Annotated in this window: 116 protein-coding genes and 3 tRNA genes (2 of these 119 cut by a window edge); 50 read left to right on the top strand and 69 right to left on the bottom strand. The window is 65.2% G+C overall.

Features of this window, described 5'->3' with window-relative positions; all coding sequences use genetic code 11:
* From AC1DYL_RS14410 to AC1DYL_RS14395, 4 genes are all read right to left on the bottom strand, one after another.
* Nucleotides 1–1,434: the 5' portion of a mannose-1-phosphate guanylyltransferase/mannose-6-phosphate isomerase gene (locus tag AC1DYL_RS14410; protein ID WP_477173662.1), read on the bottom strand. The gene continues 3 nt to the left of window position 1, outside the view; 1,434 of the gene's 1,437 nt are visible here — the first part of the coding sequence; its start codon is at nt 1,432–1,434; its stop codon lies off the left edge, out of view.
* A 57-nt stretch (nt 1,435–1,491) separates the two neighbouring features.
* A complete protein-coding gene (locus tag AC1DYL_RS14405) occupies nt 1,492–3,585 on the bottom strand; it encodes a GumC family protein (protein ID WP_477173661.1) in 2,094 nt (697 codons plus the stop codon).
* A gap of 213 nt (nt 3,586–3,798) precedes the next feature.
* Nucleotides 3,799–4,065, bottom strand: coding sequence for a hypothetical protein (locus AC1DYL_RS14400; RefSeq protein WP_477151302.1), 267 nt, complete (start codon nt 4,063–4,065; stop codon nt 3,799–3,801).
* Between the two features lie 129 nt (nt 4,066–4,194).
* Nucleotides 4,195–4,285 (bottom strand) — tRNA-Ser (locus AC1DYL_RS14395).
* Nucleotides 4,286–4,519: 234 nt separating this feature from the next.
* Here AC1DYL_RS14395 and AC1DYL_RS14390 point away from each other — a divergent pair.
* Nucleotides 4,520–5,023, top strand: coding sequence for a DUF2147 domain-containing protein (locus AC1DYL_RS14390; protein ID WP_477173660.1), 504 nt, complete (start codon nt 4,520–4,522; stop codon nt 5,021–5,023).
* 4 nt (nt 5,024–5,027) lie between these two features.
* On the opposite strand, the gene AC1DYL_RS14385 is transcribed toward AC1DYL_RS14390, so the two are convergent.
* Both AC1DYL_RS14385 and AC1DYL_RS14380 read right to left on the bottom strand, forming a co-directional pair.
* The gene (locus tag AC1DYL_RS14385) at nt 5,028–5,744 is read right to left on the bottom strand and encodes a glutathione S-transferase N-terminal domain-containing protein (RefSeq protein ID WP_477157894.1); all 717 of its coding nucleotides are present in this window, start codon (nt 5,742–5,744) and stop codon (nt 5,028–5,030) included.
* A gap of 142 nt (nt 5,745–5,886) precedes the next feature.
* Complete coding sequence (locus AC1DYL_RS14380) at nt 5,887–6,330, bottom strand: glyoxalase superfamily protein (protein ID WP_477151305.1); 444 nt, start codon at nt 6,328–6,330, stop codon at nt 5,887–5,889.
* A 270-nt stretch (nt 6,331–6,600) separates the two neighbouring features.
* On the opposite strand from AC1DYL_RS14380, the gene AC1DYL_RS14375 reads away from it, so the two are divergent.
* The gene (locus AC1DYL_RS14375) at nt 6,601–7,368 is read left to right on the top strand and encodes a sulfite exporter TauE/SafE family protein (protein WP_477151306.1); all 768 of its coding nucleotides are present in this window, start codon (nt 6,601–6,603) and stop codon (nt 7,366–7,368) included.
* Between the two features lie 4 nt (nt 7,369–7,372).
* On the opposite strand, the gene AC1DYL_RS14370 is transcribed toward AC1DYL_RS14375, so the two are convergent.
* Nucleotides 7,373–9,460, bottom strand: coding sequence for a molybdopterin-containing oxidoreductase family protein (locus AC1DYL_RS14370; RefSeq protein ID WP_477173659.1), 2,088 nt, complete (start codon nt 9,458–9,460; stop codon nt 7,373–7,375).
* Between the two features lie 228 nt (nt 9,461–9,688).
* On the opposite strand from AC1DYL_RS14370, the gene AC1DYL_RS14365 reads away from it, so the two are divergent.
* The 3 genes from AC1DYL_RS14365 (at nt 9,689) to AC1DYL_RS14355 (ending at nt 13,652) form a co-directional block, all read left to right on the top strand.
* Nucleotides 9,689–10,495, top strand: a complete 807-nt coding sequence (locus AC1DYL_RS14365) for a calcium-binding protein (protein WP_477173658.1) — start codon at nt 9,689–9,691, stop codon at nt 10,493–10,495.
* A 215-nt stretch (nt 10,496–10,710) separates the two neighbouring features.
* Nucleotides 10,711–12,846, top strand: a complete 2,136-nt coding sequence (locus tag AC1DYL_RS14360) for a M10 family metallopeptidase C-terminal domain-containing protein (RefSeq protein ID WP_477173657.1) — start codon at nt 10,711–10,713, stop codon at nt 12,844–12,846.
* Between the two features lie 11 nt (nt 12,847–12,857).
* A complete protein-coding gene (locus AC1DYL_RS14355) occupies nt 12,858–13,652 on the top strand; it encodes a calcium-binding protein (RefSeq protein WP_477173656.1) in 795 nt (264 codons plus the stop codon).
* A gap of 21 nt (nt 13,653–13,673) precedes the next feature.
* Here the strand turns inward: AC1DYL_RS14355 and AC1DYL_RS14350 are convergent, their stop codons facing one another.
* Together AC1DYL_RS14350 and sugE are read right to left on the bottom strand one after the other, a co-directional pair.
* On the bottom strand, nt 13,674–13,829 hold the full coding sequence (locus tag AC1DYL_RS14350) for a hypothetical protein (RefSeq protein ID WP_477151310.1): 156 nt from the start codon (nt 13,827–13,829) through the stop codon (nt 13,674–13,676).
* Nucleotides 13,830–14,043: 214 nt separating this feature from the next.
* The gene (gene sugE / locus AC1DYL_RS14345) at nt 14,044–14,358 is read right to left on the bottom strand and encodes a quaternary ammonium compound efflux SMR transporter SugE (protein ID WP_477157890.1); all 315 of its coding nucleotides are present in this window, start codon (nt 14,356–14,358) and stop codon (nt 14,044–14,046) included.
* 172 nt (nt 14,359–14,530) lie between these two features.
* On the opposite strand from sugE, the gene AC1DYL_RS14340 reads away from it, so the two are divergent.
* From AC1DYL_RS14340 to AC1DYL_RS14330, 3 genes are all read left to right on the top strand, one after another.
* On the top strand, nt 14,531–15,475 hold the full coding sequence (locus tag AC1DYL_RS14340) for a FecR family protein (RefSeq protein WP_477173655.1): 945 nt from the start codon (nt 14,531–14,533) through the stop codon (nt 15,473–15,475).
* Nucleotides 15,476–15,753: 278 nt separating this feature from the next.
* A complete protein-coding gene (locus tag AC1DYL_RS14335; protein WP_477173654.1) occupies nt 15,754–16,545 on the top strand; it encodes an ion channel in 792 nt (263 codons plus the stop codon).
* A gap of 284 nt (nt 16,546–16,829) precedes the next feature.
* Entirely contained in the window at nt 16,830–17,651 is an 822-nt protein-coding gene (locus AC1DYL_RS14330) for a FecR family protein (RefSeq protein WP_477173653.1), read from the top strand.
* A gap of 9 nt (nt 17,652–17,660) precedes the next feature.
* Here AC1DYL_RS14330 and AC1DYL_RS14325 read toward each other — a convergent pair whose 3' ends face one another.
* The 5 genes from AC1DYL_RS14325 to AC1DYL_RS14305 form a co-directional block, all read right to left on the bottom strand.
* Nucleotides 17,661–17,846: a 2-hydroxymuconate tautomerase gene (locus AC1DYL_RS14325; protein WP_477173652.1), complete on the bottom strand. Its 186-nt coding sequence runs from the start codon at nt 17,844–17,846 to the stop codon at nt 17,661–17,663.
* Between the two features lies 1 nt (nt 17,847).
* Nucleotides 17,848–18,141, bottom strand: coding sequence for a tautomerase family protein (locus AC1DYL_RS14320; RefSeq protein WP_477157885.1), 294 nt, complete (start codon nt 18,139–18,141; stop codon nt 17,848–17,850).
* 51 nt (nt 18,142–18,192) lie between these two features.
* Entirely contained in the window at nt 18,193–20,226 is a 2,034-nt protein-coding gene (locus AC1DYL_RS14315; protein WP_477173651.1) for a DEAD/DEAH box helicase, read from the bottom strand.
* A 91-nt stretch (nt 20,227–20,317) separates the two neighbouring features.
* On the bottom strand, nt 20,318–20,740 hold the full coding sequence (gene ndk, locus AC1DYL_RS14310) for a nucleoside-diphosphate kinase (RefSeq protein ID WP_477151318.1): 423 nt from the start codon (nt 20,738–20,740) through the stop codon (nt 20,318–20,320).
* Between the two features lie 149 nt (nt 20,741–20,889).
* Nucleotides 20,890–21,360 carry a hypothetical protein gene (locus AC1DYL_RS14305; protein ID WP_477173650.1) on the bottom strand — a complete coding sequence of 157 codons (471 nt, stop codon included), beginning with the start codon at nt 21,358–21,360 and terminating at the stop codon, nt 20,890–20,892.
* A 298-nt stretch (nt 21,361–21,658) separates the two neighbouring features.
* Between AC1DYL_RS14305 and AC1DYL_RS14300 the strand changes: the two genes are divergently transcribed.
* Nucleotides 21,659–22,570: a hypothetical protein gene (locus AC1DYL_RS14300; RefSeq protein ID WP_477173649.1), complete on the top strand. Its 912-nt coding sequence runs from the start codon at nt 21,659–21,661 to the stop codon at nt 22,568–22,570.
* 36 nt (nt 22,571–22,606) lie between these two features.
* Here AC1DYL_RS14300 and AC1DYL_RS14295 read toward each other — a convergent pair whose 3' ends face one another.
* The gene (locus AC1DYL_RS14295; protein WP_477151321.1) at nt 22,607–23,008 is read right to left on the bottom strand and encodes a hypothetical protein; all 402 of its coding nucleotides are present in this window, start codon (nt 23,006–23,008) and stop codon (nt 22,607–22,609) included.
* A gap of 97 nt (nt 23,009–23,105) precedes the next feature.
* Between AC1DYL_RS14295 and AC1DYL_RS14290 the strand changes: the two genes are divergently transcribed.
* Both AC1DYL_RS14290 and AC1DYL_RS14285 read left to right on the top strand, forming a co-directional pair.
* A complete protein-coding gene (locus tag AC1DYL_RS14290; protein ID WP_477173648.1) occupies nt 23,106–24,998 on the top strand; it encodes an ABC-F family ATP-binding cassette domain-containing protein in 1,893 nt (630 codons plus the stop codon).
* The gene (locus AC1DYL_RS14285; protein ID WP_477173647.1) at nt 24,995–25,426 is read left to right on the top strand and encodes a cupin domain-containing protein; all 432 of its coding nucleotides are present in this window, start codon (nt 24,995–24,997) and stop codon (nt 25,424–25,426) included. Before AC1DYL_RS14290 ends, AC1DYL_RS14285 begins: the two co-directional genes overlap by 4 nt.
* 73 nt (nt 25,427–25,499) lie before the next feature.
* On the opposite strand, the gene AC1DYL_RS14280 is transcribed toward AC1DYL_RS14285, so the two are convergent.
* From AC1DYL_RS14280 to AC1DYL_RS14270, 3 genes are read right to left on the bottom strand one after another with little or no spacing between them, the layout of a single operon-like run.
* Nucleotides 25,500–25,946 (bottom strand): DNA polymerase III subunit chi, encoded by a 447-nt coding sequence (locus tag AC1DYL_RS14280; RefSeq protein ID WP_477173646.1) that lies wholly within the window; start codon nt 25,944–25,946, stop codon nt 25,500–25,502.
* 4 nt (nt 25,947–25,950) lie between these two features.
* The gene (locus AC1DYL_RS14275) at nt 25,951–26,514 is read right to left on the bottom strand and encodes a hypothetical protein (protein ID WP_477173645.1); all 564 of its coding nucleotides are present in this window, start codon (nt 26,512–26,514) and stop codon (nt 25,951–25,953) included.
* A complete protein-coding gene (locus AC1DYL_RS14270) occupies nt 26,511–28,007 on the bottom strand; it encodes a leucyl aminopeptidase (protein ID WP_477173644.1) in 1,497 nt (498 codons plus the stop codon). Before AC1DYL_RS14270 ends, AC1DYL_RS14275 begins: the two co-directional genes overlap by 4 nt.
* A gap of 228 nt (nt 28,008–28,235) precedes the next feature.
* Between AC1DYL_RS14270 and AC1DYL_RS14265 the strand changes: the two genes are divergently transcribed.
* From AC1DYL_RS14265 to pdxA, 5 genes are all read left to right on the top strand, one after another.
* Nucleotides 28,236–29,324, top strand: coding sequence for an LptF/LptG family permease (locus AC1DYL_RS14265; RefSeq protein WP_477151327.1), 1,089 nt, complete (start codon nt 28,236–28,238; stop codon nt 29,322–29,324).
* On the top strand, nt 29,321–30,385 hold the full coding sequence (locus AC1DYL_RS14260) for an LptF/LptG family permease (protein ID WP_477157875.1): 1,065 nt from the start codon (nt 29,321–29,323) through the stop codon (nt 30,383–30,385). Before AC1DYL_RS14265 ends, AC1DYL_RS14260 begins: the two co-directional genes overlap by 4 nt.
* 5 nt (nt 30,386–30,390) lie before the next feature.
* Nucleotides 30,391–32,706 (top strand): LPS-assembly protein LptD, encoded by a 2,316-nt coding sequence (locus tag AC1DYL_RS14255; RefSeq protein ID WP_477173750.1) that lies wholly within the window; start codon nt 30,391–30,393, stop codon nt 32,704–32,706.
* Between the two features lie 83 nt (nt 32,707–32,789).
* Nucleotides 32,790–33,677 carry a SurA N-terminal domain-containing protein gene (locus AC1DYL_RS14250; RefSeq protein ID WP_477173643.1) on the top strand — a complete coding sequence of 296 codons (888 nt, stop codon included), beginning with the start codon at nt 32,790–32,792 and terminating at the stop codon, nt 33,675–33,677.
* A gap of 130 nt (nt 33,678–33,807) precedes the next feature.
* Nucleotides 33,808–34,839 carry a 4-hydroxythreonine-4-phosphate dehydrogenase PdxA gene (gene pdxA, locus AC1DYL_RS14245; RefSeq protein ID WP_477157874.1) on the top strand — a complete coding sequence of 344 codons (1,032 nt, stop codon included), beginning with the start codon at nt 33,808–33,810 and terminating at the stop codon, nt 34,837–34,839.
* Nucleotides 34,840–34,977: 138 nt separating this feature from the next.
* Here the strand turns inward: pdxA and copM are convergent, their stop codons facing one another.
* Nucleotides 34,978–35,406, bottom strand: coding sequence for a CopM family metallochaperone (gene copM / locus AC1DYL_RS14240; protein WP_477173642.1), 429 nt, complete (start codon nt 35,404–35,406; stop codon nt 34,978–34,980).
* A gap of 130 nt (nt 35,407–35,536) precedes the next feature.
* Between copM and rsmA the strand changes: the two genes are divergently transcribed.
* Both rsmA and AC1DYL_RS14230 read left to right on the top strand, forming a co-directional pair.
* Nucleotides 35,537–36,367: a 16S rRNA (adenine(1518)-N(6)/adenine(1519)-N(6))-dimethyltransferase RsmA gene (gene rsmA / locus AC1DYL_RS14235; protein WP_477173641.1), complete on the top strand. Its 831-nt coding sequence runs from the start codon at nt 35,537–35,539 to the stop codon at nt 36,365–36,367.
* A complete protein-coding gene (locus AC1DYL_RS14230; protein WP_477173640.1) occupies nt 36,367–36,624 on the top strand; it encodes a hypothetical protein in 258 nt (85 codons plus the stop codon). Before rsmA ends, AC1DYL_RS14230 begins: the two co-directional genes overlap by 1 nt.
* A 189-nt stretch (nt 36,625–36,813) precedes the next feature.
* On the opposite strand, the gene AC1DYL_RS14225 is transcribed toward AC1DYL_RS14230, so the two are convergent.
* From AC1DYL_RS14225 to AC1DYL_RS14185, 9 genes are all read right to left on the bottom strand, one after another.
* Complete coding sequence (locus tag AC1DYL_RS14225; RefSeq protein ID WP_477151334.1) at nt 36,814–37,107, bottom strand: hypothetical protein; 294 nt, start codon at nt 37,105–37,107, stop codon at nt 36,814–36,816.
* Nucleotides 37,108–37,289: 182 nt separating this feature from the next.
* Nucleotides 37,290–37,928 carry a guanylate kinase gene (gene gmk, locus AC1DYL_RS14220; RefSeq protein ID WP_477151335.1) on the bottom strand — a complete coding sequence of 213 codons (639 nt, stop codon included), beginning with the start codon at nt 37,926–37,928 and terminating at the stop codon, nt 37,290–37,292.
* Nucleotides 37,929–37,987: 59 nt separating this feature from the next.
* Nucleotides 37,988–38,878: a YicC/YloC family endoribonuclease gene (locus tag AC1DYL_RS14215; protein ID WP_477173639.1), complete on the bottom strand. Its 891-nt coding sequence runs from the start codon at nt 38,876–38,878 to the stop codon at nt 37,988–37,990.
* Entirely contained in the window at nt 38,878–40,020 is a 1,143-nt protein-coding gene (mltG, locus tag AC1DYL_RS14210) for an endolytic transglycosylase MltG (RefSeq protein ID WP_477173638.1), read from the bottom strand. The genes AC1DYL_RS14215 and mltG overlap by 1 nt, the downstream gene beginning before the upstream one ends.
* A gap of 89 nt (nt 40,021–40,109) precedes the next feature.
* Entirely contained in the window at nt 40,110–41,372 is a 1,263-nt protein-coding gene (gene fabF / locus AC1DYL_RS14205; protein WP_477151380.1) for a beta-ketoacyl-ACP synthase II, read from the bottom strand.
* 33 nt (nt 41,373–41,405) lie between these two features.
* Nucleotides 41,406–41,642: an acyl carrier protein gene (locus AC1DYL_RS14200; RefSeq protein WP_055048542.1), complete on the bottom strand. Its 237-nt coding sequence runs from the start codon at nt 41,640–41,642 to the stop codon at nt 41,406–41,408.
* 232 nt (nt 41,643–41,874) lie between these two features.
* Nucleotides 41,875–42,615 carry a 3-oxoacyl-[acyl-carrier-protein] reductase gene (gene fabG / locus AC1DYL_RS14195; protein ID WP_477173637.1) on the bottom strand — a complete coding sequence of 247 codons (741 nt, stop codon included), beginning with the start codon at nt 42,613–42,615 and terminating at the stop codon, nt 41,875–41,877.
* Between the two features lie 26 nt (nt 42,616–42,641).
* On the bottom strand, nt 42,642–43,592 hold the full coding sequence (gene fabD / locus AC1DYL_RS14190) for an ACP S-malonyltransferase (protein ID WP_477173636.1): 951 nt from the start codon (nt 43,590–43,592) through the stop codon (nt 42,642–42,644).
* Between the two features lie 113 nt (nt 43,593–43,705).
* Nucleotides 43,706–44,662 carry a threonine/serine dehydratase gene (locus tag AC1DYL_RS14185; RefSeq protein ID WP_477173635.1) on the bottom strand — a complete coding sequence of 319 codons (957 nt, stop codon included), beginning with the start codon at nt 44,660–44,662 and terminating at the stop codon, nt 43,706–43,708.
* An 81-nt stretch (nt 44,663–44,743) separates the two neighbouring features.
* Between AC1DYL_RS14185 and AC1DYL_RS14180 the strand changes: the two genes are divergently transcribed.
* Nucleotides 44,744–44,938 (top strand): hypothetical protein, encoded by a 195-nt coding sequence (locus AC1DYL_RS14180; RefSeq protein ID WP_477151340.1) that lies wholly within the window; start codon nt 44,744–44,746, stop codon nt 44,936–44,938.
* Between the two features lie 4 nt (nt 44,939–44,942).
* Here the strand turns inward: AC1DYL_RS14180 and AC1DYL_RS14175 are convergent, their stop codons facing one another.
* Nucleotides 44,943–45,131: a hypothetical protein gene (locus tag AC1DYL_RS14175; RefSeq protein WP_477151341.1), complete on the bottom strand. Its 189-nt coding sequence runs from the start codon at nt 45,129–45,131 to the stop codon at nt 44,943–44,945.
* A 315-nt stretch (nt 45,132–45,446) separates the two neighbouring features.
* Here AC1DYL_RS14175 and rpsF point away from each other — a divergent pair, with 315 nt between their 5' ends.
* The 3 genes from rpsF to rplI all read left to right on the top strand — a co-directional run bounded on the left by rpsF (nt 45,447) and on the right by rplI (nt 46,858).
* On the top strand, nt 45,447–45,860 hold the full coding sequence (gene rpsF / locus AC1DYL_RS14170) for a 30S ribosomal protein S6 (RefSeq protein WP_477151342.1): 414 nt from the start codon (nt 45,447–45,449) through the stop codon (nt 45,858–45,860).
* 80 nt (nt 45,861–45,940) lie between these two features.
* Nucleotides 45,941–46,195, top strand: a complete 255-nt coding sequence (gene rpsR, locus AC1DYL_RS14165; RefSeq protein WP_055048535.1) for a 30S ribosomal protein S18 — start codon at nt 45,941–45,943, stop codon at nt 46,193–46,195.
* Between the two features lie 84 nt (nt 46,196–46,279).
* Nucleotides 46,280–46,858, top strand: coding sequence for a 50S ribosomal protein L9 (rplI, locus tag AC1DYL_RS14160; protein WP_477151343.1), 579 nt, complete (start codon nt 46,280–46,282; stop codon nt 46,856–46,858).
* Nucleotides 46,859–46,924: 66 nt separating this feature from the next.
* Here the strand turns inward: rplI and AC1DYL_RS14155 are convergent, their stop codons facing one another.
* Together AC1DYL_RS14155 and AC1DYL_RS14150 are read right to left on the bottom strand one after the other, a co-directional pair.
* Nucleotides 46,925–47,491, bottom strand: a complete 567-nt coding sequence (locus AC1DYL_RS14155) for a hypothetical protein (protein ID WP_477151344.1) — start codon at nt 47,489–47,491, stop codon at nt 46,925–46,927.
* 58 nt (nt 47,492–47,549) lie between these two features.
* Nucleotides 47,550–48,083: a cytochrome b gene (locus AC1DYL_RS14150; RefSeq protein ID WP_477173634.1), complete on the bottom strand. Its 534-nt coding sequence runs from the start codon at nt 48,081–48,083 to the stop codon at nt 47,550–47,552.
* 73 nt (nt 48,084–48,156) lie between these two features.
* On the opposite strand from AC1DYL_RS14150, the gene AC1DYL_RS14145 reads away from it, so the two are divergent.
* The 3 genes from AC1DYL_RS14145 (at nt 48,157) to alr (ending at nt 51,410) form a co-directional block, all read left to right on the top strand.
* The gene (locus AC1DYL_RS14145) at nt 48,157–48,597 is read left to right on the top strand and encodes a MarR family winged helix-turn-helix transcriptional regulator (protein WP_477157866.1); all 441 of its coding nucleotides are present in this window, start codon (nt 48,157–48,159) and stop codon (nt 48,595–48,597) included.
* A 183-nt stretch (nt 48,598–48,780) separates the two neighbouring features.
* A complete protein-coding gene (locus AC1DYL_RS14140; RefSeq protein WP_477173633.1) occupies nt 48,781–50,271 on the top strand; it encodes a replicative DNA helicase in 1,491 nt (496 codons plus the stop codon).
* A 2-nt stretch (nt 50,272–50,273) separates the two neighbouring features.
* Nucleotides 50,274–51,410, top strand: a complete 1,137-nt coding sequence (alr, locus tag AC1DYL_RS14135) for an alanine racemase (RefSeq protein ID WP_477157865.1) — start codon at nt 50,274–50,276, stop codon at nt 51,408–51,410.
* 6 nt (nt 51,411–51,416) lie between these two features.
* Here alr and AC1DYL_RS14130 read toward each other — a convergent pair whose 3' ends face one another.
* The 3 genes from AC1DYL_RS14130 to AC1DYL_RS14120 all read right to left on the bottom strand — a co-directional run bounded on the left by AC1DYL_RS14130 (nt 51,417) and on the right by AC1DYL_RS14120 (nt 54,244).
* A complete protein-coding gene (locus tag AC1DYL_RS14130; RefSeq protein ID WP_477173632.1) occupies nt 51,417–52,187 on the bottom strand; it encodes an SDR family NAD(P)-dependent oxidoreductase in 771 nt (256 codons plus the stop codon).
* Nucleotides 52,188–52,268: 81 nt separating this feature from the next.
* The gene (locus AC1DYL_RS14125) at nt 52,269–52,652 is read right to left on the bottom strand and encodes a hypothetical protein (protein ID WP_477173631.1); all 384 of its coding nucleotides are present in this window, start codon (nt 52,650–52,652) and stop codon (nt 52,269–52,271) included.
* Nucleotides 52,653–52,744: 92 nt separating this feature from the next.
* On the bottom strand, nt 52,745–54,244 hold the full coding sequence (locus tag AC1DYL_RS14120; RefSeq protein ID WP_477173630.1) for an FAD-dependent monooxygenase: 1,500 nt from the start codon (nt 54,242–54,244) through the stop codon (nt 52,745–52,747).
* 327 nt (nt 54,245–54,571) lie between these two features.
* Between AC1DYL_RS14120 and AC1DYL_RS14115 the strand changes: the two genes are divergently transcribed.
* The 5 genes from AC1DYL_RS14115 (at nt 54,572) to AC1DYL_RS14095 (ending at nt 60,208) form a co-directional block, all read left to right on the top strand.
* On the top strand, nt 54,572–55,216 hold the full coding sequence (locus AC1DYL_RS14115; RefSeq protein WP_477173629.1) for a 2'-5' RNA ligase family protein: 645 nt from the start codon (nt 54,572–54,574) through the stop codon (nt 55,214–55,216).
* 245 nt (nt 55,217–55,461) lie between these two features.
* The gene (gene radA, locus AC1DYL_RS14110) at nt 55,462–56,850 is read left to right on the top strand and encodes a DNA repair protein RadA (protein ID WP_477157860.1); all 1,389 of its coding nucleotides are present in this window, start codon (nt 55,462–55,464) and stop codon (nt 56,848–56,850) included.
* A 124-nt stretch (nt 56,851–56,974) separates the two neighbouring features.
* On the top strand, nt 56,975–57,625 hold the full coding sequence (locus AC1DYL_RS14105) for a CvpA family protein (protein ID WP_477151354.1): 651 nt from the start codon (nt 56,975–56,977) through the stop codon (nt 57,623–57,625).
* 91 nt (nt 57,626–57,716) lie between these two features.
* On the top strand, nt 57,717–59,207 hold the full coding sequence (gene purF, locus AC1DYL_RS14100) for an amidophosphoribosyltransferase (RefSeq protein WP_477151355.1): 1,491 nt from the start codon (nt 57,717–57,719) through the stop codon (nt 59,205–59,207).
* A 266-nt stretch (nt 59,208–59,473) separates the two neighbouring features.
* On the top strand, nt 59,474–60,208 hold the full coding sequence (locus AC1DYL_RS14095) for an SDR family NAD(P)-dependent oxidoreductase (protein ID WP_477151356.1): 735 nt from the start codon (nt 59,474–59,476) through the stop codon (nt 60,206–60,208).
* On the opposite strand, the gene AC1DYL_RS14090 is transcribed toward AC1DYL_RS14095, so the two are convergent.
* The 3 genes from AC1DYL_RS14090 to AC1DYL_RS14080 form a co-directional block, all read right to left on the bottom strand.
* Nucleotides 60,205–61,467: a hemolysin family protein gene (locus AC1DYL_RS14090; RefSeq protein WP_477173749.1), complete on the bottom strand. Its 1,263-nt coding sequence runs from the start codon at nt 61,465–61,467 to the stop codon at nt 60,205–60,207. The two genes, AC1DYL_RS14095 and AC1DYL_RS14090, sit on opposite strands and share 4 nt — an antisense overlap.
* 164 nt (nt 61,468–61,631) lie before the next feature.
* Entirely contained in the window at nt 61,632–63,065 is a 1,434-nt protein-coding gene (gene der / locus AC1DYL_RS14085; protein ID WP_477173628.1) for a ribosome biogenesis GTPase Der, read from the bottom strand.
* A 33-nt stretch (nt 63,066–63,098) separates the two neighbouring features.
* Nucleotides 63,099–63,983: a tetratricopeptide repeat protein gene (locus AC1DYL_RS14080; RefSeq protein WP_477151359.1), complete on the bottom strand. Its 885-nt coding sequence runs from the start codon at nt 63,981–63,983 to the stop codon at nt 63,099–63,101.
* A gap of 191 nt (nt 63,984–64,174) precedes the next feature.
* On the opposite strand from AC1DYL_RS14080, the gene AC1DYL_RS14075 reads away from it, so the two are divergent.
* On the top strand, nt 64,175–64,594 hold the full coding sequence (locus tag AC1DYL_RS14075) for a L,D-transpeptidase (RefSeq protein WP_477173627.1): 420 nt from the start codon (nt 64,175–64,177) through the stop codon (nt 64,592–64,594).
* Here the strand turns inward: AC1DYL_RS14075 and AC1DYL_RS14070 are convergent.
* The 5 genes from AC1DYL_RS14070 to AC1DYL_RS14050 all read right to left on the bottom strand — a co-directional run bounded on the left by AC1DYL_RS14070 (nt 64,591) and on the right by AC1DYL_RS14050 (nt 68,314).
* Nucleotides 64,591–64,956 carry a YbaN family protein gene (locus AC1DYL_RS14070; RefSeq protein WP_477173748.1) on the bottom strand — a complete coding sequence of 122 codons (366 nt, stop codon included), beginning with the start codon at nt 64,954–64,956 and terminating at the stop codon, nt 64,591–64,593. The two genes, AC1DYL_RS14075 and AC1DYL_RS14070, sit on opposite strands and share 4 nt — an antisense overlap.
* A 93-nt stretch (nt 64,957–65,049) precedes the next feature.
* On the bottom strand, nt 65,050–65,448 hold the full coding sequence (locus tag AC1DYL_RS14065; protein ID WP_477173626.1) for a RidA family protein: 399 nt from the start codon (nt 65,446–65,448) through the stop codon (nt 65,050–65,052).
* Between the two features lie 124 nt (nt 65,449–65,572).
* On the bottom strand, nt 65,573–67,141 hold the full coding sequence (guaA, locus tag AC1DYL_RS14060; RefSeq protein WP_477173625.1) for a glutamine-hydrolyzing GMP synthase: 1,569 nt from the start codon (nt 67,139–67,141) through the stop codon (nt 65,573–65,575).
* A 70-nt stretch (nt 67,142–67,211) separates the two neighbouring features.
* On the bottom strand, nt 67,212–67,916 hold the full coding sequence (locus AC1DYL_RS14055) for a Crp/Fnr family transcriptional regulator (RefSeq protein ID WP_477173624.1): 705 nt from the start codon (nt 67,914–67,916) through the stop codon (nt 67,212–67,214).
* A complete protein-coding gene (locus AC1DYL_RS14050) occupies nt 67,913–68,314 on the bottom strand; it encodes a Crp/Fnr family transcriptional regulator (RefSeq protein ID WP_477173623.1) in 402 nt (133 codons plus the stop codon). The genes AC1DYL_RS14055 and AC1DYL_RS14050 overlap by 4 nt, the downstream gene beginning before the upstream one ends.
* Here AC1DYL_RS14050 and AC1DYL_RS14045 point away from each other — a divergent pair.
* A complete protein-coding gene (locus tag AC1DYL_RS14045) occupies nt 68,301–68,489 on the top strand; it encodes a SpoIIE family protein phosphatase (RefSeq protein WP_477173622.1) in 189 nt (62 codons plus the stop codon). The two genes, AC1DYL_RS14050 and AC1DYL_RS14045, sit on opposite strands and share 14 nt — an antisense overlap.
* Here AC1DYL_RS14045 and AC1DYL_RS14040 read toward each other — a convergent pair.
* The gene (locus AC1DYL_RS14040) at nt 68,458–69,648 is read right to left on the bottom strand and encodes a glycosyltransferase family 4 protein (RefSeq protein WP_477173621.1); all 1,191 of its coding nucleotides are present in this window, start codon (nt 69,646–69,648) and stop codon (nt 68,458–68,460) included. The genes AC1DYL_RS14045 and AC1DYL_RS14040 overlap by 32 nt on opposite strands.
* 206 nt (nt 69,649–69,854) lie before the next feature.
* On the opposite strand from AC1DYL_RS14040, the gene AC1DYL_RS14035 reads away from it, so the two are divergent.
* Both AC1DYL_RS14035 and AC1DYL_RS14030 read left to right on the top strand, forming a co-directional pair.
* On the top strand, nt 69,855–71,081 hold the full coding sequence (locus tag AC1DYL_RS14035; protein ID WP_477173620.1) for an acyltransferase family protein: 1,227 nt from the start codon (nt 69,855–69,857) through the stop codon (nt 71,079–71,081).
* Between the two features lie 4 nt (nt 71,082–71,085).
* Nucleotides 71,086–71,661, top strand: a complete 576-nt coding sequence (locus AC1DYL_RS14030; protein WP_477173619.1) for a DUF1349 domain-containing protein — start codon at nt 71,086–71,088, stop codon at nt 71,659–71,661.
* A 19-nt stretch (nt 71,662–71,680) separates the two neighbouring features.
* On the opposite strand, the gene AC1DYL_RS14025 is transcribed toward AC1DYL_RS14030, so the two are convergent.
* The 3 genes from AC1DYL_RS14025 to guaB are packed head-to-tail and all read right to left on the bottom strand — an operon-like array spanning nt 71,681 to nt 74,881.
* Nucleotides 71,681–72,085, bottom strand: coding sequence for a hypothetical protein (locus tag AC1DYL_RS14025; protein WP_477173618.1), 405 nt, complete (start codon nt 72,083–72,085; stop codon nt 71,681–71,683).
* A 1-nt stretch (nt 72,086) separates the two neighbouring features.
* The gene (locus tag AC1DYL_RS14020; protein WP_477173617.1) at nt 72,087–73,379 is read right to left on the bottom strand and encodes an RsmB/NOP family class I SAM-dependent RNA methyltransferase; all 1,293 of its coding nucleotides are present in this window, start codon (nt 73,377–73,379) and stop codon (nt 72,087–72,089) included.
* The gene (guaB, locus tag AC1DYL_RS14015) at nt 73,379–74,881 is read right to left on the bottom strand and encodes an IMP dehydrogenase (protein ID WP_477151372.1); all 1,503 of its coding nucleotides are present in this window, start codon (nt 74,879–74,881) and stop codon (nt 73,379–73,381) included. The genes AC1DYL_RS14020 and guaB overlap by 1 nt, the downstream gene beginning before the upstream one ends.
* 307 nt (nt 74,882–75,188) lie before the next feature.
* Here guaB and AC1DYL_RS14010 point away from each other — a divergent pair, with 307 nt between their 5' ends.
* Both AC1DYL_RS14010 and AC1DYL_RS14005 read left to right on the top strand, forming a co-directional pair.
* Entirely contained in the window at nt 75,189–77,240 is a 2,052-nt protein-coding gene (locus AC1DYL_RS14010) for an elongation factor G (RefSeq protein WP_477173616.1), read from the top strand.
* Nucleotides 77,241–77,255: 15 nt separating this feature from the next.
* Entirely contained in the window at nt 77,256–77,597 is a 342-nt protein-coding gene (locus AC1DYL_RS14005) for a GIY-YIG nuclease family protein (RefSeq protein WP_477173615.1), read from the top strand.
* Between the two features lie 834 nt (nt 77,598–78,431).
* Here the strand turns inward: AC1DYL_RS14005 and AC1DYL_RS14000 are convergent.
* Nucleotides 78,432–79,754 carry a hypothetical protein gene (locus AC1DYL_RS14000; RefSeq protein ID WP_477173614.1) on the bottom strand — a complete coding sequence of 441 codons (1,323 nt, stop codon included), beginning with the start codon at nt 79,752–79,754 and terminating at the stop codon, nt 78,432–78,434.
* Between the two features lie 212 nt (nt 79,755–79,966).
* On the opposite strand from AC1DYL_RS14000, the gene AC1DYL_RS13995 reads away from it, so the two are divergent.
* A complete protein-coding gene (locus tag AC1DYL_RS13995) occupies nt 79,967–81,334 on the top strand; it encodes an MFS transporter (protein ID WP_477173747.1) in 1,368 nt (455 codons plus the stop codon).
* A 17-nt stretch (nt 81,335–81,351) separates the two neighbouring features.
* Nucleotides 81,352–82,749, top strand: coding sequence for an MFS transporter (locus AC1DYL_RS13990; RefSeq protein WP_477173613.1), 1,398 nt, complete (start codon nt 81,352–81,354; stop codon nt 82,747–82,749).
* Here AC1DYL_RS13990 and AC1DYL_RS13985 read toward each other — a convergent pair whose 3' ends face one another.
* Both AC1DYL_RS13985 and AC1DYL_RS13980 read right to left on the bottom strand, forming a co-directional pair.
* Complete coding sequence (locus tag AC1DYL_RS13985) at nt 82,750–83,451, bottom strand: RlmE family RNA methyltransferase (protein ID WP_477173612.1); 702 nt, start codon at nt 83,449–83,451, stop codon at nt 82,750–82,752.
* A complete protein-coding gene (locus tag AC1DYL_RS13980) occupies nt 83,451–84,632 on the bottom strand; it encodes a Ppx/GppA phosphatase family protein (protein WP_477159037.1) in 1,182 nt (393 codons plus the stop codon). The genes AC1DYL_RS13985 and AC1DYL_RS13980 overlap by 1 nt, the downstream gene beginning before the upstream one ends.
* Nucleotides 84,633–84,896: 264 nt before the next feature.
* On the opposite strand from AC1DYL_RS13980, the gene AC1DYL_RS13975 reads away from it, so the two are divergent.
* The 4 genes from AC1DYL_RS13975 to AC1DYL_RS13960 all read left to right on the top strand — a co-directional run bounded on the left by AC1DYL_RS13975 (nt 84,897) and on the right by AC1DYL_RS13960 (nt 88,432).
* Nucleotides 84,897–84,970: transfer RNA gene (locus AC1DYL_RS13975), tRNA-Gln, on the top strand.
* A 135-nt stretch (nt 84,971–85,105) separates the two neighbouring features.
* Entirely contained in the window at nt 85,106–86,749 is a 1,644-nt protein-coding gene (locus AC1DYL_RS13970; protein WP_477173611.1) for a DUF6538 domain-containing protein, read from the top strand.
* On the top strand, nt 86,746–87,570 hold the full coding sequence (locus AC1DYL_RS13965; RefSeq protein ID WP_477173610.1) for a hypothetical protein: 825 nt from the start codon (nt 86,746–86,748) through the stop codon (nt 87,568–87,570). The genes AC1DYL_RS13970 and AC1DYL_RS13965 overlap by 4 nt, the downstream gene beginning before the upstream one ends.
* A gap of 73 nt (nt 87,571–87,643) precedes the next feature.
* Entirely contained in the window at nt 87,644–88,432 is a 789-nt protein-coding gene (locus AC1DYL_RS13960; RefSeq protein WP_477173609.1) for a BglII/BstYI family type II restriction endonuclease, read from the top strand.
* On the opposite strand, the gene AC1DYL_RS13955 is transcribed toward AC1DYL_RS13960, so the two are convergent.
* Both AC1DYL_RS13955 and AC1DYL_RS13950 read right to left on the bottom strand, forming a co-directional pair.
* On the bottom strand, nt 88,396–89,046 hold the full coding sequence (locus AC1DYL_RS13955) for an MT-A70 family methyltransferase (RefSeq protein WP_477173608.1): 651 nt from the start codon (nt 89,044–89,046) through the stop codon (nt 88,396–88,398). The two genes, AC1DYL_RS13960 and AC1DYL_RS13955, sit on opposite strands and share 37 nt — an antisense overlap.
* A gap of 99 nt (nt 89,047–89,145) precedes the next feature.
* On the bottom strand, nt 89,146–89,337 hold the full coding sequence (locus AC1DYL_RS13950; RefSeq protein ID WP_477173607.1) for a hypothetical protein: 192 nt from the start codon (nt 89,335–89,337) through the stop codon (nt 89,146–89,148).
* 148 nt (nt 89,338–89,485) lie between these two features.
* Between AC1DYL_RS13950 and AC1DYL_RS13945 the strand changes: the two genes are divergently transcribed.
* Nucleotides 89,486–89,917 (top strand): hypothetical protein, encoded by a 432-nt coding sequence (locus tag AC1DYL_RS13945; protein WP_477173606.1) that lies wholly within the window; start codon nt 89,486–89,488, stop codon nt 89,915–89,917.
* A gap of 6 nt (nt 89,918–89,923) precedes the next feature.
* On the opposite strand, the gene AC1DYL_RS13940 is transcribed toward AC1DYL_RS13945, so the two are convergent.
* The 11 genes from AC1DYL_RS13940 to AC1DYL_RS13890 all read right to left on the bottom strand — a co-directional run bounded on the left by AC1DYL_RS13940 (nt 89,924) and on the right by AC1DYL_RS13890 (nt 97,123).
* On the bottom strand, nt 89,924–90,379 hold the full coding sequence (locus AC1DYL_RS13940; protein WP_477173605.1) for a hypothetical protein: 456 nt from the start codon (nt 90,377–90,379) through the stop codon (nt 89,924–89,926).
* Between the two features lie 83 nt (nt 90,380–90,462).
* Nucleotides 90,463–90,888, bottom strand: coding sequence for a hypothetical protein (locus AC1DYL_RS13935; RefSeq protein WP_477173604.1), 426 nt, complete (start codon nt 90,886–90,888; stop codon nt 90,463–90,465).
* A 457-nt stretch (nt 90,889–91,345) separates the two neighbouring features.
* A complete protein-coding gene (locus tag AC1DYL_RS13930; RefSeq protein ID WP_477173603.1) occupies nt 91,346–91,822 on the bottom strand; it encodes a hypothetical protein in 477 nt (158 codons plus the stop codon).
* Nucleotides 91,823–91,841: 19 nt separating this feature from the next.
* Nucleotides 91,842–93,368, bottom strand: coding sequence for a phage tail tape measure protein (locus AC1DYL_RS13925; protein WP_477173602.1), 1,527 nt, complete (start codon nt 93,366–93,368; stop codon nt 91,842–91,844).
* Between the two features lie 12 nt (nt 93,369–93,380).
* Nucleotides 93,381–94,997: a terminase large subunit gene (locus AC1DYL_RS13920; RefSeq protein WP_477173746.1), complete on the bottom strand. Its 1,617-nt coding sequence runs from the start codon at nt 94,995–94,997 to the stop codon at nt 93,381–93,383.
* Nucleotides 94,975–95,343, bottom strand: a complete 369-nt coding sequence (locus AC1DYL_RS13915) for a phage terminase small subunit P27 family (RefSeq protein ID WP_477173601.1) — start codon at nt 95,341–95,343, stop codon at nt 94,975–94,977. The genes AC1DYL_RS13920 and AC1DYL_RS13915 overlap by 23 nt, the downstream gene beginning before the upstream one ends.
* 23 nt (nt 95,344–95,366) lie before the next feature.
* Nucleotides 95,367–95,681: a phage head closure protein gene (locus AC1DYL_RS13910; RefSeq protein WP_477173600.1), complete on the bottom strand. Its 315-nt coding sequence runs from the start codon at nt 95,679–95,681 to the stop codon at nt 95,367–95,369.
* Nucleotides 95,681–96,097 (bottom strand): DUF3168 domain-containing protein, encoded by a 417-nt coding sequence (locus tag AC1DYL_RS13905; protein ID WP_477173599.1) that lies wholly within the window; start codon nt 96,095–96,097, stop codon nt 95,681–95,683. The genes AC1DYL_RS13910 and AC1DYL_RS13905 overlap by 1 nt, the downstream gene beginning before the upstream one ends.
* Nucleotides 96,094–96,516: an HK97 gp10 family phage protein gene (locus AC1DYL_RS13900; protein ID WP_477173598.1), complete on the bottom strand. Its 423-nt coding sequence runs from the start codon at nt 96,514–96,516 to the stop codon at nt 96,094–96,096. Before AC1DYL_RS13900 ends, AC1DYL_RS13905 begins: the two co-directional genes overlap by 4 nt.
* Complete coding sequence (locus tag AC1DYL_RS13895) at nt 96,516–96,803, bottom strand: head-tail connector protein (RefSeq protein ID WP_477173597.1); 288 nt, start codon at nt 96,801–96,803, stop codon at nt 96,516–96,518. The genes AC1DYL_RS13900 and AC1DYL_RS13895 overlap by 1 nt, the downstream gene beginning before the upstream one ends.
* Complete coding sequence (locus AC1DYL_RS13890) at nt 96,800–97,123, bottom strand: hypothetical protein (protein ID WP_477173596.1); 324 nt, start codon at nt 97,121–97,123, stop codon at nt 96,800–96,802. Before AC1DYL_RS13890 ends, AC1DYL_RS13895 begins: the two co-directional genes overlap by 4 nt.
* 56 nt (nt 97,124–97,179) lie before the next feature.
* On the opposite strand from AC1DYL_RS13890, the gene AC1DYL_RS13885 reads away from it, so the two are divergent.
* Nucleotides 97,180–97,249: transfer RNA gene (locus AC1DYL_RS13885), tRNA-Gly, on the top strand.
* Between the two features lie 43 nt (nt 97,250–97,292).
* Here AC1DYL_RS13885 and AC1DYL_RS13880 read toward each other — a convergent pair.
* The 7 genes from AC1DYL_RS13880 to AC1DYL_RS13850 all read right to left on the bottom strand — a co-directional run bounded on the left by AC1DYL_RS13880 (nt 97,293) and on the right by AC1DYL_RS13850 (nt 103,327).
* A complete protein-coding gene (locus AC1DYL_RS13880) occupies nt 97,293–97,637 on the bottom strand; it encodes an HNH endonuclease signature motif containing protein (protein ID WP_477173595.1) in 345 nt (114 codons plus the stop codon).
* Nucleotides 97,637–98,254: a hypothetical protein gene (locus tag AC1DYL_RS13875; RefSeq protein ID WP_477173594.1), complete on the bottom strand. Its 618-nt coding sequence runs from the start codon at nt 98,252–98,254 to the stop codon at nt 97,637–97,639. Before AC1DYL_RS13875 ends, AC1DYL_RS13880 begins: the two co-directional genes overlap by 1 nt.
* 3 nt (nt 98,255–98,257) lie before the next feature.
* Nucleotides 98,258–99,769 carry a phage major capsid protein gene (locus AC1DYL_RS13870; RefSeq protein ID WP_477173593.1) on the bottom strand — a complete coding sequence of 504 codons (1,512 nt, stop codon included), beginning with the start codon at nt 99,767–99,769 and terminating at the stop codon, nt 98,258–98,260.
* Nucleotides 99,667–100,143 (bottom strand): gene transfer agent family protein, encoded by a 477-nt coding sequence (locus AC1DYL_RS13865; protein ID WP_477173592.1) that lies wholly within the window; start codon nt 100,141–100,143, stop codon nt 99,667–99,669. Before AC1DYL_RS13865 ends, AC1DYL_RS13870 begins: the two co-directional genes overlap by 103 nt.
* Nucleotides 100,143–101,393, bottom strand: coding sequence for a phage portal protein (locus tag AC1DYL_RS13860; protein WP_477173591.1), 1,251 nt, complete (start codon nt 101,391–101,393; stop codon nt 100,143–100,145). Before AC1DYL_RS13860 ends, AC1DYL_RS13865 begins: the two co-directional genes overlap by 1 nt.
* Nucleotides 101,394–101,461: 68 nt before the next feature.
* The gene (locus AC1DYL_RS13855; RefSeq protein WP_477173590.1) at nt 101,462–101,992 is read right to left on the bottom strand and encodes a hypothetical protein; all 531 of its coding nucleotides are present in this window, start codon (nt 101,990–101,992) and stop codon (nt 101,462–101,464) included.
* Between the two features lie 66 nt (nt 101,993–102,058).
* Entirely contained in the window at nt 102,059–103,327 is a 1,269-nt protein-coding gene (locus AC1DYL_RS13850) for a hypothetical protein (protein WP_477173589.1), read from the bottom strand.
* Between the two features lie 1,216 nt (nt 103,328–104,543).
* On the opposite strand from AC1DYL_RS13850, the gene AC1DYL_RS13845 reads away from it, so the two are divergent.
* From AC1DYL_RS13845 to AC1DYL_RS13820, 6 genes are all read left to right on the top strand, one after another.
* Nucleotides 104,544–105,839 carry an ABC transporter substrate-binding protein gene (locus tag AC1DYL_RS13845; RefSeq protein WP_477173588.1) on the top strand — a complete coding sequence of 432 codons (1,296 nt, stop codon included), beginning with the start codon at nt 104,544–104,546 and terminating at the stop codon, nt 105,837–105,839.
* Nucleotides 105,840–106,083: 244 nt separating this feature from the next.
* A complete protein-coding gene (locus AC1DYL_RS13840) occupies nt 106,084–106,986 on the top strand; it encodes a carbohydrate ABC transporter permease (protein ID WP_477173587.1) in 903 nt (300 codons plus the stop codon).
* 8 nt (nt 106,987–106,994) lie between these two features.
* Complete coding sequence (locus AC1DYL_RS13835) at nt 106,995–107,870, top strand: carbohydrate ABC transporter permease (protein WP_477173586.1); 876 nt, start codon at nt 106,995–106,997, stop codon at nt 107,868–107,870.
* Nucleotides 107,867–108,745, top strand: coding sequence for an ROK family protein (locus AC1DYL_RS13830; RefSeq protein WP_477173585.1), 879 nt, complete (start codon nt 107,867–107,869; stop codon nt 108,743–108,745). Before AC1DYL_RS13835 ends, AC1DYL_RS13830 begins: the two co-directional genes overlap by 4 nt.
* Complete coding sequence (locus AC1DYL_RS13825) at nt 108,738–109,484, top strand: GntR family transcriptional regulator (protein WP_477150344.1); 747 nt, start codon at nt 108,738–108,740, stop codon at nt 109,482–109,484. Before AC1DYL_RS13830 ends, AC1DYL_RS13825 begins: the two co-directional genes overlap by 8 nt.
* Nucleotides 109,485–109,508: 24 nt before the next feature.
* Nucleotides 109,509–110,063, top strand: partial view of a sugar isomerase domain-containing protein gene (locus AC1DYL_RS13820; RefSeq protein WP_477173584.1) — the 5' portion only. 240 nt of this gene lie beyond the right edge of the window; the window shows 555 of its 795 coding nt (coding positions 1–555); the start codon lies at nt 109,509–109,511; its stop codon lies off the right edge, out of view.

Below are 110,063 nucleotides of genomic sequence, written 5' to 3'. Positions count from 1 at the left end.
GGCCCGGCCGAACTCGTCCTCGATGCGGATGATGTCGTCCTCGCCCAGATACGAGCCGGTCTGCACTTCGATCAGCTCCAGCAGGATCTTGCCGGGGTTGGCCAGCCGATGCACCGAACCGAGCGGCAGGTAGACCGACTGGTTCTCGGTCAACATCATCACCTTGTCGTCGATGGTCACCTCGGCAGTGCCGGTGACTACCACCCAGTGCTCGGCACGGTGGTGGTGCTTCTGCAGGCTGAGCTTCTTGCCCGGCTTGACGAACAGGCGCTTCACCTGGAAGCGCTCGCCATTCAGCACGGACGAGTAACCGCCCCAGGGCCGATAGGCGGTACGGTGGATTTCGGTCAGCCCATGGGTCGCCGCATCGGCGCGCAGTGCCTTCACCATCGGGCCGACGCGTTGCGCTTCAGAGAGCTTGCCGACGTAGATGGCGTCTTCGGTCGCGATCACCGCAACGTCGTCGAGCCCTTCGACCGCGATGTGGGCCTTTTCTGACATGACGAGGGAATTGCGCGTGTTGGAGAGCGTGGCGTTGCCGTTGGTGACGACGTTACCGGCCGCGTCCTTGCCCGACACTTTCCACACCGCGTCCCAGGCACCGAGGTCGGACCACGGATAGGTCACCGGCACCAGCGCTACCTGCGTCGACTTTTCGAAGATGGCGTAGTCGACCGAGATATTGGGCGCGGTGGCGAAGCCGGCTTCGTCGAGGCGGATGAAATCCAGATCGGTCTTCGCGGCCGCGACGGCGGCCGCCGCGGCCCGCAGAGTATCGGGCGCCAGCGCTTCGACCTCGCGCAGGAAGCTGCCGACACCGAGCATGAAGGTACCGGAGTTCCAGTAGTAGCCGCCATCGGCGAGCATTTTTGCCGCGGTTTCGCGATCGGGTTTTTCGACGAAGCGGGCGACGGCACGCACGCCCTGATCGAGTTCTGCCCCGGCCTCGATGTAGCCGTAGCCCGTTTCGGGAGCGGTGGGGGTGATGCCGAAGGTGACGAGACGGCCGGCACGGGCGGCCTCGGCAGCCGTCGCGACGCTCCACCAGTAGTTATCGTCGGGCTCGACCGCGTGATCTGAGGCGAGGACGTGGATTACTGCGTTATCGCCAAATCTGCCGCGTACGAAGACGGCGGCTGCAGCGATGGCCGCCGCGGTGTTGCGCGCTACGGGCTCAAGTAGCACCGCCGAGGTCGCCACGCCGGCCTCCTGGGCCTGCTCAGCGACGAGGAAACGGTATTCGGCGTTGGTGACGATCACCGCCGGCGTATAGTGCGCGGAATCGGCCACGCGGAGCAGCGTCTGCTGATAGAGCGAGGTGGGCCCGGTGAGCGGCAGGAACTGCTTGGGGCGCGCGGCGCGCGACATCGGCCAAAGCCGGGTCCCCTGCCCGCCTGCGAGGATTACCGGTACGATCGGAGTGGCTTCAGTCATCGGTTCTAGGCCTCGGCGTAGTATCCCGCGTACTTGCTACGATATGCGGCGGGATTGCTAGTTTGATGGTTGAGAATGGTTAGGATCGGCACGTCGTCCGCTTTGGCACCGATCAGCGACGCCATCGCCGCTTTCACCTCCTGCTGGGGCGTGCTGGAGAATTTCACCACAACGGCGATAGCATCGGTCATGCCTGCCAGATAGAGGCCATCGACGACCGACCCCACCGGCGGAGCGTCCAATATCAACATCGAAGTTCGTCCGCGCCGCGGCGATCAATCGCGCGAAGGTCTTGCCGGTCACGAATTGGTCGGTAGCGCCATCGCTGCGCCGCGAGCCGACGATGACTTTGGCCCCGCTCCCGGGATCGACGGTGAGGATCGCCTTCAGATCGGATGGGTCGCTGCTGTGGGCGAGATACTCAAGCAGCCCCCCGGAGGCCTCGATGCCGAGCAGCTTGTGGATGCCGGGTTTGCGCAGGTCGCAATCGATCAGCAGCGTCGACATGCCGGCCAGCGCGTTCGCCCGGGCAAGCGACAGGGCCACAGTGGTCTTGCCCTCCCCTGGGGCGGCGGAGGTCACGAGGATGACCGAACCGGACTTTGCCTCCGTCGCGTCGCCACGGGGGCGCTTGCGCACCGCCTGGTCGACGCCGATCCGCACCCGGCGGATCGACTCCGAATAGGCCGACAGTGGCGCAAGAGCCACCGAGTCCGCGACGGTAAGCGTCTCCTCCCCGTCGCGCCGAATCGGCCGCTGGCGGGGCACTGCGGCGACTACCGGGGCCTTGAGGATCGCCTCGGCCTGCGCAGCGGAGGTGAATCCGCCGACGAAGTTCTCGATGAGGAAGGCGAGCGCGATGCCAAGGCCGAGGCCGGCAAGGCCGGCGAGCATGAGGATCAGTCGTGGATTGGGGAACGATGGGGTATCGGGAGGCGTTGCCTCCGCCGCCAGCCGGCTATCTGCCACCTGCAGGTAGGCCTGGGTATCGAGATCCTTCTGCCGGGTCAGCAGCGCCTGGTACTGCGTCCGCGCGATCTCGGAGGCCTGCTGCAGCCCGTAGATACTGGCAAGAATCTCCGACGGCAAATCGCTCTGGAGGATGGAGTTGCGCAGTTGTGCGCGGAGTTCTGCGACGCGGGCCTCGGCGTTCACGACGTCCTGCCTGAGGCCGGCGACAGCCTCGGTCGTGGCCGTCACCAGTTGCGCCTCGATGGCCGCGACTCGGCCGCGCAGGTCGACCGCCAGTTCGCTCGCCTCGCTGGCATCGGCGACATCGCCGAGAAGTGCGGCACGCTGCCGTTCCAGGTTGGAGATAGTTTCGTCGCGGAGGGTTGTCGCCACCGCGGTCCAATCGCGGCGGGCCAAACTGCTGGCGGCCCGCCCCAGCAACGAGCTCGACTGGGCCCTGAGGCCGTCCAACCTCGCGATTTCGTCGCGCATCTGCAGGAAGTCGGTGCGCCCTGTCGCCTCGCCGATGCGCGTGATGTTTTGTTCGATAAATGCGTCGAACGCTCGTTCGGATTCGCCGACTGCGGCGCTTGCCTCGCTCATGCGGTCCTTGAGGATGGCAGCCGAAGCCAGAGTGGAGGCAACCTTCGCCTCAAGCTGCTGCCGGATGTACGTCCGCGATACCGCGTTGGCGATTTGTGCAGCGAAATCGGAGCGCTGTGACCGGGCGCTCACGGCGATAAGGAAGGTGAGGCCCCGACGCTGGACCAGGACGTTGTCGCGCAGGTTGCCGAGGGCGGCGGCTAGTGTTTCCTTCGCGCTCGGCTGTACCGGGTCGCCCAGGTGCAGCACAGACCGCAACATGTCCAGCATGCCGAGACGAAAGCCGTACTCGGGGTCAGCCGCGAGATTCAATTCTCTTGCGACCGCGAAGAGCGTCGTCTCCGCCTTGACCAATTCCACTTCGCCATCCACCCGCAGGCTGTCGGACCCGGAGCCGGTTGTCTCCGTGTCGGGATCGAGCAGGTTCTTCGTGCTGGGGTCGACAAGTACCAGTGCAGTCGCCGAATAGACCGGCCGCATCGCGAGAAGCGCCAGACCAGCAACGCCAAGCACAAGGGCGGCCACCACAATGATGAGCCATGCTCTGCGCCTCAGGAGATCGAACGCGGTCTTGAGATCGAGGGCATCACCGTCCATGCGGCGATCCAAACGATTGCGTGCGGCAGCAGCCGTAAGCGGCGGCTCCGATCTCGGCCGAATAGTCGAGCGGCAAGCCCCCTGCCGTCACGCTTACACTACGCCCCCAAAACAGTATTCGGCCGCCTTCCTTATGCTGAAAGGCGTCGTAACTAATGATTAACCAACGAAGGCGGGGAAGTCTAGGAAGTACTGGGGAACAATCAGCTTTGCTTATCGAACGGCGGTGACGTCAGAAGGGCCGAGCCTGATCGGCCGGCGGATGATCAACCCGAGCAGCAAACCGATATTAAAGGTGACGATAGCGAGCACTGTCCATCCGAGCGCGGTCAGGAGGTCCGCCTGCGCGGCGAGTGCCGCCGTGGCGGTCGTCAGCAGCAGCAGGTTTCCAACCACGATCCAGCCCATGGTGGAGTAGTAGCCGCCGGCGATTAATCCCAGTCCGCCGGCAAGCATGGCCGCCAGCACCGTCGCACCCATAGGTTCTCTCCTACACCCCGGAGAATCCAACATTGCCTGTTAAGCGAACGTTATGTCTACGTGCCGGTTTATGCCAGCCACGGCAGGCCTGAGGCCCGCGAGGCGTCCAACTAACTCGCTTGGGGAAGGTGGCGGAGAGGATGGGATTCGAACCCACGAGACCCTTTAGAGGTCTGCGCCCTTAGCAGGGGCGTGCCTTCGACCACTCGGCCACCTCTCCGTCGCCGGTGGGGATAGCGGCTGGAGCCTTGCCGGGCAAGCGGTTTTTCGGGGCGCGCACATGGGCAGTAATGACCGGCCGTGCACAAATGATGCAGAACTGTCGCCCTCGGCGGCCCGCGACATTATTTGCGGAACTTTGCCATTGATTTGACGAACCTCGCGGCAACGATGCCGATGCTACTCGATTGAAGCTCGAGATCTCGATTCGACGGCGCGGCGACGGAGAGCAACCATGGCTTGGACTGACAGATTTGCAGGCGCCGCGGCTGTTTTGGCGCTGGCGGGGCTGGGGCCGGTTGCGGCGCAGGAGACGCTCCCCTCGCTGATCGAGGGAGTGTGGCTCACCACAGCGCGGACGGAGCTGACCATCGCCCCGTGCGAGCCCGGATTCTGCGGCTATATCAGCAAGATCGTGATCCCGGAGACGATCAAGGAGAAGTATGGCGCAGAGCTCGAAGCCATTGATCCGGCTTCGTTTACCGACGCCAACAACAAGGACCCGGCGCTCCGTGGCCGCCCGATCCAGGGGATGCAGATTCTGACTCTGCGGCAGACCGGGAATCCGATGTTCTACGAGGGCGAGATCTATAATCCCGAGGATGGGAACATGTACTCGGGGTCGGTAGAGGTGCTGAATACCGACCTAATCCGGCTCAAAGGCTGTGTACTTTATGTGCTGTGCCAGGAGCAGGATTGGTCACGGGTGCTGACCGAGTCAGCACCCGAAACTGAATGATGCATTAACGCTGGTTGAACAGGATCTTCTGCGCTTCCTTGTCTGTGGCGGCGCTGATGTTCTGGCTCTGCTCGAGCGTGATGCCGAGCGCCCGCTGCACGGCGGGGCGATCGGTGACGCGTTGGCGCCAGGCCGCAAAGGCCGGGAACTCGGCGAGGTCAATGCCGTGGTTCTCGGAACCGCGCGACCAGTCGAAAATGGCCATGTCGGCGATCGAGTAGTCACCGGCCACGTAATCCTTGCCCTCGGCGGCCTGCTTCTTGAGCTGGGTGTCGAGCACGCGATAGAGGCGGTGGCTTTCGTCCTGGTAGCGCTTGATGGCGTAGGGGATCTTCTCGGGGGCGTAGCGGGAGAAGTGATTGTTCTGGCCCAGCATCGGGCCGAAGCCGCCGACCTGCCAGAACAGCCACTCGTCGATCTTGATCCGCTCGGACCAACTGGTGCCGTAGAACTTGCCGAACTTCTCGGCGAGGTATTTCAGGATCGCGCCCGACTCGAAGATGGAGACCGGCTTGCCCTCCGGGCCCTCTGGATCGACGATCGCCGGGATCTTGTTGTTGGGCGAGATCGCGAGGAAATCCGGCTTGAACTGGTCGCCGCGGCCGATGTTGATCGGATAGATCCCGTAGGGCAGCCCGAGTTCCTCGAGGATGATGGTGATCTTCCGGCCATTCGGAGTGGCGGCATAATAGAGGTCGATCGGCAGGGTCTGGGTGGTCATGGGTAGAGTCCGTGTCTGCTGCAGGAGGGTGACGGAACGCCACCGGGACGGGCCTCCATATATCGGCAGATGGCGATGGAAGACAACCCGCGGGAGGGAAAGACAACGGCGGAGCATGCCCCGCCGTTGGAAAACGGTTCTGCTATGCGCGCTGGATGCGCATATGCGGTTCACCGTCGCTGGTGCGCGACGCCGAGATGCCGCGCAGGTCGACCGTCGCCCGCACGCGCTGGCGATAGATCGGCCCCATTAGCTCGGATTTCGACACGTTAACCGGGCGATCGAACTTCACGGTCACCTCGTAGTGGTTCATGTCGGCGAGCAGTTGCACCCCGATCACCATGCCGATGAACGGCTGGCTGAGGTAGGTGCCCTTGACGCGCTGGCCAACCTGCACCGGGCTGACCGCGCGTTCCGGCATCGCCGCTGAGGCGGTGTTCCAGTCGCGGTAGCCGTGGCGGTGGGCGATTTCTTCCAGCGCGGCGCCCTGCCCCAGCGGATTGCCCGCCAAGGCTCGTTCGGCGCGCAGAGCCTTGGCCTCGGCCTTCAGGGTCGCGGCACTGGGGGTATCGAGAGAGAAAGTCATGTCGGTCCTCTTCAAGCAGAGGCGGATTTCTTCATGGGGCTCGCCCTGCCATGAACCGCCTCGAGAAGGGAGCGATCATGAATGCGTCACGGATGATCCGCGGCTGGACTTGACCATCGGGTTTCCCCGGCGAGCGGCAGGCGCCAGCAGCACGGCCGCTATGTGGTGGATCGGGCCAGCTTTGTCAACTTGCCCCCATTCGCTCGGCTGATGGCGAAGATCACGCGATTGCGTTGGAGTGCGGGCACCTGACAGGCTAGGGAGAACGGCATGACCGAGATCATGCTGTTCGTCGCCGGGCTCATCGCCGGCACCATCAATACGCTGGCGGGTGGCGGCTCGTTCGTGCTGTTCCCAGCGCTCCTGTTCGCCGGCGTGCCGCCGGTGATCGCCAATGCGTCGAACACCTATGCGAGCCTGCCGGGCTATGCCAGCGGCGCTTTCGGGTTGTGGCACGATATCGTCAAGCATCGCGACCGGCTGATCCCCTATTCGATCGTCTCGATCGTCTTCGGCTATGTCGGCGCGGAACTGCTGTTGCAGGTGTCGAACGCCACGTTCGTCCTGGTGGTGCCGTGGCTGCTGCTATTTGCGGTGGTACTGTTCGCCTTCGGCGGCCGGATCAATAGCTTCATCCGGGCCCGAGCGGGCGACAGTGGCCGCGGCCGGCATGTCGGTGCGGCGCTGCTGTTCGCGCTGCTGGCCGGCATCTGCGTCTATGGCGGGTTCTTCAACGCCGGACTCGGCGTCTTGCTACTGGCGTTCCTGGCGCTGGCGGGGTTCACCGACATCCATGCGATGAACGGGCTGAAGCTGTGGATTTCGACGCTGGTGGCACTGGTCAGCGTGGTGCGGTTCGCACTGTCGGGGTCCATCGACTGGTACCACGGCTCGATCGCGCTGGTCGGGGTGACGATCGGCGGCTATGTCGCGGCGCGGCTGGCAAAGCGGATACCGACAGGGCTGATCCGCGGGCTGGTGATTGTCTACGGGATCGGGCTGACCGGGTGGTTCTTCTGGCAGGCTTACGGGGCTTAATCCCCTACCCCTTCCGAACCCACACCGATGTATCGTGGAACGCGGCGCCGCCGAAGGGGCGGACCGGATCTGACCCGATCAGGGTGTTGATGCCCTGGCCGTTCCGGTGCGCGGAGTTGGGATGGATGCCTTCGGCGATAAGCACGCCGCGTTGCATGCCGACGAAGAACACCGCCCTCAGCGCGACTTCGCCGCGGCGGTTGCCGAGGGTGACGGGGTCGCCATCGGCGATTCCGAGTTCAGCTGCGTCGGCGGAATGGATGAAGACGGTAGGCTCGGGCTGGCGCTTCTGGCTGCCTGCGGTTTCAGCGAAGCTGGAGTTGAGGAAGCTGCGCGAGGGGCTGGTGGCGAGGCGGAACGGGGTTTCGGCGTCGACCCGCTCGGTGACGTCCCAGTGGTCGGCGAAGCGTGGCATCTCCGAGGGGTCGCAGACCCAGTTGTAGCCCTTGAGCTTGGCCACAGCGTCCCAGTCCGGCTCGAAGCGATAGCGCTTGTCGGGCCAGGCGAAACCGTCGGCGAAACGGGCTTTCTCGTCCGGCCAGGCGCCGTCGATGAAGCCGGTTTTTTCGATCTCCTCGAGCTCGCCGAAGCCTGACCGGCGGAAGGTCTCGGCGACCATGTCCCGGTCGCTCAGGTGCATCGAGGCGTGGTCGGTGCCGAGGCGGCGGAGCAGCTCGTTGACGACCTCGAAATTGGAGCGGCACTCGCCTGGCGCGTCGACCAGCTTGGGGCCGAACAGCAGCCGGGTGTGGCCGCCGCGGCGGTAGTAGTCGTTATGCTCGAGGAACATGGTGGCGGGCAGGACGATATCGGCCATCTTCGCGGTATCGGTCATGAACTGCTCATGCACGACCGTGAACAGGTCCTCGCGCTCGAAACCGGCGCGGGTGAGGCCCTGCTCCGGGCTGACGTTCATCGGGTTGGTGTTCTGGATGAACAGCGCCTTGACCGGGCCGCCGCCGTTCAGCGCCTTCTTGTCCCCCGTCAGCACCTTGCCGATCTCGGACATATCGAGCTCGCGCCCGCCCGGACCCATGTCGGCGCCTGTTATCATCGACTTGTCGAGCTTCCACGAGCCAGAGTTGGAGTGGAAGGCGCCGCCGCCGTGGTGCTGCCAGGAGCCGGTCATGGCGGCGACCGAGAGCGCAGCATGCATCGAGGTGGAGCCGTTGCGCTGGCGGGTGAAGCCATAGCCGAGGCGGAAGTAGGTTTTTGGCGTGGTGCCTACGAGCCGGGCGAAGGCCTCGATTTCTTCGACGTTGAGGCCGGTGATCGCGGCCGCCCATTCGGGAGTGCGGGTCGAAAGATGGGCTTCGAATTCGGGCGAGAAGTCGGTGTACTTGGCCATGTAGGCGCGATCGGCCAGGCCATCGCGCAGCAGGATGTGCATCACGGCGACGGCCAGCGCGCCGTCGGTGCCGGGGCGCGCCACCAGCGCCATGTCGGCCTGCTCCATGGTGCCGTTGCGGTAGATGTCGATGGCGACGATCTTCGCCCCGCGTTCCTTGCGGGCGCGGATGGCGTGGGTCATGACATTGACCTGGGTGGCCACCGCGTTGGTGCCCCAGATGACGACGCAATCGCTGTCGGCCATGGACTCGGGGTTGGGGCCGGCCAGCACGCCGGTGCCGGCGATGAAGCCGGGCCAGGCGGTGCCGGTGCAGATGGTGTCGTATTGCAGCGAGTAGCCGCGGGCATGGCGCAGGCGCTCGATGCCGTCGCGGTGCACGTGGCCCATGGTGCCGGCGTAGAAATAGGGCCAGATGGCCTCGGGTCCGTCGGTCCGCTCGATCTCGAGCCAGCGGGCGACGATCTCATCCATCGCTTCATCCCAGCTGATCCGCTGGAACTCGCCAGAGCCCTTTTTGCCAACGCGGCGAAGGGGATGGGTCAGCCGGTTCGGGTGATGAATCCGCTCGGCGTAGCGCGCCACTTTCTCGCAGATGACGCCCGCCGTGTAAGGATCGTCCTTGGCGCCACGCACCCGGCCGATGGTCGAGCCGTCGATCAGTTCAACGTCGAGCGCGCAGGTTGAGGGACAATCGTGGGGGCACACCGAACGGGCGGTGCGGGGCGTGGTGATGGCGTTCATGGGCGCGAGATTTATCACGCAGGCCCGGACGGTAACAGGGCGGACGATTGCCCAACTGACAGCCGGCTTTACCTAGATTGGGGGAGTTGCTGAAGAAGTAGGCAACTGCCGGGACCCGTTCACAGCAGAATCCCATGCCGCCATGCGGCCTCCGCGGAGCCGCCTTGCAAATTGCGGTCGTGCCGCGCCGAGCAAGGCCGTCTCAAAGTGGGTGAGAGGGAGAACATCATGGCAATCATAGGCACGTCCGGGGCGGATACGCTCTTGGGCACAGAGGACGACGAAGCGATCTGGGGCCTCGGTGGCGACGATCGCCTGATCGGGCTCAACGGCAACGACCTCCTCATCGGCGGCCCTGGCGCCGACCTCCTCGAAGGCGGGGACGGCGACGACACCTACGAGCTCAACGCCGACCGCTCGGACACAATCATCGACGGGAGCGGTTGGGACACCATCCGCGCCACCACCAGCCTCGACCTTGCGGACTATCCGGAGATCGAGAACCTGGAGATGGCCACTGACGCTTCCGGCCGGCAGACGCTGGGCAACGCGCTGAACAACGAAATCTTCGATCGGGGTGGCAGCAATATCCTCGATGGACGCGCGGGCCAGGACTATCTCGTCGCCGGCGGCGGCAACGACATCCTGATCGGTGGGCTCGGCGTCGATGACCTGCAAGGCGGCGCCGGCGACGATCGTTTCGACTTCTACGATGTGGCCGAGACGGGCGTCGGTTCGGGTCCGGGCATCTACAACCGCGACCAGATCATGGATTTCACCCGCGGCGGCGACCGTATCCACCTCGGCAGGATCGACGCCGACGCCGGGCATTCCGGCAACCAGACCTTCACCTTCATCGGCGCCAGCAGCTTCACCCGCTCGGCCGGCGAGCTCGTGACCTATGAGGAAATGATCAATGGCGGCACCGAGACAGTGACGGTGATTGCCGGCGACACCGATGGCGACGGCGTCGCCGATTTCGAGATCGAGCTGCGGGGCAGCATCGCGCTCAGCGCGGACGACTTCATTCTCTAGCCGCGGGCGCTCACCCGTGCCCGCCTGGCGGGCGTCCGTCACTGCGCAGATGACCTGATGCCGCAAAAATGGGCATCCGTAGGCGATGGTTTGGCGACGGAGGGCTAGAAGCGGGCCGATCCATGCGCAGGTGGCATGTCACCCATGCAAGTCGCTGCGTTCCCGGATCGAGGGCCGAGGCGGAGCCTTGAACGATATTCGGGAGGATTTTCAGCATGGCCTATTATCCACCTACCATCGATCCGGATTCACTCGACGGCAGCGACGGCTTCAACATCACCGGCGCCACGACCGACGACAGGTTGGGGACCAGCGTCGAGAACGCCGGTGACGTCAACGGCGACGGCTTCGACGACATCATCGTCAGCGGCCGCGACCGGATGGGCGGCGCGGTCTACAACTATGTCGTATTCGGATCGGCTGAGCCGTTTCCAGCCGAGTTCAACATCACCGAACTCGACGGCAGCAACGGCTTTGCGATCGATACTGTGGACAAGCCCTTCCACGTCGAGGGCGCCGGCGACATCAACGGCGACGGGTATGCCGACCTGATGGTCGGGACCACCAACGACGCCGACGAATACGGCTACGAGGACGTCCACGTGGTCTTCGGCAAGGCCGATGGCTTCGAGCCGTATTTCTGGCTCGAGGAGCTCGACGGCGAAAACGGCTTCACGCTCAACGGACCGCCGCGATCGACCGCCAACTACACCATCGCCTCTGCCGGCGACACCAACGGCGACGGCTTCGACGATGTGCTGATCACCACCGACTACGAGGCCCGGCTACTGCTTGGAAAGGCGGACGGTTTTGCGGCGGATGCGATCGTCACCGACGTCACGACGGCAATCTTCAACTCGACCGAGTGGGGATACCCGCGGCCCGGCGGCATCGGCGACATCAACGGCGACGGGTTCGGCGACGTCGTCATCGGCGAAGCTGTGATCTTCGGTGGCGCCGGCGGATTTCCTGCCGGGCTCACGGTCGACATGCTCGACGGCAGCAACGGCTTCCGGCTCGATCCCAACGTCAACCGCACCGTAGCGGCGGCGGGAGACGTGAACGGCGACGGCATCGACGACTTCATCGTCGGCAATCCCTACGCCAAGCCGCATGGCCATATCGATGGTGGCGAGGCCTACGTGGTGTTCGGCAAGGCGGACGGGTTCGATGCCTCACTAGACCTCGAGGCGCTCGACGGCAGCGACGGCTTTGTCATCCGCGGACCAACGCTGTCGGGGCTCGGGGCAGAGGTGACGGGCGCAGGGGACGTGAACGGCGACGGCTTCGACGATGTGCTGGTGCAGACCGGCTATAGCAGGGCGCACGTCGTGTTCGGCAGGGCGACCTTCCACACGCCGGGCTTCGACGTCGACGATCTCGACGGCCGCGACGGGTTCGAGATCGACAGCTCAGACCCCTATTCGGGGGTCGAAAACGTTGCCGGGCTCGGCGACTTCAACGGCGACGGTTTCGCTGACCTCGCCTTCGGCAACAGCAACGCCAGCCCGGGCGGCCTCTATCTCTCCGGGACCACGGCGGTGGTGTTCGGGCTGAAGCCCACGGACTCCGTGACCCGTATCGACGCGGCCGGCGACCAGACGGTGCGTGGCGGGCTCGGCAATGACGTGCTGATCAGCTATGGCGGTGACGACCACCTGATCGGCGACGTCGGCAATGACTCGCTGCGCAGCGTCGCGGGCGCGGACACCATGGAGGGCGGGCTCGGCAACGACGAGTACTTCGTGTTCGCCGACCGCTCCGACACCATCATCGACACCGGCGGCATCGACACGATCCGCGCGACGACGCACTGGGACCTCACCGGAAATCCCGAGATCGAGAACGTGGTGCTCGCCGATGCGGGCGACTGGCACGTGAGTGGCAACAACCTCAACAACCGGCTGGTCGGCGGCTTTGGCGACAACGTGCTCTCCGGCGGCAACGGCGATGACCGGCTCGAAGGCGGTGGCGGCGACGACATCCTGATCGGTGGCTTTGGCCGCGATGTGCTGATTGGAGGCGCCGGCACGGATCGGTTCGATTTCGCCAGCTACGAGAGCGGACCGGCAGCGAGCCGCGATGTGATCGTCGACTTCGAAGCTGGCGAACTGATCAACCTTGCGGGCGTCGATTCGAACGTCTGGCGCAACGGCAACCAGGCCTTCACCTTCATCGGCGACGGCGAGTTCACCGGCAAGTGGGGCCAGCTGCGCTACGACTATTTCACCTTCACCAACGGTGAGGTCGTGACGATCGTCGAAGCCGATACGGATGGAGATGGGGAGGCCGATTTCGGCCTCGAACTGCGCGGCCAGCATGTGCTGACGGCGGCTGACTTCATTCTCTAGGGAGAAATTCCATGGCCTACATCATGGGCACCGACGCGCCCGAGACGCTGACCGGGACCAACGCCAACGACGCGATCCTGGGATTTGCCGGGGATGATCACATCCTCGGGCTCGACGGCAGCGACCAGCTGTTCGGGCATGGCGGCGCCGACCTGCTCGAGGGCGGGCTCGGGGACGATATCTACCAGCTTATCGACGATCGCTCCGACACCATCATCGATATCGGCGGGTGGGACACGATCCGCGCCACCGTGGGAATTGATCTCGAGGATTATCTCGAGATCGAGAACCTCACGATGGCTATCGACTATTCCGGCCGCGCGCTGCTGGGCAACGGGCTCGACAACGAGCTGATCGACTGGGGCGGCAGCAACCGGCTCGATGGGCGCGACGGTGACGACTACCTCAACGCCGGGGCCGGCAATGACCTGCTCATCGGCGGGCTGGGCACGGAGTTCATGCTCGGCGGACAGGGCCGGGATCGGTTCGATTTCCGCAGCGTCGAGGAGATCGGCACGGGCGAGACGACGCGCGACGTGATCTGGGACTTCAAGCCGACGGCGGATAAAATCAACCTCGGGGCGATCGACGCCAACGAGCAGTTCTCCGGCAACCAGGCGTTCCAGCTGCTTGGCTTCGCAGAGTTCACCGGCAAGGCGGGCGAGTTGCGCTGGGTGTACGAGCAGCGCGCCGACCTTTCCGCCGTAACGCTGGTCGAAGGCGACACGGACGGTGACGGCGTGGCGGATTTTCAGATCGAATTGAATGGCCGGCTGCCGATGTACGCAGCCGACTTCATTCTCTAGGTGGCTGGGCCCAGGCCCGGCCTACTCTTCGGCGCGGATCTTCTTCAGCTCGGCATTGTAGATGCGCAGGCTGAGATAGATCGCGAACATGAAGCAGACGATCCCTGTGACCTGCGACAGCGGCAGGCCAGCGAAAAGCGGAACGTGCTTGGCAACGATCAAAGCAACAACGAGCATGAGGACAGACACGACCTCAGCAGAGCGGAACAGCATGGCTCCCCTTTACCTTCATTTCGAGATGCGCTGACGCTCGGCGCGGAATGGCGCCTCGTGGGAGCCCCCGCAATCACGTTTACGGAAAATCGCAAAAGGTTCCATCAACTTTTGCGTTATTCGGTATTTTCGTCAAACAGGCTGGCGCGGAAGCCACAGCTCCCGCGCCGCGCCCGGATCAGCTGACGAGCTTAAGCCCGACGATCCCGGCGATAATCAGGCCGATGCTGGCGAGCCGCAAGGCCGTGGCCGGCTCCTGGAAAATCATGATGCCGAGCACTGCAGTGCCCACTGTGCCGATGCCGGTCCAGATGGCGTAGCCGGTGCCGACTGGCAGCTCACGCAGCGCGATACCGAGCAGCACGACGCTGGCGACCATCGCCGCGATGGTGATGGCGGTCGGCCCGAGTCTCGTGAACCCTTCGGTGTACTTGAGGCCGATGGCCCAGACGATTTCCAGCAAGCCGGCAGCGATGAGATAGACCCATGCCATGGGAGTTCTCCTTTGTCGCGGGCCGTCCCGCTGATGATCTGGTGAGGCGCCGGGGCCGKCCCCGGCGCCGGTTCATATAGGGTTCATCTGCGATCTTGTGTAGGAGGGTCATGGATCGCACCCGCCGGGGGGCCGGGCGATCTCCATGTCAAAAGCATAGCCGAGGACGCGTATGCAAAAGATGATGAGGCGAGCCCCCCTCGCCTGCGCAGTGGCTGCGCTTGGCCTTCTGGTACTTTCCGCCCCTACATTCGCAGCTACCGGCAAGGCGCTCGGCGTCATGCCGGCGGCGGTTGTCGAGACCGAGACCGACAGCAGGACGATCACCGTGGGCGCTGACATCTTCATCGGCGACCGGGTGGTCACCGGCGCCAATGGCCAGGTGCAGATCAAGTTCTCTGACCAAACCGAACTGGTGGTCGGGCCGAACTCGGCACTGCTGATCGAGGACTATCTGCTGCGCGAGGACGAATCTGCCGGCAAGTTCGCCATCAACGCGCTGTCGGGCACGTTCCGCTTCACTACCGGCCGGGCGCCGAAGGACCGCTACCTGATCGAGACCCCAACGGGGACGATCGGCGTGCGCGGCACGGCGTTCGATTTCAACGTCGATGACGCACACACGCGGGTGCTGCTGTATCACGGCGCCGTGGTGCTCTGTAACCTCGACAAGACCTGCGTGACGCTCGACGATACCTGCGAGCTGGGCGAGTACGACCTCGGAAAGTCCGAGATCCTCGGCCACACCGACGAAATCAAGGGTGCCGCGCGCGAGGACCTGAAGGGCGACTTCAAGTACGCGCAATCGCAGGCGCCGCTATTGGGCGAGTTCCGTATCGACCAGGCCAAGGAGTGCTTCCACAAGGGCTTCGTGAACACGACGCCGCAGAGCCTCGTCTATGGGCAGAGCGATTCGACGCCGAAGCCGGCGCCGGAACCGGACACGGGCGACGATGCACCTCCGCCTCCGCCTCCGCCTCCGCCTCCGCCTCCGCCTCCACCTCCACCTCCACCTCCGCCGCCGCCGCCTCCGCCTCCGCCTCCTCCACCGCCACCGCCGGACGACGGCTTTCCGCCCGAGTGCTATGGCGAGAATGGCGAGTTCTACTGCAACTGAAATTGGAGCCGCCGCCTCACACGAGTCGGCGCCTCTCCTTTCGCCGCTGGTGCAACTGAGGCATCAGCGATCACGATGCTCAAGACGGTCTTTTCGGCGTCGTGGGTGCTGATACGCCGGCTATGTCGCGCTGTTCTGGATTGCCGGGGCGCTATCGCTGCTCGGCGCTGTCGTGTTGTTCGGCGCACACCGGCTGCTCGAACTGCGCCTCGCCGCCGTGTCCCGTTGACTTCCGCATCGCGGGGCGCAAGCTGCGGGGTGCGGATCAAGGGGCCAGGGTGGACGAAAAAGGCACTAGCGGACATGGGGTTGCGCGCCTGCGCTCGACGCTGAGGCTGCTCTATCACGGCAGCTCCAGCACGGCGCTGCGGTTCCAGTTCGCGGTGCTGCTGGTGGATCTGGCGATCATCGCGTTCTTCATCGCCACGCCGCTGCTGCGCGATCGGCCGAGCTTCATCTGGATCGATGTCGCGGTGGCGGCGCTGCTGATCCTCGACCTGCTGGCACGCGCGCTCGCCTCGACCGACCCGCTGCGCTGGCTGCGGCAGCCAACCACCATTGTCGATGTATTCATCCTGATCACGCTGCTGCTGCCGGCATGGCTGAGCAATTTCGGCTTCCTGCGCATCCTCAGGCTATGGACGCTGTCGCGGAGCGGCGCGCTGTGGCGTCCGCTCAAGAAGTTCAAGCTGACGCAGTATCGCGAACAGGGCGAGGCGGTGGTCAACCTCATCGCCTTCCTGTTCCTCGTCTCGGGGTTCGTGCTGACCTTCTTCGCCAGTCCCGATTCCGGCATCGAGGGCTATGTCGACGCGCTCTATTTCACCGTCACGTCGGTGACGACAACCGGCTATGGCGACGTGACGCTGCCGGGCACCGCGGGCAAGCTCACCTCGATCGCAGTGATGATCGTCGGCATCACGCTGTTTGTGCGGCTGGCACAATCGATCTTCCGGCCGCACAAGGTGTTCTTCCCCTGCCCTCAATGCGGCCTGCAGCGGCACGACCCCGATGCTGTCCACTGCAAGGCGTGCGGGCACGTCCTCAACATTCCCGACACTGGGGACTGAGCTAGCGCCAGGGCGCGCGGATCTGATCACCTGCGGACAACTCGGGGATATGGCTTGCCAACGCCCCGGATTGGCTGCGACGATGCTGCGCGTCGAGAGCAGGCGCGCGATACTGTACCGTTCTTTGAGCGAAAGCCGAGCCGACCGCAGATCGACTTGCTGCATACACATGACTTGCATATGCCTGGGGCATAGTCAGACTAATCACTACACTATGTTTTGAGCAAATTGCGCCGCGTGCGTGCTTCCGCGGCGATGGCCGGGGCGGCCATGGGCAGGGACAGATGAGCATTTTCAATGGTATGGCGGCCTTCGGGCTGATGGTTGCGTTGGCGGCCACGGCGCTGCCGGCGATTGCCGCGAGCGGCACGGCGCTGGGCGTCGATCCCCAGGCCGAGGCCGACACGGCGGGCAAATCGCGCACGCTGACGGTGGGCGCCGATATCTTCATCGGCGACAAGGTGAACACCGGCGCCGCGGGCACGGTGCAGATCAAATTCTCCGATAACACCGAGCTGGTGGTCGGGCCGAACTCGTCGCTGCTGATCGAGGACTACCTCCTGCGCGACGACCAGTCGGCCGGCAAGTTCGCCATCAACGCGCTGTCCGGCACTTTCCGCTTCGCGACCGGCGGCGCGCCCAAGGACCTCTACAGCATCAAGACGCCGACGGGCACGATCGGGGTGCGCGGCACGGCGTTCGATTTCAACGTCGATGCGGAAAGCACCGAGGTGCTGCTGTTCCATGGCGCTGTGCGCCTGTGCAACCTCAACGGGACGTGCGTGACGCTGGACGGCACGTGCGAGATGGGCACCTACGACCTGACGCAGTCGACCATCCTGGGCTCGCCCGACGACCTCACTGGCGAGCAGCGCGAAATCCTCAAGGCGGCGTTCCAGTTTGCCGAGATCCAGTCGCCGCTGCTGCGCGAGTTCTGGGTCGACAACGCGCGGCAGTGCTTCAACAAGGGCTTCGTGGCCGACGTACCGCCGAGCCTCGTGGTCGATGAGGACGACGACCCGCCGCCCGACGACGAGGATCCGTGCGGCGAAAGCTACGATTGCTGCGGCGAGAGCAGCTACTACGACGAGGGCTGTACCGAGTAGTCGGCCGCGTTAGAACTCGTCGAAGGGCACCCCGCCCCTCGACTTGCTGTCTTTCGGGCTCTCGACGATCTGCACGACGACGCGCTCGGCCGGGACGCTGAAGTTCTTCACCACCGCGTCGGTGATATCCTTCATCAGAGCCTTCTTGGACTCCTTCGATCGGCCCTCGACGATGTGAACGAGGATCTCGGGCACGTCAGGCCTTCCTGGCGGGGCTCTTCTTTTCGGCCTTGGCCGCGCCCTTCTTGGCTGCAGCCTTCTTGGAGCCGGCTGCCGCCTTCTCCCGCTCCTTGGCCTCGGCCTCGCGGATCTTGGCCACGGACGTACCCATGTGGCCCCAGTTCTTGTTGTCGACCTCTTCGATGACCACGAAGGTGTATTCCGGCTTCTTGTTCAGAATCCGGACCAGCATTTCCGTGGTTTCTTTGTAGATCTGCAGCTTCTGCTCGTAAGTCGCGCCGTCGGTGATTTCGATACGGACGTAGGGCATGGTTTCCTCCCCCAAAGCCGGGGGGAGGATGCGGTAGCCGAGGTACGTTCGTCAACCGAGAGGATCGTAGCCGGCCTTCTGCTTCTTCTTGCGCGGCACTGCGCCGGCCTCGGCGGGCGGCTCGCGCTTCTCGCGGTTCTTGTATTTCGGCTTGCCCTTGTCCTTCGGATTGACCTTGGGCTTCTCGGTGGGCTTGCGGTTGAACAGCACCGGTTCGCGCGCCGCCGGCGGGGCATCGTGCTGCACCGGCGGGGTGATTTCGCGGGCCGGACGAGTGGCGAGCTTGGCGCCCTTGTCGCTGCGGACCTTGTAGCGCGGACCATCGTCGCGCGCCGGCCGATCCTCGCGCGGCTTGTTGCGCGGCGCCTCGTCGTCATGCTTCTTGAAGCGCGGGGCGCTGTCGCGGTTGTAGTTCTTCTTCGGCGGCGCCGACGGCGGGCCGGACGCGGCAATGGTGGTGTTGTTCTCGATGGTACCACCGACGCGGGCAATGGCGGCCGCGAACGCATCGGCCTTGTCGGCCGCGATCTCGAAGCGGGTTTCGCTGTCGAGAATCTTGATCGAGCCGACGTCGCGTTTGGTGACGTCGCCGGCCTTGCAGATCATCGGCAGGATCCACTTCGGATCGGCGCGGCGGTTGCGGCCGATCGACAGGGTGAACCAGCGGCCGTTCTCCATCGGCGGCGTTTTTTCGCGCGGGCCCGATCCTTCGATGCGCTCGTCCTCGAAGCGCTTGTCGCGGCGCGGACCCTTTTCGGCGAAGGCGCCAATCGATTGCTCGGACACTTCTTCCGGCGCCGGACGGGCGGCGAGTTCGCGGCGGATGTAGGCGGCGGCGAGTTGCTCGGGCGTCAGGCGGGCCAGTAGTTCGGCGACAAACGGCGCTTCGATCTCGTTGGGCGCGGTGACGGCCACCGCTGTCGCGATGATCTGCTCGCGGTTGCGGGCGTCGATCTCGGCGATGGTGGGGGCGCCGCGGGTCGAGGCGTCGAGATTGGCGGCGCGCAGCACGCGGGCGGCGGCGCTGCGGCGGTGCACCGGCACGATCAGCGCGCAGATGCCCTTGCGGCCGGCGCGACCGGTACGGCCCGAGCGGTGCAGCAGCGTCTCGGGATTGGACGGAACGTCGGCGTGGATGACCAGATCGAGGTTGGGCAGATCGATGCCGCGGGCGGCGACGTCGGTGGCGACGCAGACACGGGCGCGGCCGTCGCGCATCGCCTGCAGGGCATTGCTGCGTTCGGCCTGGGTGAGTTCGCCGGAGAGCGCCACGACCGGGAAGCCGCGGTTGGCGAGGCGGGCGGTGAGGTGCTTCACCGACTCGCGGGTGTGGCAGAACACGATGGTGTTGGAACTATCGTGCAGCAGCAGCATGTTGATGACGGCGTGCTCGCGCTCGTCGTTGCGTACGACGATCTGCTGGTACTCGATATCGGCGTGCTGCTCGCCGGCACTGGTGGCGACGAGACGCAGCGCATCGCGCTGGAAGGTCTTGGCCAGATCGGCGATGGCGCGCGGCACGGTGGCCGAGAACATCAGGGTGCGGCGGGTTTCCGGCGCGGCATCGAGGATGAACTCGAGGTCTTCGCGGAAACCGAGGTCGAGCATCTCGTCGGCCTCGTCGAGCACCACGGCGCGGATGTTGCCGAGGTCGAGCGCGCCTTTCGAAATATGATCGCGCAGGCGCCCCGGGGTGCCGACGACGATATGCGCGCCGCGCTCGAAGGCCCGGCGCTCGGTGCGGATGTCCATGCCGCCGACGCCGGCGGCGATCTGCGCGCCGGTATCGGCATACAGCCACTCCAGCTCGCGCTGCACCTGCATCGCCAGTTCGCGGGTCGGGGCGATCAGCAGCGCCAGCGGGGTGGCGGCGCGCTCGAACCTGGCGGCATCACCCAGCAGGGTTGGCGCGATCGCCATGCCGAAGGCCACGGTCTTGCCCGAGCCGGTCTGCGCCGACACCAGGAGGTCGCGCTCGGCGGCCTCGGGCGCCAACACGCTCAGCTGCACCGGCGTCAGCGTGTCATAGCCGCGGGCGGTGAGGGCGGCGGCGAGCGCGGGGTGGATGGTCTCGGGGAGGTTCACGGGGTGGCTTTCATGGGGCGGCAGGGTGCCCGCTAGCAAAACAAAAGGGCCGCCCGGAGGCGGCCCTCGGAAAATCGTGGTCTGGCCGAGATCAGCCGACGATCTCGTCGTCGGTGAAGAAGAACTTGATCTCTTCCTTGGCGGTCTCGGGAGCGTCCGAGCCGTGCACCGAGTTCTCGCCCATGCTCAGCGCGAATTCCTTGCGGATGGTGCCCTCGGCGGCGTTGGCCGGATTGGTGGCGCCCATGACTTCGCGGTTCTTGAGGATGGCGCCCTCGCCTTCGAGGACCTGGACCACGACGGGCGATGCAATCATCTGCTCGACGAGCTCACCGTAGAACGGGCGCTCCTTGTGCACGGCGTAGAAGCCCTCGGCCTGGGCGCGGGTCATGTGGATCTTCTTCATCGCCACCGGGCGGAGGCCAGCGTCCTCGAACTTGGTGAGGATCTTGCCGATCAGGTTACGGCGAACCGCGTCGGGCTTGATGATGGAGAAAGTGCGCTCGATGGCCATGTGTCTGGTCCTTGGAGTGGGTCTGAATTGGAGTGCGGCCTTCTAACGGGAAGGCGTGACGGGCGCAAGACGGGGTTTGACAGGCATATTGGCAATGCTCGCCCCGGAAGCAGAGCGAGAGCGCAAACGGCAGTTCAGGCGAACATCGATCAGATGGCCGGCGTGCTGTCGGGTGACGCTGGCGCTGGAGTGACCACATCGAAAAACACAGCGAGCCGCCCCAGGATCAGCACAACCAAAATGGTGGCTCCCGCCGCAATGGAGAGCGCCAGCCAGATATGGGTTGGAGCAACTGCCGCAAATGCGAGCGTCAGGCCCACACAGATCACAAGTGCAACCGTCACCGGATCGATAATGCTGATCGGACGCCGCCTGGCCAGCTCTAAGAGAATGCACGCGCTGAACAAGCCAGGGATACAGCCCAGAACGAGCCCCGCCCCGATAAGAATTGGGGCGGCCGGCACCATGACCACCAGATACTGGAGGTCACTGATGGCAAACGGCCCCGGACTTGCCAGCACAAAGACCAACGCCGATGCGGGGAACGCCATGAAAGTAGGGGCAAAGACCATGCATAGGACGAATATGCCGGTCGGGCTTTTAATAACCCATCGTTGCACGCCCGAAGCTCCATAGAGTTGCCGAGACGCAACCTAACAAGCTCGGACCGGTATGAACATCCCGGCGAGTATTGCGAGCCCGGGCCCTACTCCTTCGGCACCGGTGGCACGAAGTCGGAAGAGTTCCGCCCGATGTCCACCCTCCCCTTGGCCCCTATCTCGCCACCGGGCTGAGCAGTTGCACTTCGAGGGCGGTGACGTCCTCGGGCGCAAGACGGGCGATGCGCGCACTCGTGCCCTCTGACACCACGGTCAAACGGGAGTAGAATGGCAACAGTCGGCTCAACCGGAGGAACAAATGTCTTCTGTGGGGTCTGCACATCTGCCGCATGGTGATACCACGACCACCGGGCGTGGCAGCCGGATATGGACCGACAGGCGGGTCCTTGTCGGCTCCCTGATCGTGGTGGTCGCCCTGGCGATCGCACTGACTGACTATGCCGGGTACGGCTACGCCTGGTCACATTTCTCCAGGACCAGCGAGACCAACCCATCGGCAACTTCGGCATCGACGAGCGAGGTGTTCGGCAGCCTCACGTCGAAGTTCCGCGACTACAATACTTACTCACGCGACATCTTCCTGATGGAGGAGCGCAGCAAGGTCGATGCGCCGTACCTGTCGACCATCGCGAGACTGCTGGAGAACACCGCGGAAAGCGGAGGCGCTGGCCCGATGATCGGCGCTTTCCTGGATCTGCGGAAGGCGCTCGACCTCGAGCAATCCTGCACCGCCGGCTATCCGTGGTCGACGCTGGTCTGGAGCGCAAGACGCGACATCGATACGATGGCCGATGGCAGCAAGCTGGTCGCGCTGGACCTGTTTTTCTGCCTGTTCACGGTGCCAAGGGACGAAAGTGGCATCGTTCGGTACCCGATCGCCACGGTCACGCTCACTGCGGACGAGAGCCGGCAACTATCGTCGATCTACCCCCATATCGGTGCCGACGACGCGAGGAATGCGTTGCGTTGGCTACAGGCCGTTGTGAGGGGCGAAGTCGCGCACCTCAAACGTCTTCTCGAGCTCCGGAACGCGTCGACATCGTCATTGTCAGGAGAGATCGACGACCGGCTGCAACAGTATCTGCGGACCAACCAGGCTGCCTTTGAGCACGGCGTGGCGACGACGCTGACCCGGGCCCTGCTGCTGGCGGTTCTGATTGTACTGGCGGTTGTGTCGCTGAAGCTCGCGCACCGCGACCGATCGAAATGACAGGGCCCGCGAGCCGGCGTTGCCTGGCTCGGCGCCCTACTCCGTCGGCACCGGCGGCACGCAGTCAGGCGAGTTCGGGGCGATATCCACCTTGCCTGTCGCCTGCACCTCGCCGCCGGGGCTGACGAGCTGGACGCTGAGCGCTGACACGTCCTGGTCTGCGGTGATGGCGCTGGAATGGTTCACCTTCACCACCTGCATGGTGCAGACCTCCGCGGTCGAGACAATCGGAATGGTCACCGTTGCCGTGCCGGACTCCACCAGGTCGACGCTGCCGTTGCCGGTCTGCTCGCAGGCGCCGCCCTCGTAGCTGAAGCTCAGCGAGACCAGTTCGGCGTCGAGCCGGCAGGCCTTCAGGTCGTTCAACGGGGCGAGCTCTTGTGCCAAGGCGGCGCCCGTGAACAGGCAAAGGGCAAGAGTGGCGAGGATCGGGCGCATTGGACTTCTCCGGTTTCTCGGTCTATTGGGACGGCTTCGATTTGCCCCTATCCCTTTCCTAACGCATTCCGCGCGCCGCGGATGCATCGGCCGCGCCATGTTGACCATTACCGATCTCAGTTACCGCATCCAGGGCCGCCCCCTGTTCGAGGGTGCCTCGCTTGTTCTCCCAGACGGTTCCAAGACCGGATTCGTGGGCAAGAACGGCACGGGCAAGACAACGCTGTTCCAGCTGATCCTGGGGCAGATCGCGCCTGAGGGCGGCACCATCGAGGTCAACAAGAAGGCCCGGATCGGCGCGGTGGCTCAGGAAGCGCCGGCGAGTTCGATCAGCGTCCTCGACGTGGTTCTCTCGGCTGACAAGGAGCGCACGGCGCTCCTGGACGAGGCCGAGACGGCGCATGATCCTCACCGCATCGGCGACATCCACACGCGGCTGGCCGAGATCGACGCCCATACGGCCGAGGCGCGTGCCTCCACCATTCTCAAGGGCCTCGGCTTCGAGAAGGACCGGCAGATGGCTCCGACTTCGGAGCTGTCGGGTGGCTGGCGCATGCGCGTGTCGCTGGCCGGCGTGCTGTTCAGCCAGCCCGACCTGCTGCTGCTCGACGAGCCGACCAACTATCTCGATCTCGAAGGCACGCTGTGGCTCGAGAAGTATCTCGCGACCTATCCCTACACCGTGTTCATGATCAGCCACGACCGTGACCTGTTAAACAAGGCGGTGAACTCGATCGCGCATCTCGAGCATCGGAAATTGACCTTCTACAAGGGCAATTACGACACGTTTGAAGAGACGCGCCGGATGCAGATGGAGCTCAACAACAAGAGCCGCGAGAAGACTCTCGACCAGATCGCGCACCTGCAGAAGTTCGTCGACCGCTTCAAGGCCAAGGCCACCAAGGCCAAGCAGGCGCAAGCGCGCGTCAAGATGATCGCGAAGCTGAAGCCGCCGGCGGCGATGTTCGACGAGAGCTCCTCGCCGTTCAAGTTCCCCGATCCGAAGAAGATCCCGGCGTCGCCGATGATGACCTTCGACAACGTGTCGGTGGGCTATGGCGACAAGGTGATCCTCAGGCACATCACCAACCGGATCGATCCGGACGACCGCATCGCGCTCATCGGCGTCAACGGCAACGGCAAGTCGACGTTCGCCAAGCTGCTGTCCGGCGATTTGAAGCCGATGGGCGGCGAGATGCGGAAGGGCAAGGGGCTGGAGATCGCCTATTTCGCCCAGCACCAGCTCGACAAGCTGAAGCCGGAGCAGACGCCGTTCGAGCATGTCGTAGACCTGATGCCGTACGACAGCGAGGCCAAGCGCCGCAGCCGCGTGGCGCAGATGGGGCTCACCACCTCGCGCATGGACACCAAGGTGAAGAACCTGTCCGGCGGCGAGCGGGCGCGGCTGCTGCTCGGGCTCATCACCTTCGGCGGGCCGGGGATGCTGATCCTCGACGAGCCGACCAACCACCTCGATATCGACAGCCGCGACGCGCTGGTAGCCGCACTCAACGACTATTCGGGCGCCGTGCTGATCATCAGCCACGACCGCCACCTGATCGACGCCACGGTCGACAAGCTGTGGATTGCGCAGAACGGGACGATCGAGGAATTCGACGAGGATCTCGACACTTACCAGCGGTTGCTCACCTCCAATAGCAATGGCAAGGGCAAGAAGGGTGCGGCCCAGGCAGCACCGGCGATCGAGGATCGGAAGGCGTCGCGGCAGGACGCGGCGGCCAAGCGCGCCGAAGTGGCGCCGCTGCGCAAATCGATCAAGGACCTCGAGCAGAAGCTCGGCCGGCTGCGGACCGAATTGGCGCGTGTCGATGGCTTCCTCGCCGACCCCAAGACCTATGACGGCGCGCCCGAACGGGTCATCCTGCTCGGCAAGGACAAGGCGCGATTCGAGGGCGAGATCGCCAAGATCGAGGAGAGCTGGCTGACGCTCAGCGAAGAGCTGGAGCTGGCAGAGAAGGCGCAGGCATGAAGCAGATGACGGCCTCCGAGATTGTCGGCCTGCTCGGGCTCGAGCCGCATATCGAGGGCGGCTTCTACCGGCAGACCTTCGCCGACGTGCCCGGCGCTTCAGGCCGGCCCCTCTCGACGCTGATCTACTACCTGCTCACCGACCGGCAGTCGGGCGCATGGCACCGGGTGGATTCGGCCGAGGTCTGGCACTGGTATGCCGGCGCGCCGATGACGATCGGCATCTCGCGCGATGGCAAGAGCGTGACCGAGCACAAGCTCGGCAACGATCTGGTCGCCGGGGAAAGGCCGCAGGTGGTAATCCCTAGCCATGCGTGGCAGCAGGCGACCTGTCTCGGCGACTGGTCGCTGGTCGGCTGCACGGTGGCGCCGGGGTTCCAGTTCTCGAAGTTCGAGCAGGCGGAGCCTGGCCGGGCGCCGGGGGTGTAGCGGGCTCGGCGTCATCAGTCGGTGCCTTCTCCCCTTGTGGGAGAAGGCGCTGACTGATGGCACGGGGCCTGCCCTACCCCTTCTTCGCCCACTTCCCGTTGCCGTCCTGCTGCCAATACGTCACCTCATTGCCGTCGCGCAGCGCTTTCCACGCCGTGCGGGCTTCGGTGACGGCGTCCGGGTCGTGGCCGGAGAACATGTAGACCAGCCGGACATAGCCCTCGCCCGATTGCGGCACGGCGCGATCGACGAAGAAGCGGACCTGCGCCTGGTTGGGATTGTGCGGGCGGGTGGTGATGAGGATGCGCTGCAGGTCGTCGGCGTCGCCGCCGGCCAGCGAATGCGGCAGGAAGCTGTCGTCGCGATAGGTCCAGAGCAGGTTGTCGAGCGCCTCGGCCCGTTCCTCGCTGCCCGTTTCGACCACCACGTTCCAGCCGCGCTCCAGCGACTTTTCCAGGAGCACCGGGATCACCCGTTCGAGGGGCTGGCTCTCCAAGTGGTAGAACAGGATCTCGGCCATCGGCTCAGGCTCCGTCCGGTTGCGGGATCGTGGCGCCGTGCCTGATCGCCAGCGCCACCAGCGTGTCGGCCAACAGCCGCGCCGGCCGGTCCATAGCGCGGACCGGGATGTTGGCGAGTCCGGCCGCCGGCTGGCGGAAGCCAGCGGTGCCGGCACGGTAGGGGCTGAGGTGGGTATCGAGCGGCGTGCGCAGCGCCAGCAGCACGCCGCCACCGCCCGGGGATGGCGCCACTTCGACCACATCGGCCCAGGCGATCGGCGCATCGGTGACGCGGCGGTCGAAGACGCCGTTCTCGTCAATGACGAGCACCGGCCGCTGCAACCGCAGGTCGCCGACGATCACCGCGCCGACAACGAGGAAGAACACCGCCACCGCCAGCGTCGGTAGCGCCAGCAGCGTCAACTCGACGCTCGGCGCCATGCCGAGCGCGCCGACGAGGCTGGCGAGCAGCAGCGCGGTCGGCAGCAGCGCGACGAGCCCTGCGGCGATCGCCAATGCTGCGACCGGCGACAGCCAGAGGCGCGACGGACTGGCGGTGAGCGGCAGGTCGGGCAGCGTGCCGGTCATTTGGCCTCGTAGTTGTCGCGCACCAGCCGATCGAGCAACGCCACGCCGAAGCCCGATGCCCAGGCGGCGTTGGTCTCCGATGTCGGCGAGGCCAGCGCCACGGCGGCGATATCGAGGTGCGCCCACGGCACATCATTGACGAAGCGGGCGAGGAACTGCGCGGCGGTAATCGAGCCGGCGGGACGGCCGCCGGAGTTCTTAATGTCGGCGAAGCGGCTCTCGATGAGCTTGTCGTAGGCGGAGCCCATCGGCATGCGCCAAAGCTTTTCGCCGGTGGCGAGGCCGGCAGCGAGAAGCTTGGCCGAGAGTTCGTCGTTGTTGGAGAACAGCCCCGCGTGATCGTTGCCGAGCGCCACGCCGATGGCGCCGGTGAGGGTCGCGAGGTTGATCATGAACTTCGGCTTGAAGCGATCCTGGGTGTACCAGAGTGCGTCGGCAAGGACGAGGCGACCCTCGGCGTCGGTGTTGACGATTTCGATGGTGGTGCCGGACATGGCGGTGAGGATGTCGCCGGGCCGCATGGCGGTGCCCGACGGCATGTTCTCCACCAGCCCGATGACGCCGACGGCGTTGACCTTGGCCTTGCGGCTGGCAAGCGCATGCATCAGCCCGGTGACCGCCGCCGCGCCGCCCATATCGCCCTTCATGTCTTCCATGCCGAGGCCAGGCTTGAGCGAGATGCCGCCGGAATCGAACACCACGCCCTTGCCGACGAAGGCGATGGGCTGGTCCTTCGACTTGCCGCCGTTCCAGCGCATGATCACGAGGCGCGGCGGGCGGGCGGAGCCCTGCGATACGCCGAGCAGCGAGTTCATGCCGAGCTTGCGCATGGCCTTCTCGTCGAGCTGCTCGATCTCCACGCCGAGTTCGGCGAGCTTGGCGGCTTCGGCGGCGAACTCGAGCGTGCCCAGCACATTGGGCGGCTGGTGGATCAACTCGCGGGCGAGCAGTGTGCCCTCGGTGGTGGCCTGCCGGTCGGCAATGGCCTTGTCGGTACCGGACTTGTCGGCGACATGGAGCGTAACCGCCAGCGAGCTATCGCCATTGTCCTCGGCCTTGACCGCCTTGTAGCTGTCGAACTTATAGTGGCGGAGGCGCAGCCCGGCGGCGAGTTCGGCGATGCCCTCAGGCGTCGCCGCCTCCTCGTCGAGCAGCACGGCGGCCTTTTTCACCTTGAGGCCCATCAGCTTGCCGGCAAGCGAGCCGCCGCGGTCGGTCCAGGCGGAGAGCCCTGCACCCTGCCCTGCCTTGCCGCTGCCCAGCACCAGCAGGCGGTCGGCGGCGACGCCGGCAGGCGCCAGCAGATCGAGCAACTGGCCCTGCTTGCCCTTGAAATTGCCTGCAGCCGAGACCTTCTGCCAGTCGAGCCCGGTGGCGGCCCAGACCTCGGCCGCGGCGCCGGCGGGTGCGGCGTCCTCGGCGGCATAGACCACCAGCGTGCCGGTTGCCTTCAACGGCAGGGCGGCGGTCTTGATCTCGATCCGGTTAGGCATGGGGCAAAATACCTTATGGCAATGGGGCGGGCGCGATTGCCCGCGAGGTCGATGATCGACTGATAGCGGCTACGCCGGTCGCGTCAATCCCGCAACACCCCGGGGGGCAACGCCTCGCCCTCGCCCCGTTTTCCTTGCAAAGGGACGGGCGGGGCGGGCAAGGTCCGCTTGGTTCATCGCGCCGGGGGCAGTCCGGGGGGTGGGCGCGCGTCGGAACTCGTCTCTGATATGACTCGGCTAGGCAGTTATCTTTTCAAGCTTTTTGCCGCCGAAGCCGCAGCGCTTTTCGGGGTCGCGCTGACTATTCTCTACCTCGCGCAGACGCTCAGAATCGTCGAGGTCGGAGCGGTGCGCGATCGCGGGCTGCTGACGCTCTTGTGGCAGACGATCCTGGCGCTGCCGCCCCTCTCCATTGCCTTCATGTACGTCTGCATCGCGGTGGGACTGGCCCGGGCCCTGCGCGCCCTGCAGGGGTCGCGCGAACTGCACATCATCCATGTGTCGCAGCGGTTGCCGGTGCTGATCCGCACGGTGCTGGGCTTTGCCACAGTCGGCACGCTGATCGTGCTGGTGCTGGCCCACGTCATCGAGCCGCTGGCGACCAGCGAAGGCAACCTGATCCGCGTGAAAGCCGCGGCCGACCTGGTGGGCCGCTCGCTGGTGCCGAACCGCTTCGCCGAACTGGGCGACGGGGTGACCATCACGGTGGGCGGCCGGGGCGCCGATGGGGAGATCACCTCGTTCTTTGCCGACGACCGGCGCGATGCCGAAACGCGGCGCACCTATATCGCGGACTCGGCGCTGATCACCGCCGACGAACTGGGCTACGTGCTGCAGTTGCAGCAAGGCACGATCCAGTACCGCACAGCGGACGGGAAGTTCTCGGAGATCTCGTTCGACCGCTACGACATCGCGCTGGAGCGGCTGACCGGCGACGCCGATACCGGTGACGCGCGCGGCGACCAGAGCACCTATGGCACGCTGGTGCGCGGCTTCACCACGGGCGAGTGGCCGGCCGAAAAGCTGCGCCGGCTGGCGGAACGCACCTCCGACGGTTTCCGCGTGCTGGCGCTGTGCCTGTTCGTCGCGGCCATCAGCGGCTTTCCGTCGGGCCGGCGCAAGGAACCGCTGCTGCCGGTGGAGATCACCGTGCTCGGCGCCGTGCTGTTCGAGCGCACCCTCACCTCCTACGCGCCGCTCAGTGGCTGGATGCGGGAGCCAGTCGGAGTGATCGTTCTCACCATCATTTCCATCGCCATCCTGATCTACCGGCTGCGCGTCTTCGTGCCCCTGCCCCGGGAGGCGCACAGCACATGAACCGCATCGACTGGATCGTCGTCCGGCGGCTGGCCGGCAATGTCGGGCTGACGCTGGCAGTGCTCTACGGCATCGTGGTGCTGGTCGAATCGCTCAACACCCACCGCTTCTCGGCGCTCGCGGCGGTCGGCGGGTTGCCGCTGGCGCTGACGGCGGTCGTCCTCTCCTCGGCCCGCTGGGTCATCGATACGCTGCCGCTGACCTTCCTTGTCGGCACCATTGCGGGCCTGCTCAACCTGCAGGCGACCCGCGAGATGACGGTGATCAAGGCCTCGGGCATGTCGGTCTGGCGGGTGATGGTCGCGCCGGTCGCGGTCACCTTGCTCGGCGGCGTGCTGATCACCCTGGTGGTCGACACCGGGGTGATCCAGTTCAACCGCAGCCTGGCGCCGAGCAGCGCCGCGAACGGCACCGTCAGCCGAGCCGGAACGCTATGGCTCGATGAGCGGCAGGGCGATCTCCACTACATTCTCGAGGCCGGCTATGTCAGCCCCAGCGGCGAGTCGCTGGGCAGCGTCAACGTGTTCCTGATGGATACGCCGCGCGACCGCATCGAGGCGCCGACCGCCGAGCTGCGCAATGGCGAGTGGGTGATGCCGGGGGCGATCCGTTTCCGCTCCAACCAACTGCCCGAAACGATAGCGGATTTCCGCCTGCCCACCGGCCACAGCCCCGGCGACATGCGGGCCCGGATCGCCTCGGTCAAGGACATGACGGTGTGGGAGCTGGCGAGTACGCTGGCGGCGAAACTGAGCGATTCCAAGGAGCGCGCCGAGACGGAAACGCGGTTCCTCAGGCTGCTGGCGCTGCCGCTCACCTTGTGTGGCTCCCTGGTCATTGCCTTCGCGTTTACGGCCGGTTATCGAAGGACCAATAAGTATGGTGGGGCGGTGCTTTATGGTATCGTCCTTGGCGTCTTGGTTTATGTCGTGACCGAGATGGCGGGACGCGCCGGGGGCGCCGGCGTGATGCATCCGGCCATAGCAGTCGCAGGGCCGGCAGTGGTGGCGATCGTTATCGGAGTGACGGTGCTGCTGAACAGGGAAGACGGGCGGACGTGAGCAAGATGCGCCGCGACCGGGGGATGGGGACGCGCCTGCGCCAGTTTGGTGCGGTGCTTGCGCTCGCCCTCGCGGCCGGCCTTGCCGCCACTCTCCCGGCTGCAGCCCAGTTCCTGCCAGAAGGCTTTTTCGCAACGCTCCCCGAGCCGGGCGCGCCGGCCAAGGTCGAGGCAAACGTCCTCTCCTACGACAAGAGCAGCGACGTGATCAGCGCGCAGGGCCGCGTGGTGATGCAATACGAAGGCTATGCGATCGCCTGCGACGACCTGCGCTACGAGCAGAAATCGGGGGACCTGAACTGCGTCGGCAACGTGCAGGTGCGCGATCCGGCGGGTACAGAGTATACCGCCGACAGCGTCGAAGTGACGGGCGGGATGAAACAGGCGTTCATCCAGTCGCTGACGCTCACCACCGTCGACGGCGCCATGGTGACGGCGAACGACGCGCACTATTCGGCGACGCTGGAAACCGTGCTCAACCAGGCGACCTACAGCCCCTGCGGGCTCTGCATCGACGCCAAGGGACACCGGATCGGCTGGAAGGTGAAAGCCGCCAGGCTGATCCACAACAGCGAAACCAAGACCGTCTACCTGGAACAGCCGTCGCTGGAAGTCCTGGGCATCCCCGTTGCCTGGCTGCCGTGGCTGTCGCTGCCCGATCCGACCTCCAAGCAGAGCAACGGCTTCCTGTTGCCGAGCGTCAACTACAAGGCCGCGTACGGCGCGCGGATCACCGCGCCCTACTTCATCAACATCGGCGAAGACACGCAAATCCTGCTTTCCCCCTCGCTGATGTCGCGGCAGGGCTTCCTGATGGCGGCCGAGTGGCGGCAGCAGTTCGATTACGGCTCGTTCACGGTGAAGGGCTCGGGGCTGTACCAGCTCGATCCCGGCGCCTTCACCGAGCTCGGCAACCGTGAGTGGCGCGGTGCGATCCAGAGTTCGGGGCGGTTCGAACCGGTGGCGGACTGGACCGTAGGCTGGTCCTATAGCGCCTTCTCCGATGCCGCCTATTTCGACGATTACGACTTCAGCACTGCGAAATGGCTCACCAACGAGGTGTATGCGACGCACCTCAGCGACAGCTTCTACGCCGATGTGCGGCTGCAGCAGTTCCTGAAGCTGGGGCAGTACGGCACCAATGCTGCGGCCAACCTGGCGCAGGACCAGCAGGCGACGGCGTTGCCCAACGCACGCGGCAACGGCTATTTCGACCTCGGTGACTGGGGCCAGGTGCGCGCCAACGGCAACCTGCTTGGCGTGCAACGCGGCGAGAACTCGTCCGCAACCTACGGTACGAAGGACTATATCTTCGGCTACGAAGGCAGCAAGACCCACGCATCCGGCGAGCTCAGCTGGCAGAACCAGATCGTCGCTCCGGGCGGCGTGGTGGTGACCCCGTATCTTGGGCTGCGCGCCGACGTCACCAATTACGACAGCGGCAGCCAGGGCAACCCGCCCGTCGGTCTGCCCGAGCCCGCCGACCAGTTCCTGTTCACGGCAACGCCGATCGCGGCCGTCGACTTCCGCTGGCCGCTATTCGCCAGCAACGGGCTCGACACGCACCTGCTCGAGCCGATCGCGCAGCTGGTCTATCGCGGCAGCGACACCACGCTGGTCGGGGTCACCAACGACAACGCGCACAGCTTCGTGCTCGATGACACCAACATCTTCACCTACGACCGCTTCACCGGCACCGACCGGCAGGAGACGGGCCTGCGCGCCAATGTCGGCGCTCGCTACCTTGCCAACTTCTCAGGCGGGCAATGGCTGGAAATCATCGCCGGGCAGAGCTTCCACCTCGCCGGCGTCAATGCCTTCGGCGTCGCTGATCCGGTCAATACCGGGGTCAGCAGCGGCCTCGAGGATGAGGCCTCCTACGTCGTGCTCGGCGCGCGTGGCTCGCCTTATGACGGGGTCACGCTCGGCGCCAAGCTGCAGATCGATCCGGACGGGCCGCGTGTCGCGCGGGCCGGTGTCGGCGGCAGTTATGCCTTCGGCCCCTACTCGGTGGGCAGCGACTATGTCTACCTGCCGGCCGACGCGGCGATCGGCGTGCCGGTCGATCAGCATGAGGTGACGGTGCGGGCCAGCGCGCCGCTGCCGCTGGACTACTGGCGCGCCAATGGCAGCTTCTCGTGGGACATCGCATCCAGCGAGTGGCTGGAGGCACGCGGCGAGCTGCTCTACGATGACGGCTACTTCCTCGCCGGCGGCTTCGCCCAGGCCAACGGCCCGACCCACGAAACCCCGGACTCGTTCACCTTCGGCGTGCAGTTCAGGCTGAAGGGCCCCGGAACCGACTTCGGCATCGGATACTAGGCTCGGCCAACCGATTTTGGCCGTATTCTTCCAACATTGAGATGGCCGAGCCGGGGGCGATCCGGCGGCTTCCAGAGAACTGAATGGTGACGACAATGCTCCGCTTCATCGCTGCAATGCTGATCGGCCTTACCCTGAGCGTCATGCCGGCTTTCGCCGCGACCAAGGTGACGGTCAATGGCGTGCCGATCTCCGATATCGAGATCGCCCAGCGCACCAAGCTGCTGGCCCTCGAGGGCGGTGGCGGCAGCAAGAAGGCGATGGAGCAGCTGATCGACGAGCAGCTGCAGCTGCAGGAAGCCAAGCGCATGAACATCGTCATTTCCGACCAGCAGGTCGACGACGCGTTCACGCAGGTCGCCCGCAACATCAAGGTGTCGAGCGACAAGCTGAACCAGATCCTGCAGCAGGCTGGCGTCAGCAGGGATACCATGCGCGCCCGCCTCCGCGCCGCCATCGCCTGGCAGCAGGTGAGCCAGATGGTGGTGTCGTCGCGCGTGAAGGTCTCCGATCTCGAGCTCGACAAGGAGGCTTCCGCCAAGCTCGACCAGGCCTCGAGCTACGACTACATCCTCAAGGAAGTGCTGTTCATCAGCTCGACCGGCAATGCTTCGGCCCGCACGGGCCAAGCCAACCAGTACCGCAAAGCCTTCAAGGGCTGCGATAGCGCCGTGCAGGTGTCGCTGAACTTCACCGACGCCGCCGTGCGCGACATGGGCCGCCGTCATGCGACGCAGCTGCCCGATGCGCTGGCCGCCGAACTCGCCAAGCTGAACGTCGGCGGCATCACCAAGCCGCGGGTGACAGAGGCAGGTGTGTCGATGCTGGCCATCTGCGCCAAGAACGAGGCGCGCGATACCACCTTCGTCAAGAACAAGCTGCGCAGCGAACAGGGCGGCGAAGCGATGAAGGCCGAAGCCGAGAAGTTCAAGGCCGAGCTCAGGAGCAAGGCAAAGATCGTCTACAGCTAACGGACCCTTGTCATCCCCTTGAGAAATCGATGGAAACTACGGCCTTTGACTTAGCAAGTCTGTGCTAGAGGGCGCTAGGCTTGGCGTGCCGAACCGGTTACGCCAAGCGGCCCAAACCTGCGAGGACGCCTTGGTCGACAACCGTTTGCCGCTTGCCGTCACCATGGGAGAGCCCGCCGGGATCGGGCCCGACCTGATCCTCAGGCTCTATTCCAAGCGCGCCGAGCTAGGCCTGCCGCCCTTCATCGTCTACGGCCACATCGATTTCCTGCGCACCCGCGCCGCACGTCTGCACCTCCCGGTGTCGATGGTTGAGAGCACGCCGCTCGAGGCCAATTTGCGCTTCCCTGACGCCCTGCCCATCGCCCATGTCGAGGGTCTGGTCCCCGACAAGCCGGGCGATCCTACCTCGCTCTCCGGCAAGGTGGTGATCGAAGCGATCAGCCGCGCCGTCGAGGCCAGCCTCACCGGCGCCTGCCGGGGCATCGTCACGGCGCCGATTCACAAGGCTGCGCTGTACTCGGCGGGCTTCAAGTATCCGGGCCATACCGAGTTCCTGGCGGCACTTTGCGCGCAGGGCGGCGTAGTGCCGACGCCGGTGATGATGCTGGCGCATGACGGGCTGCGGGTGATCCCCGCGACCATCCACGTGCCGATCAGCCAGGTCCCCTCGCTGATCACCTTCGACCTGGTGGTGAGCACCGGACGGATCGTCGCGCACAGCCTCAGAACCCGCTTCGGCATCGCCCAGCCCCGCATCGGCTTTGCCGGCCTCAACCCACATGCCAGCGAAGGCGGCAATATCGGCACCGAGGACTTCGACACGGTCGGCCCGGCCATCGCCCAGTTGCAGCACGAGGGCATCGAGGCCGAGGGGCCCATGCCGGCCGATACCCTGTTCCACCTGCCCCACTGGCGCCGCTTCGACGCAGTGATCGCGATGTATCACGATCAGGCGCTGATCCCGATCAAGACGGTGGCCTTTGACGAGGCAGTGAACGTAACGCTGGGCCTGCCGATCGTCAGGACGTCCCCAGACCACGGCACGGCCTTCGACTTGGCCGGCAGCGGCCAGGGGTCGGATGCGAGCTTCCTCAACGCGATCAGGCTGGCAGATCAGCTGACCAACGGCATGCTGCATCAGCAGAACGCGGCGCAGTAGAGGTTCCGCACACCGATCTCTCCGTCATCTCTCCCCTCGCGGGAGAGATGACGGTTTCTTGGGCTTGGCCAAACGGCTAAACCTAAGATTTCGCTTTCTCCCCCGCCTAGGGGGAGATGGGGCCGGTTACTCCCTCCCCTACTGCGGCTGCTTCTCCAGCCAGGCCAGCATGTCGGCGATTTCCTTTTCCTGGGCGGTGATCACGGCCTGCGCCATTTCCTTGGCCCAGGGATCATCGCCATGCGCCAGTTCGGCCTTGGCCATGTCGATGGCGCCGCGATGATGCGGAATCATCGAGCAGATGAAGGCGACGTCGATATCGGCCGCCGTGCCGCCGGCGGCCATGTCGGCGTTCATGGCATCCATGCCGTCCATCAGATCGACATGTGCCGCGTCGGCGCCGGCGGCATGCTGCATGGCCATGGGGGCCGACGCCTGCTGCGCGTTGGCGAGGCAGATCGCTGGAAGGTCGGCCGCTGGAGCCGCGCCATGGCCGCCATGATCCTGCGCCATGGCGGGAACTGCGAACGCCAGCAGCAGTGCAGCGGCGAGGGTGAACTTGTGCATCTTCATCTCCTTCGAAGTCAGGCCAACCAGAGTGGCTATGGGCCGTTCCTGCACCTTCCCATCATGGCAAGGTCAATACCCGTTCTGTGCGCCATTTGCCTTCGCCGATAAATCCGCTATCCCCCCAAGTATGCAGATCGACAATCTACCGCCGCTTCGCGAGGTTATCGCCGCGCACGACCTGAGGGCCAAGAAGGAGCTCGGGCAGAACTTCCTGCTCGATCTCAACCTCACGGCGCGCATCGCCCGGGTCGCCGGCCCGCTCGAGGCGGTAACGGTGATCGAGGTCGGCCCCGGCCCCGGCGGCCTGACTCGCGCGCTGCTCGCGGAGGGCGCAAAGAAGGTCATCGCCATCGAGCGCGATGAACGCACCCTGCCCGCGCTCGCCGAGATCGCCGCGGCCTACCCTGGCCGGCTTGAGGTGATCGCTGGTGACGCGCTGCAGATCGACTATGCCGCGCTGGCCGACGGGCCGACGCGCATCGTCTCGAACCTGCCCTACAACATCGGTACCGAACTGCTCACCCGTTGGCTGACCGTCGAGCAGTGGCCGCCGTTCTTCGAGAGCCTGACGCTGATGTTCCAGCGCGAAGTCGCCGAGCGCATCATCGCCAAGGCCGGCGACGATCACTACGGCCGGCTCGGCGTGCTGTGCGGCTGGCGCACCGAGGCGCGCATCGCCTTCAATGTCGGGCGCGAGGCCTTCACCCCGCCGCCCAAGGTGACGTCCAGTGTCGTGCACCTGAAGCCCAAGGCAACCGCCGACGGCGTGGCCGTGCGCGATCTCGAGGCCGTCACCCGCGCCGCTTTCGGGCAGCGCCGCAAGATGGTGCGCCAGAGCCTCAAGTCGCTCGGCGTACCGATGGAGCCATTGCTGGCGGCAGGCGGGCTGAAGGGCGACGAGCGGGCGGAAGTCCTGCCGGTCGAGACGTTCCTGAAGCTGGCGAAGGCGCGGCGCTGATGGGCGGCGCCATCGCGCTGATCGGGGCGTTCCTGGCGTTCTGCGTACCGGTTGCAGTGCCCCTGTTCGCGCAGCGTTGGCGGACGCTGGGTATTGTCGTGGCGCTTGGCGCGCTGTTCTTCGCCTACGTGAGCTACGACCTCACCAATCCGGCCGGGATGACCCAGTTGCTCGGACCGTTCACGTTCGGCCTGATGCTGTTCGGGTTCGCGGCCGGGGTGATCGCGAAGTTCGTGATGCTGGTGGGACGAAGGTAGTTTCGGCTCCATCGCCTTCTCCCCTTGTGGGAGAAGGTGCCCGAAGGGCGAATGAGGGGTCCCCCGACACGGAGTGTCGCGAGGCTGGAGCGAAGCAACGGACAACGAGCAAGCGTAGAGAGACCCCTCATCCGGCCGTTGGCCACCTTCTCCCACAAGGGGAGAAGGCACAGACTGAGGGTACGGCGCTCAGCCGCTGACCGTCGGCCGCGTGACGTTGCCTTCGCCGCTCACCTCGATCTCGGCTACCGACACCGTCCGCTTGAGGATGGTTGCCGCCTTCACCAGCAGCGCAGTCTTCACCTCGGACGGGCTCATCTTGTCGTGGGTGTTGGCCCACACGCGCAGCGTCAGGTTGTGGTCGAACGTTTCGCGGGAGCGGATCTCGCGCAGCAGCACCTTGACCTTGGCCTGGGTCCGATCGGCGAAGGTCGGATGACGCTGCATTTCGTCGATGCTGCACGCTTTCACTTCGAATGGCATGCTCAAGTCCCCCGCCCGGGTAGGTTCTGCCCAATTCCGGGGTTCCGGAACTATGGCGCGCAGACCATCCACAGCTGGACGTGGTTTATCCACACCCGTCTGCAGCTAAAGTTAAGGCAATACCTTAAGCGTGCTGCCGCTTGATGACAGTGGATACAGCGCGCGACCTCCGAGCAAAGCTCCTAAAGAGAGTCGATCTGGTCCTGCAAGTCCTTGACGAACTTATCCAATTGGATGAACCGCGTACGGGCGAGGCGCGCCGCGGCGAGGATGGTGCGGACGCGCGAGGTGGAATCCTCGAGATCCTCGTTGACCAGCACGTAGTCGTACTCGTTGTAGTGCTGCATCTCGATGCGGGCGTTCTTCAGCCGCTTGTCAATGGTGCCGGCGCTGTCCTGGGCGCGACGCTCGAGGCGCTTGCGCAGTTCCTTGATCGAGGGCGGCAGGATGAAGATGGTCACCATGTCGCTGCGGCACTTCTCATAGAGCTGTAGCGTGCCCTGGAAATCGATGTCGAACAGGATGTCGCGGCCGGCCGAGAGCCGCTCTTCGACGCGCGAGCGCGGGGTGCCGTAGAAGTTGCCGTGGACTTCGGCGCTCTCCAGGAGCTCGCCGTCCTCGCGCATCTTCTTGAAGGTCGGCACGTCGATGAAGTGGTAGTGCTTGCCGTCGATCTCGTCGGTGCGGCGGGCGCGCGTGGTCACCGAGACCGACAGCGCGATGTTCGGGTCATCCTCGAACAGGGCGCGGGAAATCGAGGATTTGCCTGCGCCGGATGGCGAGGCGAGAACCAGCATCACTCCGCGGCGCGTGAATTCCATTCGTGCTTCGTCCTCTTGCCCTGCGCATAGCACTCGGCCGCTTCGCGGCACTCGCCGGGTTACTCGATATTCTGGACCTGCTCGCGGAGCTGATCGATCACGGCCTTCAAATCGAGGCCGATGGCAGTCAGGGCCACGTCGTTGGATTTGGAGCAGAGCGTATTCGCTTCGCGGTTAAATTCCTGTGACAGGAAGTCGAGCTTCCTGCCCACCGGGCCACCGCCGGCGATCAGTTGGCGCGCCGCGGCGATGTGCGCCCCCAGCCGGTCGAGCTCCTCGCGGATATCGGCCTTGGTGGCGAGCAGCACGGCTTCCTGCGCCAGCCGCTCGTCGGAGAGGGTCGGGCTGGCCTCGCTGAGATCGGCGACCTGCTGGCGCAGGCGGGCGAGGATGGCATCGCGGCTGCGGCCGGGATGGATCTCGGCGGCCTTGGTGAGCGCGGCGATCTCGTCGATGCGCTCGCCGAGGATGGCGGCGATGCGAGCCCCCTCCTCCCGCCGCGCGGCGACGAGGCCGGTCACCGCCTGTTCGACGGCCGCGAGGATAGCGGCATTCACCGCCTCCTCCTCGTCGGACGAGAGGGCCGTCTCGTGCTGCTCCAGCACGCCACGCAGAGCGAGGATGCCGTCCAGGCGGGGCTTGTCGGCATCGACGCGACTTTCCAGCCACTTGAAGCCTTCGAGCACCGCTTCCAGCGCCTGGTGATTGACGACGACGCGGCCGCCCTCACCCTCGCGGTCGACGTTCAGCGACACGGTCAGCGAGCCGCGGGTAACGGACTTGCCGATCAGCCGCCGGATCTCGCTCTCGAGCGCATCGAAACCCGAGGCAAGGCGCATCCGCAAATCGAGGCCGCGGCCGTTGACTGACTTGATCTCAACGGTGAAGCCGACGCCCGGAAGCGCGCCGGCGGCGCGGGCGTAGCCGGTCATGCTGGCGAGTGTCGCCATTATTGCGCGGGCTCGACGGTCTCGCCGGCGCCCTTGGCCTCATCGGCCTCAAGCGCTTCCCTGGCGGCCTCGGCATCGGCTTCGGCGGCTGCCTTGCGATAGAGCGTCACGTTCTTCCTGTGCTGGGCATAGGTCTCGGCGAACAGGTGCCCATCGGCCGGGTTGGCGCTCTTGGCGACGAAATAGAGGTCCTTGGTCGCGGCCGGGTTAGCCACGGCCTTCAGCGCCGCTTCTCCCGGATTGGCGATGGGGCCGGGCGGCAGGCCGTCGATCTGGTAGGTGTTGTAGGCGGTCTTGGCCTTCAGCTCGGCCGAGGTCGGGCCGCGGTTGAGCACGGCCTTGCCCTCGGTCACGCCGTAGAGAACGGTCGGATCGGTCTGCAGCCGCATGTTCTTCTTCAAGCGATTGATGAACACCGCGGCGACTTGTGGGCGCTCGGTCTCGAGGCCGGTTTCCTTCTCGACGATGGACGCGAGCGTCACCAGGTCCCCGGGCGTCTTGATGACGCTGTCGATTGCCGGGTCGCGCTTGGCCCAGATCTCGTCGAGCGTCTTCTTCATCTCGGTCTGCATCTTTTCGAGCACCGAGACGCGGGTGTCGCCGGGGAAGAAGTCGTAACGGACGGCCAGAAGCGTACCTTCGGCCGGCACCGGGACCGGCTCGCCGGTGAGGTTCGGGCCTTCTGCATTCAGCCGCTCGGCCACCTGGAACGAGGTATCGCCCGGAATGACGTTGACGAAGAAATCGAGCGGCTTGCCCTCGGTCAGCTCGGTGAGAATGTCGGCCATGGAGGAATTGGGCTTCAGCGCATAGACGCCGGCCTTGAGGTCGCCCTCTTTCTTCAGCGCGCGGGCGCCGCCCCAGAACAGCCACTCGGACGGCAGGATCTGGCCCTGCGGGATCAGGCCCTGCTCTTCCAGCCGGCGGGCCGTAGTCATCACCGACGAGCCCTTTTCGACGGTGAAGTTCGCCTCGGTCTTCACAGCGCCGGGCGCGTAGAACTGGCTCGCGCCATAGAGAAAGATGCCGACGAGCACGAGGATGCCAATGACCACGAGCGTGAGCAGCGCGTTCAACACGCTCAGAAAGCCGCTACCACGCCGCTTCTTGCGTGCCCGCTTCTCGCTGCGCTCGTTGGCCATCGGTCGAACCTCCACAAACGCGGCACTATCGCTGGAAAAATGACATCAATACGAACCCGGCGCCGTAACGGGCGCCCGGGTCCGGTCGCTTAGCTCGCCTTGCGGAAGATCAGCGAGGCATTGGTGCCGCCAAAGCCGAAAGAATTCGAGAGGGCAATGTTGACCTCCTTCTTCTTGGGCTTGTGGGGCACCAGGTCGATCACCGACTCGATCGACGGATTGTCGAGGTTGATGGTCGGGGGCACGATGCTGTCGCGCATGGCGAGCAGGCAGAAGATCGCCTCGACCGAACCGGCCGCGCCGAGCAGGTGCCCGATGGCCGACTTGGTGGAGCTCATCGCCGCCTTGGGGGCGGCGTCACCCAGCATGCGGGTGACCGAGCCGAGTTCGATCTCGTCGCCGAGCGGCGTCGAGGTGCCGTGGGCGTTGATGTAGTCGATCTCGGACGGATCGATGCCGGCGCGCTTCACCGCCATCTGCATGCACCGGAAACCGCCATCGCCGTCCTCGGAGGGCGCGGTGATGTGGTAGGCGTCGCCCGAGAGGCCGTAGCCGATGACTTCGCCGTAGATCTTGGCGCCGCGGGCCTTGGCGCGCTCGTATTCCTCGAGCACGACGATGCCGGCGCCCTCGCCCATGACGAAGCCGTCGCGATCCTTGTCGTAAGGGCGCGAGGCCATTTCCGGGCGGTCGTTGAAGTTGGTCGAGAGCGCCCGGCAGGCGGCGAAACCGGCAATCGAGATGCGATTGACCGGCGATTCAGCGCCGCCGGCCACCATGACGTCGGCGTCGCCCAGCATGATCAGGCGGGCGGCGTCGCCGATGGCGTGCGCACCGGTCGAGCAAGCCGTCACCACCGAGTGGTTCGGGCCCTTGAGGCCGAAGCGGATCGAGACGTTGCCCGATGCCATGTTGATGATGCGGCCCGGGATGAAGAACGGGCTGACGCGACGCGGGCCCTTCTCATGCAGGATGATCGAGGTCTCGTAGATGCCCCCGATGCCGCCGATGCCCGAGCCGATCAGCGTACCGATGCGGTGCTTTTCTTCTTCGGTCTTCGGTTCGACCCCGGCGTCTTCGATGGCCTGGGTAGCCGCCGCCATGGCGTAGATGATGAAGGGATCAACCTTGCGTTGATCCTTCACGTCCATCCACTCGTCGGGGTTGAACTTGCCGTCGGCGCGGTCGCCCAACGGGATCCGGTGGGCGATCTGGCAAGCGATATCGTCGACCTGGAAGTCGTCGATGCGCTTGGCACCGCTTTTGGATGCGAGAATGTTGGCCCAGGTCGGTTCGATCCCGCAGCCCAAAGGGCTGACGATCCCCATCCCGGTGACGACGACGCGGCGCAATTCCATCGAAGAAGAGCCGTTAGCGGTCGGCGATCAGCCGACAGCCTTGGTCAGATAGGCGACGGCGTCACCGAAGGTCTGGATCGATTCCGCGGCATCGTCCGGGATTTCGACGTTGAACTCTTCCTCGAAAGCCATGACCAGCTCGACCTGATCGAGCGAGTCAGCGCCCAGATCATCGATGAAGCTGGCCTTATCGACGACCTTCTCCGCATCCACGTTGAGGTGTTCGACCACGATTTTGCGGACGCGATCAGCGATATCGCTCATATTTGACTTCCCTTGTTACCAGTCAGGTTGTTCGTTCGTACTCGGGTCTCAGGCGCCGGAACTGTCCGGACCCACGACCTTTGCCGCCGGTAGCGGCAGACTGTAGGCGCGGCGTCGTACCCTCGCAAGTACGGGCCAAACCCGAAATCAGGGGCGGAGGTAACATACTTCCCCCGCCATTGCCATATTGTGCAAGGCCCGGTTTCCCCAGCCTTCGGCACTGGCAATAGGATTAAAGCATCACCATGCCGCCATTGACGTTCAGCGTGTGGCCGGTGATGTACCCCGCTTCGTTGCTGGCGAGGAACACCACCGCGGCGGCAACCTCGTCGGCGGCGCCGAGCCGGCCGGCCGGCACCTTACCCAGAATGCTCTCGCGCTGCTTGTCGTTCAATTCGTCGGTCATGGCGGAGCCGATGAAGCCCGGCGCCACGGTGTTCACCGTGATGTTGCGCGAGGCGACTTCGTAGGCCAGCGCCTTGCTCATGCCGATGAGACCGGCCTTGGACGCAGCATAATTGCCCTGCCCTGGGTTGCCGACGACGCCGACGACCGAGGTGATGCCGATGATACGACCGAAGCGCTGCTTCATCATCCCGCGCAGCACAGCGCGGGTGAGGTGGAACGCAGAGGTGAGGTTCACCGCCAGCACCTCGTCCCACTCCTCGTTCTTCATGCGCATGAAGAGGTTGTCGCGGGTGACGCCGGCATTGTTGACGAGGATATCGATGCCGCCCAGCGCCGCCTCGGCCGAGGGGATGAGCTTATCCACCGCGTCGAGATCGGAGAGGTTGGTCGGCAGGATCGGGTGATCACCGCCGCCCAGCAGGTCGCGGGTCTCCTCAAGGGCGCCAACACGCGTGCCACTGAGGGCCACGCGAGCGCCGGACACGGCCAGCGCCTTGGCGATTTCACGCCCGATGCCGCCCGAGGCGCCGGTAACGAGGGCGCGTTTGCCCGTGAGATCAAACATTTGCGGACTCCTCAGGAGAAACTGATTCAGGCGCCGACTTCGGCGAGGAAGGCGTCGACATCGGCCGGAGCACCGATCGACACCGCCGGCGTTTCCGGCGCGATGCGCTTGGCGAGGCCGCTCAGGACCTTGCCCGAGCCGAGCTCGACCAGCTGCGTCACGCCGCCGTCCTTGACCAGCCAGTTGACGCACTCGGTCCAGCGGACCATGCCGGTCACCTGCTCGACGAGGCGCCTCTTGATTTCTTCGGGGTCGGAGATCGGAGCGGCCAGTACGTTGGCGACAACCGGCACCACCGGCGTGTTGACCGTCACCTGGTTCAGAGCGTGCTCCATCGCATCGGCGGCGGGGCGCATCAGGGCGCAGTGGAACGGAGCGCTCACCGGCAGCGACAGGGCGCGCTTGGCGCCGGCGGCCTTCAAGAGCTCGATGGCGCGATTGACGGCGCCGACATGACCGGAGATCACCACCTGGCCGGGGGCGTTGTCATTGGCGACGCCGCAGATTTCGCCGTCCTCGGCGTCATTGGCGGCGCGCAGCACGGTTTCGAGGTCGAGCCCGAGGATCGCCGCCATGGCTCCCTGCCCAACCGGCACCGCCTGCTGCATGGCCTGGCCGCGGATCTTCAGCAGCCGCGCCGCATCGGCGAGGCTGAACGCGCCGGCAGCGGCCAGCGCCGAGTATTCGCCCAGCGAGTGGCCGGCGACATAGGCGGCATTGTCCCTGAGCGAGAACCCGCGGCTTTCCAGAACGCGGGTCACGGCGACGGAGACCGCCATCAGCGCCGGCTGGGCATTCTCGGTGAGGCGCAGCGTCTCGTCCGGGCCTTCGAACATGATGGCCGAGAGCTTCTGGCCGAGCGCGTCGTCGACTTCGGCGAAGACGTTGCGGGCTTCCTGGTAGGTATCGGCGAGGTCCTTGCCCATGCCGACGGCCTGGCTGCCCTGGCCGGGATAGGTGAATGCGCGCTTGGTCAAGTTGGTGGCCTCCGCTGTTGTTCTTGGTGCTTGAGGCCGAGCCTATGCCCCGCCCGGACAGGCGTCCAGTTGGCGGCGGCGTGTGCCGGAGGGGTGAGGCAATGTCAAGGCGGCTAGTCGAACTTCACCGCCGCCGTGTTGGCGCCGCAGAGCAGTACACCGACCCTTTCGCCGGGCGCCGGTACGTAGCGGCCGGAGAGCACGGCGGCCATCGCTGCGGCGCCGCCGGGCTCCACGGCGACACGCAGCACGTCCCAGATGGTCTTCTGCGCCGCGACGATCGCCTCGTCGGTGACCAGCACCGAGCGGTCGATGAAGCCGGAGAGGGCGAAGCTCAGGTTGCCGATACGGCGGGCGCCGAGGCTGTCGGCGGCGACGCCGCTCACCGGCACGTCGACCGGACGGCCCGCCTCGATGGCCCGGTGCAGCGTCGGCGCGTTCTCCGGCTCGACGCCGATGATGCGGACGCGGCCAGCCGCCGCCGCGGCGATGCCACCGATCAAGCCGCCGCCGCCGACGGCGACAAGCAGCGTATCGAGCCCGGGGGTCTGCTCCAGCCATTCGAGCCCGACGGTGCCCTGCCCGCAGAGCGTTTCGAACATGTCGTAGGCGTGGACCTCGAGCAGGTCGTTATCGAGGGCGAACGCATGGCTCGCCTCGTAGGCGTCGATATAGCTGTCGCCGCCGATGGTGATCTCAGCGCCATACTGGAGGATGCGGTTGATCTTGGCCTGCGACGAGATGCGCGGCACGTAGATGTGGGCGGCGATGCCGAGTTTCTGCGCCGCATAGGCTACGGCCGCACCGTGGTTGCCGCCGGAGGCCGCCACCACGCCGCGCTCGGCGCCGGGACGGATCAGAAGGTTGGCGAAGGCACCGCGCGCCTTGAACGTGCCCGAGTGCTGCATGAATTCGAGCTTGAGGGAGAACGGCGCACCATCCAGCCCGAAATCCGCTGCTGGCGCTTCGATCACCGGGGTGCGCCGGATGTGGGGGCGGATCACCACTTCGGCCGCGCGCACGGCATGGCGATCGGGAGCGGCAGGCGCGACGGTATCGATGGTGGTCATAACGGTCCAGACAAGGTTAGCATCAGTGGAGCCGACGGCTTGCCTAGCGCAAGATGGGGCGACAATGAAAGGGGCCGCACGATGGGGAAGACCAACGCCGAGTGGCATCAAGCGCACCGGATGCCGACCAACCCGACCAAGCAGCAGCGGGCTGAATGGCACTACCAGCACGCGCTCAACTGCGGTTGCCGGGCGCTGACGCCGTCGATCACGTCGCTGCTGGTGTCGCAGGGTTATGAAGTGCCGAAGGTACGCGCGGCCGGCGTCGCAGGCTGAGGACTCAATCGAGCGGCGGTGTCTCGCGCTCGGACGGCGTTGGGCCCGGGTTCAAGAGCGGATCGCGCCAGACCGGCATTCCAGGCAACTGCCCTTCCGGCAGTTCCCTGATCGGCTGATCGGTGTCAGGGAAATCGGGAGACACCTTGTCGGGCGGCTCGGCGGGCGGAAGGGGCTTCTTCGGATCTGTCATCATATTCTCCTCTTGGTATTAAGGAGGCATCGGCTGATTTGTTCCCGGAGCGATCCCGCGGGTCTCGGCCGCAGCGCTTGCCATCCCCGCCCTTTTCCCCTATAGCCCGCCTCACATTCGTTCGGCCGGGGGCTGAACGGAGGGTTTGTTGTTTCCTACAAGTGCGACGCTACGCGCTCGCGGGTCGCAACAGATAGGGTTCGCCCGTCCTCCCGTGTTCCCGCTCTTTAGAAGACTGCTTTGGTGCCTTTCCGGCTTCAAAGGGGCTCCGCGCCGAGTGGGATGTGTTGTGAACCAACTTGAAGGAAGGCGCTTATGGCCCTTTACGAACACATTTTCCTGGCTCGCCAGGACGTTTCCCCGACGCAGGTGGAAGAGCTGACGACGGCTTTGACCGAAGTGCTCACCAACGGCGGTGGCAAGGTTACCAAGAACGAGTACTGGGGCCTGAAGTCGCTCTCGTACCGCATCAAGAAGAACCGCAAGGCGCACTACACCCTGCTCAACATCGACGCTCCGCACGCTGCGATCGCCGAGATGGAGCGCCAGATGGGCATCAATGAAGACATCCTGCGCTTCATGACCATCCGCGTCGACGAGCTGGAAGAAGGCCCCTCGGCCATGATGCAGAAGCGCGATCGCGATGACGACCGTGGCGACCGTCCGGGTGGCCCGCGTGGCGACCGTGGTGGTTTCGACCGCGGCGACCGCCGCCCGCGCCGCTTCTAAGAACTGCTCGGGAGTATTCCAGGAAAAGTCGCTAGCGCTTTTCCGGTTCGGAATGCGACCCACTCAAAGGGATAAGCCAAATGGCCATCAAAGACCTGACCACGACCACGGCCCGCCGTCCGTTCCAGCGCCGCCGCAAGACCTGCCCGTTCTCGGGCCCGAACGCGCCGAAGATCGACTACAAGGACGTTCGCCTGCTGCAGCGCTACGTGTCCGAGCGCGGCAAGATCGTCCCCTCCCGCATCACTGCGGTCTCCGCCCTGAAGCAGCGCGAATTGGCCAAGGCCATCAAGCGCGCCCGCTTCATCGGCATCATGCCCTACGCCGTTCAGTAAGAACGGTTCGGGATTGGTTGGGGCTGCCGATCGTCGGCGGCTCCTAACCGTTCACTCGTGAACGGGACAGCATAGGAAAGCATCATGAAAGTCATTCTCCTCGAGCGTATCGGCAAGCACGGCCACATCGGCGACGAAGTGTCGGTGAAGGACGGTTTTGCCCGTAACTTCCTGCTCCCGCAGCAGAAGGCGCTGCGCGCCACCGAAGCCAACCGCAAGCGCTTCGAGCGCGATCGCGCCGACATCGAGAAGCGCAACCAGGAGCGCCGCGAGGCCGCTGCCGGCATCGCTTCGGGCCTCAACGGCAAGTCGGTGGTGATCATCCGCCAGGCCGGCGAAACCGGCCAGCTCTACGGCTCGGTGTCGTCGCGCGACGTCGCCGACGCGCTGATCTCGGACGGCTTCACCGTTTCGCGTTCGCAGGTCGACCTTGCGAACCCGATCAAGACGGTCGGCGTTCACACCGTGCCGCTGCACCTGCATGCCGAAGTCGCTGTGACCATCACCGTCAACGTCGCTCGTTCGGAAGACGAAGCCGAGCGTCAGTCGAAGGGTGAAGACCTCACCGCGATCAACTACGACGACGAAGCCAACGAGGCCTTCGCCGCCGGCCAGGCCGAAGTCGGCTCTGCAGCCGCCGAAGCCTTCGGCGACGAAGAGTAAGAACGTCTCACAATCGAATGCGGAAGGCCGGGAGCGATCCCGGCCTTTTTGTTTGTCCGCCGGTCGCTACATCCCCGCCGGACAGGGGCGATCGGCGCGCCGTGTGTCGCAAGCGGAGGCCTTAGCGAGGTAGGCAAGCGCCGGCTGTTCCAGCTCTTTGGTGGAGGCGGCACGGTAGGCATATTGCACCACATAGAGCGCGTCCGCCCCGGCGATCGCCTTGAGCCACATGGCCTCGGGCTTGCCCGTTCCGGGATTCAGCGGGCAGGCATAGTGCCAGAGCGCGAACGCGAAGCCGTTGGTTTCCCCGGCATCGAGCTTGCTCACCGAACTACCCTGGCAGGCGCCCTGCCAGTTCTGGCCCAGGTTGCGGGCGAAGGCGCCCGGGTCGGCGTCGTCTGCGTCGTGCAGGATTTGCACGGTCACCATCGTCGACCAATTTTCGACGGTTTCGCCCCTGGGAACGAACTCCATCATGTCCATCGTCCCTTGACGAGTCTGGAACCCGATCTCAAATCCCTCCGGCAGGTTTGTCAGCAGGTTCTCGGCGCTGAGTTGCGCCTGCACGGGTGCAGCCGCGAGTGCCAACCCCGCGGCCACTGCCAAGACCGATAGTACGTGACCCAGTCGCATCGACTTCCCCTCCAACAGCCCGTTGGCAGGATGCTCGACGGCATCCGCTGCGGCAAGTCTATGCGGCCCCGACGCCCATGCGCGCCAACAGCTGGTCCTTGCGGATGAACTGGTGGTAGAGCGCCGCGCCGATGTGCAGCGCCAGCAGCCCCAGCATCAGTTTGGAGCCGATGCCGTGGACCGTCCGGGGCAGCACCGTCTTGAGATCCGGCAGCACGGCGCTGCCGAGGATCGCCGGGAGTGCGCCCGAGAGCACGATGGTGGCGATGCCGCTCGCGGCGGATTCCAGCACGATCGCGTAAAGCGCGATGTGTACCGCCTTTGCCATCCATTGCTGCCAGATCGGCTGATCGGCCGGCAACGCCGGGCGGCGGTCCGCGGCCAGCCACCAGACGATGCGCAGGAGAGTGAGGAGCAGCGCCCCTACCCCCAGCGGGATATGTGCGCGCAGCAGCGCGAGCTTGGCTGCCGGATCGGTCTGGCCCGCGGCCAGGAGGCCGGTCACGAACAGCACGAGGATCAGCAGCGCCGTCAGCCAGTGGATGGCGACGGCGATCGAACCATAACGGTTAGCAGTGCTTTTGACCGACATCGAAATCTCCTTGCGTAAGGCTCTCATCCACAGTTACATAGCACACTATACAACTACATAGCAAGCTATTCAAATGACCTATGTTCGCGAGACCTCTGCCGGCTATCTCACCAATTGGGCGGCGCGGCTGTTCGCCAAGGCGATCGAGCGACGACTGGAGGGCGGCAATTCCGGACCGATGCCGGTGTTCTTCGCCCTGCAGGACGGGCGCGCGATGACGCAGAAGGCCCTCGCCCAGATGGCCGCGGTGGAGCAGCCCACCATGGCCAATACCCTTGCCCGAATGGAACGGGACGGGTTGGTGAGGCGCACGCCGGACCCCAATGATCGCCGCAGCGCCCAGGTGTCGCTAACCCCGCTCGGCCTCGAGCGCGCAAAAGCTGCTTTCGTCAGCGCAGTAGAGGTGAACCAGCTTGCGACAGCGGCGCTGACGCCCGAAGAGCGGCCCCTGTTCTACGACATGCTGCGCCGGATAATAGCGACGCTGGACAAGGACGGCGACTCGGCCGCCTGAGGGACGCGCCGATTTGCAATGCGTGCGGCTTGGCGCCGCCTTGGTTTCCCCCGCTTTCAACACTAACCACAGGCATCGCGGTAGTGACCCGATTCGGTCACCGCTGCGTCACATTTGATACTCGTCGCGGCGTCTGCCGCTGGTAAAGCAAACCTTAACGAGCGGGGGAGTATCCGAGTCGCTATGGCCGACAACAACGTGCATCGCCTGCGTCCGGAAGACGAAAAGGGCTTCCGCCTCGCCCCCCACAATGTGGAGGCGGAGCAGGCTTTGCTGGGTGCAATCCTCGTCAACAACGAGGCGTTCTACCGGGTCAGCGACTTCCTCATCCCCGAACATTTCTACGAGCCGATCCACCGCACCATCTACGAGGTGCTGGCCAAGATCATCCGCGCCGGCAAAACCGCAACGCCGGTTACCGCCAAAACCTATCTTGCCGATGCGCTGACCGCCGAAATGACCATGCCGCAATATCTGGCGCGGCTGGCGGCGGAAGCCACCACGGTCATCAACGCGGCCGATTACGGCCAGTCGATCTACGATCTCGCGATCCGTCGCAACCTGATCCAGATCGGCGAGGAGATGGTGCAGGTCGCCTACGACTCCGATGTCGACGCGACGGCCAACAAGCAGATCGAGGAAGCCGAAAAGCAGCTGTTCGATCTCGCCGAAAAGGGCCGCTACGACGGCGGCTTCCAGAGTTTTTCGCAGGCGCTGACCGAAGCCATCAAGATGGCCGGCGAAGCCTACGGCCGCGACGGCACGCTGTCGGGCACCGCTACCGGCCTTACCGATCTCGACCGGCTGATGGGCGGGCTGCAGCGCAGCGACTTGATCATCCTCGCGGCGCGTCCTGCGATGGGCAAGACCTCGCTCGCCACCAACATCGCCTTCCATGTTGCCAAGAGCTTCAAGGGCGAAGTGCTGGCCGACGGGCATACCAAGACCGTCGATGGCGGCCATGTGGGGTTCTTCAGCCTCGAAATGAGCGCCGAGCAGCTGGCGACCCGTATTCTCGCCGAGCAGGCCGAAATCTCGTCGTCCGACATTCGCCGCGGCAACATCCACGAGAGTCAGTTCAACCGGCTGGTGGATACTTCGAACCTGATGGCGCAGGTGCCGCTCTATATCGACGACACCGGCGGTATCTCGGTGGCACAGCTCGCCGCTCGGGCCCGGCGCCTCAAGCGCCAGAAGGGCCTCGACCTGTTGATCGTCGACTACTTGCAGCTGCTTTCGGGCTCGTCGAAGAAATCGAGCGAGAACCGCGTGCAGGAACTCACGGAAATCACCACCACGCTTAAAGCGCTGGCCAAGGAACTCGAAGTGCCGATCATCGCGCTCAGCCAGCTGAGCCGACAGGTCGAAAATCGCGACGACAAGCATCCGCAACTTTCGGATCTGCGCGAATCCGGCTCTATCGAGCAGGACGCCGACGTGGTGCTGTTCGTTTATCGCGAGGAGTACTACCTCAAGAACAAGGAGCCCAAGGAGGGCTCGCCGGAACATCTGGCGTGGCAGGGCGAAATGGAAAAAGTGCATGGCCGCGCCGAAGTGATCATCGGCAAGCAGCGTCACGGCCCGACGGGCACCGTGCAGGTCAGCTTTGAGGCGCAATACACGCGCTTTGGCAACCTGGCGCGCGCCGACTACCTGCCCGAGAGGATGGAATAGTGATGGCGGCACCGGCCATTGCGACCGGTTACGGTGGGCGGCTGACGGTCGACCTGGGTGCGCTGAAGCGCAACTGGCAGGCGCTCGACAAGGTGAGCCGCGGGGCATTGACCGGTGCCGTGGTGAAGGCCGATGCCTATGGCACCGGCATCGCCCAAGCCTCGCGCGCCTTCTATGAGGCCGGCGCGCGCTTCTTCTTTGCTGCCACCCCTGACGAGGGCATCGCGGTCCGCGCTGCCCTCCCCGAGGACAGCCACATCTTCATCCTCGACGGGCTGTTCCCCGGCTCGGCGCCGCTCTATGTGGGCGAGCGGCTGATGCCGTGCCTCGCTTCGATCCCCATGCTCGAGGAATGGCTGCAGGCTTGCGTCGCCTCGAACCAGGCGCTGCCGGCGGCCCTGCATTTCGACACCGGCATCAACCGGCTCGGCTTCCGGCTCAACGAAACCTCCATCGTCAAGCGGCTGGTCGACTCGATCGGCTATGCGCCGCAGATGATCATGAGCCATCTCGCCTGCGCCGATACCCCGGCGCACGAGAAGAACCGCACGCAGCTGGCCCTGTTCACCTCGGTGATGGCGCAGTTTCCCGGCATTCCGGCATCGCTCAGCAACTCGGCCGGGCTGATGAGCAACCGCGACAACCATTTCCAGATGGTCCGCCCGGGCATCGCGCTCTATGGCGGCCGCGCCGTTGCCGGCCGGCGCAACCCGATGGCGCCGGTGGTGACACTCGAGGCGCCGATCCTGATGACCAAGGACGTGAAGACCGGTGAGACGGTCGGCTATGGCGCGCTGCAGACCATGTCGCGCGACAGCCGCCTCGCCATCGTGGCGCTGGGCTATGCCGATGGCTTCTTCCGCTCGCTCAGCTCATCCAACAATCACCGCGGCACGCATGTGGTGATCCGTGGCCAGGCCTGCCCCGTCGTCGGCCGCGTCTCGATGGATATGATCGGCGTCGATATCACCGACCTGCCGCAGCCGCCCGCGCCCGGCGAGATGGCTGAAATCATCGGCAAGCAGGTGACGGTGGACGACCACGCTGACGCCGGCAACACCATCGGCTACGAAGTGCTGACCAGCCTGAAGGGGCGCTACACCCGGCAATACACGGAAAGCGCCGCGCCGACGGCGTGATTGCGGTTAGTCGTCCGCGACCAAGGCGTTGAGCGGACCTGCCATGATGCCGCCCTCCACCGGCAGGTTGACGCCGGTGATCCAGGACGCATCGGCCGAAGCGAGAAAGGCAACCGCCGCGGCGACGTCTGCCGGCTCGCCGACCCGACCAAGCGGGTACATGCGCGCGAGCTTTCCGAGGTCTTCCTCCCGGCCGATCCAGTTGCGGGTGCGGATGGTACCTGGTGAGACCACGTTGAAGCGCAGTCCCTGCCGCCCGTAGCGGACGGCGAGGTTCTTGGTCAGAATCTCTAGCCCTGCCTTGGCGGCGGAGTAGGCGTATCCGCCGACGGCGACGTTGCCGTTGATCGATCCGATCGTGACGACGTTGCTTCCTGGCCCGGCCGCGATCAGGCTCGGCAGGGCCGCGCGGATGCAGCGGACCACTCCGGTCAGGTTCACGTCCATCTTGCGGTCCCAGAGCTCGTCGGCGATCTCGCCAAACACCGGCTCGTCCCAGTCGCCGCCGGCGGTGTTGACCAGCACGTTGAGACCGCCGAGCCGCGCGACGGCGTCAGCGAACGACGCCTCGACGGATGCAGTGTCGGTCACATCGCAGGTCGTAGCGAATGCCTTGCCGCCGGTCGCCCCGATCTCCCTGGCGACCTCCTCGGCCGCCACCGCGTCGATGTCCGAGACCGCGATCGATCCCCCTTCGGCCGCGAGGCGAAGCGCAATCGCGCGGCCGATGCCGTGCCCTGCCCCGGTGATATAGATCGCCCGCCGATCGAACCGCATTCGATGGTCCCCTGGTCCTCGTATCGATGGGCACCTTAACGGGTGTCGCTCGTTGCAGACCAAGCGAAAATCCGGGCGGCACTACGCCGAACGCGCAGCGCCCTCGGCCTGATCGGTCTCCACGACGCGAATATCGGCCGCGCGAAGTTTCTCGAGCACCTGCACCTGCCCGATCAACGGCCAGGTGTCGAAGCCCAGCAGTTCCAGCGGTCGCCACAGGGAGACGCCGCCGGCGATGGCGAGGCTCTCGCTCACGACTAGGCGGATATACTCGGGCAGGAACGACATATAGCCGACGGTCGTCGAGAGCAGCACGCAGACGGCCAGCAGCACGAGGCCGATGCGCAAGGCCTCGAACCCCGAGCGACGCAGCATCTTGAGCTGCCACCGGCTCTCCTCGATCTGCTCGTCGCAATATCCCCGGATGGCCAGCCGGACGCTCTCGCCATCCGCGGGGCCAGGCATGGCGAGGGTTACTCTTGGTGGCGGATCGTGCCGGCGGAGGCCGAGATCCTCGACCGACGGGGTAAGTCCAGCCCCGTCGGCGCCTGCTGCATCTAGCCCACGGGCGGGCCGAACCAGGTCGTGAGCGCCTCGGCAAGGCCTTGCCGGCCTCCCTCGCCCACCCAGGCGACGTAGCCATCGGGCCGAACCAGCACGGCGGTGGGAGCGCTGACCGCCCCAACCACCGGCAACTCCCACGACCCCGAGTAACTGGCGTCGACCAGTTGGACCCGATCGGCCCACGGCGTGATGTCCAGGTCGCCGGGCGCGCCGAAGTTCAGGAGTACTGGCCTCGCGCCATGCAGCAGGCTGAACACCCGAAGCGGGCCGCCAAAGGTGACGATATCGAGGTCGGGCATGCGACGGCCGAGCAGCGGATGGCCCTCGCCGAGGTCGTAGTGAACCCCCAGCCCCGTCAGCATTCCGGCGAAGCGCAGCCGCGGCTCCTCCATGCCGAGCAGGTCGGCCATGGTGTCACGCACCGCCTTCGTCCGATCGTCCTCACGGCGCAGCGCGACCGAGGCCATGGTGTGCTGCAGCACGCGTGCACCCACCGGGTGACGTTCGGCGTGATAGGTGTCGAGCAGGGTTTCGGGCGAGGTCGCCTTGATTACCTGGGCCAGCTTCCATCCGAGATTGACCGCATCCTGCACGCCGGTCTGGAGACCCTGTCCACCATCGGGCGGATGAATGTGCGCGGCATCGCCCGCGACCAATACCCGTCCCTTCCGGTAGGAAGCGGCCTGCCGGGCCGCATCGGTGAACCGGCTGATCGAGGTGGGACTGTGGATCCCGTAGTCGGTGCCATAGACGGTGATGAGCGCCTCCTTGAGATCGCCCAGGGTGGGCTCACCCGCCTCTCCCAGCTGCCGCTCTGTCACCATGACGCCGACCGGCCCTTCATCCGCATAGACGATCTTTCCATCGCGGATCTGGTAGTCCACCCGGCCGATGGAGTGGAGGCCGATGGCATCGCGGCGGATGCCCCATTCTGGCGGCAGCTCGGCAAGCTCGGCCTGCGCGATCAGATTGCTGACGGTGGGATCCGATCCGGGGAATTCGATGCCCGCCGCCTTGCGCACGAGACTGCGCCCACCGTCGCAGCCCACAAGATAGTCCGCTCGCAGCGACCGGCCATCGCTGAGCGCGACGTCCACGCCGGTGTCGTCCTGCGTGCAGCCGGTCACCTCGACGCCGCGATACCTCGTCACCGCCAGCTCGCCGACCCAGCCGCCGAGGATCCGCTCGATGTGCTTCTGCCAGAGCCCGAGGGTGTAGGGGTGGCGTGTCGGGAAGGCACTGATGTCGAGCATGACCCCGGCAAACCCGGTCACCTGCACCTTCTGTCCCTCGGCGAGGAACCGCCCGACAATGCCGCGCTGGTCCAGAACCTCGAGGGTCCGGGCGTGCAGCCCCCCTGCCCGCGAGCCGAGCACATCCTGATCCAGCCGCCGCTCGACAATGGCGACATCGACGCCGGCCAGCGCCAGCTCGCCCGCCAGCATCATCCCCGTCGGACCGCCTCCGGCGATTACCACTGCATGCGGTGTCATCCCTCGCTCCTCTGACTTGGCCAAGGGTTGCGGAACTTACGCATAAGTCGACGATTGCCAATTCTTGAACTGAACTCATTTCACCCCAGATAAGGATTACCGGGCCGGCTGTGTTCGCCCGATGAACTCGCGCATGAGCGAGGCGGCAGATCGGGCGCCACGACGTAAGCCTCCCTCACCAACGAGGGATGACGTCGCGAAAGCGCCGAGGTCGGAAATCCGTGCAGGAGCAGCACGGCGGGCATCAAGGCCTATGTTCCTGTTTTGTTCTTGACTCGCGTTTTGCCTCAATGGTTCCCTGCTTCTCCCTAAACGGAGGACCATGAGATGACCGATCTGCCGCAGCTGTCGATGTTTGCCAGCGAAACCCGGCCGTTCAAATCCATCAAGGTGCCACCGCGGCAGGGCCGCGACCCGGTGTTTTTCGCCGTGCTGGTGGGCGGCAGGCTGCGGCCGGCGCTGCAGGCCATCGTCACCGATCAGCAGCGGCGGCACGGCATCTCGGCCGCGCTGCTGCCGGCGACGACGCTCCACATTTCGCTGGTCGGCGTCGGCTTCTACCAGGAGCTGTCGGGGCCGGATCTCGCGACCGCAATGGCGACCGGCGACTCGATCGGCTTCACGCCGTTCGACATCGCCTTGACCAGATTGATGAGCGTCAAACGCCGCGTCGGCGCGCCACCGATGGCGCTGACGCCCGGATCAGATACGCCACTGGTCGACCTGTCGCGCCTGCTGCGCTGGGGCATGCTTGAGCGCGGCTTCGAGCCCCGCTCGGACCCGAGCGAGGCCTTCCACCTCACCCTCCTTTACGACCGGGTCAGCGCCCCCGAAACGGTGCTCGAAAACCCGCCAACCCTGCGCGTCGAGGGCTTCGCACTGGTGCGGAGCTTCTATGGACAAGGCCGATATGAGGTAATCGGAGAGTGGCCAAGGGCCGACCGCGACACGGCAGCGGTTGCTCGCCCCTGATCACTCCCGATCCCTCGACCGGCACCATGGGCGCCGAACACTCGATGCGGCACCTCCCCCGTGACGGGGAGGATGCGTGGGGTGAGCGGAGCCACGACGCCTAGGTTGAAGGTCGCGACGCCGCTCGACCACTTGCGCATTCGGAAGCCGCGGGCTGTCGGATGTCTCGGCACAGTATCGTTCACTCTTCGTTCTTGCCTTTGCGCCGATACTCCGCTACCTCTCATCGCCTGTCGGGGCATCACATGGCGCGTACCAAAACCTCCTATGTCTGCCAGGCCTGCGGCGCGGCAACCACACGCTGGCAGGGGCGGTGCGAAGCGTGTGGCGAGTGGAACACCATCGTCGAGGAGATCGTCGATTCCGGTGTCGGCGCCGGGCCGAAATCGGCTGTCGCCGGCGGGCGCCCGATCGCGCTGCTGCCGCTGGCCGGTGAAACCGAGACCGCGGCACGCGTCGTCACCGGCATCGGTGAGCTCGACCGGGTCACCGGCGGCGGCTTCGTGATGGGCTCCGCGGTCCTCGTCGGTGGCGACCCGGGCATCGGCAAATCTACTCTGCTGCTGCAGGCCGCCGCGGCGATGGCCGAGCGCGGCCGGCGCGTCGTCTATGTCTCGGGCGAAGAAGCAGTGGCGCAGATCCGGCTCCGCGCGCAGCGGCTGGGGCTAGGCGATCGCGAAGTGCTGCTGGCGTCCGAGACCAATGTCGAGATCATCCTCGCCACGCTGCAGAACGGCCCTGCCCCAGACCTCGTGATCATCGATTCGATCCAGACGCTGTGGACCGACCGGGTCGAGAGCGCGCCCGGCACGGTGACGCAGGTGCGCACCTCGGCGCAGGCGCTGACGCGCTTTGCCAAGAAATCCGGCGCCGCCGTCGTGCTGGTCGGCCATGTCACCAAAGACGGGCAGATCGCCGGTCCGCGCGTCGTCGAGCACCTGGTCGACGCGGTGCTGTATTTCGAGGGCGATGCCAGCCACACTTTCCGCATCCTGCGCGGCATGAAGAATCGCTACGGCGCGACCGACGAGATCGGGGTGTTCGAGATGTCGACGCTCGGTCTGCGCGAAGTCGCCAACCCGTCCGCCCTGTTCCTCGACCAGCGCGACAAGGACGCGGCAGGCTCCGCAGTGTTCGCCGGCATGGAGGGGACGCGCCCGGTGCTGTGCGAAATCCAGGCGCTGGTCTCGCCCTCGCCGCTCGGCACGCCGCGCCGTGCCGTCATCGGCTGGGACTCGTCGCGGCTGTCGATGGTGCTCGCCGTGCTCGAAACGCGCTGCGGTGTGCGGATCGGCGCCAACGATATCTATCTCAACGTCGCGGGTGGGCTGAAGATCAACGAAACCGCGGCTGACCTCGCGGTGGCGGCGGCGCTGATTTCCTCGCTCACCGGCTCGCCGCTGCCCTCGAGCAATGTCTATTTCGGCGAGATCTCGCTGGCCGGCGGCGTGCGGCCGGTGGCGCATGCGGCGCAGCGGCTGCGCGAGGCGCAAAAGCTCGGGTTTCAAGGCGCGGTGACCGGCCGGCTGGGCAAGGGCGACGTGCCCAACGGCATCGCCGTGGGCGAATATGCCGAGCTTGCCGAGCTCATCGGACGCATCGCCGCTCGCGGCCAGAAGCAGGCGGCGGAGTAGCGGTTTGGCCACGCTTCCTGCTTTCCGTGAAGATCGGCTATGCAGCGCTTCCTCGACGCTTGGCTTTGCCACGATTAGCGGTTACACGGGATTTTGAAGCGGGTCGCACGGGCGGATTTTCTACATGTTGACTGCATTTGACGTCGGCATCGGCGTTCTCGTCCTGATCTCGGCGATCCTGGCTACGGCCCGTGGCTTCACGCGGGAAGTGCTGTCGCTCGCCACCTGGGCGGGCTCCGCGGCCATCGCCGCCTATGCCTATTTCAACCACAAGGAAATCGCGCGCGGCTACATCGCTGAGCCGATCGTGGCCGACATCGTGACGGTGCTCGGCACCTTCATCGTGGCGCTGATCATCCTCCATCTCATCACCATGCGGATCGCCGATTTCGTCGTCGACAGCCGCATCGGGCCGCTCGATCGCACGCTGGGCTTCATCTTCGGCGTCGCGCGCGGCGTGCTGATCGCGGTCATCGTGGTGATCTTCGGGCTGTGGCTGATGCCGTCGAACCTGCCATCCTGGGCGGCCGAATCGCGCTCGCTCCCGATCCTCAAGAATTTCGGCGATAGCCTCATCAGCCTGTTGCCGCCCGACCTCGAAAAGCAGGTCACCGATATCCTGCAGCGTGGCGCCGGCGGCGGCACGGGCGATGACACCTCGCCCGACGACGTGCCGACGCCCGATGCGGACGTGCCCAATGAAGAGGGCACGGACCAGCTGGAAAACGACGCGCCGCTCGAGCCGCCCGCCGATGGGGCTGCGACCAACACCTGATGAATTTCGGGTGAGCGCATTGCATATCTGTGACCGGGGCCGCATTTGCGGTCCCGTCTTCTTTGGCCCGCTCTGAACCCGAGGTGCCCACTTGACCCAAAACGCCAAGCCGATCGCGGAATGGGACCATGATACGCTACGCGAGGAGTGCGGCGTGTTCGGCATCCTCGGCCATCCGGAAGCCGCCACGCTTACCGCGCTCGGACTCCATGCCCTGCAGCATCGCGGCCAGGAAGCAGCTGGTATCGTCAGCTTCGACGGCAAGCAGTTCCACTCCGAACGCCAACTGGGCCTCGTCGGCGATCACTTCACCGATCCCGCGACCGTCGGCCGCCTCCCCGGCCACCTTGCCATGGGTCATGTGCGCTACTCGACCACCGGCGAAACGATCCTCCGCAACGTGCAGCCGCTATTCGCCGAACTGGAAGTCGGCGGCATCGCCATCGCCCATAACGGCAACTTCACCAACGGCCTGACGCTGCGCCGCCAGCTGATCGCGCAGGGCGCTATCTGCCAGTCGACCTCGGACACCGAGGTGGTGCTCCACCTCATTGCCCGCTCCAAGAAAGCTGCCTCGTCCGACCGCTTCGTCGATGCGCTGATGCACCTCGAAGGCGCCTTCTCGCTGGTCGCCATGACCCGCACCAAGCTGATCGGCGCTCGCGACGCCAACGGCATCCGCCCGCTGGTCCTCGGCGATCTCGACGGCAAGCCGATCTTTGCGTCCGAGACCTGCGCGCTCGATATCATCGGCGCCAAGTTCGTGCGCGATGTCGAGAACGGCGAGGTGGTGATCTGCGAAATCCAGCCGGATGGCCGCATCACCATCGACTCGGTGAAGCCGTTCGCGCCCAAGCCCGAGCGGATCTGCCTGTTCGAATACGTCTACTTCGCCCGCCCCGATTCCATCGTCGCCGGCCGCCCGGTCTATTCCGCGCGCAAGCGCATGGGCATCAACCTCGCCAAGGAGGCGCCGGTCGAGGCCGACGTGGTGGTGCCGGTGCCCGATGGCGGTACGCCGGCGGCGATCGGCTTTGCGCAGGCGAGCGGCATCCCGTTCGAGCTCGGCATCATCCGCAACCACTATGTGGGCCGCACCTTCATCGAGCCGACGCAGTCGATCCGCGCCTTCGGCGTCAAGCTCAAGCACTCGGCCAACCGCGCCGAGATCGAGGGCAAGCGCGTCGTGCTGATCGACGATTCGATCGTGCGCGGCACCACCTCGGTGAAGATCGTGCAGATGATCCGCGAAGCCGGCGCCAAGGAAGTGCACATCCGCGTCGCCAGCCCGATGATCTTTCACTCCGACTATTACGGCATCGACACGCCGGACCCGGAAAACCTGCTCGCCAACCAGCATCCTGACCTCGAGTCGATGTGCCGGTTCATCGGCGCGGACTCGCTGGCGTTCCTCTCGATCGATGGGCTCTACGACGCGGTCGGCGGGGTGAAGCGCAATCCGCTCAGCCCGCAGTTCACCGACCACCACTTCACCGGCGACTATCCGACCATGCTCACCGACCTCAACGGCCGCAGCAAGAACGACCCCAAGACGCTGTCGCTGATGAAGGAAGCGAGCTGAGGCCTTCTACAAAGCCCATGTGTCTCGTTTGCTGATCCAGTCCTAAGGATCCCCCACCCCTGTCCCCTCCCCGCAAGGGGGAGGGAGACGCCTACACTGACATCGGTGTTTTGGTCTCCCTCCCCCTTGCTGGGAGGGGACAGGGGTGGGGGGCTCTTGCCGCACCGGCTTGACGGGACCATCCACCGCACCGCCGCCGGAAATTCTACTTTCGCCACGACGCCCCTGTGTTTAGAACCGCGCCGAAGCCAACGGAACCCGCACGCATGACCACCAACTCCCTCGCCGGCAAGATCGTCCTCGTCACCGGCGCGTCGCGCGGTATCGGCTATCATGCGGCGCTCGAGGCGGGACGGCGCGGCGCGCACGTGATCGCGGTGGCGCGCACGGTGGGTGGGCTCGAAGAACTCGATGACGAGATCCAGAAGGCCGGCAGCTCGACCACGCTGGTGCCGTTCGACCTCAGCGACGGCGACGGCATCGACCGGCTCGGCCACGCCATCTTCGAGCGCTGGGGGCATCTCGATGGGCTCGTCGCCAATGCCGCAATGCTGGGCGAGTTGCGGCCCGTCGCCCATGTCGAGCCCAAGGCGTTCGACAAGCTGATGGCGCTCAACGTCACCTCCAACTACCGGCTGATCCGCTCGCTCGACCTGCTGCTGCGGCAGTCCGAAGCCGGCCGGGCGGTATTCGTCTCAGCCTCGTCGGCGCGCTCGGCGCGGGCCTTCTGGGGCCCCTATGCCGCGAGCAAGGCGGCGGTCGAAGCGCTGGCCAAGAGCTACGCCGCCGAGATCGGCGGCACCACGCCGGTGCGGGTCAATGTGTTCTATCCCGGCGCCGTGCGCACTGCGATGCGGGCCCAGGCGATGCCGGGCGAAGACCCCGACACGCTGCCGCGCCCCGCGGCGCTGGCGCCCAAGCTGATCGACATGATCGAGCCCGGCTTCACCGAGAACCGCATGCTGTTCGACTGGGAAAAGTCGGAACTGACGGCGCTTTAGGGCAGCCGCGTCACCAGCACCTTGTCGATGCGGCGGCCATCGAGGTCCAGCACCTCGAAGCGCCAGTGGCCGCGCTCGAAGGTTTCACCGACATCCGGCAGGTGATTGAGCTCGGCGAGCACGAACCCCGCCACCGTCTCGAACTTGGCGTCCTTGGGAACCGGCACACCCAGGTGCGCCTGGAACTCGTCGACCTGCATCCAGCCCGAAACGAGGAAAGATCCGTCCTCGCGGGTGACATAGGCCTTCTCATCGCCTTCCTCTTCCTGGAACGCGCCGGTGATCGCCTCGAGGATGTCGCCCGGGGTCACGATGCCTTCGAAATGGCCGTACTCGTCGAACACCAGCGCCATATGCACCAGTGATCCGCGCAGCGCCTTCAGCACGTCGAGGGCGCTCGAGCGATCCATCACCACGGGCGCCTGCTTCACCAGCGTTCGCACATCGAGCGGCGTGGCGGAGAGCACATTCTCGACCAGGTCCTTGCGGACGATCACGCCGACGATCGAGTCCACCGCCCCGTCCTGCACCGGCAACACCGAGTGCCGGGTCGCGCGGAGCTTCTCGATCATCTCCTCCTGCGTCTCGCTGAGGTCGATCAGTTCGACATCGAGGCGCGGCGTCATCAGCCCACGGGCCGAACGATCGGCAAGGCGCATGACGCCCGAAATCATGTGGCGCTCTTCGGTCTCCAGCACGCCCGCATGCTCTGCCTCGGCGATAAGGGTCTTCACCTCTTCGTCGGTGACGCGCTCGTCAGTCTCGCCGCTCTGGCCGATCAGGCTCAGCACCAGCCGGCCGGAAATATCGAGCAGCCAGACCAGCGGGGCGGCGACAGAGGCGATGAAGGCCATGGCCGGCGCAACACGCGCCGCAACGCCCTCGGCATCGCGCAGCGCGATCTGCTTGGGCACCAGCTCGCCGATAATAAGCGACAGGTAGGTGATGATGATGACCACGATGCCGACGCCGAGCGGCGCAGCGATCGAGGGGTTGATACCCGCGCCGATCAGCGTGTCACCCAGCCGCTCGCCCAGCGTTGCGCCGGAGAAGGCGCCCGACAGCACGCCGACCAGCGTAATGCCGATCTGCACCGAGGAGAGGAACTTGCCGGGGTCTTCCTGCAGCTTCAGCGCCACTTTGGCGCCGCCCTTGCCTTCGGCGGCGAGGACTTTGAGGCGCGCCGGGCGGGACGAAACCACCGCCAGTTCGCTCATTGCAAGCAGGCCGTTGACCAGCGTCAGGACGGCGACAATCAGGATTTCGAGGAACAATGTCGTTTCAAAGTTGCGGCCCCGCACTCAGCATCGGGTCGCTTTGGAGGCGGCAGTTATAGCGGGTGGTTGGCGGGGCGCGCAATGCAGGGCGGCAACTGATACAGACGCCCGTTGGAAGGTGTGGCTGGGACCGACACTCCGGGCCGCTACTTATCGCTCTTGTCGAACGGGTTCTTCCCGCCGCGCACCCACAGCCGGATCGGCGTCCCCGGCATGTCGAAGGCGTCGCGCATGCCGTTCACGAGATACCGCTGGTAGGCGTTGGGCAGCGCCTCGGGACGGCTCGCGAACAGGATGAAGCTTGGCGGCCGGATCTTGGCCTGCGTCATGTAGCGCAGCTTCAGGCGGCGGCCGGAGACGGCCGGAGGCGGGTGGCTCTCGGTCATGCCGGCGAGCCAGCGGTTGAGCCGCGCGGTCGAAACGTGGCTGTTCCACTTGGCTTCGATGGCGAAGATCGCCGACATCAGCTTGTCGATGTTGCGGCCCTGCAGGCCCGAAATGGTGACCAGCGGGATGCCCTTCAGCTGCGGCAGGTAGCGCTCGAGCTGCTCGCGCAACTCGCTCAGCGCCTTGTTCTTGTCCTCGATCAAGTCCCACTTGTTGACCGCGATCACCAAGGCGCGGCCTTCGCGCTCCACCAGATCAGCGAGAGTCAGGTCCTGCTTTTCGAACGGGATCTGCGCATCGAGCAGCAGCACCACCACTTCGGCATACTGGATCGAGCGGAGGGAATCGCCCACCGCCAGCTTTTCGAGCTTCTGTTCGATGCGCGCCTTGCGGCGCATGCCGGCGGTATCGACCAGGTTGATGGTGCGCCCATTGTATTCCCACGGCACGAGGATCGAATCGCGGGTGATGCCGGCCTCGGGGCCGGTCAGCAGCCGCTCTTCGCCGACCATGCGGTTGATCAGCGTGGATTTGCCGGCGTTCGGGCGGCCGATAATGGCGACGTTGAGGAATCGCTTGGGGTCCCAACGCTTGGCCGGCCCCTCTTCGGTCGAGCCGTCGTCGGGCGGCAGGTCGACATCGACCTCCGGCATCAGGTCTTCGGACAGCGCGGCGACGCCGGCGGCCTTCTCGGCGGCTGCATCGACAGCCTTCGAGACGATCGCGTGGAGGTCCGAAAGGCCGAGGCCGTGTTCGGCCGACAGCGCCACGGCCTCGCCGAAGCCGAGGTTGTAGGCTTCGAGCAGGCCGGGATCTGCGGCCTTACCCTCGGCCTTGTTGGCGATCAGGTGGACGTCCTTGCTGGCTCGGCGCAGCACTTGTGCAAAACGCTCGTCGAGTGGGGTCACCCCTGCCCGCGCGTCGATCATGAAGAGGATCACGTCGGCATCGCGGATGGCGATCTCGGTCTGCTGGCGCATCCGGTCTTCAAGCGAGCCGTCGGTCTTGTCCTCATAGCCGGCGGTGTCGAGCACTTTGAAGCGCAGGTCGGCGATGCGACCCTCGGCTTCGCGGCGATCGCGGGTCACGCCCGGCGTGTCATCCACGAGTGCGATCTTGCGACCGACCAGCCGATTGAACAGCGTCGACTTGCCGACATTGGGACGGCCGACAATGGCGACGGTAACGGTCAAGCGAGACCCCAGTACAAGTAGGCCGACGCGAACTTAGTTCGCGGGAGCGGCAGGTGCGTCCGCGGCCGGCGCGGGTTCGGTAGCCGGAGCCATGGCGGGTGCCGCTTCCATTGCCGGGGCGGCTTCCATGGCAGGCGCGGTTTCCGGGGCCGGGGCGGTGTCGAGCGCCGGGCCATCGCCGACCGACGTTTCGGCGGGGGCGGCAGCGGCGGGATCGACCACGACAGGCGTTTCGGCAGCGGCCGCATCGGCGACCGGAGCGGCAACGCCCTCGGCGACCAGCTGGGCCAGATAGATGTTCAGGCGGCCGCGCAGTTCCTGGCTGGCCTGCGGATCGCTAACCGCATCCTCGAAGCTCTGGCGGGCCCCGGCGAGATCGCCGGCCTTGTACTTGACGAGGCCGATCGCCTCGCGCGCGGCATTGCGCATCGGGCTGGTGCCGCTGACGAGACCGCCGACGCGCTGCTCGACCTGGGCGACATCGCCGCCGTCGACGAGCAGGTTGGCGGCGAGAACGAGCGCCAGCTCGCGGACGTGGGCGTTGGATTCGCTGGTCGACAGCGCATCATAGGCAGCAACCGCCTCGGCGGTCTTGCCGCCCTGTGCGAGCAACGCGGCCTCGCGGAAGCGCGCCAGCGTCGGATAGCCGCCATGGCCCGCGGCGATCACGTCGTCGAGCGCCTTCTTCGCAGCGGCGGCATCGGTGCCGTCGGCGAGCGTCAGCGCTGCGTAGAACTGATCCGAGGACTTCGACGAGTTCGAGTTCTGCCACCAGCTCCAGCCCTCGTTGACCGCAACGATGAGCACGATGGCCACGGCTGCGCCGATGACGTAGGGGCCGAAATTGCGCCACAGGCTGCGCATGCGATCGCTGCGCAGTTCCTCGTCGATCTCACGGATGATGTTTTCGTTGGACATGTAGCTCAAGCGGAACGGGGGTCGAATTCGGCCGCACCATAGTGAGGCGACCGCGCGAATGCAAACGCCCTGCGCACCTTGCTCCCAGCGGGTCACGAGCGCGTGAGGGCGCACATGCGAGATGCGATCTTAACAGCTCTGCAACCGGCATAAGCCAAGCTTTCGTCAGCGCCAATGCAGAGTATATCAAGATGTTGCGTCATGTTTTACTTCTTGTTGCCTGCCTCGTCGTTGCAACGCCAGTCGCCGCCGCCGACGTTTCCATAGTCATCGATATCTCTGATCAGCATATGCGCGTCTTGGTGGGGGGCGAGCCGACCTACAGTTTCGACGTTTCCACCGGCCGCAAGGGCTATGCCACGCCCAAGGGGAGGTATGGCGTGCAGCGGATGTACAAGAAATACCACTCCAAGAAATACGACTGGGCCCCGATGCCCTACTCGATCTTCTTTCACGGCGGTTATGCCATCCACGGCACCAGCGAGGTCAAGCGCCTCGGCCGCGTCGCCTCGCACGGCTGCGTGCGGCTCTCCACCGAGAATGCCCGCCAGCTCTACCGCCTGGTGCAGGAGCATGGCAGCGGCAATGTGAGTATCCGGGTGAAAGGCTAGTTCGACGGCTCTGGCCTCGACAGCACGTACCACGCGCAGCCGGCGAAAATCGCCAGCACGCACAGGTTCAGCAGCAGGCCAGGCCGCGCGCCGACGAGGAAGGCCGTGTAGCCGAGCACCATGCCGATCGCAGCCAGCACCTTGGCGCGGCGCGGAATAGCGCGCTCGGTCCGCCAGGCGACGATCATCGGGCCAAAGCGCTGGTGCCGAAGCAGCCAGTTCTCGAGCCGAGCCGATGAACGCGCGAAGCAGCCGGCGGCGAGAATGACAAAGATGGTGGTCGGCATCAGCGGCAGGAAAGCGCCGATGATGCCCAGCGCGAGCAGCAGGAAGCCGGCGGCGAGATAGGCGAGGCGCACCATCCGGGAACTATGTACGGACGAGGATGCCGGGGCCGGCCGCAAGCCGGCCTTGTCGATGTCCTCAGGTTCCGGGATCACCCCCACCGGCGTGGCCTACCCATCCACAACCGCGAACGCATCAACCTCGATGAGATAACCGGGAGAAAGGGTGGCGACGCCGACGAGGACGTCGGCGGGCTTGTGATCGCCGAACAGCATCACTCGAGCTGCTTCGATGATCGCCAGATGGCGATCGCGCTCGTAGCCAACGACGTAAATCGTGATCTTTGCCACGTGTTCGGGAAGAGCGCCCGCTGCTGCAAGGGCTCGACCAAGATTGGCGAACACCTGGTGTGCTTGAGCCGCCAGATCACCGGGGCCGACAAGTTTCCCGTCGATGTCTTCCGGTTCCTGACCAGCGACGAATACGAGCCTGGTCCCCCTCGCGACAACGACTTGAGTGTAGGTCGTCGGGGTCGGCAGATCGGGCGGATTGATACACTCCAGCGTCATCTTCGCAGCCCTGCTTTGCCGTTCCGCTGTCCGGGTCCATCGGGAATCGAAGGCCGTTCCAGCATTGTTGACTACAATGGCTGCCTGACCGGTTCCCTGGCTACCCTATTGTACTCCGCGCCACTCACTCCCACTCGATCGTGCCGGGCGGCTTCGACGTCACGTCGTAGACCACCCGGTTGATGCCACGCACCTCGTTGATGATGCGGGTGGCGGCGCGGCCGAGGAAGTTCATGTCATAGGGGAAGAAATCGGCGGTCATGCCGTCGACCGAGGTCACGGCGCGGAGCGCGCAGACGAACTCGTAGGTGCGGCCATCGCCCATCACGCCGACGGTCTGCACCGGCAACAGCACGGCGAAGGCCTGCCAGATCTTGTCGTAGAGCCCGGCCTTTCTGATCTCGTCGAGATAGATGGCGTCGGCGCGGCGGAGGATGTCGAGCTTCTCGCGCGTCACCCCGCCCGGCAGGCGGATGGCAAGGCCGGGGCCAGGGAACGGATGGCGGCCGACGAAGCGGTCCGGCAGGCCGAGCTCGCGGCCCAGCGCCCGGACCTCGTCCTTGAACAGCTCGCGCAGCGGCTCCACCAGTTGCATGTTCATGCGCGCCGGCAGGCCACCGACATTGTGGTGCGACTTGATGGTGACCGAGGGGCCGCCCGAGAAGCTGACGCTCTCGATCACGTCCGGGTAGAGCGTGCCCTGCGCCAGGAACTGCGCGCCACCGATGCGCTTGGCCTCTTCCTCGAACACCTCGATGAACAGGCGCCCGATGGTCTTGCGCTTGGTCTCGGGATCCGCCTCGCCCTCGAGCGCGCCGATGAATTTGTCAGCGGCATCAACATGCACGAGCGGAATGTTGTAGTGATCGCGGAACATCGAGACGACTTCGTCGGCCTCGTTCATCCGCATCAGGCCGTGGTCGACGAACACGCAGGTGAGCTGCTCGCCGATCGCCTCGTGGATCAGGATCGCCGCCACCGAGCTATCGACGCCGCCCGACAGCGCGCAGATCACCCTGCCCTTGCCGACCTGGGCGCGGATCTTGTCGACGGCGCGCTGGCGATAGGCCGACATGGTCCAGTCGGACTTCAGGCCCACGATGTTGTGCACGAAGTTGGCGAGGAGTTTGCCGCCATCCGGCGTGTGCACCACCTCGGGGTGGAACATCGTGGTGTAGTAGCGCTTGCGCTCATTGACCGCGATGGCGAACGGGGCGTTCTCGGAGGTGCCGACAACGGTAAAGCCCTCGGGTAGCTCGGTGACGCGATCGCCGTGGCTCATCCACACCGGATAGCGCCCGCCGACCTGCCACAGCCCGTCGAACAGCGGGCTCGGCTCCTTGATCTCGACATCGGCCCGGCCGAACTCGCGGGCGTGGCCGCCTTCCACCTTGCCGCCCTGCTGCAGCGCCAGCGTCTGCTGGCCGTAGCAGATGGCGAGGATCGGCACGCCACTGTCGAACACTTCCTGCGGCGCCCGGGGGCTGCCCTCGTCGGTCACCGAGGCGGGACCGCCCGAGAAGATCACGCCCTTGGGCTGCAGCCGGGCGAAGGCCTCGGCGGCGCTCTGGAACGGATGGATCTCGCAGTAGACGCCGGTCTCGCGCAGGCGGCGCGCGATCAGCTGGGTCACCTGGGACCCGAAATCGATGATGAGGATGGACTCGGCGGGGGCGGCGGCGATGTCTGTCATGGGCGGGAAATAAAGCGCGGCCGGGGATTCCGCAAGTCTTGCCCCGGCAAGTCGATATCGGACGTTCGCACTAGGCGGTCTGCCCGACGCCCTCCACGGCGTTGGAGCGCACCAGCTTGCCCGCGAGTTTGCGGTTGAGCGCCGATTCCAGCGTCCGCCGCAGTTGCGGATCCGCCTCGATCGCGGTGTTGAGCCGGGTCTGGTCGAACACCAGGATCCGCGCCGGTTTCGCCACCGTGGCGGTGGCGCTGGCCGGCTTGCCGGAAAGGAAGCTCAGCTCGCCGATGTAGTCGCCGGGCCCGCAGATGGCCACCACCCGGTCGCCATGCTCGATCTTGACGATGCCCTCGGCCAGGTACATCAGCCGCTGCACCGGCTCGCCCTCGGTGGTGAGAACCGCGCCGGCCTCATATCGCTCGAGGTCCGACAGATCGAGCAGCCGCTTGATGGCACTGCGGTCGACGCCTTCGGGCATGTTCTCGGCGAAGTGCTGCTCTTCCTCGGCGAAGCGGTGGTGGTACTCGTAGTACCAGATGATCAGGAGCTGCCCGATGTTGACGAGCACGAAGATCGTCTCCCACAGCACGCTGACCGGGTCGAACACGAAGAAGGCGCGATAGACGATCTTGGCGACGCCGGAGGCGACCGCGAGGATACGCAGCGCCACCATCCGCCGCATCAGCATGGAGATGATCAGCAGGAAATAGGTGAAGTGGCCGAACAATATCACCGGGTTGGAAAGGCCCCGCAGCAGTTCGTCCAGCATGGTCGTCATCTCGTGCAATCCCGAAAAGGCAGGGCCGTAAGAAGGCTATCGTCAGGCGGCGGGCATGGCTTGGTGGCTTGGCGAAGCCGTTCGACGAGCACCCGCATCACGCTCAGGCCGAAGTAAGGCGCTTCGCCGACCATGAACAGGAATTGCTTCTCGCTGATCGAAACGACGACGCAGTCGGTCTCCGCGATCACCGTGGCGCTCCTCGGCCCGGCATCGATCAGCGCCATTTCGCCGAAGATCTCGCCCTCCCCCCAAGGACGCTGAGCGTTCGATTGCCCAGCCGCACCGCGATCTTGCCGGTGCGCACCATGTAGAACGCGGCCGGCCGGTGCGGCGAGGGCTGCGCTAAGTCCCGGCAACACGCTGGTCCTGTTCACCGACGGGGTGACGGAAGCCATGAACCCGGATGTCGAAGAGTTCGGCAACGCCCGCCTCGAAGCGCTGCTCGACGAGTACGGCCACTTGCCCACTGCCGAGCTGACCGCGCGCTTCTTCGCCGACGTCGATGCATTCGCAGCCGGGGCCGAGCAGGCCGACGACATCACCTGCCTGACGATGCGCCTCGCATCGTGACGGCTGAGTACACTTCGGCCGATCTGCGCGCCATGACGCTGCGGTCGAACTGGGCGCGGCCGAACTCCGCGGCGTTGACCGACATCTGCTGCAGCGCGCCCGCATCGGAAAGCTCCAGGATGATCTCGGCCAGCTTGTCGGCGTCGTCGAAAGGGACCAACCGTCCGTTCCAGCCGTCGCGGATCTGATCGAGCGCTCCGCCACTGGGTGTACGGATCGGCACGGCGCCGCAGCACATGGCCTCGGCCACGACGAGGGCAAAGCCCTCGACGCGGCTTGGCAGCAGGAACAGGTCTGAGGCCCAGTAGACCTGGCGCAAGTCGGTGACAAAGCCGAGGAAGCTGAACAGTTCGGTGTCGGCCTGCGACTGGTGGGCGACGTCGCGTATCTCCTCCTCCTGGTAGCCGCCGCCAACGATCAGGCACCGCAACTCGCGCTCGGCTAGGGCCTGCCGGACCTGCCGCAGCGCGTCGATGACGAGATCGTGGCCCTTGTTCCAGCTCAGCCGTCCGACGATGGAACAAGCCAGCGCCTGATCGCTGCACCTGAGGGCTCGGCGCGCAGCCTGCCGTTCCTCGAGGGTCGGCGGGCGAAAATGGTCGACGTCGACGCCCGCGAGGATCTTCGAAACGCGCTCAGCAGGGACGCCGCAGGCGTCGATCAGAAAGCGCTCGATTTCAGTGGAGAGGGCAAGGAACCGGGCCGGCGGAAGCAGGCGCAGCACCGACCGGTAGCGGCGGGGATTTGCGAACTGGCTCCGTTGAGCATCCTGCGCGCCACGGGCTATGTGGACCGAAGGGTGAAAGGTCGCGACGACCGGGAGCTCCGCCAGCCAGCCCAACGCTCGCGCGATCAGCAGCATCGAGAAGCCGTGTGCGTGCAGAACCTCGACGTCGTACTTCTTAAGCTCGCGCAACAGGGTTCGCAGGCGTCCCGGAGCCGGCACCCTCATGTTGCCGCGCTCGCAGACGATCCAGGCCGCCGCGATCTCGTTCAACCGATCGAACCGCAACTTCGAGGACTCGTCGTACTGCACGGGGCCGGAAATAATGACCACGCGCCACCCATTGTCGCGCAGTCCATCGATCAGCGCCTCGCAATGCGATGCAACGCCGTCATCGCAGGTCACGCCCGCCAGGAGAAATGCTGCTGTCCTCATGTTTTCCACGAGCCCGACGCATACTGTTCACCGCGGCTCATTGGCGTCAACGCCAGCGCGGCACCGTCGAAATGCAGGCGGCCGACGCCGCACTGACCGCTGGAGGAGCCGATGGGGCTTGCGCGGCCCGGACTGGCAGTGGCAAATGTAATCGATTGCAGCGTCATCCGCACAGCAGATGCGGAGCTGCGGTATGAGGGGAACCGATGACTGACAACCGCCTGAATGGTGCCGATTTCGTGCGCGCCGCCGCCTGCCTCACCGTGCTGTTCCACCATCTGGCGCAGCGCATGAGCTGGAACGACAATCTTGGCGCCGTCGAGTGGTTTCGCGTGTTCGCGTGGATCGGCACGTTTGGCGTGGCGATGTTCTTCGTGCTCTCGGGGTTCCTCCTGGCGCGGCCGTTCTGGCAGGCGCTGGATCGTGGCGCGGCCGCCCCCTCGCTCGCCACCTACGCGATGCGCCGCGCTGCCCGCATCCTTCCCGGCTTCTGGCTGGCATTGCTCGTCACCTTCGTGCTGTCGATCACCGTGTTCGGCGCCAAGCTGGATGGGCAACTGGTGCTGCGGCTGTTCGCCGGCATCTTCACCGTCGCCGATTGGCACTGGGTGACGCTGTTCCCGGTCGAGGTGAACGGCCCGCTCTGGTCGATCAGCTTCGAGGTGACCTCATACGTATTGCTGCCGCTTGGCTTCGCCCTGCTGTTCCTCGCCGGCCGCTGGGTGGGCAAAGGCTGGCGATCGCGGTTGCTGTGGGTGGGGGTGATCGGGCTGGCGCTGGTCGCACATTGGCTGTTCACCCGATACTACCGCGTCGACATGCACCAGCGCGGCTGGGATTTCGGCCTGATCGGCGGCGCCAAGACCTGGATGCCGCGCTTCAATCCCTTTGCCTTCTTCGCCATGTTCGCCATCGGCGCCCTGGCCGCGGGGCTGCAGGTGCGCTGGGCGCAGTACCGCAACATGCTGTTCGACGCCGTCGCGATCGCGGCGATCGGCTGGTCGCTCTACCTCATCGCTGTGCAGACGACGGCCGAGACCCCCGACGGTTGGGGCTGGCTCGGGGTACCCTACGGCTTCCCGTGGTTCGTGCTGGCGATCGGGCTGTTCCTCTCGGCTGCCCCGTCCAGCGTCTTCGTCGGCAGCATCCTCGACAACCCTGTCACTCGCTACGTGGCGCGCATCTCGTTCGGCATCTACATCTGGCACTATCCGGTGCTCGAGCTGGTGCGGGTCTACTGGGATCCGCTGATCGATCACGGCAAGGCAAGCGACCCGACGCGCTTCGTCGTCACCTGCGCCATCATCACGGTGATCACTTTCACCGTGGCGCACCTCTCCTATCATCTAGTGGAAAACCCGATGATCCGCTGGGCGCGCGGCAAGGAGCGGCGTGGCGCCGCCTCCCCCACGCTTTCTCCGGCGGCAGGTTGATCCGATGAAGGCCGGCAAGAGCTTCTGGCGCAACCAGCCGCCCTTCTACGAGGAGCGCGGCGACACGCTACTGGTCCGGACCGGCAAGGACACCGACTACTGGAACAACACCTTCTACGGCTTCAAGCATGAGAACGGACACTTCCGCGCCACCGAAGTCAGCGGCGATTTCAGCTTCGAGCTGACGTTCTCGGCCAACTACCAGCGCCTCTACGATCAGGCCGGGGCCATGCTGTTGGTCGATGGCGAGAACTGGCTCAAGTGCGGCGTCGAGTTCACCGACGGGGCGATGCACTTCTCGGTGGTGGTGACGCGCGACGACCAGTCGGATTGGTCGGTGCTGAAGCTCGGAGGGGCAGCCGATGCGTCGGTAACGCTGCGGCTGACGCGCCATGCCGAGGCATTGCGGGTGCAACTGCGCGAGCCCGACGGCAACTGGCAGTTGGTCCGCCTCTGCTACCTCAGCATGGGCGAGACGGTCGAAGTCGGCCCGATGACCTGCTCCCCCACAGGCGAAGGGCTAGAGGTCAGCTTCACCCGGCTGGCGCTGGGGGAAGCGATTTCGCGGGAATTGCACTAGGGGGGCGGGGCGTGAAGCCTCACTCCGTGATCGTGCAATCCGCAGCAATATCCAGCGGGAACTTGCCGCCCTGCCCTTCGGCATCGGCATAGACGATGTCGACGGTTTGCTCGTCGGCGGACCACAGCGGATGGGCGTTGAGCAGCACGGCGTGGGTCTGGGTCAGGCTGAAATGGCACCCCCGGCGCGACTTGCTGCCATCCGGCGCCGTGGTTTCGGCGATGACGCGCCGCTCGCATGCCGTCTCGCCGCACTGCTCGCCGATATCCAGCGCGATACGACCCGACGGCGAGACGAAGTGGTGCCTGGCGCTGATGCCCGGAATGGCGAACCAGATCACCGCCCCGACGATCAGCAGGAATGCGATCGAGCCGACGATCACGACGGCGACCAATGGCACGCCGCTGTCTTCATCCCGCGCCATCTCAGCCCCGCTGCATCGCGATAACGTAGAACCCGTCGGTGCCGGTAAGGTGCGGGGTCAGCGCCACGCCACCCTCCGGCGAGAACCGAGCGCGCAGCTTCGAGCCGGAGAAATGGCTCATCCACTGCTTGTTGCCGGCGATCGCCTTGAAGTCCGGGTTGGCCTCGAGGAAAGCCGTCGCCTGCAGGGCGTTCTCGGCCGGCAGCACCGAGCAGGTGATGTAGACGAGCGTGCCGCCCAACTTCACGTACTTCGCCGCCTCGATGAGGATGGCGCGCTGCTCTTCGACGCGCACCGCCACCTGCTCTGGCGTCAGCTTCCATTTCGCCGTCGGCTGGCGCCGCCAGGTGCCCGAGCCGGTACACGGCGCATCGACGACGACGCGATCGAGCTTGCCCACGAGATCGTCGAGCACGCCCTCGCCCGGCGCGCGGACCTGCACGTTGCGGGCGCCGGCGCGCTTCAGGCGGTCGTAGATCGGGGCGAGCCGGGTCCGGTCGCTGTCATAGGCGAAGATCTGGCCGCGGTTCTGCATCGCGGCGGCCATGGCGAGGGTCTTGCCCCCTGCCCCGGCGCAGAGGTCGAGCACCTGCTCGCCACCGCGCGCGCCGGCCAGCGCCGCGACGATCTGGCTGCCGAAGTCCTGCACCTCGAACCAGCCCTTGATATAGCCTTCCTCGCTCTGCACGTTCGGCGTGCGGCTGTCGCGCTCGCCGGCCGGAAAGCGGATGCCGTCGGGGATGATCACCGTCGCATCCGGCGCGAACCGCCCCAGCGCCCGCAGCGCCTTGTCGCGATTGGCCTTGAGCGTGTTGACGCGCAGGTCGAGCGGCGGCCGGCCGGCGAGGTCATGCGCCTCGGTCACCCAGTCCTCGCCAAAACTCTCGGCGAGGTGCGGCGCCACCCATTCCGGCACATCGCCGCGCAGATGGTCCGGCGCGCCCGCCAGCGGATCTGCCGCTGTGAGCTTCGCTGCCTCATCCGCATCGATCGGGGCTGGCGCGAACCGATCACCGCCGAAGCTCTGGTTCAGCTCCTCGATGTTCTCGCCCCACTCGCGCACCACCACGCTCAGCACCAGGGCGCGCGGCACGTCCGAGCCCATAGCCCAGGCGTGCGAACTCTTCCGGCGCAGCGCGTCGTAGACCAGGTTGCCGATGGCGGCGCGGTCGCCCGCGCCGGCAAAGCGGTTGTTGAGCCCCCAGGCCTTCAGCGCCTCGGCGACCGGGCGCTTGTGCGCGTCGATATCGGCGAGCACATCGATGGCGGCAGCGATCCGGCCGGGCAGCCGCATCAGTTGCCGCCGCGGTAGTTCGGGCTCTCGCGAGTGATCGAGACGTCGTGCACGTGGCTCTCGTTGAGCCCGGCGCCCGAGATCTTCACGAACACCGAGTTCTCGCGGAAATCCTGCAGCGTCGGCGCACCAGTGTAGCCCATCGCCGCCCGCAGGCCGCCCGCCAGCTGGTGCAGCACGTTGCCGGCAGCGCCCTTATACGGCACCTGGCCCTCGATGCCCTCGGGCACCAGCTTCAGGCTGTCCTGCACTTCCTGCTGGAAGTAGCGGTCGGCCGAACCGCGGGCCATGGCGCCCACCGAGCCCATGCCGCGATACGACTTATAGGAGCGGCCCTGGTAGAGGTAGACCTCGCCCGGGCTCTCGTCGGTACCGGCCAGCAGCGAACCCACCATCGCGCAAGAAGCACCACCGGCCAATGCCTTGGCCAGATCGCCTGAGAACTTGATTCCACCATCGGCGATCACCGGGATGCCGTGCTTGTCGCCTTCCTCGGCGCAGGCCATGACAGCCGCTAGCTGCGGCACGCCGACGCCCGCGACGATGCGGGTGGTGCAGATCGAACCCGGCCCGATGCCGACCTTCACCGAATCCGCACCCGCTTCGATCAGCGCGCGAGTGGCCTCCGCGGTGGCGACGTTGCCGGCGACGATGCGGGTCGAATTGCTCTCGCGCTTCACCCGCTCCACCGACTTCAGAACGCCCGACGAATGGCCGTGCGCCGTGTCGATCACCAGCAGGTCGACGCCCGCATCGATCAGTGCCAGCGAGCGCTCGAAGCCTGCATCGCCGACACCGGTCGCCGCGGCGACGCGAAGCCGCCCCTGCGCATCCTTCACCGCGTGCGGGTTGAGCTGTGCCTTCTCGATGTCCTTGACCGTGATCAGCCCGACGCAGCGGCCCTCGTCATCGACCACCAGCAGCTTTTCGATGCGATGGGCGTGCAACAGGCGCTTGGCCTCGTCCTTGCTCACCCCGTCGCGGACGGTGACAAGGTTTTCGTGCGTCATCAGTTCGGCGATGCGCTGGCGCGGGTTGGTGGCGAAGCGCACGTCGCGGTTGGTGAGGATGCCGACCAGCTTGCCGATCTTCCGGCCGCCCGCGCCGCCATTCTCCACCACGGGAATGCCGGAGATGTGGTTGGCCTCCATCAGCGCCAGCGCGTCGGCCAGCGTCGCGTCGGGGCCGATGGTGATGGGGTTCACCACCATGCCGCTTTCGAAGCTCTTCACCGCGCGGACGTGTTCGGCCTGCACCAGGATGTCGAGGTTCTTGTGGATCACGCCCATGCCGCCGGCCTGCGCCATGGCGATCGCCATGCGGCTCTCGGTCACCGTGTCCATGGCGGACGACAGGATCGGGATGTTGAGGAAGATGTCCTTGGTCACCCGCGTGCGGATGTCGACATCGGTCGGCAGCACGTCGGAGCGCGCAGGCTGCAGCAGCACGTCGTCGAACGTCAGTGCGCTATCGCCAGTGATGGAAGTAATGATCTTCGCCAAGGGTCGGGCCCTTCCCTTCTGAGCATCAGAAAAACGGAAGCCCGCAGTGGGAACGACTCGACGTCCGGCTGCGGGTTGGCGAGGGTGATTACCACCGGAGTCGGGGTTTGGGAAGGGTGCTCTCTGCAGGGCTGGTGCGCGCCGCCTTCCACCGGGGTAACCTCGGTGATCCACAGCCCCCCGACGCCGATTGGCTCAGCCTCTCTGGAGCGCTACAGTATCTTCGCGGACGCGCCTCAACGGTGCGAGGAACACGCACCGGGGAGGACGTCGCCAGAGGAACAAATCACGAACCCAGGAGGAGTAGATGGCAAACGACAACGGCAGACAAGCCGGGCCCCGGTGCATCGCGCTGGTGGGGCCGTTCGCGAGCGGCAAGACTTCGCTGCTCGAAGCGATCCTGATGCGCACTGGGGCCATCACCCGACAAGGCCACGCCAAGGACGGCAACATGGTGGGCGATGCCGCACCGGAGGCCCGCTCCAACGGCATGAGCGTCGAGGTCAACGTCGCCGAAACCGAGTTCATGGGCGACCGCTACACGTTCATCGACTGCCCCGGCTCGGTCGAGTTCCAGTATGAAGGCCTGCCCGTCCTCGCCGGCGCCGACATGGCGGTGGTGGTGGCCGAAGCCGACCCCAAGAAGGTCGCCGCCTTGCAGCTGATCCTCAGGGATCTCGAAGCGCGCCAGCTCCCCCACCTCGTCTTCCTCAACAAGATCGACCGGCTCTCGGGCCCGGTGCGCGACATCCTCACGATGCTGCAGCCGGCGAGCCGCGTGCCGCTGGTGCTGCGCCAGTTACCGATGACCAAGGGCGGTGTCGTCACCGGCTGCATCGACCTCGCGCTCGAGCGGGCGCATGTCTACCACGAGGCCAAGGAGAGCGAAATCGTCGCCCTGCCCGATGGCGAGAAGGCCGACGAGGTCGCCGCTCGCACCGCGATGCTCGAGCAGATTGCCGATTTCGACGATGTGCTGATGGAGCAGTTGCTGGAGGACGTGGCGCCGGAAAAGGACCTGATCTTCAAGGACCTGGTCGAGGAGATGCGCGCCGGCAAGATCTGTCCGGTGTTCATCGGCTCGGCCGAGCACGGCAACGGTATCACCCGCCTGCTCAAGGCGATCCGCCATGAGGCGCCGACGGTTAAGGAAACGCGCGCCCGCCTCGGCCTCGCTGATGGCACCGGCACGGTGGTCCAGATCATGAAGACCATGCAGACCGCCCGCAGCGGCAAGATGTGCGTTGCTCGTGTGCTCAGCGGCAGTGTCGCCGATGGCGCGACGCTCCGCTCCGCCGATGGCCGTGAAAGCAAGGTGTCGGGCATCTTCCGGGTCATGGGCCAGGAGACGCAAAAGCGGGAGGCGGCGAAGGAAGGCGAGACCGTCGCCCTTGGCAAGGTCGAGGCGGCCCGCACTGGCGATACCCTGTCGGCTGGCCGCATGGTGCCCGACCTGATGCCACCGCCCGAGAGCGTGCCGATGATGGCGATCGCCGTATCGCCAAAGGAGCGCAAGGACGACGTCCGCCTCTCCACCGCTCTGCAGCGCATCCTCGAGGAGGACCCGTCGCTGCGGCTCACGCACGTGCCCGAGACCGGCGAGACCGTGCTCGAGGGACACGGCGAGATGCACCTGCGGGTGGTAATCGAGCGGCTGACCAACCGCTATGGCGTGCCGGTCACCACCTCGGTGCCGCGCATCGCCTATCGCGAAACCATCAAGAAATCCGCCAACATCCGCGGCCGGCACAAGAAGCAGTCGGGCGGTCACGGCCAGTTCGGCGATGTGGTGCTCACCATCAAGCCGCTGCCGCGCGGCGGCGGGCTCGGCTTCGACGAAAAGATCACCGGCGGCGTGGTGCCACGCCAGTACATCAGCTCGGTCGAAGCAGGCGTCCGCGAGTATTTCGACATGGGCGGCCCGCTCGGCTTCCCGGTGGTCGACGTGGCCGTGACGCTGACCGACGGCTCGTATCATACCGTCGACTCCTCAGACATGGCGTTCCGGCAGGCGGCGCAGATCGGCATGCGCGAAGGCATGCCGCAATGCGAGCCGGTGCTGCTCGAGCCGGTAATGGAGGTGACGGTGCATTGCCCGAGCGAAGCGACGGCCCGCATCAACGCCATCCTCCCGCGCCGACGCGGCCAGATCGTCGGCTCCGACACCCGCGATGGCTGGGACGGCTGGGACGACATCCACGCGTATGTTCCAGCGGCGGAGATGCAGGACCTGATCATCGAACTGCGCTCGGCGACGGCGGGGGTGGGGAGCTTTGAGCAGGAGTTCGACCACCTGGCCGAGATCAGCGGGAGGTTGGCGGAGGAGGTCGCCAGCAAGTACGGGAGGCAGGCGGCTTAGGCGGGCCTCCCGACATTGACAGCGTCCACCTGCGTTGATCCGATGTTTTCGGGGGCGCAGGTGGGCAAGCAGTTCTTCGTCTACACGATGGCGAGCGGCAAGCGCGGCACGATCTACACCGGCGTGACGTCGAACCTTGTTGCGCGCGTCTACCAACACCGGACCCATGCCATCGCCGACAGTTTCACCGCCCGATACGGGGTGACGCGACTGGGCTGGTTCGAGGAACACGGCAATGCCGAGTCCGCGATCACCCGCGAGAAGCAGATCAAGGAGTGGCGACGGGCGTGGAAGGTCGAGCTGATCGAGAAAACCAACCCACAGTGGGACGACCTCTGGGACGTGATCGTCTCCTGACCAGCCACCGCCATCATCTAGATGCTGCCATGTCCCGATTTAACCCACCCACCAGCCGTCATCCCGGCGAAAGCCGGGACCCACTGCTCGGACGGTTGGTGCAGCACGAACCGCGCCGGTCCATCACAGATGGGTCGGAGAGGTTTGCGCTCGTGGATCAGCCGGTGCACTGGGTCCCGGCTTTCGCCGGGATGACGGCCGGTCGATGGGGCCATATGGTGCCACGAACTCGATGCGGCACCTCCCCCTCTGACGGGGGGATGGATGGGGGTGAGCGGAGCCACAATCGTGAGGCTGGGCAAGGCGTTGCGAGAATCTTGCGCCGATCTATCCCCCCACTCCCCACCCATGCGATTCTCCCGCTCATCCGCTGCACCGAAGCGAGATCATGACGAGTGGTTGGTGCGGAGGAGACCGGGTGGGCTGCGGGTCGCTGCAGTTCAGGCGGAAACCATCACGGCAAGGACCGGTTCGCCGGTCAAGCCGCTATCACGCGAGGGTTGCTCGATGCGGAGCGGCCCAGGGAGCGAAGCCTGGCACGCATGAGCCGGGCGGGAGCAACGAAGGCGGTGCTGGCACTCCGGCCGCCGACCGAGTTTCCCACGTTTCTCGCGATGCGGCAGGGGATGCGCCCCGGCCCTGGTGGCATAGGCCCAAAACCCCGGCCGGCCGGCGAGGCGTGAGCCTCTTTCATCTGCGGACTACCGCTACGGGGCAAACGCCTCGCCGGTCCCGCTTCGTCTTCCTCGATGAGGGGAAGGGTCTTTGAAACCTCCGAAGCCCAAGGGCTGTCGGATGCATCAGCTCGCGTCGCGCCAAGCGCAGCGCGGCGCTTCAGGCATCCACGTCGCCCTTCGCGGGCTTCGCCGGCTCGGGCAGGTTCAGCGCTTCCACCGCGGCGATCAGGGGTTCGATGCGGCCGACGATATCGATGTGTCGCTGCTCCATCACGAAGTTCAGCGTCATATACTCGCGGCCCGGGCAGAAGGTGGCGATGTTGGTGGCGGGGTGATAGGCGCCGCAATAGATCGGCTCCATCATCCAATCGGTCACCGGGCCAAATGTATGGTGCGGCGGCACCAGCGTCAGCACCGTGTCGATGCGGCCCGAGAAACGCCAGAAGCGCGGGCCGTAGAGGAACGGGAAAAGGCTCTGCATTTTGCGGTGCATGGCGAACAACGCCATCATCTGCACCTGGAACGAGGTGAGGTCCTTGTCCTCGATCTGGCTCAGCACGTCGTCGACGCCACGGACATACTCGACGAAGTCCGCCTTGTAGGGGAACTTCGCCTGCAACGCGCGCACCCGGAAGAAGTCGTCGTCGATCTCGGTGCGGCGTGTATCGAGCATCGTATAGGCAGCGGCGATCACCTCCTGGTTGAGGCGGCGATCGGTATCGGAGTGCAGCGCATGAGTGACGATCGCAAAGTAGAGCGAACGTTGCCGCACCCCCAGCCGGTTGGCCAGCACACGCAGCCGGTCACGGCGCAACGCCAGGGTCTTGAAGCCGAATGGCTTGTCCGGCGGCGACAGGATGTGGCCGAAGAACAAATGCAGCGACACGCCGAGGCCTGCGCCTAGAGCCCCCTTGATCCGCGCGCCGATGCCGACCTTGTTGGCCTTGTTGGACTGGATGCCGTGCCCCGCCGTCTGCGAGCGCGACAGCAGCGCCGAGTCCGAGCCCTCGAGCACGCAGTGCGCGGCGCGCACCTGGATCACCGAGATTCGCCCCTCGGCGTCCGGGCCATCCTTCAGCGTTGCCGCCATGAAGCGGAACAGCGGCAGGTCAGGATGATCGAAGATGTCGGCGCTCTTGCTCAGCCACTTGTCCGGGTAGCCGTCGAAACTGTCGACCATCTCCACCGAGGTGATCGCGTCGAGCTGGGCTTCAGTGAAAGGGTGGCCGGGACGCGCACCGACAAAGCCATGCGTCAACTGCGGAGCAAGGCCCACGACCTGCGCCACCAGTTCCTTCAGCTTCGCCTTGTCGAACTTCTCCTTCGAGAAGGCAGTGAAGAAGATGGTGTCCTTGCCGGCAAACAGGAACCACTGGAAGTTAGTGAACAGCGCCTGCGGGTTCTTCTGAACTGCTGCAAAGGCAAGGTCGAGCGCCTCGGCATGACTGCTGGCGAAGCTCGACGACGAAAAGCTTTTCATGGATCAACCCGAATAAAATCCCTGTTCTATAAGCCACGTGTTGGGCTGGAGGGTCAATCGGTTAGGACCACAGCTATCATAGGCCAGAGGTACGTGTTGCGTTGCGACCCCACGCGCCGTAAAGCTCTTGCCGATAGTTTCAATCCTAACTGTGCCTCGTTCGAGGCTCCCCCTTGCGCATCATCCCCCTCGTCCTCGCGGTCGCGCTGTTCATGGAAAACATGGACTCGACCGTCATTGCGACCTCGCTGCCCGCAATCGCCGCCGATATCGGCGCCGAGCCGATCTCGCTTAAGCTGGCGCTCACCGCCTACTTCGTGGCGCTCGCCATCTTCATCCCGCTCTCGGGCTGGATGGCCGACCGATTCGGAGCCAAGAATATCTTCCGCGTCGCCATCGTGGTGTTCATGGCCGGCTCGATCTGCTGCGCCTTCTCGGATTCGCTGCTGACGTTCGTCCTGTCGCGCTTCCTCCAGGGCATCGGCGGCTCGATGATGACGCCGGTGGCGCGGCTGGTGCTGGTGCGGGCGACGCCGCGCAACGAGCTGGTCTCGGCTATGGCCTGGCTCACCATCCCGGCGCTGATCGGCCCGATCACCGGCCCGCCGCTGGGCGGTTTCCTCACCACCTATCTCAGCTGGCACTGGATCTTCTGGATCAACATCCCGATCGGCCTCATCGGGCTGGTGCTGGTCACCAGGTTCCTCAATACCGCCGATGGCCGCAACGAGCGGCCGGTCGATGTGCCGGGGCTGATCCTTTCTGCGGTCACCTTCGCCGGCATCATGTTCGGCTTCTCGGTGATCAGCCTGCCGGCCATCCCGACGGTGGCCGGCTACAGCTCGATCATCGTCGGGGTGATCGCCGGGCTGCTCTATCTCCGCCACGCCAAGCAGACCGAGTTCCCGATCCTCGACCCGAAGATGTTCCGGCTGCCGCTGTTCCGCAACGCCATCATCGGCGGCTCGCTGTTCCGCATCGGCATCGGCGCTTTCCCGTTCCTGATGCCGCTGATGCTGCAGCTGACCTTCGGGCTGACGCCGTTCGAATCCGGCCTCACCACCTTCATCGCCGCGATCGGCGCGATCCTCTCGAAGTTCGGCGCCGAGCGGCTCTACGCCGCCTTCGGCTTCCCGCGCACCCTGATGATCACGGCACTGCTCGGCTGCACCTTCCTTGCGGTCAACGGCTTCTTCACCCCGGCCGTGCCGCACTGGCTGCTTATGGCCTCCCTGCTATTCGGCGGCCTGACGCGCTCGTTCTTCTTCACCGGCGTCAATGCCCTGGTGTTCGCCGATGTCGACGAAGCGCAGGCCAGTCAGGCTACCGCGATCAACGCGGTGAGCCAGCAGCTCAGCGTCGCGGCGGGCGTCGCGGTCGCAGGTGGCTCGCTCGAGATCGCCTCGAACATGCATGGCGGCGACCTCGGCCTCGCGGACTTCCACATCGCCTGGTTCGTCGTCGCGGCGGTCGCCATCTGCAGCGCCATCCCGTTCATGCGCTTGCCACCCGACGCCGGCAGCGACGTCTCGGGACACAAGGCGAAACCCATCGCCAAGCCGGTCCCGGCGACACTCTGATCAGGTCCAAATCTCCGATGTCCGCGCTCCGCCTGACCCCGCTGATCCTCGCCGTGGCGCTGTTCATGGAGAACATGGACTCGACTGTCATCGCGACCTCGCTCGCCGCCATCGCCCACGACATCGGCACCGAGCCGATCGCGCTGAAACTGGCGCTCACCACCTACATGGTGGCGTTGGCGATCTTCATCCCGGTTTCGAGCTGGATGGCGGACAAGTTCGGCGCCAAGCGGGTCTTTGCCTGGGCGATCGTCGTGTTCATGGCTGGGTCGGTGTGCTGCGCCATCTCGGATTCGTTGCTGACATTCGTCCTATCGCGATTCCTGCAGGGCATGGGTGGGGCGATGATGACGCCGGTGGCGCGGCTGGTGCTGGTGCGGGTCACGCCGCGACAGCAACTGGTCGACGCCATGGCCTGGCTTTCAATTCCCGGGCTCGTCGGCCCTATTGTCGGGCCGCCGATCGGTGGCTTCATCACCACCTTCGCGAGCTGGCACTGGATCTTCCTGATCAACGTGCCGATCGGCATCCTCGGCATCATTCTCGTCAACAAGCACCTGCCCGATTGGCACCGGAACGAGCCGCGGAAGATGGATTTCACCGGCTTCCTGCTCGCCGGGTTGTGCTTCGCCGGCCTCGTATTCGGTATCTCGGTGCTGACGCTTCCGGCGCTGCCCGCGAGCTTTGGTTATGGCTCGCTGTTCCTCGGCGTTGTGGCGGCGGTCGCCTACTGGTTCCATTTCCGCCGCGCCGAGTATCCGCTGCTCGACCTCAGGATCTTCCGCCAGCCGCTGTTCCGGCTGACCATGATCGGCGGCACGATCTTCCGGCTGGGCACCGGGGCGATGCCGTTCCTGTTCCCGCTGATGCTGCAGCTCGCGTTTGGCCTTAACCCGTTCGAGAGCGGCATGGTGACCTTTGCCTCGGCCGTCGGGGCGTTCACCATGAAGTTCCTGGCGGAGCGCTTCATCGCGCGGCTGGGCTTCCGCAAGGCGCTGGTGATTGCCTGTACGATCACCGCCGGCGGCGTGCTGGCAATGGGGCTCTACACGCCCGACACGCCGACCCCGCTGATGCTCGCGCTGCTGGTGATCACCGGCTTCTTCCAGTCGCTGTTCTGGACGACGACCAATGCGTTCATCTTCGCCGATGTCGCCGACAAGGATGCCGGGCAGGCCAATGTGCTGAGCCAGGTGAGCGTGCAGTTGTCGCTCGCCTTCGGCGTTGCGGTCGGCGGCGGCATCTTCGAGGGCGTACACCTGCTGCACGGTGGTGCGCCTGATCTCAACGACTTCCACGTTGCCTTCTGGGTGATGGCGACGCTGACGCTGATCTCCGCGCTGATCTTCCTGCGCGTGCCCAGGACCGCGAACATGCACAGCCACCGGGCCGAGAGCGGTGCACCGGCGGAGTGATCAGTCCGGCGCGTTGCCCTTGAAGCCGCGGGCAAGCAGGTAGGTCTCGGCGGAGTCGGCGCGGCTGGCTTTGGGCTTGGCGTGGATGGTGGTGGTGAAGTGCCGCTTCAGGATGGCGAGCAGTTCATGCTCGGTGCCGCCCTGGAACACCTTGGCGATGAAGGTCCCGCCGGGCGCCAGCACGCGCACCGCGAAATCGGCGGCGAGTTCGACCAGCGCGATGATGCGGATGTGGTCGGTGGCACGGTGACCGGTGGTCGGGGCTGCCATGTCGGACATGACGATATCGACCTTGTGGCCGCCCAGCGCCGCCATCAGCGCAGCGGGGGCATCCTCGTCGTTGAAATCCTTTTGCAGGAGAATCACGCCGTCGATGGGGGCCATCTCGAGATAGTCGATGCCGACGATCAGTGGCTTTTCCTGGGTCGAGCCGACGATGGGCGCCGCCACCTGCGACCAGCCGCCGGGGGCGGCGCCGAGGTCGACGATGCGCTGGCCCTTGTGGAATAGCTTATAGCGCTCATCGAGCTCCTGGATCTTGTAGGCGGCGCGCGAGCGGTAGCCCTCGGCGCGGGCCTTGGCGACATAGGGATCGTTGAGCTGGCGCTGCAGCCACAAGGTGGAGCCGATCTTCCGGCCCTTCGATGTCTTGACGCGCACCTTGAGTTCGGTGCGCCGGCCGGGGCCTCCGGTTTTGACCATCAGCGGCTCCTGCGGTTATTGGCACGATCGGACCGGTCGGCGTCGATCAGCGAGATGAGAATGCCTTCGCGCAGGCCGCGGTCGGCGACGCGGAGGCGCTCGGTCGGCCATTCGCGGCGGATCGCCTCGAAGATGGCGCAGCCGGGCAGCACCAGGTCGGCGCGGTCCTTGCCGATGCAGGGGTGGGCGACGCGACGGTCGAAGCTCATGCCGAGCAGCGCCGTCATGGTGGCGTCGACATCGGCGCGGGTCATCCAGAGGCCATCGACCTTCTGGCGCTCGTAGCGTTCGAGCCCGAGATGGAGGCCGGCGAGCGTGGTGACGGTGCCCGAGGTGCCGATCAGGTGCACTGGGTGCTCGGCGATCATCTGGCGCAGCTTCTCGCGGCCGCGGAACTGGCGGAGCTGGCCGGCGACGAAATCGACCATGTCCTCGAAGGTTTCCGCCGTCACGTTAATGCCGCCGAACTTCTCGGCGATCGAGACGACCCCGACCGGCAGCGACTGCCAGGAGCGGATGGAGGAGGACATGCGGCCCTGCCGGCGCGGCCGGCCGCCGCGGAAATCGAGCCAGGCGAGCTCGGACGAGCCACCGCCGATATCGAACATTAGGGCGCCAGCGGATTCTTCCTCGATCAGGTCGGCGCAGCCGGTGACGGCGAGCGAGGCTTCGGTCTGGCGGTCGACGATCTCGAGCACCAGGCCCAGCTCGCGCTCGACGCGGGCGATGAACTCGGGGCCGTTCGAGGCAGAACGGCAGGCCTCGGTGGCGATGAGGCGCATGCGGGTGGGCTCGTGCTCGCGCAGCTTGTTGCGGCAGAGGCGGAGCGCCTCCATGGTGCGCTCCATCGCGGCATCGGACAGACGGCCGGTGACGGAGAGCCCTTCGCCGAGGCGGACGATGCGGGTGAAGCCGTCGAGCACGCGAAAGCTGTTCTCGTGCGGGCGGGCGATCAGCAGGCGGCAATTGTTGGTGCCGAGGTCGAGCGCCGCGTAGAGCGGCCCTCGCGACCGGCGCGAAGTGGGATTGCCTGCGGGGTGCGTCCGCCGCTCCGCTCCGCTCGATCCGGGATGCCCCCCGGGATTCGCGGTGGTCGGGGCCGGGCCTGCGCCCTGCCCGTCACGGTGCCGCTCCAGGCTCTCGGTCCCGGCTGCGGCGGCGGACCGATCGGGATCGGTCAACCTTGCTCCATTTCCCCGCGCGGTCGCCGGCTGCCGGCCGAAGCCGTGGGCGCCCGCCGCGGGCATATTTCAGTGTCGCCGATGAGGGTAGAGGATGATCCCCGCCAACGCAACGCCCTGAATCTGCCGCAAAGTTGAACGGCGCGTGACCGCCGGATGAACGCTGCGAAAGGCGCAAAAGGGGTGTTGATCAGATGATCGATTGCCGCTAGAAGGCGCACCGAATGCTGCCGGTCACGCCGGACGGCATCCAGGCCTAGCGCTTGGGGAATAGTTCAATGGTAGAACTGCGGACTCTGACTCCGTCAATCTTGGTTCGAATCCAGGTTCCCCAGCCAATCCTTCCTAAGTCGTTGATTTGCCAATAACTCCTTGGTTTACAAGGGGTTCGGCGGACTGAGGTGATCCACTARGGTGGCCCACTTCTGCATCCTTTTCGACGGCTAGCTATAACGAAGGGGAAGGAGAAATGAATGCGCTCAGGTTCCAACCTCAAACTTCGCGACGGTGTGTTTTATGCCCGGCAGGTCGTGCCGGCTGAGCTTCAGCACCTTATGGGCAAGCGCGAGCTGATCCGCTCGCTCAACACGAAGGATCGGCGCACCGCCGCCGTGAGCAAGCTGCCCGTGCTCGCCGACTGGCACCAGCAGTTCGCCGATCTTCGGCGCCGTCGCGACATCACTGAGGCCGACTTCGCCTCCGCGACGTGGGAGCACTACGCCGAAGAGCTTCGGCTTGACGATCTCGAACGCGCCGTGCCGGCCGGCCCGCGTCACAAGGACGCGCGCCTGCACCAGTTGCGGGCCTTACGGGATCACCTTGGTCGTGGAGAGACGGTGCTGATCGAGTGGGCCGCCGACGCCTACATCGAACGCAAGCAGCTCATGGTCGAGTCCGGCGGCCCCCGCTATCGCGAGCTGTGCTTCCGCCTGATGCGGGCGCAGATCGAGGTCTTGCAGCGCGCCGCCGAGCGCGACGTGGGCGACTACGCCGGCCAGCCCGCCGATCCGGTCATCACGCGGCCTGCGGCCACGGCAGAGATCGCCCGGGCCGGCGAGACGATCACCGAGCTTTTCGAGCGCTACGCCAAGGAGAACCCCAAGCAGATCGCCGACGCCACATTGCAGCAGGCGCGACGTGACATCGGCACCTTTGTCGAGCTGGTCGGCCGCGACTTCCCCGTATCGGGGGTCGAGAAGAAGGCCGTGCGGGAGTGGAAGGCGCTCTTGCAGGCCTACCCGGTCAAGGCGACGGAGACAGCGATCTTCAAGGGCATGAGCTTCGAGGAGATCATCAAGGCAAACGGCAGGCTCGAAACACCGAGAGCGACCATCACTGCCAAGACGGTCAACCGCTACATGGCTGGGTTCGGTGCCTTCTGCAACTGGTTGGTCGCGCATGCCTACATCGCCGCGAACCCGTTTACCGACATGTATTTGAAGGTCGAAAAGCGCAGGAAGACGACGAAGCCGTTCACCGCCGACCAGCGCAAGACGCTGTTCGCCTCGCCGCTGTTTACCGGCTGCCAGGACGACACGAAGTGGCACGTGCCGGGCGATCACCTGATCCGCGATCACCGCTACTGGCTGCCGCACTTGATGATGTGGTCGGGCGCGCGGCCGGGCGAGCTTGCGCAGTTGCTCGTGGATGACGTGCGGCAGATGCACGGGGTCTGGGTAATGCACATCACGGAAGACGGTGACGACGAGAAGAGCGTCAAGAACTATGGTTCGTCGCGCGTGGTGCCGGTGCATTCCAAGTTGATCAAGATGGGCTTTATCAAGCACGTCGAGGCTCAGCGCGCGGCTGGCGAGCGCAGGGTGTTCCCCGAGGCCGAGCGCAATGATCGCGGCCAGATCGCGGGGGCCTTTGAAAAGAAGTTCGGCCTCTACCTCATCAAGCTCGGCATGAAGAATGGGCGCGGCCTGTCCCTCTACAGCTTCCGGCACGGCTGGGCAGACGCCATGCGCCGGGCCGGCTACATGAACGACGAGTTCGGCTTCCTGATGGGCCACCAGACCGGTGATGGGAACCAGACCCAGCACTACGGCCAGTTGCCGCACGGCACGTTGGCGAAGCGCGTCGAACTTATCGAAGGGGCGAAGTATGAGACGTGATCTATCTTTTGGGTCACGGTGCCACCGCGTATATCGAGAACCTGAGCTGGCGCCACGGAGGGCACATGGTCGGTCGCGGTGAGTTTGTCTTTATGTGGTTGATGATCGCCGTGACGGTGTTGGGGGTCGCCAGTATTCTCGGACCTGCTTCTATTAGGGACTATCAAACTCTGATTACGGGATTGCTCGCGCTCGGAGCCGCGACAGCGGGCGCAGCGCTATTGCACCGCCAGATCGGTCAGGCCGAACGCCATGAGAAGGAGAGGCGGCAAAGTCGCAGGGAGGCGGCGAGATCCGTGCTGCCGTTTACGCTTGCCGCACTCAACAGTTACGCCATGGAGTCGGGCACCGCAGTCCGGCGGATGGCAGATGCGGGGAATCGTCCCCTTTCGCGAATCCCTGATATGCCCCAACTGCCGTCAACCGCCGTTGGTGGCCTTAAGGAAATGACGGAGTTAAGCGACCCAGCCGAGGCGGCGATCATAGCGCAAATCCCGATCCTTATGCAGTATCAGCACGATCGACTGGCGAGATCGATCGGAACGCTTGGTCCCGCGCCAGAGCAAATACGGCCGAGCGAGGGGATGAACCTTCGACACTACGCACTCGATGCTGCCGAACTCCATGCGCGATCTGAAGGCCTCTTTGAGTTTGCCCGCAAGCCAGGAAGCAGACTAACGAAGGGTGCCACCTACGAACGGGCACGGTCCGCTTTAGTGCAGATGGGCTTCAATGAGATCGAACACCCCACCGTCTACGACTTACTGAACGAGCGTTGTGGGGGAGACTTGGAATCCCCGATCGCCGACATCAAAGAGTAATTCGAGACGCCGTTCGACTTGCTTTCGGGCGTCCCGCCCCCAATGGTTGACGTGGGGGATTCGCGGACAAACCATGTTTGATCGTCTTCGTGAGCGCGGCTACGACGTTATGATGCTCCATCACGCCGAGGCCATCCTCAGCCAGGACATGGGCACGGCCGCCACCGATCTTGAGAACACCCTCCTCGGGCTCAGCATCCCTGTTGTGGAGTTGGTGGCAGGCGGCGGCGGCGGCGGCGAGGCGCTGGTGACGCAGCGGCTGCGCCGCGAACTTCACGAGGACGGATGGCGGAAGCGCAACATCACGATCGAGAAATCGATGAAGCTCGACGAGGACGACGAGCCGAAGGTTCTCGCCTCAACCTCTCACGAGATCGACCACGTGAAGACGTTCAACAGCTGGACGTTCGCGATGGAGATCGAGTGGAATAACAAGGACCCGTTCTTTGATCGTGACCTTGAGAACTTCAAGCGCTTACACGCCGAAGGGGCGATCTCAGTGGGCGGGCTGATAACGCGCGGAGATCGCCTTCAAGCCGGGATCCGGCAACTGCTGCGGCAGTTCGCAGACGGCAAAGAGCTTGAAGGGTTCGAGGCACTTGAGGAGTATCGTTACTTCCCCACGCGCCGGCAGAAGCAGAACATCGAGACACGAGCAGCGCGGACCGGTGACTTCCGGCAGGCCTGGGTCGACTGGTTTGCCTCGGACAAGTTCGGCGAGGCCACTACTCACTGGCGCAAACTCATGACTCGCGTCCAGCGTGGCGTGGGTAATCCGTGCCCCCTGGTCCTCATAGGGATTCCAGAGACTGTGATCTCGTTCGACTACTCCGAACCGGAAGAAGTCGCCGCAGAGTTATAGGAGTAAGTCGCCCAGGTCGGCTCGTAGTCGTCTGAGGCCTGATTGCCCCAGTAGGTCCAGCCCGGCCGTGTGCCACGGGCGAACAGCTCCAAGTATGGCCCCTTCGAACAGGACTCGATCAGGTCGTATTGCTCGTCCGGCTTACGCGAGTGCTCGCGCTTCCGAGACGACATGTAGTTGACCTGACTGCGGCCGGGAGCCTCGGTGCGAGCGTTCTTACCACGGACGCCGAACAGCAGAAGCTCGGTCACGTTGCGGAAGTAGAACCCTACCCCGCGCCCATCGGAGCCGCCGTCCTTGCGGATCTTGTGCCACACGATGTTGGCCTTGTAGGTGAAGCCCCACGCTTCCATTACCTTGAGCCCGTCCGGCAGCAAAGCGTTGGGCACCCACATGTAAAGGTGCGCCGTGCTGGCGGCGGTTTCCGCCACGGGCAGGTCACAGATTTCGTCGGTTGCCATCGTGCCGTATCGGGCCAACCGCCGATGCTCGGGCGCGACCTTTCCGGTGCGGTTGATGAAGCGCCAGGGCGGGTCTGCGAGGATAGTGCTGAACTTGGTTTTGCCGACCGTCGATCTCAAGCTGGCGATGGTGTCAGTGACATGGACGTTCACGGCGATCCCCTAGATCCGTTCTCACCTTACGAACAAAGAGAGAACGCTTTGTTAAGCTCATGCTACACGAGTCCGACCTTAGCGCCAGTGCGGGTTGGTCTATCTCCTCACCTCATTGCGTGTCCGCTCGGGATCATCGAGCACAGAGGCCGGCCAGATGCCGCCGATCTCTCCAAGGGCCTCAACGAAGCAGCTCGGCTCGATCTGGCCGGTGGCAGGGTCGACCTTCACCGCTGCTAGGGCCTCGATCAGGGCGCGGTAGGTATCGACGGGCACGTAGTGGTCGGTCATCATGGTTCCTCACGGGTGATTTGCCTGTTGAGAATCCCACATCGCGCGAATCGCCGTCAACTAACCCATTGAAAAATAAAAGTAAGTAGGTGCTTACTTACTTTTGGCTCGCAGCAAACGGGTGCGAACGAGCTCTTTGGGGATATCGATGAAACTGAATTTTGGCCTCGCATGCGTATTGCTGCCAGCGCTCGCCGGCTGTTCTGCTTTTGACTCACCGCTGATCAAGGCCTGCGAAGACGGCGTGAAGCTGCGCCTACGCTCGCCAGCGACCTACAACCGCGTGGAGGTGGTTGAGGTCGCCCGACCACAGCCGATGTCGGCGGACGAATACGTCGCCTTCCAGGCCAAATACTACCCGGCTTCCTCCAATGCGGCAGTCGACGGCCTAGCGCCGTCTCCTGCGGTGCACGAAGCATTCATCAAGTATGACGCGGACAACGCCTTCGGCACCCCGATCCGGGGCGTTGCAAACTGCAAGTTCGCTACCGAGGATGGCAAGATGCCGGTGAGTTCGATCTCCGACATGATGATCGTCATCAACGACCAGACCTATTTCGAATGGGCGGCCGACGAGTGACCCGCATCAGAACATCGCGCGCGCCGCGATCTTTGCTTTTTCCTCGGCGGCCTCTGCCGCTATACGCGCCTCGCTCTCAGCCTTCTTCTTAGCACGGGAGCGCTTGCTGGCAGCGCGAAGCTGCGCTGCCCGATCCTCGGGCGTCGGGTTCGGCTTATAGCTGCGCACCGGCCGGTGCTGCTCGTCCTCGATCTTAGCTGCATATTCAGCGCGCCGGCCGGCGTTGTAAGCTTCCTTACCCTCACCGGCGCGGTATTCATCTATCGCGGCGCCAACCTCACGGAACGGCCGCTTATTGTGTGTGTGAAGGCGCTTGGCGTTATGGGCCTCATCGGTCGCCACCTTCTCCCGCGCCTCACGCATGATCGCGAAATACGCGGGCACAGCGGGGGCGGGATCGGTCGCGAGTTCTTCATCCTCCGCAGGGGGATTGTTCGGCAAACGTTGACGATCGTTCGGCATTATGCTACGAAACTCATAGTCTGATTTCCTAGTTCAGGCGAAAGAGAGTAAGGCCTCGGTGTTCACAGCGCCGGGGCTCTTCTTTATTCGGCGGCGGTCTCGATCAGATCGGCGAGGTCAAGCGCCAGGTCGCGGGAGAACGTGCGAGCGTCGGACCCGGCAGGCACGTGAACCTTCACTCCGGTCCCCCTGCCCACCACGATCCAATTGCCCGTAATGTCGGCAAGGCCAGCGGCCTCCCCAAGCGCAACATCGCGAATGGTCCGGGCGAGCTTCGCCGCATCGGCCTTGGCGTAGATGGTGGGCGTGCGGTCATCGAAGCCAATGGCGACACCCTTGGCATTCTTCTTGATCGAGATGCCGGGAAGGTCGGCGGGGATGGTTCCTGCCGCGATCTCCTTGCGGATCAGATAGCCGATGGCGGCCGTGACGGTGGGGAGGCGGCGGGCGGCGGCAATAGCGCGAAGCTGCTCGACGCGCTCGGCGGGGAGGTTCAACATGTTCGACATACGGGTTCCTTGGCTAGACATTAGTTGTCTACTAGTAAACTACTAATGAGTCAAGCTCCACCTAGCCCGTCATCATTTTCGCCGGAGCGCCAGCGTCATCATTTTCGTTCGTTATTTATCAAAAACAAGAAACTAGAAGCTCTAAATAAGGACGGCGAAAATGATGACGCACATGAAAGGACGACTACTCGGCGCTTCGCGCCTCGCCTGCGCGGGCGCTGCGCGCCCTTTCCGCTCGCCTCCGGCTCGCGGCCATTGAAACCGACCTGCCGGAAGATGGGAAGTTCACCAGCTCGGCAAGCGGTAGACCCTTCCGGCGCGAAGTTAGAAACCGCTGCGCCGTTAGTTCGCTTTAGAGACTCACCGGCAGGCCTGACCTTGTTTCGGGTGGGATGACGCCACCCGAAGGCGTCTTGCCGATCCTGAGTCATCTGCGGGCCTCTGGCGGGCTATGCCGTCACCTACTCCGGCTGTTCAGGATGTTCCCCTGCCGGGTCTGCTTGAGCAGTTCGTCTGTCACTAAGCCGCGCAGCGACCTTTCCATCTGACGCGCCATCTGCTTTGCGAGGTCGGCGTTCTGCTCGGGCGTGCCCCCGCTCGCGTTCACCGTCACTGGCGCGTTGATGGTCACGCTCGGCGCGTTGTCGTTCGCCGCGCGCCGATTGTCGTTGGCGGCGGGCACCGGCCGATCACCAGCAAGGCCACCGGCGGCGAAGGCGGCGATCTCGCCGCGATTGATGGCGTGCAACAGGTCGAGGTTCCGGCGCGTGGCAGCGGCGTTGACGATGAACTCGCCATCGCTGAGCCGTGCCGGGATGGAGTCACTGGTCGCCGTGCCCGGCCCCCGGATCAGCCCACCAGTTGCGGCCTCGACGGCACCGCCATCCTTGAAGCCGAACAGGCCGCCGAGCAGCCCACCACCACCAGCGCCCATCAGGCCGCCGAAGATGTTCTCAATCAGGTTTGAGCGCCATGTCGAGCAGCTTGTCGGCGAGCCGGCCGAAGGCGTTGGAGAGGGCTGTGGCGGCATCTACACCATTGCGCAGGTCGCCGATCAGGCCGCCAAGGAAGTCCTTCGCCATGCCTTTGGCGTTGTCCATCGCCGACTCCATCTGCTGCATGGCCTGCCCTTCGGCATCGATCGCCGCCACCAGCTCACGGATCGAGGACTTCTGCGCATCGGTCGCACCGGCACCGGCACGGCGAAGCTCGGCGTTCACGCGCTGCTCGACTTCGGACATGCCGAGCGCGCGCAGTTCATCCTCAAGGGCGGCGATCACTTCGCGCGCCGCGTCACGCTGCTCGCGCATGGCGCTGGCGCTGCCGCCACCGCCATCACGCGCGGCCGTGGGCGCAACCGGCGCGGGGGTGCCGCCGGTCACGGTGATCTGAATGGGTTCCTTGGTCGGCGCGGCGACGGGCTGGCGGCTTTCGAGGATGGAGAGGATTTCCCGCTCCTGATCCACCAGCGCGGTGATCTGCTCCTTACTGGTCGTGATCTGGCTCTCAAGGGCACCCCGATTGATGCCGAACAGGTCGTCACCGCGATCAAGCTTGGACTGTGCCGTTACGATGGAGTTGTCGAGGTCGAGCTTCTTGAGCCCGATCTCCTTCAGCCGCTGGTTGAGGCCGTTGGTGCTCTGCTGCTCGAAGGCCTGAAACTGCTCGATGAAGCTGGCGAGCGCCGATGCCGCGTCAACGATCGCCGACTTGAGCGCCGTGCCCACCGTGTTCGCGACGGCGTTGAACTTGCGGTCGAGGTCGTCGGCACGTGCAATGAGGTCTTCGTCCAGAACCAGCCCCAGGTCGCGCGCTTCCTGCTTCGTCCGGTTCAGCGCAGCCTCGCCCTGCTCGATAAGCTGAACGAAGCGCTCGCCGCCAGTGCCACCGAAGATTTCATCGGCGATGCGAATCTGGGCAGCGCGGTCGAGCTGGCCGAGCTTGCCGATGATCTCGGTGAACAGCGCGCTGGGATCGGCGAGCTTCTGCTTCAGCGTCTCGGCGCCGTAGCCGAGCCGCTGAAAAGCCTCTGCCGCCGATCCGCCGCCGGTGACGATGAACTCGTCGGCACGCAGGTTCATTTCCTTGATGCCGTCGGTGAGGGCGTCAACGCCGACCCGGTTCTGCTCGGCGACGTATTTCAGCTCCTGAAAGGCCTCGATGCCAAGGCCGGCCCGCTTCGCTTCGTCACCGATCTCAGCGATGCCCTTGGCGATGTCGCCGACGCGCTCGGCAACGCCTGCAATGCCACCAGCAACAAGCCCACCCACGAAGCCGGCCGCCATGCTCTTGCCGATCGTGCCCATGCGCTTCCCCATGCCGGCGAAGTGGTTTTCGATCTGGCCGGCGGCGTCCTTGCTGCGCTTCTCCATGCCGTCAAAGTTCTTGCCGACGATGGCGCTGGCCTTGCGCATTTCGCGCTCAAGCTTGTTGATGCGGGCCTCGATCGAGACGGCGAGGATCTGGTCATTGGTCGGCAAGCGCAGGATCTCCTATGCGTAGAGGTTCTTGATGAAATCGGGGTCGTCCCAAACGGTGGGAGCGTTGTCGTTGGCGGCGGCGCGCGAGACGGCCATCCAGGTGGCGACAGCACCATCGATGCGGCCGGTGCTCTTGCCCTTGTGCATGGTCCGGTTGCCGGCGCTGTCGGTGTAGATGGCGACGTTGGCGAAGCACCAGCGCAGCAGCGGGTGCCCGCCGTGCCGGAAGTTGCCGCCGAGGATCACGCGCTCAAGCTCGTTGAGAGCTGGCGACTGCGTAACCCAGCCCTGCCGAATGGTCTGAACCGGCAAGCCCTCGGCGAGCAGTGGAGCCATCACCGGCTGCGCGTAAGCGGGATCGAAGTTCAGCTCGCGCACGTCAAAGCGCGCACAGAGCTCGCGCAGGTAGTCGGTGACGGCGGTGTAGTCGATCACGTTGCCGGGGGTGGCAGTGAGCAAGCCCTGCTCAGCCCACTCGGGATAGGGCACGCCATCGCGGTCGGCATGATCGCGCAGGTTGTCGCCAGGAAGGAAGAAGTGGGGAAGCACCGACACGATGCCATCGTCGTCGCAGAAGGCGGCGACCACGGCGGTGAGGTCAGTCGTGGTGCTCATGTCCACGCCAATCCAGCAGGGCGCGTCGTCCCCGGGGTCTACCTCGCCATCACCCCGATCGTAGACTTCCATGTCAACGAAGGGGTCGGTGCTCTGGTCGAGCCAGATGTTGAGCTTGAGCTGCTTGAAGCTCTGCCGCTCGCCCATACTGCGCTCGGCACGGGCGAAGGCATCCCGAAAGCCGTCAAGGCTAGGATAACCGTGTGCGAGGCCCGGGTTCGTCGCGTGCCACACGGCTTCGTCTCGCCAGTCAGCATCGCGGTCGGCCTCGAACAGGATCGGCAGGATCGAAGGGTCAACAACGTCGCCGCGCGCGATCTTTCGGGCGTCCTCGATCACCTCCCAGGCGACGTTCTCTTGCCCACGGCCGGCCGTGGTGGCGACAACCAGCAGGCGATTGTCCGATTTCTCCAAGCCCGTCACCAGTGCTTCCCACAGGTAGCGGTTCGGCCAGATGTGCAGCTCGTCGGCGAGAACGAAGTTAGGGGTGCGGCCGTGCTGAGTGCCGGCATCGCCAGAAATGACTTCGAGGGTGACGCGCTCTCTTGAGTAGACGATCTTCTTCGCGCTGTTGTGGGCGTCATAGACCTTCACCGCGCCCTTGATGACGCGGTGCGACTGCGCGATGCCGAGTGCTTCCTTGAAGGCGATGCTGGCCTGCTTGCGGTCGGCGGCGGCAAAGATTGCCTCGCCGTGCGGCACGCGCTCAGGTCCGACAGTATGCAGAAGGGCGAGCGCGGCGGCCGTGCTGGTCTTGCGGTTACCGCGCGGGAGCAGCAGCACAACGGTCTTGACGATGCGGGAGCCGTCCGGGTGGCGCGGGCCGTAGATGCGGCGCACCACGCGCTCAAGCCACGGGTCGAGCTGAAAGCCCTTGCTGGGCAGCTTGCTCTTGGGGTGCTTGAGCCAGCGCAGGAACTCGACGGCGCGCTCGCCGTCCCCGCGAGTGTCCTCGATGGGCGAGCCGTCATATATCCAGTGCGGGTAAGTCCTAGATGCCGAACGGGTTGTCATCGCCATCGGCAGTTTCGCGCACCGCCGGCCGCGACCGGCTGACAGGCGTAAGCCCCAGCTCGGCGGCACAAAGGCGCTGGGTGGTCTGTGCGGCGTTCATAATGCCGAAGGCGGGGTGCCGCTTGCCGGCAGCCGTCACCAGCCCTTCAGCACTCAAGAGACGCTGCGCCTCGCGCATGGTGCCAACGGCGAGACAGTAGTTTTCGAGGGTCGCAAGATCGGCCTCGGTGAGCGTCTGCCGCTCGACAACAAGGATGGGCGCGACCTTGCGCCATTCGGCCTTGGCGTCCTTCGGCAGATAGGTCGGCGGGCGCGGCACAGACGTAACCGGGCTGCTACCGCTCACGATGCTGGCAGGCTTCCTTCCCCTCACGATACGACCTCGCAACGAAGCTCGAGGGCGCGACGGCGGCCCAGCTCCAGGATGCCGGCAAGGTCGAGGGCGCGGCCTGCATAGATTACCCGGTCCTCTGTGGTGAGGTCGGCACGATACCGGATGCGGAACACCAGCGCCGAGTTATCGGCCTCACCGAACGCGGTAGCGGCCTCGGCGATGGCGCTGCTCAGCAGCTCGGCGCGCACGGTGGCAAATTCCGCCCAGGCTTCGGCGACCGTGCCCGCCGGGCTCACGGTGCGGGTGAGGCGTTGAAAGGTCAGAGTGCGGTCGAGCTTGCCGGCGCGCATCAGAAGGTCTCCCCAAGGAAAGCGGCAACCGACACAATGCCGTGTCCGTGCTGCTCGTCAGGATCGCGCAGGAAGCGGGCGCCGGTGACGCTGAGGTTGCCGTCGATAAGCAGGAAGCCGGGCACGTCGAGCGGCGCGACAAGCGCCCGGTCGATCTCGTTAGCGATGGCACGGGCACCCTCGGTGCCGCCCTCAAGCGTCCAGATGTGAAGGTCGAGGTAGACCCAGACGTGCCGCCAAGTTCCGGCGCGGCCGGCGAGCGATGTCTCACCACCGCCGAAGATGACGCTGGGGAAGTGGCTAGGGCGCGCCGGGCCTTCGATGATGTGCGCGGGCTCGACCAGCGCGACCACTGCCGGGGTGTTCACCAGCCGGGAGCGGATGGCGGTCTGCAAGGCAAGGCTGGGTTCGGTCACTGCGACCACCACCTGGTCACTGCCTTGCGGATGGCGCGATTGGTCCGGCCGTTGATGCGCTTCTGCAAGCTGCGCACGGCGGGCCAGAAGAACGGCTGCGCGGCCGCTTCGACGGTCCCGTATTCGACAAGGTGCGGGTAGCGCACGTCGCTGTTGCCCACCGTGACGATGCTTTCGAGGTCGTTCGCGGTGCGGCTGCCGCCGGGCTGACTATACGCGGGCGTCGTTCCACCGGGCGGAGTCACGGTGATGCTCTCGATCATGTCGCCGGTGTCGCGCGACGGCTCGGCGAGGTGCGCCATGAGGCCGGCCAGTTCCGCAGCCGACTGCGCCAAGCTGGGCTTCAGATCATCGCGGATGGCGCTAGGAATGCCCTCGATCCGTGCCAGAACCTTCGTCAACTGCGGCGAATAACCCATCAGAACACCCACCGGCGATGCGACTGGATAAGGTGCTCGTAGCCGAGCGGCAGCGCCTCGGCGCCGACACCGACAAGCACGGCCTCCCGGTTCTCGTAGAGGTGGGCGGCGAGCATCAGAATGGCCTCGCCAATGTCTGCCGGTGCGGTGCCATAGGCGACAGGCGTCTCAGCGCCGATGTCGCCGGTGACGGTTGCCTCGGCAGCAGCGATCTTGCGCTCAAGCAGCGCGTCGTCTGCGTCGTCGGTGATGTTGAGCTGGGCCTTGAGGTCGGCGAGTGCGGTCAATGTGAAAACTCTATTTCGGTGAAATCTTGCGTTGTGGGTCCCCCGCCGGTCCGTGAGCGCTTAGGGAAATCGGCTACTACCCCCGGTCTGCGATGCTTTGCGGCAGCACTGCGGTGCCCGAGCTTCGGCAAACCCGGCATGTGCTCGCTGTTGAGGCGCTGGCGCGGCACGGTCACCATGGGGGTGGTGATGGCGCGCTCGACGGGCCAGCCGCGTGCCAGCCGGTCGAGGATCACGCTCGGGTAAATGCCATAATCGAGCGCCCATTCGACGACCGGCTGGGTGATGTCGTCCAGCGTGATAGAATTTTCCTGCGCCAAGCTATTCACCCCCATTGAAAGGTGCGGGGTGGACAACCACTTCACTTGTCGTGCTTTCGTAGCTCAACTGGATAGAGCGCCGGCCTTCCAAGCTGGGGGTTGTAGGTTCGAGTCCTACCGGGAGATTAGAAGGGTGCCTTTGACCGTCAGGTCGGGCACCCTTCGCCTTTTATGCTGCTTCGCTTTCCTCACGCTGCTTATGGCGGTTGTGGCAGGTGGCGCAGAGCGGCTGCCAGTTGGTGCGGTCCCAGAACAGGGTGTCGTCGCCACGGTGCGGCTTGATGTGGTCAACGACGGTGGCCGGCTTGAAGCACCGGATGCAGTGAGGGTGCGCGGTGAGGTAGGCCGCGCGGGCCTTCTGCCATTCGTGGTTGTAGCCGCGCTGCCGAGCGGTCGGCCGGCGGCGATCATGGCGGGCCTTGCGGGCGCGATCACCCGCACGCTGACAGGTGCAGCGCTTGCCGGCAGGCACGATACGAAGGCAGCTACAGAGGCGCGGCGGTGCGATGGGCATCAGCTCGCGATCTTCTGCTTGAGGGCGGCGAGGCCGTTGCGATCGAAGGCAGGGTCGTGTCCCAGATCCTCGATCTCGGCGAGCCGTTCGGGGGTGTAGATCGTCGCGGTGTCGGGTGTTTCGTCGGTCGAGCCGAACACGGCTTTGAGCACGTCCGTGATCAGGTCCGTCCGGCCGGCCTTGGCGGCAAGAATTTCGGTAGGGGTTGCAGTCCATGCTTCCTCGGGCGCCCAGCCGAGCCAGCCAGTCGCGATCTCAAAAAGCCGGGCGTGGTATTCGCCGGGCGTGAGCTGCTTGCTGGTGGCGACGGCCGGCGTCTGATCTTCGTCAGGATCGATGCCGGCGACTGCCAGGACAAAGCTCGCCAGCGGACCGGTGAGGCGGGCGCGCACAATGGCGAGGCCTGCGGTCGCGATCTCGGCAAATAGCGCCGAAGCCTTGATGCCGCACTCGCGCAGCAGGTCGGTGATGATGGTGGTGTTGAAGTCGCGCACGGCGGCAAGCAGCCCGCCAAGGCCGTGCCGCCGCGCAAGGCGCATGCCGGCGCGGAGCGTGGGGCGAAGCTCGTAAGCCTCGCCCACCAACTCGATCGAGATTGCGTCCGCGCCGAGCAGCATTGCTTAGGCCGCGATCGAGAGCTTGGTCAGGGCCTCGCCCATGATCACGCGGCCGCCAACGCGACGGCGAGCGTGAAGCTTGACGATACCGTTGCCGGCGCCAGTGAGGTCGTCGCGGATGATTTCGAAACCGGTCCGGTCTGCGATGGCATAACCGTTTGCGAAATCACCAAAGACGATCGGGGTGGAGCCGGCCGCGATGTTCGGCATGTCGACGGCCTCATAGACCGGGCGGCCCAGGAGCTGCGCCGGCTGACTGCCGACAATGCCGCGCTCCCAGAGGTAGGAGCCGTCGGTGTCCTTGAGCTTGCGCACCGTGGCCATCGTCTGGCGGTTCATCAGCCAGGCGCCGTTGGACGAATAGGCAGTCTTGATCGCGTAAAAGAGGTCGATCAGGTCGTCGGCGGTGACGGCCTCGACTTCGCGCTCGGCGACAGCCGTGGAAGTCAGGACGCCTTCTGCCTGGGTCGTGCCGTTGCCGTTCACGAACCAAGTCGCTTCCTTCTGGCCGAAGCGGCGTGCGACGTGGTTGCTCAGGTAGCCGGTGAGGTCGATCTGCGCGTCCTCAAGCAGGATGCGCGTGACAGGCACGATGATTGCCATCTCGAAAGGCTTGAGGTCGATCTGCTCGAAAGTCGGCTCATCCTCGGTGCGGGCGGCAGTCTCGGCAACCGGCACCGGCTCGACTTCATCGACAAGGCGCGGGAGCTGAAGCAGCGGGCCGGACATGCTGATGGTCTGGGCGAGGCCACGCACCGGCGAGAACTCGGCGACCTTTTCGAGGATCGAGGTCGCAACCTGCTCCGGTGCGAGGATGCCGCCGGTCGAGGGCGAGCCGTAGCCGAGGGATTTCACCTCGCCGGTGTCGCCGGAGCGCACAAAGTCGGCGAAGGCCTTCCGCTCGTTGTCGTTGGCGGCGGCCGGATGGTTGTCGTTGGCCGCGACCAGCGGGCGGTTGGCCTTCGCCTCAACCTTGTCGAGCCGAGCGGTGAGCTTGGCGATGTTGTCGTTGGCGGCCTTCAATTCGAGGGCAGCATTGTCGTCGGTAGTCTCGGGTTCCATCGGGGTTCCTTCATTGATGGCTTTGACAGAGGTGATCCGCGCGCCGGGATGAACCGGACGGCGGCAGAGGGAGATTTCGGTGATGGTGAGCGCGCTGAACTTCCGGCCGCCGGTCGGCAGCGGATCGAAGGCACCGCCCTTGAAGCCAATCGAGAGGCCAGTGACGCGCCTGTTCTGCAAGAGCTGGCGAGCCTCACGGGCCGGGCCGATGCCCTCGACAAAGAGGCGGCCCTTCACTTCGAGGCCGGCGTCGGTCTCGGCGTAGCTTTCCCACACGCCGACAACCTGCGACTGGTCATGTTCCATGACGATGGGCAGCGCGGACGGCAGGGCGAATGCGCCCTTCTCGATCACGTCGCCCACGCTATCGGCAGCGCCGAACGGCCATGCGAGGCCGGTGACGGTGCCGGCGTCGTCAATTGCGACTTCGGCCTTGATCTCGATCCGATCCATCCCGCGGCATCCGCATTGATGGCGGCCGACAGGTCGCCGGTAGCAGCGGCCTCATCGAGGTCGTCAAGCACATCAGCAGCCGGCCCGCTCCAAAGGTCGAGCAGAACATTCATCGCGAGCAGGTGCGCCTCGGCGAGCGGCCGGATCGGCACGTAGGTCTTCACCAGCGTGTCAGCTTCCTGCGGGGGCGCACCGGCGCCGATCAGGGCGAGCCGGATCACGGCGGTGATCTCGGCGAACCACGCGCGGCGGTTCAGCACCATATCATCGACAACGGCGGCGATGCCGCGGCCGGCGAGGCGTTCAAGTTCAGGAATCAGGTGCGGCGTGAGTGCGAAGTCGCGCTCACGGTCGCCGAAAAATGCTTTGTGCATCAGGCGGCTTCTTCCTCGATGTCGGGGGTGTTGTCGTTCTCAGCGGCCGGCGGCGCGCTGGTGGTGGTGTAGGGGTTGCTCAACGTATCGCCACCGGGGAGCGGCGGCAGGTTCAGGCCGGCGCGCACTTCGTTGGCAGTCATCACGCCCATACTGCGATACTGCCCATAGGACGCAGCCCGCTGGGCAAAGCTTACGGTGAGCAGGTCGTCGGTGACGAACTCGAAATAACGCTCGGCGCGTTCCTCAGCGGTGAGCAGGACGCGGGCGTAAGCCCACTCCCAGGCATCGAGCCAAGGGCGCAAGGTGTAGGTGAGGAACTGGTGCCCCATTTCCTCGGTGTTCGACCAGGTGCCGCGCGTGAGGTCGAAAAGCATCGTGGGCGGCACCCGGAAGGCGCGGCCGATTTCTTCGGTCTGGAACCGGCGCATCTGCTCGAACTGCGCGTCTACGCTGTTGAGAGACAGCGGCGTCCACTGCATGCCGTTAGGCAGGATGGCGGGTTTCCCGGCGTTGTCGCTGCCGCCGTGGGTAGCGGTCCACATGGCGAGCACATTCTTGAGTGCGGTGTCGCCGAGCTGCTGATCGGTTGAGAGGAGGCCGCTAGGCCGTGCGCCGTTGGCGAACAGCTTGGCTGCATGCTGCTCCAACGACATGGCGAGGGCGATGGCGTTGCGGGCGCGGGTGATGGGCGCTGTGCCGGCGAAGGCGTCGATGTGCAGCACGTCGCGGTAATGATAGCGGACGTTCCGCTTAGCCTGCCGCACCACGTAGAAGGGCTCGCCGGTGGTCTCATCGAGCTTCGGCGTGACCGTGGTGGGGTCGAGGCGGATGAACTCGATCACCCGGTCATCGACGCGGTTGGCCAGAGCAAAGCCGCCCTTGTCGTTCAGCAGGGCGTCGTGCGTGAGCTGGGTGCGCAGTTCAGCGGCGCTGGTCCAGTCGTTGGCTTCATCGTGCGCAAGGCGAAAGGCAGTGTGCGCCGGGTCGGCGTCCCTGCCCTCTGCGCTGCGCACGAACAGCTTCACCGGGAGCGTGCCTACGGCCTCCGCGATCAGCTCGACAGCTGAAGCCACGGCAGGCACGGTCATAGCGGACTTGGGCGTGACTGATACGTTGGAGAGAGTCGGCACAGCGCCGAACAGGAAGGTCGCCAGCGGGTCGGTGAGGCCTATAGGTTCGGGGTCCGCCTTCGTGACGGTGGGCGCTAAGATGTCGGCGATGCGGTCGAGGAAGGGCATGCGATCCATGTGGTATCCGAATACCACATGGATATACGCCTATCAGAACAAAATGTGAATCCCTGTGCGGTATTATTTTACCGCGCGCCGGATTGCTCCTCTGCGGTGATCCCGAACGCTAGTCCTCGAAACCAAAGTATCTTTTGAGACAGCACCTCAAACTCTCGCTGGTGCTTTCTCAGTCGATCGAGGTCAAAGATGAACTCTGGTCGCAACTCGTTCTTGTGAACCCGGTTACGTGTCAGCGCCGTTGCATCCTGATGGCTCATACCGAGCTGCGCGGTCACAACGCCGCCTTCATGCCTCATGCCAAACACCGAATGAACAATCTGATTCCGTGCCTTGGCGGCCTTTACCAGTAGTTTGTGGACGCTCTTCCAGTCATCTTGGAACTGATCCCGGACAGCGAAGAATGCACAGCCGTCCAGCAAAGATATCTTTGTATCAAAACTTTGTATGTGGTGCCAATTTACAGATATGATCTGAGGGTCGGCCCCCTTCATCATAAAGAAATATAGGTTGTAGGCGGACTGCTCAACCCACTGCCATTTGGCCAGCGTCTTGCCGAGCTGCAGCAGGAATTCGTTCTCGATCTCGATTTCGTCCACTGCGTCCTCCCTAGTTAGCTGGGGTCTGCTCACCATGCGAGCGCCGGCAACCGTTGAACGGCAGTCCTATTTGCCCGAGGGCGTCTTCCGGTTGCGATACCTGATAAAGCGATCGATGAGTTTGCGGTCTCGTATCAGTGTCTTCTCATTGAGGTTTAGGTCGAGAAAGCGAATGAGTTCGTCACGATCTTTGAAGCCAGGTCGGTTAGTGATGTAGAAGAAGAGCAGCTGAGCCGCGAGGGCGTCCGCATGCAAAAGCACTGCGTCCGCCTCGTCATTGTCGGGCGACTTTCCTGCATGAATGGTGGAGTTACGGCGAAGTCGAATGTGTTGTGCGATCTGCCGCGTCTCTGGGGTGTCTTTGAAGAGCTTTGAGACGCGAGAAACAGTAACATCGTATTTCTCCGTCTGGGTAGCAGTTAGATATTCTATGGTGCCCCACAGCCCCACGAGCACGGCATCCGTGTCGTGCTGATCCAGTGCTCGACAATATCGCAGCAAACCATCCCCGATAAATTCCGAGAGGGGATTGCGGGTGGCCAGCCTGCGCCAGTGCAGAATGTTCTGGCGAACCGCCTTGGCATCTTCGGCGAACTTGGCGCTCTTGTGCTTATGCTCCCACCTGGGCTCATACCAAAAGGTTTCGCCTGCGCTGGTTCCATCGGGATTGTGGACTGTGCGGTATGGTCCCAGCCGGAACCTATTGATGGCGTGCGAGATGTGGTGGAACTGAAATAGGTTGAGGCCTCGCCCAGAATTCACCATGAGATTCAAGACGCCGCGCAGTCGGTCCACGGCGTCTATGGCTAACGTGTGAGCATCGAATTGATTGGCCGCCGCAACTTTTACCAAGATGTTAGTCAGACCGGGCACGTCTGATGGGATGTTGTCCCGTTTCAGTGCAGCGGCGAATTTCGACCGCTCGCTGAGGGCTCGTTTCATGAAACGAGACGAGGAACTAGGGTTCCAGAGGATGGTGCATTCACCGTCCTTAACCTCGCGCAGAAGGTCGGGGCCGTCATAGGTAACGTCGCAGAGCACGACGAATGTCTGGGTGTTGTTTTGTTTCAGCGTCTGAAACGCCGAGGTGCATCTGCCGAGGAATTCTGTGGGGTCACTCAGGTCAAGCGTTGCATCACTGAGGGCCTTGTCGATGCACCGCCGCTTAAGTAGCCCAACCTCCGCTGATGCCCGTATCGACGAATAGAGGACGGGCTTCCAGAACTTGTAGTCAGACCCGACGAAACCGCACCGACCGTCAGCGCCAACCGTCCGCATCTTTCGGAATATGCCGAGCAGCAGATTGCTGTCGAACCCTGCCTCCCAGCCGAACATGGGAATACCCTCCACAGGCCAGATGCAGTTGGCCCCCGGACGGCAGGTTGTTGGTTGTCAGCTTGCAGTCAAGTCCCGACCTTCGTTGACGTCGCCTACGGCCCAAACAGGTGATCCAGTTTGGTCCACGATACCCGACGTCTATCTTGCTAACGTATTGATTTTGCTATACCTATAGTTCTGTGGGTAGGGTCCAGGTTCCCCAGCCAGCCTCTCTTTCCTCAAATTGAGTGCCAACGGCCTATGGGTCGTGACGCATCCACACACTCGATGTCATCCCGGCGCAGGCCGGGACCCATCCTGAGGTGGTTCGGCTCGTGGTGGTGGAACCGAGGCATCTCAGGATGGGCCCCGGCCTTCGCCGGGGTGACGCCGTGGATGGGGATGGCTCCAGGCGAGCGAACAGGTCCGATAGCCCTGCGGGCTTCGGAGTTTTCAAAGATCCTTCCCCTTTCGAGGAAGTCGAAGCGGGACCGGCGAGGCGTTTGCCCCGTAGCGGTAGTCCGCAGATGAAWGAGGCTCACGCCTCGCCGGCCGGCCGGGGTTTTGGGCCTATGCCACCAGTGCCGGGGCGCATCCCCTGCCGCATCGCGAGAACGATGGGAAACKCGGTCGGCGGCCGGAGTGCCAGCACCGCCTTCGTTGCTCCCGCCCGGCTCATGCGTGCCAGGCTTCGCCCCTTGGGCCACTCCGCATCGAGCGACCCTCGCGTTGTAGCGGCTTGACCGGCGAACCGGTCCTTGCCGTGATGGTTTCCGCCTGAACTGCAGCGACCCGCAGCCCACCCGGTCTCCACCGCACCAACCACTCGTCATGATCTCGCTTCGGTGCAGCGGATGGGCACAGAATCGCATGGGTGGGGAGTGGGGGGATAGATCGGCGCAAGATTCTCGCAACGCCTTGCCTGGCCTCGTGATTGTGGCTCCGCTCACCACCCATCCTCCCCCGTCAGAGGGGGAGGTGCCGCATCGAGCTCCTCGGCGAGATCGCGCCTCACTTCATGACGCGTGTGCAAATGAGAAAAGAGCGCACCGTTTCCGGACGCGGTGGCGGTAGATCACGGAGTTCGGCACTCTCCCGGGCGGCGCTGATGAACAACGATGCGTAGCGTTCATCGCGGCTATGAGCCCCTCTTGACCAATGTCGTTATAACGTCATAACTCTATGACGTCAGCCGGGCGGAGGCATGCCTGGCGCGTACAGGGAGAATTCGAATATGCAGCTGTTCCAGGCTTTGACGCGTGCCGCGGGCACCGTTGCCATCCTGCTTTCAAGCACCGCCCTGGTTTCGGCCGCGGATGTGTCGTTCCTCACCCACTGGGCGCCGGACACGGTGGCCAAGCTGGAGGCGGCGGCCGCGACCTATACTGAGGCGCACCCCGACACCAAGATCACCGTCCGCGCCGTGCCGTTCGGCGACCTGCTGACGACGCTGCGCACTTCGGGCGGCGGCGCCGGCGGGGCGACGATTGCCGGCATTTATGATGCTTGGCTGCCCGACCTCGCCAAAGACCAACTGGTGGCGGCGGTTCCCGATGCGATTGCGGCGGACACCAAGGCCAACTGGCCGGCGGGGGTGATCGGCGCGGCTTCGATCGGCGGCGTGCTGTATGGCATTCCGAACGAGATCGACGTCTATGCGCTCAACTACAACAAGAAGCTGTTCGCCGAAGCCGGGATCGCCGAGGCGCCCAAGACCTGGGACGAATTCCTCGCGGCGGCCGAGAAGCTGACCGACAAGGCGAAGGGCCAGCAGGGCTTCGGGCTCATCAACTCGTGGGCGGCGGGCGTGCTGCACCCGTTCTCGTCGCTCTTGGTTTCGAATGGCGGGGACCTCGTGGTCGACGGCAAGCCGGTGCTCGACAGCGAGGCGGCCAAGCAGACCTTCGAGCTCTACGAGAAGCTGATCAAATCGGGCTATTCCGACCCGGCGATGGCGACGGCCGACGCCAACACCACGGGGCCGTTCCTCGACAGTTTCGTTTCCGGCAAGACCGGCATGATCATCATGGCGAACTGGTGGGAATCGGCGCTGAAGGCGGGCATGGGCGATGCGTTCGCCGATGTCGCCACGGCGCCGATCCCGGTGGGGCCGTCGGGTGATGTGCCGCGGTCGATCTCGTATTCGTGGATGACGGTGGTGAACGCCAAGGCCTCGGCCGAGGAGCAGGCGGCGGCGTGGGACTTCCTCAACTGGCTCAACGGGCCGGAGTCGGGTCCGAACGGCGCGTCGGCGATGGGCGATATCCTGATGTCGATGGGGATTTTGCCGTCGCGGACTTCGGATGGGGCGGCGTTTGCCGAGAAGCTCGCTGGGGATGCGTTCCTCAAGGGCTATACCGAGACGCTGGCCAACGCCAAGGGGTTCCCGGTGGTGCTGGGCGGGCAGGAATTCTCGGAATCGCTGCAGAAGACGCTGGAGGCGGTGCAGTTCGGGCAGCTGTCGGCGGCTGATGCACAGGCGACGGCGCAGGCTGATGCGACGGAGATTCTCGAGCGTAACGCGAAGTAAGGAGCGGCCCGCTCTATAGCTGGAGCGGGCTGCCCCCCCACCCCTGTCCCCTCCCCCTCGAACAGGGGAAGGGAGACGAAAGAGCCGACGGTGCGGATGCCTGCGCCGAACCAGAAACAACCCACGGTGTCATCCCGGCGCAGGCCGTGATCCAGCCTGAGATTTCACAACCGCAGCGGACGTGGAAAGACCTCAGGATGGGCCCCGGCCTTCGCCGGGGTGACGCCGGTGGATGGGAAGAAGTATGCCCGCGACCAACAACCAGCACCGATCAGCGGTCTTCATGCTCGCGCCCGCGACGGGGCTGCTGGCGGTCTTCATCATCATTCCGATGCTGCTGACGATCTGGCTGAGTTTTCAGGAGTGGTCGACGCAGACGGGGTTCGAGACGGCGACGTTTGTCGGGGTGCAGAACTTCATCGATATCTTCGCCAACAACTCGGTGGGCCGCGACTTCAAGGCGGCGCTGGTGGATACGGCGCTCTACACGGTGGCGTCGGTGGCGATCATCCTGCCGCTGTCGGTGATGCTGGGGCTGCTGGTGCACCAGAAGATCGCGCCGGGCGGGGTGTTTTTGAGGACCGTGCTGTTTTCCACCTACATGGTGCCGATGATCGCGGTGGCGCTGGTGTTCTCGAAACTCTACTCGCCGACCGAGGGGCCGCTGAACCAGATCCTCGGCTGGGTCGGCATTGGGCCGCAGACTTGGCTGAGCGCGCCGCAGACGGCGCTGTTCTCGATCGTGATTTTGAACGTGTGGCAGCAGGTGGGGTATTTCACCGTGCTGGCCGTCGCCGGGCTGACGCAGATCCCGGACTCGCTCTACGAGGCGGCGAAGATCGATGGGGCCAACCCGATCCAGCGGTTCTTTGCGATCACCCTGCCCCTACTCGGCAACACGCTGCTGTTTTCGGCGGTGGTCGCCATCATCAACGCCGTGCAGGTGTTCGAGCCGGTGGCGCTGATCACCCAGGGTGGGCCGGTGAATGCCACGAACGTGCTGACCTATCATATCCGCCGCGTCGGCATCGAGAGGGCGCAGGGCGGGCTCGGCTCGGCCATGGCGGTGACGCTGATGCTGGCGCTGGTGGTGGCGATCGCGCTGCTGTTCGCGTTTGCCCGATCGCGGGAGGCGAAGGCCGCATGAGCGCCGCAATGAGCACCGCAGTTGCCGACCGCCGCGCCCTCGAACGGCCGCGCTACAAGCTGAGACCGGCCAGCGCATTGCTGGTGCTGGTGATCATCGTGGTGGCGGTGATCGCGGCGTTCCCGCTGGCCTGGATGGTGCTCACCAGCCTCAAGACGCCGCAGGAGACGATGCAGGTGCCGCCAGTGTGGCTGCCGGGGGCGCCGAACCTCGATGCCTATGCGCAGGTGGCGGAAGTGGTGAGCCTGGGGCGGTCGTTCTTCAATTCGGCTGTCATCGCGGTGGTGACGACGGTGGCGATCATCGTCACCAGCCTGATGGCCGGGTATGCGTTCGCCAAGTACGAGTTCCGTTACAAGGAATGGCTGTTTGCGCTGCTGATCGCGACGATGTTCCTGCCGCCGATCGTGACGCTGATCCCGCTGTACCGGATCACCGGCTATCTGGGGCTGAATGCGAGCCTTGCCGGGGTGATCGTGCCCAATCTCGCCAATGCGTTCGGGATTTTCCTGATGCGGCAGTTCATCAAGGGCGTGCCGGATGAGCTGATCGAGGCGGCGCGGGTGGATGGGGCGTCGGAATTGCGGGTGCTGTTCCAGATCGTCGCGCCGGCGGTGATGCCGGCGATCGCGGCGCTGGTGCTGTTCGCGTTCGTCTACCACTGGAACAGCTACCTGTGGCCGCTGACGGTGCTGCAGGGGAGCGCAGACCAGTATCCGATCGTCATCTCGCTCTCGCGACTGCTCAGCTACAACCGCGGCGCGATGAATACCGGGCTGGTGATGGCGGGCGCGACGCTGGCCGTGCTGCCGCCGGTGCTGCTGTTCGTGATCCTGCAGCGGTTCTTCGTCGACTCGGTGGTGAGTTCGGGGGTGAAGGGATGAGCACGATCCTCGCCATCGATCTCGGAGGGACGCGGTTCCGCGCCGGGATTGCGGATGTGGCCGATCCGGCGGCAGTGCAGCCGGTGGGTGAATGGGCGGCGCCGCAGACGCTGGCGGCGTTCATGGAGCTGTTGCGGTCGCAACTGGCGGCGCATGGGGCGACGCGGCTGGGGCTGGGGATACCGGGGCTGGCGCAGGGGACGGTGTGCCGGTGGGTGCCGAACCTCGGCTATCTCGATGGGCTGGACCTTGCTGCAGAATTGCCGGAGGTTTCGATCGGGCTCGGGAACGATGCGCAGTTGGCGCTGCTGGCCGAGGCTTCGGCCGGGGCGGCGGTGGGGCTCACGGATGCGATCCTTCTCGCCATCGGCACGGGAATTGGGTCGTCAGTGCTGGCGGGTGGGCGGATCGTTGCCGGCAATGGCGGGGCAGCGCTTTCGTTCGGCTGGGCGGTGGCGGATGTGACCGACCCCGGCGAGGACAAGAATGGCTGGCTGGAGCGGCAGGCTTCGGGGCGGGCGCTGGATGTCGCGGCGCAGTCGATCGGGCTGCCCGATGGGGCGGCGCTGGTGCGGGCCGCGCGGGGGCGCGACGCGGCGGCGATTGCGGCGCTGATGCCGGCGATGACGGCGCTGGGTACAGCGCTGGCCGGGGCGGTGGCGCTGCTGGCGCCGCAGGCGATCATCCTCGCGGGAGGCGTTGCGGCATCGGTGGATGTGCTGAAGCCGCTAATCTTGCCGGCGCTGCGCAGGCAGTTGCCGCCGCATCTCAGAGACATCGATTTGAGACCCGGGCAATTCGGGCCAAAGGCCGGCCTGGTGGGCGCCGCGTTCGCGGGCGCTTACGGGGCGAACTGGAGGAATGGGCATGGTTGAACCGACAGGTCTGATGAAGCCGGACCGGCGGCGGCCGGAGCCCCTGTGGCACCAGGCCGAGATGGCGCTGCGCGAGCTGATCGAGCGGGGCGAATGGACTTCGGGGTCGCAGATCCCCAACGAGGACCGGCTGGGCGAGATGCTGGGCATTTCGCGGATTACGCTCAGGCACGCGCTGCGCAACCTCGAGGAAGCGGGGCTGCTGCGGCGCGAGCATGGGCGCGGCACGTTCGTGCGCTCGGCGACGGTGGTCGCCGGCGTGCGCGGGCTCACCAGCTTCACCGATGAGATGAAGACGCTGGCGCTGGCGGCGGGGACCAAGCTGCTGGAGGCGCACCGGGTGCCGGCCGACGAGGAGATGGCCGATGCGCTGGAGATCGCGCTTGGCGACCCCGTGGTGCAATTGCGGCGGCTACGGCTCGGCAACGGCATGCCTATCGGCATCCAGACCAGCCACCTGCCCGAGGCGCGGGTGCCCGGGCTGTTCGAAGATGCGGCGAATGTACAGTCGCTCTACGGCTGGCTGAAGGAGCACTGCGGCATCATTCCGGTGAAGGCCAAGGAGGTCTATCGGGTCGGCCGGGTGGCCGAGATCGATGCCGAGATGATCCAGCTGGCGGCGGGCACGCCGGCCTTCGAGGTCGAGCGTATCGCCTACGATTCGAGGGGGCCGTTCGAATACGCCCTCTCCACCATGCGCGCGGACCGCTACGAGATCCGCTCCACCCTTTATGTGTAACGCTTTGTTTTGAAAGGCAAACCTATGTCCACCCTGTATATCAGCAAGCTCGTGAAGATCGCCGAGGCGGCGGCCGAAGCGAATGCCGACGCCTTCGACAAGGCCTCGTCCGCGGTTGCGGAAACCCTCGCCAACAAGGGCCTGGTGCACCTGTACGGTTCGGGCCATTCGGTGCTGCCGGTGCAGGAGACCTACCCGCGCTACGGCTCGTATGTCGGCTTCAACCCGCTGACCGACCCGCGCGTCATGTGGCACAACATCCTCGGCGCCGGCGGCGTGCGTGAGCTGCTCTGGCTCGAGCGCACCGAGAAATATGCCGAGAAGTTCCTCGACCATCAGCCGCTGAACGCCGGCGACACCATCGTGATCTTCGGCCATTCGGGGTCGAACGCTTCGGGCATCGACACGGCGCTATACGCCAAGGAGCGCGGGCTGACGGTGATCGCCATCACGGCCAAGTCCAATGCCGGCAAGGCTGCCAGCCACAGCTCGGGCAAGCGCCTGCCGCACGCTGCCGACATCGTCATCGACACGGGCTCGCCGGTGGAAGACGCGATCGTCGACATCAAGGGGTGGACC

Source organism: Devosia sp. P1_H9, assembly GCF_056405135.1.
This window is presented reverse-complemented; position numbering and strand designations above follow the sequence as displayed.

Coding starts and splice junctions, on each gene's coding strand:
- AC1DYL_RS14285 (WP_477173647.1), top strand. CDS start 24,995: ATGAAGCAGATGACGGCCTCCGAGATTGTCGGCCTGCTCGGGCTCGAG.
- AC1DYL_RS14030 (WP_477173619.1), top strand. CDS start 71,086: ATGAAGGCCGGCAAGAGCTTCTGGCGCAACCAGCCGCCCTTCTACGAG.
- AC1DYL_RS14025 (WP_477173618.1), bottom strand. CDS start 72,085: ATGGCGCGGGATGAAGACAGCGGCGTGCCATTGGTCGCCGTCGTGATC.
- AC1DYL_RS14020 (WP_477173617.1), bottom strand. CDS start 73,379: ATGCGGCTGCCCGGCCGGATCGCTGCCGCCATCGATGTGCTCGCCGAT.
- radA (WP_477157860.1), top strand. CDS start 55,462: ATGGCGCGTACCAAAACCTCCTATGTCTGCCAGGCCTGCGGCGCGGCA.
- AC1DYL_RS14000 (WP_477173614.1), bottom strand. CDS start 79,754: ATGAAAAGCTTTTCGTCGTCGAGCTTCGCCAGCAGTCATGCCGAGGCG.
- AC1DYL_RS14155 (WP_477151344.1), bottom strand. CDS start 47,491: ATGCGACTGGGTCACGTACTATCGGTCTTGGCAGTGGCCGCGGGGTTG.
- AC1DYL_RS14185 (WP_477173635.1), bottom strand. CDS start 44,662: ATGACCACCATCGATACCGTCGCGCCTGCCGCTCCCGATCGCCATGCC.
- AC1DYL_RS13995 (WP_477173747.1), top strand. CDS start 79,967: ATGGAAAACATGGACTCGACCGTCATTGCGACCTCGCTGCCCGCAATC.
- AC1DYL_RS14080 (WP_477151359.1), bottom strand. CDS start 63,983: ATGTCCAACGAAAACATCATCCGTGAGATCGACGAGGAACTGCGCAGC.
- AC1DYL_RS13945 (WP_477173606.1), top strand. CDS start 89,486: ATGAAACTGAATTTTGGCCTCGCATGCGTATTGCTGCCAGCGCTCGCC.
- AC1DYL_RS14215 (WP_477173639.1), bottom strand. CDS start 38,878: ATGGCGACACTCGCCAGCATGACCGGCTACGCCCGCGCCGCCGGCGCG.
- ndk (WP_477151318.1), bottom strand. CDS start 20,740: ATGGCCATCGAGCGCACTTTCTCCATCATCAAGCCCGACGCGGTTCGC.
- AC1DYL_RS14340 (WP_477173655.1), top strand. CDS start 14,531: ATGCAAAAGATGATGAGGCGAGCCCCCCTCGCCTGCGCAGTGGCTGCG.
- AC1DYL_RS14350 (WP_477151310.1), bottom strand. CDS start 13,829: ATGCTCGTTGTTGCTTTGATCGTTGCCAAGCACGTTCCGCTTTTCGCT.
- rpsF (WP_477151342.1), top strand. CDS start 45,447: ATGGCCCTTTACGAACACATTTTCCTGGCTCGCCAGGACGTTTCCCCG.
- AC1DYL_RS14035 (WP_477173620.1), top strand. CDS start 69,855: ATGACTGACAACCGCCTGAATGGTGCCGATTTCGTGCGCGCCGCCGCC.
- AC1DYL_RS13840 (WP_477173587.1), top strand. CDS start 106,084: ATGCCCGCGACCAACAACCAGCACCGATCAGCGGTCTTCATGCTCGCG.
- AC1DYL_RS14120 (WP_477173630.1), bottom strand. CDS start 54,244: ATGACACCGCATGCAGTGGTAATCGCCGGAGGCGGTCCGACGGGGATG.
- gmk (WP_477151335.1), bottom strand. CDS start 37,928: ATGGAATTCACGCGCCGCGGAGTGATGCTGGTTCTCGCCTCGCCATCC.
- AC1DYL_RS14050 (WP_477173623.1), bottom strand. CDS start 68,314: ATGGCTTCCGTCACCCCGTCGGTGAACAGGACCAGCGTGTTGCCGGGA.
- AC1DYL_RS14405 (WP_477173661.1), bottom strand. CDS start 3,585: ATGGACGGTGATGCCCTCGATCTCAAGACCGCGTTCGATCTCCTGAGG.
- AC1DYL_RS13860 (WP_477173591.1), bottom strand. CDS start 101,393: ATGGATCGCATGCCCTTCCTCGACCGCATCGCCGACATCTTAGCGCCC.
- AC1DYL_RS14040 (WP_477173621.1), bottom strand. CDS start 69,648: ATGAGGACAGCAGCATTTCTCCTGGCGGGCGTGACCTGCGATGACGGC.
- AC1DYL_RS13970 (WP_477173611.1), top strand. CDS start 85,106: ATGCGCTCAGGTTCCAACCTCAAACTTCGCGACGGTGTGTTTTATGCC.
- rsmA (WP_477173641.1), top strand. CDS start 35,537: ATGCAGATCGACAATCTACCGCCGCTTCGCGAGGTTATCGCCGCGCAC.
- AC1DYL_RS14370 (WP_477173659.1), bottom strand. CDS start 9,460: ATGAACGCCATCACCACGCCCCGCACCGCCCGTTCGGTGTGCCCCCAC.
- AC1DYL_RS14280 (WP_477173646.1), bottom strand. CDS start 25,946: ATGGCCGAGATCCTGTTCTACCACTTGGAGAGCCAGCCCCTCGAACGG.
- AC1DYL_RS14180 (WP_477151340.1), top strand. CDS start 44,744: ATGGGGAAGACCAACGCCGAGTGGCATCAAGCGCACCGGATGCCGACC.
- AC1DYL_RS13985 (WP_477173612.1), bottom strand. CDS start 83,451: ATGGTCAAAACCGGAGGCCCCGGCCGGCGCACCGAACTCAAGGTGCGC.
- AC1DYL_RS14255 (WP_477173750.1), top strand. CDS start 30,391: ATGCGCCGCGACCGGGGGATGGGGACGCGCCTGCGCCAGTTTGGTGCG.
- AC1DYL_RS14390 (WP_477173660.1), top strand. CDS start 4,520: ATGGCTTGGACTGACAGATTTGCAGGCGCCGCGGCTGTTTTGGCGCTG.
- AC1DYL_RS14150 (WP_477173634.1), bottom strand. CDS start 48,083: ATGTCGGTCAAAAGCACTGCTAACCGTTATGGTTCGATCGCCGTCGCC.
- AC1DYL_RS14330 (WP_477173653.1), top strand. CDS start 16,830: ATGAGCATTTTCAATGGTATGGCGGCCTTCGGGCTGATGGTTGCGTTG.
- AC1DYL_RS14070 (WP_477173748.1), bottom strand. CDS start 64,956: ATGGTGCGCCTCGCCTATCTCGCCGCCGGCTTCCTGCTGCTCGCGCTG.
- AC1DYL_RS13870 (WP_477173593.1), bottom strand. CDS start 99,769: ATGGATCGGATCGAGATCAAGGCCGAAGTCGCAATTGACGACGCCGGC.
- AC1DYL_RS14355 (WP_477173656.1), top strand. CDS start 12,858: ATGGCCTACATCATGGGCACCGACGCGCCCGAGACGCTGACCGGGACC.
- AC1DYL_RS14270 (WP_477173644.1), bottom strand. CDS start 28,007: ATGCCTAACCGGATCGAGATCAAGACCGCCGCCCTGCCGTTGAAGGCA.
- AC1DYL_RS14400 (WP_477151302.1), bottom strand. CDS start 4,065: ATGGGTGCGACGGTGCTGGCGGCCATGCTTGCCGGCGGACTGGGATTA.
- AC1DYL_RS14230 (WP_477173640.1), top strand. CDS start 36,367: ATGGGCGGCGCCATCGCGCTGATCGGGGCGTTCCTGGCGTTCTGCGTA.
- AC1DYL_RS13825 (WP_477150344.1), top strand. CDS start 108,738: ATGGTTGAACCGACAGGTCTGATGAAGCCGGACCGGCGGCGGCCGGAG.
- AC1DYL_RS14300 (WP_477173649.1), top strand. CDS start 21,659: ATGTCTTCTGTGGGGTCTGCACATCTGCCGCATGGTGATACCACGACC.
- AC1DYL_RS14375 (WP_477151306.1), top strand. CDS start 6,601: ATGACCGAGATCATGCTGTTCGTCGCCGGGCTCATCGCCGGCACCATC.
- AC1DYL_RS13850 (WP_477173589.1), bottom strand. CDS start 103,327: ATGTTCGGCTGGGAGGCAGGGTTCGACAGCAATCTGCTGCTCGGCATA.
- AC1DYL_RS14385 (WP_477157894.1), bottom strand. CDS start 5,744: ATGACCACCCAGACCCTGCCGATCGACCTCTATTATGCCGCCACTCCG.
- AC1DYL_RS14265 (WP_477151327.1), top strand. CDS start 28,236: ATGACTCGGCTAGGCAGTTATCTTTTCAAGCTTTTTGCCGCCGAAGCC.
- AC1DYL_RS14065 (WP_477173626.1), bottom strand. CDS start 65,448: ATGACGCTGGAGTGTATCAATCCGCCCGATCTGCCGACCCCGACGACC.
- AC1DYL_RS14295 (WP_477151321.1), bottom strand. CDS start 23,008: ATGCGCCCGATCCTCGCCACTCTTGCCCTTTGCCTGTTCACGGGCGCC.
- AC1DYL_RS14125 (WP_477173631.1), bottom strand. CDS start 52,652: ATGCCTGGCCCCGCGGATGGCGAGAGCGTCCGGCTGGCCATCCGGGGA.
- AC1DYL_RS13845 (WP_477173588.1), top strand. CDS start 104,544: ATGCAGCTGTTCCAGGCTTTGACGCGTGCCGCGGGCACCGTTGCCATC.
- AC1DYL_RS14365 (WP_477173658.1), top strand. CDS start 9,689: ATGGCAATCATAGGCACGTCCGGGGCGGATACGCTCTTGGGCACAGAG.
- AC1DYL_RS14145 (WP_477157866.1), top strand. CDS start 48,157: ATGACCTATGTTCGCGAGACCTCTGCCGGCTATCTCACCAATTGGGCG.
- sugE (WP_477157890.1), bottom strand. CDS start 14,358: ATGGCATGGGTCTATCTCATCGCTGCCGGCTTGCTGGAAATCGTCTGG.
- copM (WP_477173642.1), bottom strand. CDS start 35,406: ATGCACAAGTTCACCCTCGCCGCTGCACTGCTGCTGGCGTTCGCAGTT.
- AC1DYL_RS14055 (WP_477173624.1), bottom strand. CDS start 67,916: ATGACGACCATGCTGGACGAACTGCTGCGGGGCCTTTCCAACCCGGTG.
- AC1DYL_RS14175 (WP_477151341.1), bottom strand. CDS start 45,131: ATGACAGATCCGAAGAAGCCCCTTCCGCCCGCCGAGCCGCCCGACAAG.
- AC1DYL_RS14250 (WP_477173643.1), top strand. CDS start 32,790: ATGGTGACGACAATGCTCCGCTTCATCGCTGCAATGCTGATCGGCCTT.
- AC1DYL_RS14320 (WP_477157885.1), bottom strand. CDS start 18,141: ATGCCCTACGTCCGTATCGAAATCACCGACGGCGCGACTTACGAGCAG.
- rplI (WP_477151343.1), top strand. CDS start 46,280: ATGAAAGTCATTCTCCTCGAGCGTATCGGCAAGCACGGCCACATCGGC.
- AC1DYL_RS14115 (WP_477173629.1), top strand. CDS start 54,572: ATGACCGATCTGCCGCAGCTGTCGATGTTTGCCAGCGAAACCCGGCCG.
- AC1DYL_RS13940 (WP_477173605.1), bottom strand. CDS start 90,379: ATGCCGAACGATCGTCAACGTTTGCCGAACAATCCCCCTGCGGAGGAT.
- AC1DYL_RS14140 (WP_477173633.1), top strand. CDS start 48,781: ATGGCCGACAACAACGTGCATCGCCTGCGTCCGGAAGACGAAAAGGGC.
- AC1DYL_RS14095 (WP_477151356.1), top strand. CDS start 59,474: ATGACCACCAACTCCCTCGCCGGCAAGATCGTCCTCGTCACCGGCGCG.
- alr (WP_477157865.1), top strand. CDS start 50,274: ATGGCGGCACCGGCCATTGCGACCGGTTACGGTGGGCGGCTGACGGTC.
- AC1DYL_RS13950 (WP_477173607.1), bottom strand. CDS start 89,337: ATGACCGACCACTACGTGCCCGTCGATACCTACCGCGCCCTGATCGAG.
- AC1DYL_RS14260 (WP_477157875.1), top strand. CDS start 29,321: ATGAACCGCATCGACTGGATCGTCGTCCGGCGGCTGGCCGGCAATGTC.
- AC1DYL_RS13880 (WP_477173595.1), bottom strand. CDS start 97,637: ATGCCCATCGCACCGCCGCGCCTCTGTAGCTGCCTTCGTATCGTGCCT.
- AC1DYL_RS14290 (WP_477173648.1), top strand. CDS start 23,106: ATGTTGACCATTACCGATCTCAGTTACCGCATCCAGGGCCGCCCCCTG.
- mltG (WP_477173638.1), bottom strand. CDS start 40,020: ATGGCCAACGAGCGCAGCGAGAAGCGGGCACGCAAGAAGCGGCGTGGT.
- AC1DYL_RS14200 (WP_055048542.1), bottom strand. CDS start 41,642: ATGAGCGATATCGCTGATCGCGTCCGCAAAATCGTGGTCGAACACCTC.
- AC1DYL_RS13875 (WP_477173594.1), bottom strand. CDS start 98,254: ATGCTGCTCGGCGCGGACGCAATCTCGATCGAGTTGGTGGGCGAGGCT.
- AC1DYL_RS14360 (WP_477173657.1), top strand. CDS start 10,711: ATGGCCTATTATCCACCTACCATCGATCCGGATTCACTCGACGGCAGC.
- AC1DYL_RS13990 (WP_477173613.1), top strand. CDS start 81,352: ATGTCCGCGCTCCGCCTGACCCCGCTGATCCTCGCCGTGGCGCTGTTC.
- AC1DYL_RS13865 (WP_477173592.1), bottom strand. CDS start 100,143: ATGCACAAAGCATTTTTCGGCGACCGTGAGCGCGACTTCGCACTCACG.
- AC1DYL_RS14275 (WP_477173645.1), bottom strand. CDS start 26,514: ATGACCGGCACGCTGCCCGACCTGCCGCTCACCGCCAGTCCGTCGCGC.
- AC1DYL_RS14225 (WP_477151334.1), bottom strand. CDS start 37,107: ATGCCATTCGAAGTGAAAGCGTGCAGCATCGACGAAATGCAGCGTCAT.
- AC1DYL_RS13830 (WP_477173585.1), top strand. CDS start 107,867: ATGAGCACGATCCTCGCCATCGATCTCGGAGGGACGCGGTTCCGCGCC.
- AC1DYL_RS13930 (WP_477173603.1), bottom strand. CDS start 91,822: ATGGGCGCTGGTGGTGGTGGGCTGCTCGGCGGCCTGTTCGGCTTCAAG.
- AC1DYL_RS13900 (WP_477173598.1), bottom strand. CDS start 96,516: ATGGGTTATTCGCCGCAGTTGACGAAGGTTCTGGCACGGATCGAGGGC.
- AC1DYL_RS13960 (WP_477173609.1), top strand. CDS start 87,644: ATGTTTGATCGTCTTCGTGAGCGCGGCTACGACGTTATGATGCTCCAT.
- AC1DYL_RS13835 (WP_477173586.1), top strand. CDS start 106,995: ATGAGCACCGCAGTTGCCGACCGCCGCGCCCTCGAACGGCCGCGCTAC.
- AC1DYL_RS13935 (WP_477173604.1), bottom strand. CDS start 90,888: ATGTCGAACATGTTGAACCTCCCCGCCGAGCGCGTCGAGCAGCTTCGC.
- fabG (WP_477173637.1), bottom strand. CDS start 42,615: ATGTTTGATCTCACGGGCAAACGCGCCCTCGTTACCGGCGCCTCGGGC.
- AC1DYL_RS13910 (WP_477173600.1), bottom strand. CDS start 95,681: ATGCGCGCCGGCAAGCTCGACCGCACTCTGACCTTTCAACGCCTCACC.
- AC1DYL_RS14075 (WP_477173627.1), top strand. CDS start 64,175: ATGTTGCGTCATGTTTTACTTCTTGTTGCCTGCCTCGTCGTTGCAACG.
- guaA (WP_477173625.1), bottom strand. CDS start 67,141: ATGACAGACATCGCCGCCGCCCCCGCCGAGTCCATCCTCATCATCGAT.
- AC1DYL_RS13920 (WP_477173746.1), bottom strand. CDS start 94,997: ATGACAACCCGTTCGGCATCTAGGACTTACCCGCACTGGATATATGAC.
- rpsR (WP_055048535.1), top strand. CDS start 45,941: ATGGCCATCAAAGACCTGACCACGACCACGGCCCGCCGTCCGTTCCAG.
- AC1DYL_RS14105 (WP_477151354.1), top strand. CDS start 56,975: ATGTTGACTGCATTTGACGTCGGCATCGGCGTTCTCGTCCTGATCTCG.
- AC1DYL_RS14380 (WP_477151305.1), bottom strand. CDS start 6,330: ATGACTTTCTCTCTCGATACCCCCAGTGCCGCGACCCTGAAGGCCGAG.
- AC1DYL_RS14010 (WP_477173616.1), top strand. CDS start 75,189: ATGGCAAACGACAACGGCAGACAAGCCGGGCCCCGGTGCATCGCGCTG.
- AC1DYL_RS14130 (WP_477173632.1), bottom strand. CDS start 52,187: ATGCGGTTCGATCGGCGGGCGATCTATATCACCGGGGCAGGGCACGGC.